Here is a 107,187-nt window from a genome sequence, read left to right on the forward strand (position 1 = left end):
GACCGCCGCCGAACGCCGCGCCGAACTTTGCCGCCTGCTCGCCGCCGGCCTGATCCGGCTTCGTGCCGCTCCGCAACTCTCTGCGGAAACTGGAGAATTTCCGCTACACAACTCACCCGCTCAGAGCGGTCATGCAACCACCAGAAAACGGAGACATTCATGACCGACACCATTCCCGCGCGCCTGACGGCGCTGAAGACCACCCCGACGCCCGAACTGAGAGACCAGTGGCGCGAACTTTTCGACAGCGATCCGCCACCGTTCAACCGCCGTTATCTCGAAAGCCGGCTGGCCTATCGCATCCAGGAACTGGCCTATGGCGGGCTGAAGCCCAAAACGGTCCGGCGTCTGGAAAAACTCGGTGAGGAACTCGACGGCGGCGACCGGAAGAAGAGCCGCATCCGCGCCGACCTGACGCCCATCGTCGGCACGCGCCTGATCCGCGAGTGGCAGGGCTTAGAGCATGTCGTCACCGTCACCGCGGACGGCTTCGAATGGCAGGGCCGGCCCTACAAATCGCTTTCGGCCATCGCACGCGCCATTACCGGCACGCGCTGGAATGGCTGGGTGTTCTTTGGTTTGAAGAACCGGAGGTCGGCATGACGAAACCCATCCTCCGCAAACTCCGCTGTGCCATCTACACCCGCAAATCCTCCGAGGAAGGGCTGGAGCAGGAGTTCAACAGCCTTCATGCACAGCGCGAAGCCTGCGAGGCCTACATCGCCAGCCAGCGCTCCGAGGGCTGGGTGCTGGTCCGCGACCAGTACGACGACGGCGGCATCTCTGGCGGCACGCTCGACCGGCCCGCGGTGCAGCGGCTGCTGGAGGACATCGAGGACGGGCTGATCGACGTGGTGGTCGTTTACAAAATCGACCGCCTTAGCCGCTCGCTGGCCGATTTTGCCAAGCTGGTGGAAGTCTTCGACCGCAATGGCGTGACCTTCGTGTCGGTGACGCAGTCGTTCAACACGACCACATCGATGGGCAGACTGACGCTGAATATCCTGCTCAGCTTCGCCCAGTTCGAGCGTGAGGTGACAGCGGAGCGCATCCGCGACAAGTTTGCCGCCAGCCGCAAGAAAGGCATGTGGATGGGCGGGGTGCCGCCCTACGGATATCGGGTCGAAAGCAGAAAGCTGGTGGTGGACGACGAGCGCGCTGATCATGTCCGCTGGATCTTCGCGCGCTTCCTCGAGATCGGCTCTGGCACGGAACTGGCCCGCGAGGTCGAGAAACGTGGCATCCGCACGCCGAAAGGCAACCGGATCGACAAGAAGTATCTCTACCGGATGCTGAACAACCGCGCCTATATCGGCGAGGCCGTCCACAAGGGCGACAGCTATCCCGGCGAGCATGATGCCATAGTCGAGTCCGAGACATGGGACCGGGTCCACACCATCCTGCGGGAGAGTCCCCGAAAACGGGCCGCGCGCACCCGCGCAGAGACGCCTGCGCTGCTGAAGGGGCTGCTGTTCGGCCCCGACGGCGCCGCCTTCTCGCCGACCCACACCCGCAAGGGCGACAGACTCTACCGCTACTATGTCAGCCAGACCATACTGAAACACGGCGCCGGATCGTGCCCAATCGGCCGTGTCCCCGCCGCCGAGATAGAGGCTACCGTCATCGACCAGTTGCGTGCCGTGTTCCGCCAGCCCGAGATCGTGGCCGGCACATGGAAGGCGGCGCGGGCGCAAGATGGCGATATCACCGAGTCCGACGCCCGTTCGGCCCTGCAGCAACTCGACCCGCTGTGGGACGAACTCTTTCCCGCCGAGCAGACGCGCATCGTGGCACTGCTGGTCGAGCGAGTGGACATCAGCACGGAGGGCCTGAACGTCAGGCTCCGCGTCGACGGTCTCCGTGGCCTTGCGCGCGAAATGCTCGCCGGCGAAATGGGCGCAGCGGCATGACCCGCTCAGCACCGACCTCCGACACGGTAACGCTTCACGTGCCGTTCCGCGTCGTGAAGCGCGGCGGGCGGAAGGAAATGCAGCTCCCGCCCGGCGCACCAGCCCAGCGCCGGACCGACAGCACGCTGGTCAAGGCGCTGGCCCGCGCGTTCAGGTGGAAGCGAATGCTGGAGACCGGCGAGTTCGCCACCATCGCTGAACTGGCCGAGCGGGAGGGAATCGCACCGTCCTACATGACCCGCGTCTTGCGCCTCACGCTGCTCGCGCCCGGAATCGTCGAGGCGATCCTGGATGGAAAGCAGGACCCGGAAGTAACGCTGGCGCGGTTGCTCGAGCCACTTCCGCCAGTATGGGCGGACCAGCCGGATCACTTCGCGCAGATCGGCTGAAGCGGCCGTTCATGAACCGCGCGACGGTCGGCCAACCCGAGCCCTTCCTGCCGATGCTGCGGTCCGAACGAACTGGTAATTTGCCGACCTTCCAGACCTTCGCTGCGGACGCGAAATTCCACGGTTCGCGATGGTGACTTCGGTCAAGAAGGGCGGTAAACGGAAGCTCGCTGCGGATAGCATGGAGGTCTCCTTTCCCATCGATTGCTACCGGCGAAGGGCTCGCAGATTCATGCATCTCTTCGGCATTACCTTGGGCGACAGAGGTCCCAAGAGTTTTCGGTAGTTGAAAAGTCGCAGCGGGGTCAGGCTAATCTGGAGGCGCACCGGCAATTTCGGCCTCTGGCGCCCCTGTCTTGCGCCAATCTTTCGGGGTTATCCCGAAGTTCCGCGTGAAAGCACGGGTCAGGGCCGATGTTTCGGACAGGCCAACCAACTGGGCAATCTCCTTGATCGAGTGGTCGGACTGGGTGAGTAACTCAGAAGCCCGTTCCATCCGAAGCCGGTTGATCACCTTGGACGCAGTTGTTCCGTAGGAGGACAAGCGCTTGTTAAGCACCTTGGTGGTGATGCTGCACATCCGGGCGGCCTCGCTCACCGTCAGTGCCGGATCGGACAGCCTTGACCGCACGAGAATTTCGAAGCCTTCGAGGTAGTCCAGGGGCACATCGACCTGAACCGGTTCTTCGATATCATTGTCGTGGTTCGCGAGGACCTCGGGGTTGATTGGAAGCGACAACCAGGCCGCCGGAAAGCGGATCGAGAATCCCCTGTTGTTGCACTTGATGCCCCGCACGCCATGAAACTGCGCGGGCAGCAGGGTCGGGTCGCAGAGGCGCAAGACGACCTGAGCGGGATCCCATCGAAAATCGAGAACCCGATGCAGCAGGGAGATCCAGATCCCGACGAGAAAGGCGTCCGAATGGCCCGGCGACACCTCGGGTTCGAAATTGCGGCTGGTGGTGAAATAGACGTGCTCCTCCTCGATCAGGAGCCGGAAGGACACGGCGTTGCTTTCCTTCGAGACGATCTGGGTGAACCGGGTGAAGAAATCACCAAGGGTCACCGACTGGCCGAGGAGCGCCCCACGGGGCAGGAATTTCAACAGGTCTGTCTGTTGCCCTGCCAAGGCACAGATATCAGGCCGGGTGACATCGGCGATGGAGGCCAGCGCCGCATAAACCGTGTCATGCGGAATGAAGGCGGCCGGGTTCAGGACCTGCTCCTCGCTCAAGCCATGCAGCCCAAGCGCGAAAACGGGATCCGCATCGAACCGCCGCATCATCGCCACGACGGGGCCGAGAACCGTGGCGCGCACGAGGGACAAACCGTCTTTCTGCTCTCCTTGCGGCATCCGCATCACCCTTTCGCTTTCCGCCACGCTACGGGCGCGCGCGCCTGACGGCCAAGCAGAAATTGGCTGAAATTGACCGGATCGGGTCAGAAAAACGCACCACGGGATCAGCGGGTCAAAAGAATCTCGGGGCAGATGTGCATAGTGGGAGGATCGGTCCGCAGGAAGACCGACCCCTGGGAGGACACCGAATGACACCACTCAACCTGAAGGCGTTTCTGCCGGCCGTGTTTGCCGCAGCTTCGTTCTCTACCATGGCGATCGCACAGGAAGATGCGCTGCCGCAAACCCTGTTCACCAACGTCCATGTCTTCGACGGCGTGAATGAAGCGCGGATCGAGAACGCCAGCGTTCTGGTCGAAGGCAACCTGATCAAGGAGATTTCGACGGACGGGATCGAAGCGCCCAACGCAACCATGATTGACGGCGGCGGGCGCACGCTCATGCCGGGGATGCACGACCAGCATGTGCACCTTACGGTTTTCAACCCGCTCAGCGACGGGTTGCGCCAGAACATCACGCCCTTCCATCTTGGCGGTGTCGCAACGATCCGGTCCGAACGCATCCTGATGAACGGGTTCACGACGGTTCGCGATCTGGGCGGACCGGCAAAGTCCATCGCGCGGATCATCGATACCGGCATGTTCCCCGGCCCGAGGATCTATTCTTCCGAGGCTTTCATCACGCAGACATCGGGCCATGCCGATTTCCGTAAGCTGAACGACCGGCATCCTACCCTGTCGGGGCAAGGTCCATCGCATTGGGTCGACACGGATATGAGCTTCATCGCGGATGGCCCGGAGCAGATCCGCATGGCCGTGCGCGAGAACCTGCGCCGCGGCGCAACCCAGATCAAGATCATGGTCAGCGGTGGTGTGACCTCGGAATTCGACCCTCTGCATTCACTGCAATATCAAGACGACGAAATCCAGATGGCGGTGAAAACGGCCGAGCAATGGGGCACCTACGTGACCTGCCACGTGTTCACCGAACAGGCGATCCGCAACTGTATCGACAACGGGGCAAAAACCGTCGAGCACATCCCGTTTCTGACTGCCGAAGTGGCCGAAGAGATGGTCGACAAACAAGTCATGTTCGCAACTGCGGTAGCACCGGTCTACTCGGTTTCAACCGAGCAGGCAGAGGCGTTTTATACGCCAGCCTCGTTCGCCAAATGGAAGAGCGTCCGTGACGCCGCCGCCAACATGATCGAGGTGATCCAGACGACACCGGGCATGATCGACCTCTACACGCTAGGCACCGATCTCATCAACAACTGGGACCAGACACTTGAGCAGGACAAGAAAATGAACGACGAGTTCAAATACCTGCACGAGGCCAAGTTCAAACCCTTTGACATTCTGCGGATGGCCACATCGAACGGCGCCCGCATGAACCGGCTTACGGGCCTGAACAACCCGTACCAGGATGGCCCGCTCGGCGTGGTCGAGGAAGGCGCTTACGCGGATCTCCTGCTGGTCGATGGCAACCCGCTCGAAGACATCCTGCTTCTGGCGGAGCCAGATGCAAATCTGATGGTCATCATGAAGGACGGCGTGATCTACAAGAACACGCTGGACTGAAGGGAGCGCGGGGCGGTCTCCCTCGTCCGCCCCGCGTTCCGACCTGGTCCACCACACTCACGAATGGAGCCAAAATGAAACACGCACTCGCAGCCGCCTTGTGGCTGGCCGGCAGTTCTCTCGCGCTTGCCCAGGACGAGAGCTTCCCGATCCTCTTTACCAATGTTCATGTCTTCGATGGTGTGAACGAACAGCGGATCGAGAATGCGAATGTCCTGGTTCAGGACAACTTGATCGTCGCGGTCTCGGCCGAGCCCCTCGCGGTCGCCAACGCCCGGATCATCGATGGCGGCGGACGCACGCTCATGCCGGGTCTGATCGACGCCCATGTTCACATGGCGATCACCGAGCCGATTGCGGACCTCAGGGACAATTTCGATTGGATGTACTGGGGCGCGACCTCCACGGTCGAGGCGGAAAAGATGCTGTTGCGCGGCTTCACCTCCGTACGCGATGCGGGTGGTCCGGCGATGGGGCTTCAGAAAGCCATCGACCGGGGCAAGGCCGTGGGTCCGCGCATCTATCCGTCCGGCCCCGTGATCTCGCAGACCTCCGGGCATGGCGAGCACAGGCACTACACGGAACCCCACCCGAATTTCGAAGGATCCTCGCCCTCCTTCTTCAACCAGCATCTCGAGTTCCTGGCCGATGGGGTCCCGGAAGTTCTGCGCGCGACGCGGGAAGCCCTGCGGCTGGGCGCGTCGCAGATCAAGGTCATGGCCGGCGGTGGTGTTTCCTCCAGCGTGGACCCGCTCCACACCGTTCAATACCTGCCCGAAGAGCTGGAAGCGGCGGTCAAAGCGGCAGCGGATTATGGCACCTACGTTCTGGTCCATGTCTACAATGACGAGAGCATCCTGCGGTCCATCGAAGCCGGCGTCCTGAGCATCGACCATGCGCAATTGATGACCGAGGTGTCCGCGCAGGCGATCAAGGACGCGGATGTCTGGGTCGTGCCATATTACTCCCTTCTGGGTCTGGACGAGGAGACCGTCATCAAGGTTCTCGGCCCGCTCTCCGCCCCGAAATTCCTTGAGGTGCAGGCCGGGGCTCGCAACCAGATGAAGCTCCTGAAGGAGTTCGGGATCGAAAAGGTCGTCTTTTCAACCGACATCATCGGCGATCCTGCGGCGCTCACGAAGCAAAATGACGAGTTCAAGTATCGCCTGGAGGAATGGTCCTCCTACGAAGTGCTCTTGCAGGCGACCTCCAAGGCCGGTGAGTTGCTCGCCCTGTCAGGCAAGCTGAATCCCTATCCCGAAGGGCCGCTCGGCGTGATCGCGGAAGGTGCCTATGCCGACATCCTGCTGGTCGATGGCAACCCGGTCGAGGATGCGATGATCATGACCGACTACGAGAACAACTTCGACCTGATCATGAAGGACGGCGTGATCTACAAGAACACGCTGGACTGACGAGGACGCGGGGCGGTCTCCCTCGTCCGCCCCGCGTTTTCATCCGACGCAATCATCCCGGAAAGGACAGACTTTGAAACATCTCGCCCTTGGTTCTCTCATGGCCCTCTGCAGCTCGATGGCGTTCGCCGAGGGGACAACTGTCTTCATCAATGCCGACATACTGACCATGGATGCTGATTTCACTGTGGCTAAGGCAATGGCTGTTCGAGGCGACCGGATTCTGTCTGTAGGGACCGAAGCACAAGTGAGGTCGGAGGCAGGAGAAGACTCATCCATTGTCGATTTAGCTGGGGGAACGGTGCTTCCGGGCTTTATTGATGCGCATACACATCCGGTCGGTGGCGGTGCGTCCTCAGTCTTTGACAATGTCGGAATTGACCGCTTCTCCACGGTCGAAGACGCGCTCGAATACATGAAGGAAGAAACTGGAGGTCAAGGCCCTCTCGATTGGGCCCTTTTTGTTAACCTTGATCTCGCGACACAATCTTTTGAGGACGGATTGGTTACCATAGAGCATCTGGATGAAATAGCGCCGGACACTCCCATGGTGATTTGGCAGGCTGGCGGTCACAAGATGACGGTCAATTCTGTCATGTTGGATTTGATGGGGGTTTCCGACGACACGCCGGACCCCGCAGGTGCCCAGTTTGGGCGTTTTGAAGATGGTCGACCAGATGGCAATTTGTCAGGAGCTGCCCTCCTGTTTGGCGCACTCGGCGTTATCGAGCCCTACAACAGCTACGACCGGATCGAGGGTTCAGTAGCTCTGGCCAAGGAATGGAATGCACAGGGGCTCACAACTCTTGGGGTCGCAGGCGTAGCATCTCCGAAAGACTGGGACGTGCTGACGGAACTGTCAGCGCGGGATGACTTTCCCTTGCGGACCCGTAACTACCTCCAATGGGGCGCCTTGGTGATGTGGGATCAAGCTGGTGTGGCCCCCGGACAAGGCGACGACAAGTCTCGCATCGTCGGTTGGAAAATCAGCGCCGACGGTTCCAACCAGGCCTTTACGGGTTTGCAGCGTGAACCTTACCTGAATTCGGATAACCTTGGCCTTGCCTATATGAGCCAAGAAGCCATCGACAGCGCGGTTGTCAAAGGAACGAAGCGTGGCGGTCAAATGGCCATGCACGGCAACGGAAATGCAGCGATCGACAACATCATATCTTCGGTTCAGAAGGCTCGCGAAGCGGGTGTCGATGTTGTGCGTCCCCGAATTGAGCATTGCTCGATTACCGAAGATGACCAGATCGCCAAGCTCAAGGAGTTGGACATTTCCTGCTCTTTCCTGATTGCGCATGTCCTTTACTGGGGAGAGGCATTCCGGGACACAGTCTTCGGCCCTGAAAAGGCGTTGAAGCTGGATCGCACTGGCAGCTTTGAGAGAGCCGGTGTGCCCTATTCACTTCATACGGACTATTCCGTCTCGGTTCTGTCTCCGCTGAAAATGGTCGAAGCCGCAGTAACGAGGTCGCTCTTTACGTCCCCAGATACCGTTCTTGGTGAAGAGGAACGAGCGTCGGTGGATATGGCGCTCCGCGCAATAACCAGCGTTCCGGCGTTTCAGCTCTTGTCAGAGGAAGAGATCGGCAGTCTCGAGGTCGGCAAACTGGCCGATTTTGTGGTGCTGGCCGACAACCCGCGTGAAGTGACCCCTGACGAGATTGGCGAGATTTCGGTGAAGCAGACCTGGATGAACGGGAAACTGGTTCATTGAACATCTCAAGCTTCAATGGGATCTGCCGCACAAATTCGGCGAGGGAATTACCTCGGGCATCAGCCGATTTGCTCAACAGAGTCTCCAAAATGAACAAATACGAAAAGGCGACGAGATGAACAGAATCCTTCTTTCGACAGCGTTCTGCGTCTCCGCGACGGTTGCGGCGGCGCAGGACACAAAAGACATGCGCACCTTCCTGTTCATCGGCACGTCCAACAGCGCGGCCTGGGAGATGCAGATCGCCAATCCCGGGGACCGCGCGGCCTCGGTGAAGGGTGGAATCGAAGCGCTTGGTGGCGAGCTTCTGAGCTACTACTGGGGGCTTGGAAACGGGAAGAACTACATCACCGTCGCCCTTCCGGACGATCCCACCTTCATTCAGGCCTTCTATGTCAGCCGCCTCGGCGACGGGCTGCTGGAGGACTACCAGATGATCGAGTTGATGAGCAGCGCCGACATGGCCGAGGCGCTTGCGCGGGTGCCGGAAATCAAGGCGCAGGACGATCTCAAGTAAATGACATGCATCGGGCGGACGGCGAGACTTTCAAGAACACACTGGTTTGAAGGGATACCTATGCGTCACATATTGTCGGCAATCGTAGTCGTTCTGGGGGCAAGCCCGCTCTACGCAGAACCAACTCCCATCGATTGGCCGGACCTGATCGACCAAAGCGTCCAATCCTACGAGGATCCATTCCTCGACCTCGACTACGAACAGGTCGAGGACCTGCGTCAGGTCGTGGCTCTTCAGGCGGAGATGGACGGCGGCAAGCTATCGCCGGAGACAGGAACGCAGTTGGATGAGTTCAAGGCGGCCCTTTCCGCGCAAGGGATCGATGCTGACTGGCTGATCTCTCAACGTTGGATCGTTGCGGAACGGCGGGAACTGGCCAGCGCTGCTGGAAACGCGGCCCTTGATGGCGAAACGATTTCTCTCGGTGGTTTCGCGATCCCGGCGCCACCTGATGAAGACGGAACTGCGATGGCCTACCTCGTGCCGGAGCGCGGCATGTGCAGCCACGTCCCACCGCCGCCGCCGAACCAGATGGTCCGCTTGCGCCTGTCTGACGGATGGGCACCGGCCAGAATCCACGAACCGATCGTGGTGACCGGCCGGATCAACATCGATCCGTCGGACCGGCAGATGATGGTCGTGGATGGGTTTATTTCCATGAACGCCACCTTCTCGATGGATGTCGACGAGGTGCAGACATTCGGCCAGTCGGACAAAGCGGAAGCTCCAGCAACCAATGATTGGGCGCAAAGCCTTGCTGAAGGTTTTCAAACCGGCAGGAAATCCGGAGTGACCGGGCAGTGAGATCCGATGGAGCAGCAAACCTGCCGCCACGCTCTCTGACACTGGAGGATCAACCATTTCCATTCTTTTGATCGCAATTGGCCTACTGTCCGCCTTCTTCCTCTTCGCCAGTTCGATCAAGACCCTTGGCTGGCAGAAATTCATCTTCGAGACGCAACTGGCGATGTTCGTCAAATACGGGCTGAATCGTCAGATCATGGCGCTTGTCGGTGGTGTCGAGCTGTTCGGGGCGGTGGCGATCTGGTTCCAGAGCAGCTTGCTCGGGCCGCTCGGGGCCGCGGCGCTTCTGGGCACGTCGCTTGGCGCAATCGGCTGCCACCTGATCTGGGACACATGGAAAGACGGCGTGCCGGCCATGATCACAGCCACGTTGTCGGCCTTCGTCCTCTGGACGGGCCGGGATGTCGTTCTGGCGATACTTGCATGAGCAAGCCGAAGAAAAACCAAACGCAACAAGGGAGACCTCAAATGGGACAGGCGAGGATTCTCGGTACGGTCATTGTTGCTGGCTTCTGGTTATCAAGCGGAGCCTTGGCGCAGGAAAGCCGGCCATCCTCCGCCCTGGAGGCCGCCGCAGCGGTCTCGCTGGGTGGCCCGGCCTCCACGCAGGCCCAACTGGAACAGGATCGGGTTCGGCGGTTGCAGGACTCTCGCTGGCCGGGGCTGGATGCGGCATTGGATCCTCTGGAAGCATCGCGGCAGAGTTTTGCCGACCGCACCGGCCTGAACCTCTCCTTCGACTACCAGGCCTTTTATCAGTCCGTGACCGAGAGCCTGACCGATATCGACGAGGCCGCCTTGGGCCAGGCGCGCATTCTCGGTCAGTGGACCCTGCTCAATCGCGGTGGCGAGAACTCCGGGCAACTGGTCTTCACGATCGAGAACCGCCACCTGCTCGGCACAGACATCGCGCCCGGCGGGCTCGCCGGGGAGATCGGCTATGCTGGAGTCACCGCAACGACCTTCAGTGACACTGACACGACCCTCTCCGTCGCCTACTGGTCCCAGACCCTCGCCGGCGGGAAGGCCGGTTTCGTCGCGGGCCGGATCGATCCGGGAGACTACTCGGACATTCTCGGCTACGTGAACCCGCGCACCACCTTTTCAAATTTCTCGATCCTGTTCAGCCCGGTCCTGCCGCTCCCCGATCCCGGCTTCGGCATCGCAGGCGGCGGGTATCTGACCGACCAGATCTACGCCCTCGGTGTCTTGTCGGACGCAAACGGCTCGCTGACCGATGTCGAGTGGTTCCCCGGTGGTCCCGAATTCTACAAATACGCCGAGATCGGGTGGACACCCGAACGCTCGAAGCGCTTTCTAACCAACGTGCACCTCGGCGTGTTTCACGTCGATGAACGCACGGAGGCAGGCGTGCCGGAAAGCTACGGGGCGATCCTGTCAGCCAACCACACGATCAACGAGGAACTCATGATCTACGGGCGCCTCGGCTGGTCAGAGGGTGAGGCGCCAATCGCCAGGCGTGCGGCCAACGCTGGACTTTTGTGGAGGCCGGGCCTCTACGACGACCTGTTCGGGTTCGGGGCTACCGTTGCGGACCCGGTGGATGAGACACTCGACACCCAGACGACGATGGAAGCCTTCTACCGGTTGGACCTGTCGGACAATGTCGCCCTGACCGCGGATGTCCAGCGCCTGATCAACCCTGGCTTCAATGATCAGGACCCAACCGTGTTTGGACTGAGGCTGCGGATCAATCTTTGACCCGCAATGACTTCCGACGCGCATTCCCGATGCCCGGTGTCCGTGCCTGTTGTCGAAGCGGTGCCTGGTCAGGCAGTGATTTGGTCTGTCTGGTTACAGCAGTCTGCGGCTTGATAAACAGAAACCTGCGTGTTCAGCGTATGTAGCTCAACTTGCCAGCTTGCTGTGTTCCCGAAAGCCGCCGTTCCCGGTGTGTGACCCAAGAGTCCGCTAAGGGCCGGTCACGTCGATATGAAATCGTGCTGCGCTTGCGAAGTGCGGTGCTCGACCAACGACCGCAATGCGCAGAAAGCGACACCCTGCGACTCTATCCTGAAACGCAACATGTCCCGCAACTCGGCCGCTCATGTTCGACGCGGCGAACGGCCGGTCTGAGATGAGTGTGCGTTGGATCCATGGCTGGTCTCGCAACTCTTGCGGCAGTCGCGCTCGGTAGCGAACGTTCGATTTCTGTTCCATTTCGCCGAGCGCCACTGGTATCGGAGTGCGCGGTCTGGGACCACTAAAAATCAAGCAATTGCAGATGATTACAAACAATTCACCAAATCGGCGCTGTCAACAGGTCCGGAGAATATCGGCACGAGAGAACGCTTTCGGGCCTTCTGGCGCCGAGGTCGGTGAATAGCCCTTCCCGTATAACCCTCGAAAACAACGGGAAAATCCGGCCACAACCGAGCGCAGAGAAACTTTTCTCAGGGGCAAGTGGCGGAGAGACAGGGATTCGAACCCTGGAGACGGTTTCCCGCCTACACACTTTCCAGGCGTGCGCCTTCGACCACTCGGCCACCTCTCCGTGAGGCGGACGGTTAGCAGAGTTCGGGAACCGAGGGCAAGGTGGTTTTCGGGTTTTTTCGTGCGGGATTTCCGGACGGCGTGCGCGCCACGGAAACCGGGCGTGTTCGGGCCTGAATCCATGGTCCATGAAGGGCAGCGTGGGCCTCGCGTAGCGCGGCAATGACCGAGGATGCCCCTGCCCGGCCAGGACACAAGGCGATGCCCGAACGGCGCCTAGTCGGGATCGTCGCCCGGCCCATCCTCCGGGTCGGCGCCGCGTGTCTGCGCGGGCGGCGGCATCATGGGGGTGACCTTGGGCGCGATACCCGGAGCGGCCAATTCGCTCAATGCTTCGGGATTTCTCAGCCACAGGTCGCGCTGCGCGAAGGGGATCTCGATGTCTTCCCCGGCGAACCGGCGGGCGATCTCGTGGTTCATGTCGGACTTCACACTCAGCATGAAGTTGATGTCCCGCAGGATGGCACGGATCTCGAAGTCGACGGAATCGGCCCCAAACCCCATCAGGTAGACCGATGGCGGCGGCGAGATCACCACCATGGGATGCTCGTTGGCGATCTCCAGCAGGATCTTTTCGACCTTCCGGGTGTCGGTGCCATAGGCCACGCCCACCGGTACGATGACACGGCCAATGAGATTACCACGGGTCCAGTTGGTAACCTGGCCCGAGACAAGATCGGCGTTGGGAATGATCACATCGGTGCGGTCGAAGGTCTCGATCCTCGTGGCGCGCACCGAGATGCGGCGCACGTAGCCCATGACACCGCCCACCTCGATCCAGTCGCCTTCCGACACCGGACGTTCCACCAGCAGGATGATGCCGGACACGAAGTTCGACACGATGGTCTGCAAGCCGAAACCGATGCCGACCGCCAGCGCGGAGGCCAGGATCGCAAGGTTCGAGAGGTCGATGCCCGCCAGCGTCACCGAGACGATCGCGGCCAGGAAATAACCGATGTAGCCGACGCCCGAGACGATGGCTGTCCGGGCGCCCAGATCCAGCCGGGTCTTGGGCAGGACCGTGTTGCGCAGGGCGCCCTGCACCAGCCGGGTCAGGCCGAAGCCCGCCGCGAAGGCCACCGCCAGCGTGAAGAACACGGTTGGCGACAGCTGTATCTCGCCGATGGTGAAGCCTTCGCGCACCTTGGCCCAGATCTCGGTCAGATCGGTGACCCGTGCGCCCCAGATTAGGGCGATCAACGGCAGCGACAGGAAGATCAGCATCGCCCCGACCAGGGTCGGGGCAAGGCCCTCGTCGGCCTCGTCCATCCCGCGGCTGGCGCGGTACATCTGCGTCGTCTGTTTGAACTCGCGATGCAGCAAGGCGATCAGGCCGAAGACCAGGAAGGTGCCGGCGGTGGAAAAGACCAGTTGCTTGCTGAGCACCGCGTAGCCGGCGACCCCCGCGACCGGACCGCTGACCGCCATGAACATCCCGGCCAGTCCGAGGAAATTGACCACCCCGTTCGAGAACCCATGGTCCTTCGATATGTCCTGCGCGACGGTCTGGCGAAACAGCCGACCCATGCGCAGCAGCGCATAGGCGCAGATGAAGCTCAGAATAAGGCCGACGTAAGCTTCGGTTTGCGGCGTGAACTGCATGCGCTGGGAAAAGGTGCTCAGCCCCTGTTCCAGCGCCATAGTCAGCACCATGGTGCGCGACAGCATCCGTCCGCCGGAAACCTGCGAATTCTGCAGACGCAGTGGCGTTTCGTCGGGGCCATCCTTGGGGAAAAGATGGCGTGTCAGCCAGATGCCCGAGATCAGCATGAATCCGAAGGAGGCAAAGCCGGCCAGAAGCGCACTGCCCGTCAGGCCGAACAGCCCGGTCAGTTGCAGGGCAACCAGCAACAATCCAAGCCCGGTCCAGGGCAGGACCAGTTGCGCCGCAGCCATCACCACGCGCACCACATGTTGCAACAGCCGATTTCGGATCTGGGCGGTCTTTGAGAGGGCCTTCTCCAGCCAATGACGACTGCGGAACAGAAGGTAAAGCCCGGCCAACAGAGAGAGCACCGCACTTGGCAGGTTGTCGATGATCGTCTGGCGCTGATGCTCGTCCCGCAGGATCAGGATGACTTCGCTCGGCAGGCGGCCGAAAGCCTTGGAAAAATCGCCGATCAGCGCCCCCCAGTTCAACGGGTTGACCGGGCTGGGGTAGCGTTTCAGAACCTGCCGCGCCTGTCGGTCCCGCAGCACGGCGTCGATCTCGCTGACCAACCCGTCTGCTTCGACGAAGGCCTCGGTGGCGCGCAGGATCGGTTGCCGCAGTTCCAGAAGCTGTTCGTTCAGCGCCGCGCGGCGGTTGGCAACCTCCTCGGCCTCGACCTCGCCCTCCGCAGGGGCCGGACCCAGCGCCTCGATCTGCCGTTCGATCCGCTGGACCTGGGTTTCATTGGCGCCTTGCGCGGTCAGAAACTGCTCCCGGTACCCGGCCAGATCGTTGCGCAGACGTTCCAGCGTCGCATCATCGGCGGTATTGGCCTCCAGCACGCGTTCGACACGCACGGCCATGCTTTCCCAGTCCGCGAAGGTCTTGTCGGACAGATTCTGCGCTGACAGCGGTGCCGCCAGAAGCAGCACCAGCATCGCTGCAAGGCGCGCACGCGCCGCGATGCGCGCCAGCATGCGTGTCAATCCTCGAACACGGCGGGGAGCCTGGCCGGCGCCCGATCCAGCCATTCCGGCACGGGCAGACCCTTTTCCTTCAGGAAGGCCGGGTTGAACAGTTTGGACTGATAGCGGGTGCCATAGTCGCACAGGATCGTCACGATGGTGTGCCCCGGCCCCATTTCGCGGGCCATGCGCACCGCGCCAGCGATGTTGATGGCGGTCGAGCCGCCCAGACACAGCCCCTCTTCCTGCAGCAGGTCGAAGACATAGGGCAAGGCTTCCGCGTCAGGGATCTGATAGGATGTGTCGGGGGTGAAGCCTTCGAGATTGGCGGTGATCCGCCCCTGCCCGATGCCTTCGGTGATCGAGTCGCCCTCGGCTTTCAGCTCTCCGTGCGCATAGAAATTGTACAGCGCCGCACCCTGGGGATCGGCCAGGCCGATCCTCACGCCCTTGGGTTGCAGCACATCGGCCACCCCGGCGATGGTCCCGCCCGAGCCGACCGCGCAGATGAAGCCATCGACCTTGCCACCGGTCTGGTCCCAGATCTCGGGGGCGGTGGTTTCCACATGCGCTTGCCGGTTGGCGACATTGTCGAACTGGTTGGCCCAGATGGCGCCGTTGGGCTCGGTCTCGGCCAGTTTCGCGGCCAGACGTCCCGAATACCGGACATAGTTGTTGGGATTGCGATAGGGCGCCGCCGGAACCTGCACCAGCTGTGCCCCGGCCAGGCGGATCATGTCCTTCTTTTCCTGGCTCTGGGTCTCGGGGATCACGATCACGGTGCGGAAGCCCATGGAGCAGCCCACCAACGCCAGCCCGATGCCGGTGTTGCCCGCCGTGCCTTCGACAATGGTGCCGCCGGGCTTCAACTGGCCCTTGGCCACCGCGTCGCGAATGATGTACAGCGCCGCACGATCCTTGACCGACTGGCCCGGATTGAGGAACTCGGCCTTGCCGAGGATCTCGCAGCCGGTGGCGTCGCTGACCTTGTTCAGGCGGATCAGGGGCGTGTTGCCGATTGCGGATGCCAGGTCACGGTAGATCGCCATGGGGACTCCAGAATTCAGATGTGTTTGCCTTGTCTAGGCACGCATGGCGGGGGTTTCAACCGCCCGCGCCCAGCCTGTGGTGGTTTGCGTCAAGCCAGTAGGCGGAAATCACCAAGGGCCCCACGGGAATGTCACCGCGCGTGACGGCGGCCATCAGTTCGGCGCGACTCATGACGTGGCCGCGAATGTCTTCGCCCTCGATGTCCAGCCCCGCCAATTTTCCGGCATCGTCGGGCAGATCGGCCAGACCGACAAAGGCATAGATGTATTCGGAAAACGCGCCGGTCGTGGGGTAGTATTCGCCGATCTTGTGCAACCCCGTCACCCGCACATGCGCCTCTTCCCAGGCCTCGCGGATGGCGGTGTCCTCGGGATTGTCGGCCGGTTCGATCCGCCCCGCCACGGGTTCCATCAGCCACAGCCCGCGATCACCGCGCGCCAGCGGGGCGGCGCGCAACTGCTCGATCACCAGCACCCGGTCGCGCACGGGATCATAGGGCAGAACCGTCACCGCGTCCGAGGCCAGAAACACGCCGCGCAGCAGGGCCTCGCTGCGGGAGCCGTCGAAATGGGCGTGGTCATAAACATAGTCAGCCACGGCGAAATACTGGAAGTAGCCATAGGATTTGTGCTGCACGGTCAGATCATCGCGGTCCAACCCGCTGGGGCACACCCGTTGCGCCGCCTGCGCGCGCAGCCGTGAATCCGCCCGCGACCAGATGTTGTTCAACCATGGCGTCAGGGTCTCGGGCGGGCGTGACGTGCGGTGCAACATGATCTCTTCCGCTGCCGCCCGCCAGATGTCGCGCCAGCGGGCCGTCCAAACCTCAGAACTGAAAGTTCGGCCCGCAAGTGTCTGATAATCATTAAAGACTTGTGAGAACTCCGGTGGCAGATCCAGCCCGTGGGCCGCCATGTAGTACCCAAGTCGCGCCTGTGCCTCGGCGGTCGTTACCGTCAGGTCGGCCTGCGGCCAGCCCTCTGGATCGCGCAGGTTTGCCAGGTGGTAGGCACCTTCGCCCAACACTGTCGTCAACAACACTTCGTCGGCCAACGGGCCCCGAACCTTGTAACTCGCCATGCGGTCTCCTTGCGCCTGTCGCCCGTTGGTGCCGTCTTGGCGCGGGCGGGTCCAGCCGTCAGATAGCCCCACCCCCAAAAGCAAGTCAGGCAGGTGCGCGCACGGTGATCTGGGTCACATCGCAGACACCGGTGCGGAAGGCCGCCGCGCAGGAGGTCAGGTAGTAGTCCCACATGCGCCGGAACCGGTCGTCGAACCCCATACGCGCGATCTCGTCCCATCGGTCGTTGAAGGTCTCGGCCCAGCGACGCAGGGTCTGGCTGTAGCTCTCGCCGAACTCGATGGATCCGGCCACGGCAAGGCCCGCCTTTTCCACCTCGCGGCGCAGCACGCCGGGGCTGGGCAGGAAGCCACCGGGGAAGATGTACTTCTGGATGAAATCCACCTGCTTGCGATAGGCGTCAAAGCGGGGATCCTCGATGGTGATGATCTGCAAGGTCGCCGCCCGGCCCGGTTTCAGGCGGTTGCGCAGCGTCTTGAAGTAGACCGGCCAGTATTTCTCGCCCACGGCCTCGAACATCTCGATGGATGCAATGCCGTCATACTTGCCGGTTTCCTCGCGATAATCCTGCAGCTTGATCTCGACCCGATCCGACAGGCCGACCCGCGCCATACGCGCGCGGGCAAAGTCGTATTGTTCCTTGCTGATGGTCAGCCCGGTAACCTTCAGTCCCCGCTCTTTCGCGGCATATTCTGCAAACCCGCCCCAACCGCAGCCGATCTCCAGCACATGTTCGCCGGGTGCCACGTCCATGCCGTCCACCATGGCGGCATATTTCGCGGTCTGGGCGGCTTCCAGGCTCTCCTGCCCGGTTTCAAACAGGGCCGAGGAATAGGTCATCGTCTCGTCCAGCCATTGGGCGTAGAAATCATTGCCCAAATCGTAGTGGTGCGAGATGTTCTTCTTGGCCTGACGCTGCGAATTCGACTGGAGCCAGAAGCGCAGGCGTTCCAGTGCCCGCACCAGCCCCATGGCCGGGAACCCGTTCAGCATGGCGTCGTCGGCGGTGTGGATCAGATCCATGAAGGCCTGAAGGTCCGGTGTACTCCACCATCCGTCCATATAGGCTTCCGAAAATCCCAGGTCGCCCTCGCGCAGCAGGCGCGCGAACACGTCGTGGTTGTGAATGTGCACCTCGGCCACCGGGCCGGGGGCGGCCCCTTCGACGCGAAACACCCGTCCGTCGTCCAGATGCACATCCAGACGGCCGCAAGGAAGCCGCGCGGCCTGGGCAAACGCCGCCCCGAAGTAACGCGGCAGATCGGTCTGCCCTTTGGTACTGGTCAAGAATGTCATCTTCGTTCCTTTGTCCTGTTGCAGTGGCGCGGTTTTCCCCGCGCGATTATTCAGAAATCCCGTGCTTCATAGGCGGCCAGCGCGCGTTTGCGCCCCTCGGCCAAGCCGACCACCGGGTCGGGATAGGCATCTTCGGCACTCAGACCCCAGGATCGGGGCACGGCGTCAAAGTAGGCCAGCGCATCGGCAGACGGGTTGGCGCGGCCTTCGGCCAGCCAGCGCCCGGAATACCCGTGGCCGGGATCAAACTTTTCCAATTGTGTCACGGGATTGAAAATCCGGAAATAGGGGGCCGCATCGGGGCCGCTTCCGGCAACCCATTGCCACCCCATGGCGTTGGAGGCCGGATCCCAGTCACGCAAACAGTCCGCGAACCACGCCTGCCCGATTTTCCAATGTGTCATCAGATGCTTGGTCAGGTAGGAGCCGACGATCATCCGCCCCCGGTTGTGCATATGGCCGGTCACATACATCTCGCGCATGGCGGCATCGACGAAAGGCACCCCGGTGCGCCCCTGCTTCCAGGCCATCACCTCGGGACTGTCTTCCTTGCGGGACCAGCCGAAACGATCCCAGCCCTCGCGCCAGTTGTCGGTGGTGATCCGGGGCGTGTGATAGGCCAGATGGTGGGCAAATTCGCGCCAGACCAGTTCCTTCAGGAAATGGTCGGCGCCCTGTGCGCCCTGCCGTGCGGCCTCCTGCCCGGCGTGCCACAGCCGGCGGGGACTGATCTCGCCGTGCGTCAGGTTCTCGCTGAGAAACGAGGTCGCGGGTTCCGCCGGGAAATCCCGCATCTTGCGGTAGTCGTCGACGGGCCCGTCCAGAAACCGCGCCAGTCGGGTTTCAGCGGCATCTTCCCCTACCCCCAGATGCGGGCGGACCACCTCGGCGCCACGGTTCATCGCGGCCTCAAGGTGCCAGTCGGCGATGGTCTCGGACGCGGGCCAGGTATCGGGGGCCGGAATACGTGCGGGCGCGGCCAGCGGCAGGCCAGGATCGCGATCCTTCACGGCCCGCCAGTAGGGGGAATACACCCGGTAATAGCTGCCCTGCCCGGTTTCCACGGTCCAGGGGTCAAACAGCAGATGGCCCGCAAAGCTGCGCGCGTCGATGCCGTCGTCGGCCAATGCGGATTTGACGGCACTGTCGCGCGCCTGGCTGTCGGGATCCACAAGGCGCGACCAATAGACCGCCGTGGCCCCGGTTTCGGCAATCAGCGCTCGCAGGGTGTCGAGCGCCTTGCCCTGGCGCAGGATCAGGCGGCTGCCAATGTCGCGCAGGCGCTTGTCCAACGCCTCGGCCCCCAGCGCCAGACGCCATGCGGGCAGCGCCCCGTGGGTCTTCATGACCTCATCGAAGATGAACAGCGGCAGCACGGGGCAGCCTCGGTCGATGGCCGCGCAGAGAGCGGGGTTGTCGGCCAGACGCATATCGCGCCTGACCCACCAGATGACCGGATCCTTGCTGCTCATACCGCCCCCACGCGCGCCTGTTGCCTTTACAACATCTTACGGCGCGGGGACGGGGTTGGATCACTCAGGCGCGCACATCGACCACGACGCGGCCCTGCACCTGTCCTTTCAGGATGTCCGCGCCCAGTCGCGGCAGATCGGCAAGGGTCGCGGGCTGGATCATCGCTTCCAGCTTGTCCATGGGCAGATCGGTTGCCAGACGGTTCCAGGCCTCGATCCGGTCCTCGATCGGCCGCATCACGCTGTCGATGCCCAGCAGGTTGACCCCGCGCAGCAGGAAGGGAATGACGGTCGCGGGCAGATTGGCCCCGCCTGCCAGCCCCACGGCGGCCACCGAACCGCCGTATTTGATCTGACCCAGCACCCGCGCCAGCATCGGCCCGCCGACGGCATCGATGCAGCCGGCCCAGGTTTCGGCCTCCAGCGGGCGCTTGACGGTCTCGTTGATCTCGTCGCGCGGCACGATCTGCGACACGCCCAGCGATTTCAGGTAATCAGCCGTCTCGGGCCGCCCGGTGACACCGGCCACCTCATACCCGAGGTTGGCAAGGATCGCCGTGGCGACCGAGCCCACACCGCCCGCGGCCCCGGTCACCAGAACCGGCCCCTTGTCCGGCGTCAGCCCATGGTTTTCCAGCGCGATCACCGACAGCATCGAGGTATAGCCCGCCGTGCCCACAGCCATTGCCTGCCGGGTGGTGATCGCCTCGGGCAGCTTCACAAGCCAGTCGGCCTTGACGCGGGCTTTCTCGGCATAGCCGCCCCAGCGGATTTCGCCGACCCGCCAGCCGTTCAGCACAACCCGGTCGCCGGGGGTGAAGCGCGGATCGTCGGAGCTTTCGACCACGCCCGCGAAATCAACGCCCGGCACATGCGGATAATTGCGCACCAGACCGCCACCCGATCCGACGCACAGCCCGTCCTTGTAGTTCACCGTCGAATATTCGACGGCCACGGTCACATCGCCCTCGGGCAGGCGATCCTCGGAGACCTCCTCGATCGCGGCCGAAGTTTCTCCGGCTTCGTTCTTCTGAACCACCAGTGCTTTGAACATCGTTCCCCCTTGTCGTGTTTTCCGATTGCGTCGCACGGATGCGGCCCGGAATCCGCCGTAACCGTCCTAGGGTCATGCTTGACGGATTTTCCCGGCTTTGCCTACCTTTTCCCCAGACATTCAAATGTGAATGCGGCCATGCCTGACAAGATCGGGCGAGCGACGAGAAAAACAAGGAGTCTCCAACAGATGCGTTCTTCCATTTCCCTTCTGGCCGGCGTTTCGCTGTTGGCCCTGACCCAGCCGGCGCTGGCCGACGATGGCGAATTGCTGATCCTCGACTGGTCCGGGTTCGAGGAAGATCCCTATTGGGAAGCCTATGCCGCCAAGCATGGCGACATGCCGACCTATTCCTTCTTCGGGGATGAGGAAGAGGCCTTCCAGAAATTGCGTTCGGGCTTTCGCGCGGATGTGGCGCATCCCTGCCCGCAGTCGGTGCAGAAGTGGATCGAAGCCGATCTGATCGAGCCGTGGGACGTGTCGAAGATCCCCAGCTACATGCAGGTGGCCGAGGTGTTCCGCACCGACCCGACCTTCGTGCAGGACGGTAAGGTCTATTTCATCCCCGGCGACATGGGCGCCACCGCCATCGCCTATAACACCGACGAGTTGACGCCCGAGGATGTCTCGACGCTTCAGGTTTTCACCAACCCGGCGCTGGCCGGGCGGATCTCGCTGCCCGATGTGGTCGATGATGCCTATGCGCTGGCCTTCCTCGCCACCGGCACCAGCGATTGGACAACGGCCACCGAGGAGAATTTCCAGAAGGCCAGCGCCTGGCTGCGCGAGGTGCATCCGCTGGTGCGCACCTATTGGACCGATGGTGCCGAACTGGCGCAGCTCATGGGCACCGGCGAGGTGCTGCTGAGCTGGGCCTGGAACGAAACCCCGGTACAACTGGCCGACGAGGGTCAGCCCATTGCCTTTGAGCGCGAACCGCAGGAAGGCTCCTCCATGTGGTTCTGCGGCTATGTGAACATCAAGGACGGCCCCGGGGATGAGGCCAAGGCGCATGACTTCATGGAAAGCTTCCTGCAACCCTCGGTCGCCGAATACATCGTGACCGAATGGGGCTATGGCCATGGCAATGCCGCCGCCATGGAGGCCATCGACGCTGAAACCCTGGAAGAGGTCGGGTTGAACCCCATCGACGGGCCGGTCCTGAATCAGGTGCCCATGGACATCCGCCTGCGCGAGCAGATGATCAAGGAGTTCGAACGCATCAAGGCCGGCTTCTAAGTCCCTGACAGAAAAGGCCCCACCCGGGGCCTTTTCCTTGTCTGGCAGACAGGGCGCCGCTAACCGACGCCGATCAGGATGCCCGCGGCCAGAACCAGCGCGCCACCCAGAACCACCTGCAACGTGGCCCGGAAGAACGGCGTGTCCATGTATTTGTTCTGGATCCAGGCGATGGCCCAAAGTTCGATAAACACGACGATCACGGCAATTGTGGTCGCGGTCCAGAAATCGGGGATCAGATAGGGCAGCGCGTGGCCCAGCCCGCCGATCGTGGTCATCACCCCCGAAGCCACCCCGCGTTTCCACGCCGCCCCCCGGCCCGAGATCTCGCCATCGTCCGAGGCCGCTTCGGTGAACCCCATCGAGATGCCCGCCCCGATCGAGGCCGCCAGCCCGACCTGGAAGGTCTGCCAGGTGTCCTGCGTGGCGAAAGCGGCGGCAAAGATCGGTGCCAGCGTCGAGACCGACCCGTCCATCAGCCCGGCCAGCCCCGGCTGCACCCATGTCAGCACGAACTGCCGATGCCGGGTCTTTTCCTCGGCGTCTTTCGCGCTTTCGGTCAGATGCTGTTCGGCCAGATCGGCGGCCCGGGCCTCATGCCCGGCCTCGATTGCGGCCAGATCGTTCAGCAGTGCGCGGGTGTCGGCATCGGTGCTGCGGCGGGCGGCGGCCTCGTAATAGCGTTGCGCGCCCTGCTCCATCTCTTCGGCCTGCCCGCGAATGTCGTCGAGCGACAGGTTCTCCATCAGCCAGACCGGTTTGCGTGTGTAGAAATCAGCAATGTGCTCGCGCCGGATCAGCGGGATCGTGTCGCCGAAGCGCACCTTGTGCTGGTCGAGCAAACGCTGCGCATGGCCTTCTTCCTCGCGCGCCATGCCTTCGAAAATCTTCGCACTGGCCGGATAGCTGTCGCGCAGTCGCGCAGCAAAACTGCGGTAGATCTGGCTGTCGTCCTCTTCGGACGAGATGGCAAGGGCGAGCACTTCCTGCTCGGAGAGGTCGGAAAACCGCCGACGACCGGTGAAACGGGACAACATGGATCCACCCTTTTAGAACTGTTCTAACATTCAAACCCCGTTGTATCGCGCCCAAGCGACAAATCAAGCCCGGATCCTGCCTGCGGCCGCTTGCACATGGCCGCATCAGCGCCTACATTTGAAGTGTTCTTCGGAACTATGGACATAAACGCGCTCGTAATACACGGACTGGACCCGGGGGCGGTACCCGGCGGCTCCACCAAAAATCCTTTGTTTGGGGATCATGGGGCCGAAACAGGATCGACGGACGTCTAAAGGGGTTAGCTTTGTCTCGGTGAGATACCACCGTTATCGGTTCAAAAAGCATAGTTGCAAACAACAATCGTGCTCCGGTGGCAGTCGCTGCGTAAGCAGTGCCTAATACCGAAATCCTAAGTCCAGTCGCTTTGCAGCGGCTGGCGGGGTTCGCAGGTACCTGGCAACAGAAACCTGCACTTTCCCCCCACATGCGACGCTTTTATAACGACCGCAGGCTTCGGCTTGCGCCCCGGTTCGCGGGCGGTCACACATCCGCATGACCTCGCCGTCTCCTTCCCTTGGCGCACTCTGGCGCGTGTTCGGTCGCATCGGCCTGATGTCCTTTGGCGGACCGGCGGCGCAAATCGCGTTGATTCATCGCGAGCTGGTCGATGACCGCCCGTGGCTGACCGAAGAGCAATTCCTGCGCGCCCTGTCCTTCTGCATGATGCTGCCCGGCCCCGAGGCGATGCAGCTGGCCACCTATGCCGGCTGGCGGTTGCGCGGGGTGCCCGGCGGGCTGCTGGGCGGGGCGCTGTTCGTGCTGCCCGGTGCGGCGGTGATCGCGGCCCTGGCCCTGCTTTATGCCCGGTTCGGCGCGCTGCCGCTGGTGGCCGCGCTGTTTGTGGGCATTAAGGCCACGGTGGTGGTGATCGTTCTGGAGGCGCTGTTGCGGGTCAGCCGCAAGGCGCTGAAGTCCCCCGACCGCTGGGCCATCGCCGGGCTGTCCTTCGTGGGCATCTTCTTCCTGCACCTACCGTTCCCGGCGATCATCCTTGCCGCCGGGGCGTATGGGTTTCTGAGCACCCGCACCCGCCCGCCCGAAAATGCAACCGCCCTGCCGCGCGGACATTTGCGCCGCACAATTGCCGTCTGGGGCGGGTTGTGGCTGCTGCCGGTTGCGGCCCTGTGGCTGGCGGATGCCGCCTTTCTGACCGATCTTGCGCTGTTCTTCTCGAAGCTCGCGGTGGTGACCTTCGGCGGCGCCTATGCGGTGCTGGCCTATATGGCCCAGGCCGTGGTGGCCGAGCATGGCTGGATCAGCACGCAGCAGATGATCGACGGTCTGGGGCTGGCCGAGACCACGCCGGGGCCGCTGATTCTGGTGACGCAATTCGTCGGCATGCTGGCGGGCGATCTGCGCGGCGGTGTCGGGCTGGCGCTGGCCTCGGGCGCGGTGGTGCTGTGGGTGACCTTCGTGCCCTGCTTTTTGTGGATATTCGCCGGCGCTCCCTACATCGACTGGTTGGCGCATCAGCCGCGCCTGTCCGGGGCCCTGTCGGCGATCACCGCCGCGGTGGTGGCGGTGATCCTGAACCTGTCGGTCTGGTTCGCCCTGCATGTGCTGTTCGGGCAGGTCACCGAGGCCAGTTTCGGCCCCGTTGCCCTGCTGCGCCCTGACTGGGCCAGTTTCGACGCTGCTGCCGCCGGCCTTGGCCTGATCGCCGCCCTGTGCCTGTTGCGCCTGCACTGGCCCCTGCCACGGGTTCTGGCCCTGTCGGCCGGGCTGGGGCTGGCGCTTGGACTGGCGGGCATCTGAAAGAATGGGCGTTTTCTGCTCTTTTCATTCCCGCCCCCCTTCCGATAGACCTTTATAAAGGAAAGAGGGCCGAGCCACATGTCACGCAGCATCGACTACGGAAATCTCATGCACCGCGCCATGCGCACCCTGATCCGGCAGGTGCTGGACGAGGTGTCCGAGCACGGCCTGCCCGGAGAGCATCATTTCTTCATCACCTTCGACACGCTGCATCCCGACGCGCAGATGGCCGACTGGCTGTCGGATCGCTACCCGGAAGAAATGACCATCGTCGTGCAGCACTGGTTCGACAATCTGGTGGTCGATGACGACGGCTTTGCCATCACTCTGAACTTCGGCGACCGGCCCGAGCCGCTGTATATTCCCTATGATGCCATCCGCACCTTCGTGGATCCGTCCGTGGAATTCGGCCTGCGCTTCGAATCCCAGGATGACGAGGACGACGAGGATCTGGAGGCCGCCCCCATGGCCGAGGACGTGGAGCCCGAGGCCGAAGAGGCTGCCGGGCCGAAAGACGCCGAAGTCGTCAGCCTGGACAGTTTCCGCAAATAGGCACAGGGCGCGGGTAACAGGCTGATAACGCTAACCCGCTTCCCCGTCGCATTGCCAGCCTTCCAGCCGCCGCTTATAGGCATCGGGAACCTGTTTTCAGAGGATGACCCGATGACCCAGACCCGCACCGAATCCGACAGCTTCGGACCGCTTGAAGTTCCCGCCGACAAGTACTGGGGCGCACAGACCCAACGGTCGATCATGAACTTCCCCATCGGCTGGGAAAAGCAGCCCGTGGCCATCGTGCGCGCGCTTGGCGTCATCAAGAAAGCCTGCGCCATGCAGAACAAGGCGACCGGCGATATGGACGCGCGGATCGCCGATGCGGTGATTCAGGCCGCCGGTGAAGTGATCGAGGGCAAGTTCGACGACAACTTCCCGCTGGTGGTCTGGCAAACCGGTTCGGGCACCCAGTCGAACATGAACTCGAACGAAGTCATCGCCAACCGCGCCATCGAGATCCTGGGCGGTGTCATCGGCTCGAAAGACCCGGTGCACCCGAATGATCATTGCAACATGGGCCAGTCGTCCAATGACACATTCCCCACCGCCATGCATATCGCCACCGCCATGTCGGTGCGCGATGTGCTACTGCCGGGCCTGACCAAGCTGGCCGAGGGACTGGAAGCCAAGTCGGAAGAGTTCAAGGACATCATCAAGATCGGCCGCACCCACACCCAGGATGCCACACCGCTCACGCTGGGCCAGGAATTCTCGGGCTACGCGCATATGATCCGCCAGGGCATCGCCCGCGTCGAAACCGCGCTGCCTGGCATCTATGAACTGGCACAGGGCGGCACCGCCGTCGGCACAGGCCTGAACACCAAGCAGGGCTGGGGCGAGGCCGTGGCCGCCCATATGGCCGAGATCACTGGCCTGCCCTTCGTCACCGCCCCCAACAAGTTCGAAGCCCTGTCGGCCCATGACGCCATGGTCTTCATGTCCGGCGCGCTCGCGACGGTCGCAGGCTCCATGTACAAGATCGCCAACGACATCCGCTTCCTCGGCTCGGGCCCGCGCTCGGGTCTGGGCGAGTTGATCCTGCCGGAGAACGAGCCCGGTTCGTCGATCATGCCGGGCAAGGTCAACCCGACGCAGGCCGAGGCCATGACCCAGGTCGCCGCCCATGTGATGGGCAATGACGCCGCGATGAAGTTCGCGGGCAGCCAGGGCCATTTCGAACTGAACGTCTACAACCCGATGATGTCCTACAACCTGCTGCAGTCGATCCAGCTTCTGGGCGATGTGGCCGACAGCTTTACCCAGCGCATGCTGCTGGGCATCCAGGCCAACGAGCCGCGCATCGACAAGCTGATGAAGGAAAGCCTGATGCTGGTCACCGCGCTCGCCCCGACCATCGGCTACGACAATGCCACCAAGGTCGCCAAGACCGCCCACAAGAACGGCACGACGCTGAAGGAAGAAGCCATCGCGCTTGGCTTCGTGGATGCGGCAACATTCGATGCGGTGGTGCGCCCCGAAGACATGATCGGCCCCAAGGCCTGATCGGCCCATCCTTTGCCAAACGGTTGACCCGCCCCTCTGGTTTCAGGAACACTTCCCGAAACCGGAGGAGGTGGCCAGATGCGTTGGCAAGGACGGCGAACCAGCCGCAACATTGAAGACCGGCGTGGCCGGCGCATGACGGGCAGCCCCGCGAAACTGGGCGGCATCGGCTTGCTGGCCGTGGTCCTGATCGGCGCCTTTCTGGGCGTCGATGTCACTCCTTTTCTGGGCGGCGGCGGCATGAGCCCGGCCCCCGCCCCCAGCGGCCCTAACCAGATCGACGACAGCGCCGAGGAATTCGTCGCCGTTGTTCTGGCCGACACCGAAGCGGTCTGGGGCGAGATCTTCCGCAATTCCAACCTGCAATATGTGGAACCGAAGCTGGTGCTGTTCAACGGGCGCACGTCCTCGGCCTGCGGGCTGGCGGATGCGGCCACCGGCCCGTTCTACTGCCCCAACGATCAACAGGTCTATCTGGACACCGATTTCTTCCGGGTCATGGACACCGAACTGGGGGCCCGCGGCGATTTCGCCAAGGCCTATGTGGTGGCGCATGAGGTTGGCCATCACGTCCAGAACCTGCTGGGAACGCTGGAGCACAGCAACCGCCTGCGCGCCCAGTCCAGCCAGGCCGAGTCCAACGCCATCTCGGTGCGGGTGGAACTTCAGGCCGACTGCTATTCCGGCCTCTGGGCCCGCGCCGTGCAGGAGCGCTTCGGCGTGCTGGAGCCCGGCGACATCGAAGAGGCGCTGAACACCGCCGCCCGCATTGGCGACGATGCCCTGCAAAGGGCCAGCCGCGGGGTGGTGGTCCCCGACAGTTTCACCCATGGTACCAGCGACCAGCGGCAGCGCTGGTTCGCGGCGGGATACCAGAGCGGCGATCCGCAAGCCTGCGACACCTTTTCGGCAAGGGATCTCTGAACCATGGCGGACACCCCCATCAACCTGTCACGCTATCGCAAGGCCAAGGTCCGCGCCGAGCGCAAGCGGCAGGCCGATGCCAATGCGGTCAGCCATGGCCGCACCCGCGCCGAAAAGACCCGCGACGCCGCCGAGACCGAAAAGATCACCCGCCTGCTGGATCATGCCCGCCGCGACGACCCCACCGACGCATGACCGCCCGTCCCCGCAAACGCTCGCTGACGTTGCACGGCCATGCCACCAGCGTCTCGCTGGAAGATGCCTTCTGGGAGGCCTTCCGCCAGATCGCCGCCGAGGAGGATCTGTCGGTCAACGCGCTCGCCGCGCAGGTCGACGAGGCGCGCGGGCTGGAAGTGGGGCTGGCCACCGCCATCCGCCTGTTCGTGCTGTCCCACACGCAAGAAGCTTTGGCCCGCGCCCGGTCCGGGCAGCACGTGACGGCGGATGACATTTCCAAACCGCCTCTGTAGGGTCGCGGTGGATCCACTCTTGCGGCCGTCGGACCCCAACAGGGGCGCGGCAGAACTCCGGAACCCATGCAAGCGCCTGAAACCCTTCGTCTTGTCGGCCTGACCCTGCCCGCCAACAGCCCGGCGCTGCGCGACCACATGCGCCCGCCCGAACGGCGCACCGAGAACTATCAGCAGACCTATGACCGCACGACGCTGTTCTACGACATTGTCCGGCGACCCGAGCGCGGCGACCTGCTGATCACGGCCCCCCCGCTGATGAACCTGCGGCCGCTGCTGACCGACGGGCTGCGCGATGCGCAGGACGCACCGCTACGGCTGCGCATCCGGGATTTCGACAAATACACCCAGATCCGCGTCGCCGGGATGCATGACCGGCTGACGTTTCACGGCCCTTCCGAGGTGACCGAGGTCCGGCCCCGCGCCGATGATGCGCCACGCTTCGCCGGGTTGAACTGCGCGGTGACCATGAACCGCAACAACCCGCTGCCCTGGGTGCAGGCCTGGGCACTGCACCACGTGCGCGAGCATCGGCTGGAAGGGGTGCTGATCTTCGACAATGGATCGACCGATTACACGCCCGACGATCTGGCCCGGGCGCTGGCGCTGGTGCCGGGGCTGAAGTCCATCTGCGTGGCCTCGGCCCCCTACCCCTATGGCACCACCGACAAGGTGCTGAAGGGCGAAACCCGGCCCAATTTCCTGCAGCCGGCAATGCTGAACCTGGCGCGCGGATCGTTCCTGCGGCAGGCGCGGGCGGTGCTGAATTGTGATATAGATGAGCTGGTGCTCAGCCGCGATGGCAGTTCTGTCTTCGACCGGGCCGCGTCAAAGCCCTGGGGGGCGGCGCGCCTGCCGGTCTATTGGGCCGATCCCGCGCCCGGCACCCAGGGCCCGTCGCCACAATGGGCGCATCGCTGGCGCAGCCCGACCCGCACCCGCACGCCGCGCAAATGGTGTGTGGCGCCGCGCGGATTGCTCAGCAAGATGGGCTGGTACGTGCATCATGTGGGCGGCGAGGCCTTCAAGCTGAACCGCGAAAGCACGGCGCATGAGATCGTCCATTGCCGGGCCTGTTCCACCGGCTGGCATCCGTTCAAGGCACGGCACAAGGCCGCAGGGGAGCTGCGCGAAGATCCCGAACTGGCCGCCCTGATGGACGATCTGGAACTGCAGGTGAAGGAGCTTGGATTTGCACAGTGACCACCTGATCCTCGAGGCTTGCGGCCGGGTTCTGGACCCGGACGGAACCATTTTGCGCGACCATGTGCGCAAACCCGACCGCCGCACCCAGCAATACCTGGAGCGGTTCGATCGCACGACGCTCTACTACGATTGTGTCTACCTGGCCGAGCGCCGCAGCTATCTGTTCACCGCGCCGCGGTTCCTGAACCTCTGGGGGCCGTTCCGGCAGGGGCTGCGGGTCAACGGGAAAAAGACGCGGGCCGTGACGCGGCGCAAATGGCTGCGCTGTGAACAGGTCGAGGTGCACGCCCCGCGCGGCAGTCTGACGCTGCACTGGCAGGGCAAGACCGCACCGGTCGCCTTTCGCGATGGCATAAGCGATTGCTTCGCCGGGCTGAATTGCCTTGTGGCGGTGAACAAGAACAACCGTCTGGACTGGATTGCCGACTGGGCGGCCTATTATGCGCAGACCCATGGGGCCGAAGGTGTCGTGCTGTTCGACAATGGCTCGACCGACTACACACTGGCCGATTTGAATGCGCGGCTGTCTCAGGTGCCGGGACTGGCGCGTTCGGCGGTGATCTCGGCACCCTATCCCTATGGGCCGACCGACCGGTCGCGCAAATGGGAGGTCAGCCCGCGGTTCTTCCAGACCGCCATGCTGAACATCGGGCGGCGCGATCCGCTGGCCCGTGCGCGCGCGGTGCTGAGCGTGGACATCGACGAGATCGCGCGCAAGGCCGAGGATGCGCCCAGCATTTTCGATCTGGCCGTAGGGAACGTCGTCGGCATGGCTACGCTGAACGGGGTCTGGGTCTATCCCAACCCCGACACCGATGGGCCTGTGGGGCACACGGCCCATGGCTTTCGCCGCAGCCCGGATCGCCCGTGCAACCGCAAATGGTGCCTGCGCCCCGGCGGTGTGCAGGATCGCTTTGGCTGGGCCGTGCATCATATTGGCGGGCCGCTGCAGGATCTGTTCACCAACCAGACGCAGGTCAGCCTGCTGCATTGTCGCGGCACCTCAACCGGATGGAAGCGCAATCGCTTCACCGATCCTGGAGAATTGCTGGAAGACCCGGAATTAGAGAACTTCTGGAGCATGCAATTCCCAAAGCCCGCTGCCGGTTCGGCGGCAGGCTTTGGTCCATGAGCAATTTTCCCTAAATGAAGTCGCGGCGGAATATTGGATCATCCGTGCATCTATTAGGTCAGACTATTTTTTACTTGCCCGCCTGATTGTGGTCGCCGGAATTCCCGGGATCAAGATCTTTGCCGGATTCGGATGGCGTTTTCTCTCCGCCGAATTCACCGCCATTGCCTTTGCCGGCGTTCGCCTCGCGGTTGATTTCGATCTGGTGCTTCTTGGCTTCGCTCCAATTGGCGCTGTCGGCATAAATGGCCGCCGGTGCAGAAACGCCCATCACCAACCCCATTGCAAGCAATATACGCATTGTCATTAGTGGACCCTCCCTTTCTGAAAGTCCTTCTAATGTATCAAAATTTTTGCATTATATTGAGATGGTAAATTATGGATTCCTAAGAGGTACACTGTAATCGCCAAGCTAATATATTGAATAGTTCTGACAATTGACCTCCATCACATTTTCGAGAAACAACCTATGAGAAAATAATTCTCCTATGGCGTGCGGAAATTCACGCATTCCGTGTATTTAAAAATCATTAAAAAAACGTCCGCTTGAGAATTAAGGAATGCGATACGGGTCGCCGGCCTTATCCGAGGGCCGCCAGAGCCGGGAAGTGTTCCAACAACCAATAGGAGAACGAGGAAAACCCGCCTGTCAGCATCAACAGGCCGATGGTCCACAGCAGCAGTCCCATGACCTTCTCGATCTGCTCCATGTGGCGTTTCATCCAGCCCATCACACCGGTCAGACGCGGCAGGAAGGCGGCGACCAGCAGGAAGGGCACGCCCAGCCCGATGGCATAGATCGACAGCAGCACCGTGCCACGGGTGAGCGACGCCTCGGAAGCGGCCAGCGACAGGATCGCGCCCAGTTGCGGACCGATGCAGGGGGTCCAGCCGAAGGCGAAGGCCAGGCCCAGCACATAGGCGCCCAGGGCCGAACCGCCGCGGTCCCCGGCATCCAGCCGCGCCTCGCGGTCCAGAATGCCGAACCGGTAGACGCCGATGAAATGGGCACCGAAGATCATCACGAGGATGCCGGCGATGGTGTTGAAGTACCCCTGGTAGCTGAGAAACAGCGTCCCGATGGCCGAGGCGGTGAAGCCCAGGAACAGGAACACCGTGGACAGGCCCAGCACGAAAAACAGCGCGGGCAAGATCGCCCGGTTGCGTTGGGTGCTTTCGCGATCGGACAGGTCGGCCAATGACACGCCGCTCATATAGGCCAGATACGGCGGCACGATGGGCAACACGCAGGGCGACAGGAAGGACAGCATTCCGGCGACCAGCGCCACGGTCATGGCGGGCAACAGCCCTGCGTCGATGATTTCGATCCCAAACATGGCTTCGGCTTATCCCAAGCAGCGCGGGGCGTCACGCCGCCGAATGTCACATTCCCGTGGTCTTTGGGCACGGGGCGGATTATTTCCTGACCCATGACCTTTGATCTTGAAGTCGATGCCCTGGGGCTGCTGTGCCCCCTACCCGTTCTGCGCGCGCGCAAGCGCCTGCAAGGCCTTTCGTCGGGGCAGGTGTTGTGCCTGCTGGCCGACGACCCGGCGGCAGTCATAGATGTGCCCCACTTCTGCAATGAAGCGGGGCACGAGTTGCTGTCTCAGTCCAGCGAAGGCGCGGTGACGCGCTATCTGATCCGCAAGGGATAGGCGGCGCGGGTCAGAGACCCGCCGACCACCAACCACGCTTCTTCGGCTTGGCCGGTTCTGCCGGAGCGTCCTCTGCAGGCGCGCTGTCGGCTGAGTCCTCGACCACCGGCTCGGCCACGATGGCCGGGGCCGGCGCAGGGTCTGCCTCCGGTTCTGAAGCTGTTTCCGGCGCCAGGGTGTCGACCGTTGCCGGTTCGACTTCGGCACCGTTGACGACGGCGTCCGCCAGTTCTGCCCCGGCAAGGGGGACGTCTGCCGGGGCGGCATCGGTCTGCGGCGTGAGCTCGTCTTGCGGGGCGGGTTCGGACGGCGGTTCGACATCCGCCTGCGGCGCGGGTGTGGCGTCCGTTTGCGCCTCGATCACCTCGACTGCAACCGCCGGAGCTTCCTCGACCGGCGCGGCCTCAGGCTCTGGCAGAGGTGCAGCCTCTGCCGTGTCCAGCGGTGCGGTGTCGGTGGCAACTGTTTCAACCTTCGCATCGTCTTGTTGCGGGGCTTCGGCAGCCGCCTGAGAACCGGCATTTGCTGCCGTGTCTTCGCTACTGGCGACATTGGCCTCGCCATTTTCACCATTGGCGCCGTTGCCCTTCCGACGACGCCGGCGACGACGGCGCTTGCGCGGCTTGTCGTCTCCATCCTCGCGGGCTTCGGTACGCTCCTGCTCGGCTTCGGGCTGGGCATCGGGCGTGGCCTCGACGGTGACCTCTTCGGCCTCCTCGATCTCGTCTTCCTCTTCCTCAATCTCGGGCATGTTCGACATGTCGATCGAGATCACGGGGGCGGCGACCTCCACCTTGCGGGTGGCGGTCTTGAACTTTTCAACCGAGTAGTCGGGGCTGATCAGGGTCACATCGGCCTCGACCCGCACGGCCATGCCGTAACGCGCCTCGATATGGGCGATGTGTTCACGCTTGGCGTTCATCAGGTAGTTGGCGATGACCACCGGCGCTTTCACCAGCACCTCGCGCGAACGGTTGCGCGTGCCTTCGTCCTCCAGCTCCCGCAGGATGGCGAGCGAAACGTTGTCGTCCGAGCGCACCAGACCGGTGCCGTGGCAATGGGCGCAGGGCTGGGTGGTGGCCTCGATCATGCCGGGGCGCAGGCGCTGACGCGACATTTCCAGCAGGCCGAAGCCCGAGATCCGGCCCACCTGGATGCGGGCGCGGTCGGTCTTCAGCTTGTCCTTCAGGCGCTTCTCGACGGCGGCGTTGTTCTTGCGCTCTTCCATGTCGATGAAGTCGATGACGATCAGACCGGCAAGGTCACGCAGACGGCACTGGCGCGCCACTTCCTCGGCGGCCTCCAGGTTGGTCTTCAGCGCGGTTTCCTCGATCGAGCCTTCCTTGGTCGCCTTGCCCGAGTTCACGTCCACGGCCACCAGCGCCTCGGTCACACCGATCACGATGTAGCCGCCGGATTTCAGGCGCACGGTCGGATTGAACATTTCGCTCAGGTAGGTTTCCACCTGGAAGCGCGAGAACAGTGGCATCGGCTCGTTATAGTGCTTCACGTTCTTGGCGTGGGACGGCATGATCATCTTCATGAAGTCCTTGGCAATGCGGTAGCCGCCCTCGCCTTCCACCAGAACCTCATCGATCTCGCGGTTGTAGATGTCGCGGATCGTACGTTTGATCAGGTCGCCTTCTTCATAGATCTTGGCGGGCGCGACCGACTTCAAAGTCAGTTCGCGGATCTGTTCCCACAGGCGTTGCAGGTATTCATAGTCGCGCTTGATCTCGGCCTTGGTGCGCTTGGCCCCGGCGGTGCGCACGATCAGGCCCGCGCCCTTGGGCACGTCGATCTCGGCAGCAATCTGCTTGAGTTTCTTGCGGTCGACCACATTGGTGATCTTGCGGCTGATGCCGCCACCGCGTGCCGTGTTGGGCATCAACACGCAATAGCGCCCGGCCAGCGACAGATAGGTGGTCAGTGCCGCGCCCTTGTTGCCGCGTTCTTCCTTGACCACCTGCACCAGCATGATCTGGCGGACCTTGACGACTTCCTGGATCTTGTAGCGACGCGGACGCGGGCGGCGCGGCGGGCGAATTTCCTCGACCGTGTCGTCATCGGCCACGTCTTCGATCTGGTCGTCGCCGTCCTTGGCTTCGACTTCCTCCACCGGCGTTTCGACGGGAAGTTCGCCGTCATCCAGCGCTTCATCGGCGGCATCGGCCAGCGGCGGCAGGGAGTCGGCGGGCTCTTCCGCGTCCGAAGCGGACGGAGTCTCGTCGTTCCCGGTGTCTTCCAGAGTATCCGGATCGGCGCTGGTCACCACGTCAGACGGGGTGCTGGCCGCGATGGTGCGCGGACCGTCGGTGTCGGGCGTCTCTTCGGTGTCGTCGCTATCGTCGGCTGTCGGCGTGGCCTCGGCCGTTTGCGGTGCGTCGTCCCGCTGCGGTACGTCCGACGGACCGGCACCCTCGACAGGAGCGGTTTCCGCGACATCCGAGGTTACCGGCTCGGCGGCAACTACGGGCGCAGGGTCTGCGGCAACTTCGGGCGCCGGTTCCGCGACAGCTTCGGGGGCAGAGGTCTGGTCGGCAACGGGGGCCTCGGCAACGGCTTCCGGGACCGGAGCGTTTTCGACAGGCTCCACCGCAACAGCGGCCTCTGCATCGGCCTTGGCCGGGATATCCTCGACCAGCGTGGCCGCGTCCTGCGCTGCGTCGTCTTCGCCCAGATCGACCACATCCATGCCCGGAATCGCCGTTTCGGCGACCGGTGCCTCGGGTTTGGCATCCTTCGACTTGTCGGACTTGCGACGCGACCGTGTGCGCGACCGGCGGGGTTTGGCGGGTTTTTCCTCTTCCCCGTCCTCGTTATCGCTGTCGCGCATCTGGTCGGCATAGGCCTGTTCTTCGGCCAGCAGCGCCTCGCGATCCGCGACCGGGATCTGGTAGTAGTCGGGATGGATTTCCGAGAACGCGAGGAACCCGTGACGGTTCCCGCCATAATCCACAAAGGCCGCCTGAAGCGACGGTTCGACCCGCGTGACCTTTGCTAGATAGATGTTGCCAGCAATCTGGCGCTTGTTCTCTGACTCAAAGTCGAATTCCTCGACCTTGTTTCCGTCGACGACAACGACGCGGGTCTCTTCCGCATGCGTTGCGTCGATAAGCATTTTCTTAGCCATGTAATCTCTTTGCACCGACCCGTCGGAGGCGCGTGGGCAATCTGCTCTGGCCTGCAAAGGGGGTGTCTGGTTGCGGCGACGCCTGCCCCGGTCCCATGCCGCCACACGCGGCCGGCCGTCCGGGCCGTCGCTGCGTCAGTCATGTTCCGTGCGCGGTGCATCGCATTCTGGTCCTTGGCGCATGCTGCGCCGTTGAAAACCCATGCGGCAGAAGCCAGATGATGGGCCGTGATACTACCCCTGGGGGCTGTCTTTCGTCTGCCGGTTGCGCCCGGTCCGAAGGGTCGGTCAGCACGAAGGCAGGGAAATCTCTCGGGACACTCGGCCCCGATGTCTCATTAAACCCGTCAAGTGTGAAATGACAATGGCCCAAACAGAGTTTTCTCGATGCAACACTGCCACGCCGCTCAGGTATAGTCGCTGCGCACCAACCCGTATTTCGCCATTTTCTCGTTCAGGGTCCGGCGCGGCAGGCACAATTCGTCCATCACCTTGGCCACGGCCCCGTTGTGCCGGCGCAGGGTGTTGTCGATCAACATGCGCTCGAAAGCTTCCACGTGCTTTTTCAGCGGCTTGCCTTCCTGAGTTAAAGGAACCGCCACGGCTTCGTTGTCGGAAATCAGCAAGGATGTGATCGACCCGCCGCCGCGCCGCGCCTGCAGAACCGCGCGTTCGGCCACGTTCATCAACTGGCGCACATTGCCCGGCCAGGGGGCCTGCAGGAATTGCGCGGCTTCCTGTGCGGTCAGTTGCGGTGCCTCGGTGCCATATTCCTCGCCGAAGCTTTTCGAGAATTCGGCAAACAGCATCAGGATGTCGTCACCCCGGTTGCGCAGCGCGGGAAGGGTCAGTTTCAGCCCTGCAAGACGGTGGAACAGATCGGCGGTCAGCGCCTGATCGCAGGGCGCACCATCGACGGTCTGACCACAGACCGACAGGATGCGCGGCATCGCCTCTTGCGCCGGATCGCTGATATAAGCGCCCAGCCGGGTCTGCACCGCCGCCGGCATCAACTGGATATCCTCCAGCAGCAGGGTGCCGCCACGGGCTTCCTGCATGGCCGGCGGGTTGTCGACGGCCAGACCATCGGCCCCTCCGAACAACCGCGCCATCAGGCTGTCCTCGTCATGCTGGCCGCAGAACACCTGCACCAGCGGCCGCGAAGCGCGCGCGCCGACCGCATGCAGGGCGCGGGCCACCAGCGACTTGCCGGTGCCGGTCTCGCCCTCGATCAGCACATGGCCATCGGCCTGGCCCACGTCGAGGATCTCGTCGCGCAACGCCTGCATCGCGGCACTTGCGCCGACCAGGTTCGACACCGCTGCCGTGCCGCCCGACAATTCGCTGCGGATGGCGCGGTTCTTCAGCGCCGTTTCCCGCACGTTGCAGGCTTTCTGCACGATCTCGGTCATCCGGTCCGGATCGAACGGCTTTTCCAGAAAGTCGAAGGCGCCGATCCGCATCGCCTCGACCGCCATCGGCACATCGCCGTGACCGGTGATCAGGATCACCGGCAGCGCGCTGTCATGGTGCATCAGCCGTTTCAGGAACATCATGCCATCGATCTCGGGCATCCGGATGTCGCTGAGCACGACACCGGGATAGCCCGGTCCGACTTTGGCCAGGGCCGCGCGGGCGCTTTCGAAGGTTTCTGTTTCGAATCCCGAGAGCGACAGCCACTGGCTGATGGACTTGCGCATGTCGAGCTCGTCATCAACGATTGCGACTTTCATCCTCGTGTCTCCGTCATTGGGCGGCCAGGCTATCCTCGCCGTAAACCGGAAGTTGCATTTCGAACAGGGCCCCGCCTTCGGGACGATTTCGGGCAATCAGACGTCCGCCCAGATCGTTGACGATGCTGCTTGAGATCGCCAGCCCAAGACCCAGACCGTCGCCGGGATCCTTGGTGGTGTAGAAGGGTTCGAACAATGAGTCGAAATCGTGGATTCCGTCGCCATTGTCCAGCACCGACAGAGAAACGTGATCGCCCTCGGCCAGCAAAACCGTGATTTCGGGGGTATCGACCGAGGCTGCGGCATCGACCGCGTTGCGCAGCAGGTTCACGATCACCTGCTCCATCCGGTAGCGGTCGCCCAGCACCAGTGTCGGCTCTTCGGGCAGGCTGACCGAAAGCTCGATCTGAAGCTGGCGAAGTTGCGGCTCCATCATTGAAAGGGAGGAGGTCACCGCCTCGCGCATGTCCACCTTGCCAAGGGTTTCGGTGTTTTTCGAGGCATAGGACTTCAGCTGCCGGGTGATCGCGCCCATGCGGTCGATCAGGTCGTTGATCCGCTGCAACGAGGACACCGCCTCTTCAGTGCGCTTGCGGCTGATCAGCAAACGGGCGCCGGCCAGATAGGTTTTCATCGCCGCCAGCGGCTGGTTCAATTCGTGACTGACCGCTGCCGACATTTCCCCCAATGCGGCCAGTTTCGACGATTGCGCAATGGTCTGTTCGGCCACTTCAAGGCTTTTCTCGGCCTTCTTGCGCTCGGCGATTTCGCGCTGCAGCAGCACGTTCAACTTGCGCAGTTCGCGCGATTCCTTCTGCAGGCGGGCCGAACGGCGTTCGGCCTGCCGCGAGGTGGTATAGAACAGGGTGGCGGCAAGAATGGCGAAGGCCATGACCTCGATGGCCACCGCCGTGGCCACGCGTTCGCGCACGGTTTCGTGCGACGAATAGCCGACGATGCGCCAGCCCTGAAACGGGATGCGCGCTTCGGACCGGATCACCGGGCGGCCATGCACCACCGTATCGATCGCCCCCGACAGTGTCAGCCAGGCGGTGCGCAGGGCTGTCCAGGTCTTGGCCTGTTCGGTTCCCAGCGCGAGGGCTTCTTCCTCGGTCTTGTTGCGCCAGCGTGAGTCCGTGGTCAGCAGGATGGCGCCGCTGCTGTCGGTGACGATCAGCGCCTCGGCGATGCCGGCCCAACTGCGTTCGTATTTCTTCAGATCGACGCTGACCACGATGACGCCAAGCACTTCGTTGCCCTGCATCACCTTGCGCGAATAGGTGAAGATCGGCAGGCCAAGCTCATCCAGTTGCGAGTTGAACACCGTCGTGTTCGACCGCAGCGCGTTCACCAGATAGGGCGCGGTGCGGTGGATGCTGCCAAGCTCCTTGCGATCGCTGGAGGCCACGGTGCGGCCATCGACATCCAGCAGCAACAGCCGCGCGGCGCCGATCTCGTCGCGGTATTCGATCAGCCGCTGCGAGCTTTGCGAGAAATCCCCCGTCGCCAGCGCCGAGGTGAGATGCGGGTCACGGGCCAGCAACTGCGGCACGATCGAGCTTCGGCGCAGTTCGGACATCACGTTGCCGGAAAACAGCGCCAGCCGCACTTCGGATTCGGCGCGGATCTCGGCCACCGTGCGGGCGCTGAGCACCACGATGGTCACCCAGATAACACCCGCCGCGATGATGGCCAGGACGCCCAGGAAGACCCGTGGCCGCCAAAACCCGGAATCGAACCGGCTTGCAACCTGGTTTTTGCGGCTTTCGCTTGTCATGCCCTAGCCTGCCCCACCCGTGCTGCCGTTGCAAAAGGAACATGGGGGCGGTGGCGGATGCCCGCCACCGTCAACGGCAGGTCTTCGCCTAGGCGGTGGCCAGGCTGGACATGATCGACGAAAAGATCGCCGCGCCGTCGGTGCCGCCATGCAGCGGATCGATGGCGCGTTCGGGATGCGGCATCATTCCCAGCACCCGGCGGTTTTCCGACAGGACACCGGCGATGCGATCCATCGATCCGTTGATGTCCGAGGCATAACGGAAGGCAATGCGATTTTCGCCCTTCAGGCGCGCCAGCACCTCGGCGTCGGCGAAGTAGTTGCCGTCGTGGTGTGACACCGGGATCTCGATTCGGCTGCCCGCCTCAAGATCGGCGGTGAACGGGCTGTCGGCGGTGACCACCTCCAGTGGAACCGGCTTGCAGACGAACTTGATCCCGGCATTGCGCATCAGCGCGCCGGGCAGGATGCCGCTTTCGGTCAGCACCTGAAAGCCGTTGCAGATGCCCAGGACCATGCCGCCCCTGGCCGCAAAATCGGCCACCGCGCGGGTGATCGGCGCCTGCGCGGCAATCGCGCCGCAGCGCAGGTAATCGCCGTGCGAGAACCCGCCCGGCACACCGACGATGTCGATGCCCGCAGGCAGTTCGGTGTCCTTGTGCCAGACCATCGCGGGCTTCTGCCCGCCGAAGGCCTCGAACGCGACGGCGAGATCCCGGTCGCAGTTCGAACCGGGGAAGACGATGACAGCGGCGCGCATCAGGCGATCTCGATCCGGTAGCTTTCGATGACCGTGTTGGCGAGCAGCTTTTCACACATGCGCGTCACCTGGTCCTGGGCCGCATCGCGATCCTCGCCCGCCAGATCCAGTTCGATGATCTTGCCCTGGCGGACCCCTTCGACCCCGTCGAACCCCAGCGTGCCAAGGGCGTGACGCACCGCTTCGCCCTGGGGGTCCAGAACCCCCTGTTTCAGCATGACATGCACGGTTGCTTTCATCGTCGGCCTCAGTTGATCAGTGTCGGTTTGGTGATGGGCGTGGAGTTCGAGGGCAGAACCCCCAGACGCCGGGCCAGTTCGGAATAGGCATCGGACAGGCTGCCCAGATCCTGCCGGAACACGTCCTTGTCGAGCTTGCGGCCGGTTTCGATGTCCCACAGGCGGCAGCTGTCGGGGCTGATCTCGTCGGCCAGAATCAGGCGCTGATAGTCGCCCTCGTAGACGCGGCCGATCTCGATCTTGAAATCGATCAGGCGGATGCCGACGGCCATGAAGACGCCCGACAGGAAGTCGTTCACGCGCAGCGCCAGCGACACCATGTCGTCCAGATCCTGCTGGCTGGCCCAGCCGAAGGTGGCGATGTTTTCCTCGGTGACCAGCGGATCGCCCAGCCCGTCATCCTTGTAGCAGAATTCGACCATCGGGCGCGGCAGCACCTTGCCCTCGGGAATGCCCAGACGCTTGCTGAGCGAGCCCGCGGCGCGGTTGCGCACGATGACTTCCAGCGGGATGATCTCAACCTGCCGGATCAACTGTTCGCGCATGTTCAGTCGGCGGATGAAATGAGTCGGCACGCCGACCTCGTTCAGCCCGTTCATGAAGAACTCGGACAAACGGTTGTTCAGCACGCCCTTGCCTTCGATGATGTCGTGCTTGGCCGCGTTGAAGGCGGTGGCATCATCCTTGAAATACTGCACATAGGTGCCGGGCTCGGGGCCTTCATAGAGAATCTTGGCTTTGCCTTCATAGATCTTCTTGCGGCGTGCCATGGGGTCTCCGATCTGACATGAGGGGCGCGACGGTCCGCGCCGGGTATCGGGCGTATAAGCCAATGCCGTAAGTGTCGCAAGGCGAGCGCCGCCCTGCCCCTTGTGGCATCTGGCCTTAGCTTGCATAACCGGGACAACAACGACCGTGCGGAGACCCCTGATGACCACATTCGACGAACGCGAAAGCGCCTTTGAAAACAAATTTGCCCACGACGCGGAGATGGAGTTCATGGCCGAGTCGTTGCGGGACAAGGGAATCGCCTACTGGGCCGCCGAAAAACTGGGCATGAGCACCGCCGAGGCCGCCGGCTATGCCAAGAACCTGATCAAGGCCGACTTTTCCGAGCCGGGATCCGAGGTCGTGGTGCGCAAGCTGGTCGCCGATCTGAAAGACGTTGCCGACGAAGCCGAGATTCGTGCAAAGATGGACGAGATCCTGGAGATCGCCCGCAAGAAGGTCTTCGGCGACGAGGCCTGAGACAGGCCTTCCCGCCGCCGCTGCGCCGGCCCCTGACAGCCCGCACCTGCGGGCTTCTGCCGTTGAGTTCTGACCTCGGGAGGGTCCCCCATGTCCAGCGCGCTTTCCGATCTTCTGGCCTCGCGGGACTGGATCCTGGCGGATGGGGCCACCGGCACCAACCTGTTCAACATGGGGCTGTCGTCCGGCGATGCGCCCGAGATGTGGAACGAAACCCAGCCCGACAAGATCCGGGCGCTGTATCGCGGCGCGGTCGAGGCCGGCAGCGACCTGTTCCTGACCAACAGTTTCGGCAGCAACCGCGCCCGGCTGAAGCTGCACGACATGGGCCATCGGTCGGGTGAGCTGTCGCGCATCGCGGCCGAACTGGGGCGCGAGGTGGCCGATGCCGCCGATCACAAGGTTGTCGTCGCAGGCTCGATGGGGCCCACCGGCGAAATCATGGCCCCCATGGGCCAGCTGACCCATGCGCTGGCTGTCGAGATCTTCCACGAACAGGCCGAGGGGCTGAAGGCCGGCGGCGCCGATGTGCTGTGGATGGAGACGATCTCGGCCGCCGAGGAATACAAGGCCGCCGCCGAAGCCGCCGAACGGGTCGGGATGCCCTGGTGCGGCACCATGAGTTTCGACACCGCCGGGCGCACCATGATGGGGCTGACCGCCGCCGATCTGGCAAAGATGGTCGACCGGATGGCGCACAAGCCGCTGGCCTTCGGCGCCAATTGCGGCGTCGGCGCTTCGGACCTGCTGCGCACGGTTCTGGGGATCACCGCGCAAGGGCCGGAGACCCCGGTCATCGCCAAGGGCAACGCCGGAATTCCGAAATACGTCGATGGACACATCCACTATGACGGCACACCTGAACTGATGGCGCGCTACGCCGTACTGGCGCTGCACAGCGGTGCCACGATCATCGGCGGCTGCTGCGGCACCACGCCCGATCACCTGCGCGCCATGCGCGCCGCACTGGAAGACGCCGCCCCCGGCCCTCGGCCCAGCCTGGACGACATCGCTGGCGCACTCGGGGCGTTTTCATCGGCCAGCGACGGGCTCGACAGCACCCCGATCCCCACGCGCGGGCGCGGCCGTCGCCGCAGAACGCCGACCTGAGGTCGGGAACGCCGGTACAGGTGTCGCGAACCAGACAGTCCGCGACACCGATTTCACGAAAACATGGACGAAAGAGCAACCCCCGATCCGGGATCCGCCGCCATGAGTGAAGACGACGAAGACATCATCCTGTCCGACCTGGCCGACGACGAATTGGTCGAGCAGATGTTCGATGACCTATACGACGGCCTGAAGGAAGAGATCGAGGAAGGCGTCAACATCCTGCTGTCACGCGGCTGGGCGCCCTATCGCGTCCTGACCGAGGCACTGGTGGGGGGCATGACCATCGTCGGTCGTGACTTCCGTGACGGGATTCTCTTCGTGCCCGAGGTGCTGTTGGCCGCCAACGCCATGAAGGGCGGCATGGCGATCCTCAAGCCGCTGCTGGTCGAAACCGGTGCCCCGCGCGTCGGCAAGATGGTGATCGGCACCGTGAAGGGCGACATCCACGACATCGGCAAGAACCTTGTGTCGATGATGATGGAAGGCGCTGGCTTCGAGGTGGTCGATCTGGGCATCAACAATGCGGTCGAGGCTTATCTGGACGCGCTGGAAGCCGAAAAACCCGACATCCTTGGCATGTCGGCGCTGCTGACCACCACCATGCCCTACATGAAGGTAGTGATCGACACGATGGTCGAGAGAGGCCTGCGCGACGACTATGTGGTGCTGGTGGGCGGCGCGCCGCTGAACGAGGAATTCGGCCGCGCCATCGGGGCCGACGCCTATTGCCGCGATGCCGCCGTGGCCGTGGAAACCGCGAAATCCTTCATGGAACGGCGCCACAACCAACTGGCCAATTGACCTGGATGGCGCCCTGCGGGGCGCCCAGCCTGAAGGCCGACGTAAATGCCTGATGCCCCTCGTGAATCCCCCGACCGCATCCTCATCATCGGCTGCGGCGCCATCGCGCGCGAAATCCTCGCGTTGAAAGAGGCCAACGGCTGGGATCATCTGGATCTGACCTGCGTGCCCGCGATCTATCACAACCACCCCGAGAAAATCCCCGGCGCGGTGCGGGAACTGCACGCCAGGCATCACAAGGCCTATGACCGGATCGACGTGGCCTTCGCCGATTGCGGCACGGGCGGGCTGTTGCAGAATGTCTGCGACGAGCTTGGCATGGCGATGATTGCCGGGCCGCATTGCTATGCGTTCTTTCAGGGCGTGGCCGCGCCACCGCCCGAGGACGACATGACCGCCTTCTACCTGACCGATTTTCTGGTGCGGCAGTTCGATGCCTTCGTCTGGAAACCGCTGGGGCTGGATCGCCACCCCGAGTTGCGCGACATGTATTTCAGCCATTACGAGCGGCTGATCTATCTGGCCCAGGTGCCCGATCCGGCGCTGGACGCCCGTGCCCGTGACTGCGCCCAACGCCTGGGGCTGGCCTTCGAACGGCGCGAGACCGGGTTCGGAGGGCTGGCCGACTGGATGGCGACCCGCGCCTAGGCGGCCGCGGTTTCCCCGGCCACCAGACGGATACGTTCCACCATCGCGCGCAAACCGTTCGAACGCTGCGACGACAGGTGATCGTTCAGACCCAGACGGCCCAGTTCCTTGGCGGCATCCACCTGCCCGACTTCGCGCACGGTCAGGCCGGAATACAACGCATGCAGGATGGCGATCAGCCCGCGCACGATCATCGCATCGCTTTCGCCTTCGAAGTCAAAGGTCGCTTCCGGGCCGCTGCCATCGATGATCGGGCGGATCCAGACCTGGCTGGCGCAGCCGTCCACCTTGGTGGCGGGCACGCGAAACACCTCGTCCAGCGCGGGCATTTCCTTGCCCAACTCGATCACATGGCGATAGCGGTCTTCCCAGTCGTCGAGAAACTCGAACGTATCGGCAATCTCTTCAAAGCGTTCCGTGGCCATTTGCACCCTCTTGGTTTTCGTGCCATCACCTAATCCGCGCAGCGGCGCACGTCCAGAACCCCAACCCTTGGCAGCACGAGCATATTGATGATTCTTCCCTTCGGCATCTCGCGCCCGCTGATCCTGTTGGCCCTCTGCGGCACGCTTGCCGGCTGTGGCAACAGTCTGGGTGGCTGGTTCAACACCGCCCCCCCCGACACGCTGGAGCCCGAGGACGGCTATGACCCCATTGTAAGCGACAGCAGGCGTCCGGTCGGCACGATCACCGAGTTGCGAATCGATCCGTCTCCGGGTGGGGTCATCGTACAGGCAAACGCGTTGCCGCCCACGCAAGGCTATTGGGATGTGGATCTGGTTCGGGTGGCCGAGGACTCGGCCCCCGCCAGCGAGATTCGATTCGAATTTCGCGCGCGGCCGCCGATTGGCGAAACGGCAGTCGGAACAGCAGAAAGCCGCGACCTGGAGGTCGCGACCTTTATCAACAACTACGATTTGGCCGGGGTCAGCCGGATTACGGTGATCGGGCAGAGCAACTCGCGCACCGCCCGCCGCTGAGCCTAGCCGATCAACCGATTGGCCATTGCGCCCTGCTCGTCATAGTGGCGCTTGAGCCGCTGTAGCGCGATGCGCAACACCACCTTGCCGGAGCGCGCCGACCAGCCCATGGATTTCTCGGTGGTCTCGATGCCTTCCAGAAAACAGCAGCAGCGCAGCACCACGTCGCCCAGGCCCGCGCCCAGCTCTTCCAGCGCGGCCATGACCCTACCCCGCGCCGACTCCGCGGTGGCGTTGCCGCCGCCCGGACTGCCGGCCAGACCGGATTGCGGCCCGTTCAGGTAGGTGGCCCAGTTCTGCGCCACGTTCGGCCCCATCTGCGACATCTCGAAATCTTCGCGCAGCCGTTCCCCGGCGGCGACGAGATCATCGGTCAGAAAGGGTTGACCGGACTTGTCCTTGCGCCGGGCCAGCGCCGACAGCGGCGACTCCGATAGGTTGTAGCACGGCCGCCGGCGACGCCCCGAAGGGCTTGCGCATACCGGTGCCATGTGCCGGTGCTGCCCCGCGAAAGGATCGGTATCTTCGCGCATCCCGGTAGCGTCGCTGGCATCGGCCAACATGCGCTTCAAGGCCGCCCGCCCGACCCCGGTGATCGTGTACTTCGAGATACGACCTTTGCCGCTGATGCGGATCCAGTCGTTCAGGGCCATGACCTCGGCCACCTCGCGGTCGACCACCGCTGTCCGCGTGGTGTCGCCTCCCGGAAGATCCCGCACCACCACCGCCTTTTCCATATCCTGCGCAAAAGCCAGCACCGCCCCGCTTTCGGCCAACCTGCGCAAGACGCGCTTGGCCTCGCGGCTCAAGTCCTGGCGGCACACTGGCGAGAACTGGGCTTGGATCGTGGCAGTCATGGTTCGGGTCTCCTCGGGCGAATGATCCTGGTTTTGGTGGTCGAAGGGTAAGCCACTCAAACGATTGAATGCACCATCTACGAGCGGGTCCTCGCGCCGGTTTTCGAAGCGGCGGACACGACGCATTACGGTTGAAGGCTGGTATCCGGTATCGCGTGCGATCGCGCGGATCGACCTTCCCAACTCGGTATGAACTACATAATGAATAGCCGCTTCGGGCAGCCACCACACAGCAGAAATCGGTTCCGATGTCACAATCGCCTGATTGGTCACGCTGAAGTCTCCTCAAGCCTTGCGAGCGGCACAGGCTTTCCCCACGGATTTGCCTGTTGAGCCTGTCGCAACACTTCTTTCAGGTCTGTTAAAATTGTCTGCATGGTTAAGCATTGTTTATAATGCCTAAATCTTGGTAGCTCCGGCGGACGGAGAGTTGCTTAAAATGCAACATACTTAATCTAGTCATCAATCTTGTTGCGAATACCAGCACAGGAGACCACCATGATCGACCCCCTCAGCGCTCTGAAGTCCTTGAACCGGCCCACGCTTCTGGTGACCGCCGCGCGCCTTGCACAGGCCGGATACCGCCGTGAGACCGAGCTGCCACGCCTGCTGAACACGCCAAATGCGCCCGGTCGCAACCAGTGCATCCTGAAGTTGATGGAGTTGGAATCAGAGCTGAACCGCCAACGGCGGGCCAAGGATCCTGCTTATGGACCGGCCCGCCATGTCAAGGTTCTGTCCGCCCTGATGCACGAGGCGCAACACCCCCGCGCGCCGAAGCGCCGTCAGCTGAAAGCGTCGGCGACCTCGGACTTCCTGCGGGCGATATAATCCTGCAGGGCATCGCGAATCGCCGGATCCAGCCCCGGCTGTTCGTAGTCCGCCAGCAGCTTGCGCACCTTGCGGTTGGCCAGTGTCCGCGTGTCCGGTGCGGCGTCGTCGATCCAGGTCTCGTAGGGGCGATAGTCCAGCAGGTTGCTGCGCCAGAAGGCCGTTTTGAAATTCGCCTGGGTGTGGGCGCAGCCCAGGAAATGGCCTCCCGGGCCGACCTCGCGAATGGCATCCAGTGCCAGATCATCGTCACTGACCGAAGGTTTGCGCGCCAGACGGTGCAGGATGCCCAGTTGATCGGCGTCCATCACGAATTTCTCGGGCGAGGCCACCAGCCCGCCTTCCAGCCAGCCACAGGCGTGCAGCATGAAGTTGACCCCGGACATCAGCGCCAGGTTCAGTGAATTCGCGGTCTCATAGGCGGCCTGCGCATCGGGCAGTTTCGACCCGTTGAAGCTGCCGCCTGACCGGTAGGGCACCCCGAGCCGGCGCGCCAACTGTCCGGCACCGGCGGTGATCTGCGCCGCTTCCGGCGTTCCGAAGGTCGGTGCGCCCGAGTTCATGTCGATCGAGGTCACGAACGCCCCGAAGATCACCGGGGCGCCGGGGCGAATCAACTGGCTGTAGGCGATCCCGGCCAGAACTTCGGCAAACACCTGCACCAGTGTGCCCGCCACCGTCACCGGAGACATGGCACCGCCTACGATGAAGGGCGAAATGATGCAGGCCTGGTTGGCCGTCGCGTATTCTTCCAGCGCCCCCATCATCACCGAATCGAAGGTCAGCGGCGAGTTGATGTTGATAAGCGAGGTCATCACCGTGTTCTGTGCGACGAACTCGGTGCCGAACAGGATCTCGCACATCTCGATGCTGTGACGGGCGCGCTCCGGTTCGGTCACCGCCCCCATGAAGGGCTTGTCCGACAGGGTCATATGCGCCAGCAGCATGTCCAGATGGCGCTTGTTGGCGGGAATGTCGGTGGGCTCGCACACGGTGCCGCCGGACAGATGCAGCCAGGGGCTCATCTGTCCCAGTTTCACGAAATCGTGGAAATCGGCGAGGGTCGCGTAGCGCCGGTTGCCTTCCAGATCCAGCACGAAGGGCGGTCCATAGACCGGGGCCAGCACCAGGTTGTCGCCGCCGATCTCGACCGAGTGTTCGGGGTTGCGTGCGTGATGGGTGAATTTGGCCGGTGCCGTGGCGCACAGCTTGCGGGCCAGACCGCGCGGGATGTGCACGCGTTCGCCCTGCACATCGGCCCCGGCCTCGCGCCAGCGGTCCAGTGCGGCGGGGTTTTCCACGAAGTTGACGCCGATCTCTTCCAGAACGGTTTCGGCCGCGACCTCGATCCGGTCCAGGGCTGCGTCATCGAACAGGGTCAGGGTCGGAATATCGCGGGCGATGACCTTGGCGGTCTCGACCTGTGTGCTGCTGCGTTCCGCGCGCCGCGCCGCGCCACCGCCGCCCCGACCGCGCCGTCGTCTGCTTTCATCCGCCATGCTCTTGTCCCTTGATCGTGCATTCATCCCGAAGGGGTGGCGTAGACCTAGCCAACCGCAGACTGCGACCACATCGGTTTTGCGCCCCCTTGCGGCGCAAAACGACATTCGCACGGCTTTTCCGGCCGGTGGGCCGCACTGGCCTTCGGAAAGCGGCGCAGACTCACTTGCAAGGCCCCGCGCCCTTGCCTATCAGCCTGCCATGACAGATGCTTCCCATGACCGCTTGCTGATTGTCGATTTCGGCAGCCAGGTGACCCAGCTGATCGCGCGCCGCCTGCGCGAGCTGAACGTGTATTGCGAAATCCACCCCTATCAGAATGTCACCGCCGACTTTGTGCGCCAGATGGCACCGAAGGCCGTGATCTTCTCGGGCGGGCCGGACAGCGTGACCCGCGAAGGCTCTCCGCGCGTGCCGCAGGAAATCTTCTCGATGGGTCTGCCGATCCTCGGGATCTGCTATGGTCAACAGGTGATGATGCATCAACTGGGCGGCAAGGTCGAAAGCGGTCATGGCACCGCCGAATTCGGCCGCGCCTATGTCACCCGGCAGGGCCAGCTCGATCTGCTGGACGGCTGGTTTGCCGAGGGCCCCGAGCAGGTCTGGATGTCGCATGGCGACCATGTCAGCGAGATCGCGCCGGGCTTTCAGGTCTACGGCACCTCGCCCAACGCGCCCTTTGCCATCACCGCCGATCCCGAACGGCATTTCTACGCGGTGCAGTTTCACCCGGAGGTGCATCACACCCCCCATGGCAAGACGCTGTACGAGAACTTCGTGAAGCTGGCCGGGTTCAGCGGCGACTGGACCATGGGCGCCTACCGCGAAGAGGCGATCCGCCTGATCCGCGAACAGGTGGGCGACAAGAAGGTCATCTGCGGCTTGTCCGGCGGCGTCGACAGTTCGGTCGCGGCGGTGCTGATCCACGAAGCCATCGGCGATCAGCTGACCTGCGTCTTCGTCGACCATGGGCTGTTGCGCAAGAACGAGGCCGAGGAAGTCGTGGCCATGTTCCGCGACAATTACAACATCCCGTTGATCCACGCCGATGAAAGCGACCTGTTCCTGGGCGAGCTGGACGGCCAGTCGGACCCGGAAACCAAGCGCAAGATCATCGGCAAGCTGTTCATCGACGTGTTCCAGAAGCACGCCGACAGCATCGACGGGGCCGAGTTCCTGGCCCAGGGCACCCTGTACCCGGATGTGATCGAATCGGTCAGTTTCTCGGGCGGGCCGTCGGTCACCATCAAATCGCACCACAACGTCGGCGGCCTGCCCGAAAAAATGGGCCTGAAGCTGGTCGAACCGCTGCGCGAGCTGTTCAAGGACGAGGTGCGCGAACTGGGCCGCGAGTTGGGCCTGCCCGACAGCTTCATCGGCCGCCATCCTTTCCCCGGCCCGGGTCTGGCGATCCGCTGCCCCGGCGAGATCACCCGCGAGAAGCTGGCGATCCTGCGCGAGGCCGACGCGGTCTATATCGACCAGATCCGCAAGCACGGGCTGTATGACGAGATCTGGCAGGCTTTCGTGGCCATCCTGCCGGTGCGCACCGTCGGCGTCATGGGCGACGGGCGCACCTATGACTTTGCCTGCGCGCTGCGGGCGGTGACCTCGGTCGATGGCATGACGGCGGATTATTTCCCGTTCAGCCACGAATTTCTGGGCGAAACCGCAACCCGCATCATCAACGAGGTCAAGGGCATCAACCGCGTCACCTATGACGTGACCTCGAAGCCACCCGGCACCATCGAGTGGGAATGACCTGACCGACACCGGGGCGCATGGGCGGCGGAATTTGCGCCAGCGCCCCGTTTTTCATATACTCGGTCATCTCCCAATGTTGACCGAGGCCCTGCCATGCACCTACGCCTCTTCAAATGCCCCAATTGCGGCCATCACATGCGACTGGGGGGGACGCGTTGCCGGCGCTGCTATTCGGAAAAGCCGGTCGTCTACTCGGCGTCCTTCATTGCCTTCCTGGGCTTCGTCTCCGGGCTGCTGGCGGTTGCCTATCTGATGTATTGGGTCCTCACCCATATCCCCGCGACCCAGTAGCGCAACGGCAACGCATCTTCGTCTTTCGGCCCGTGCCGCAGCGTTGAAAAGGCTGTGACGCTACGTCCGGTTTGACGCCAATCCCCCGCCATTTCTAATCGAACCTGGGAAGAGCAGACTACACCCAGTGGGGGGAGACATGACCAAATCACTAACTTTGGCCACAGCCATTGTCGGCCTGGCCGGTGCTGCGCAGGCTGGCGGCATTGACCGCTCCGGCCAGCCGATGGACCTTTTGTTCAAGGACGGCAACTATCTTGAATTCACCGCCGTCCGGACAATCCCGGACGTCAGCGGCACCGACATTGCGCAATCGCCGCCGGGATTCCCGATCCCCTATGACAGCGGTGTGTCCTACAACGATGTGGCCGACGCGTTCAACGATCTGCGGTTCGGCATCAAATACGACTTCAACGAGAAGTTCAGCCTGGCCTTCATGGGCGGCGAGGATTACGGCGTCGACATCCTGTACCCCGAAGAGACCGGCTCGCTTCTGGGCGGCACGCTGGCGGATGCGAACTCCTATGCGCTGGCGCTGGTCGGCCGCTATCACGTCAACGAGAACTTCAGCCTGCATGCCGGGGTGCGTCGCCAGACCGCCGACGGCAAGATCGGGCTGGGCGGCCTCGCCTACGGCCGCGTAAGCGGCTACGAGGTCAATCTGAGCCAGGATTCCGCCTGGGGCTATATCGTCGGCGGCGCCTACGAGCGGCCCGAGATCGGGTTGCGCGTGGCACTGACCTACAACTCGAAGATCACCCACAGCTTCAAGACCACCGAAACCCTGAACGGGGCCAGCCTGGGCAACAGCAAGAACACTGACGTGGATATTCCGCAGTCGGTGAACCTGGACTTCCAGACCGGGGTTGCCGAGGACACGCTGGTGTTCGGCCAGATCCGCTGGGTCGATCATTCACAGTTCACCGTGGATCCCGAGTTCTTCACCGCCCTGACCGGAACCGGCCTGGTGAAGGTGGACAACTCGACCACCTATACGCTGGGGGTCGGCCACCGCTTCACCGATCAGATCAGCGCCTCGATCGCCTACATCTACGACGATGTTTACGGCGACGATCTGGTGTCGCCGCTGGCGCCCACCCATGGCAGCCAGGCGCTGCGTCTTGGGGCCACCTACCGGGTCAACCAGGTCGAATTCGCCGCCGGTCTGCGCTACACGTGGCTGGGCGATGCCTTCGCCGAAACCGGCACGCCGGACGTGGCGCGCGCCGATTTTTCAGGCAACAGCGCGGTCTCGGTCGGCCTGCGCGTCGGCTATTTCTTCTGAAGCCGCCCAAATGCTTATCCGAAGGGCCGCCCATGGGCGGCCCTTTGTCGTCGCCGCCGCCTTTGTGTTGAAGCGCCCCGGCCTTCCCTGCTAGGCGAGAGCGGCAAGACAGGGGCAGCACATGATCACACGACCCACCGCCGATGCCTGGCGACAGCAGGATCGCAAACGGATTCTCTTCTTTGGCATGTCGGGGCTTGGCAAGACCCATGTGTCCTCGATGCTGCGCGACTGCGGCGGCTGGTTCCACTACTCGGTCGATTACCGCATCGGCACCCGCTACATGGGCGAACACATCGTCGACAACTTCAAGCGCGAGGCGATGCGCAACCCCTTCCTGGCGGAACTGCTGCTGAGCGATTCGATCTACATCGCCTCGAACATCACCTTCCACAATCTGGCGCCGCTTTCGACCTATCTGGGCAAGCCCGGCGATCCCGCCAAGGGCGGCCTGCCCTTCGACGAATACCTGCGCCGGCAGGAGCAGCACCGCGTGGCCGAGGTCGCCGCCCTGCTGGACACCGCCCATTTCGCGCATCGCGCCGAAGACCTGTACGGCTATCGCGACTTCGTTTGCGACAGCGGCGGTTCGATCTGCGAGGTCGTGGATCCCGAAGACCCGGAAGATCCGGTGCTGACCGCCCTGTCCGACACAGCACTGATGGTCTGGATCGAAGGCTCCGACGCCCATACCGCCGAACTGGTACGCCGCTTCGACAAGGCGCCCAAGCCGATGTATTACCAGCCCGCCTTTCTGACCGAAAAATGGGCCGAATACCTGGACCTGAAATCGGTGACCGAGGACAAGGTCGATCCCGATGATTTCGTGCGCTGGACCTATGCCCGCGCGCTGGCGCACCGTCAGCCGCGCTATGCCGCCATGGCCCGCAACTGGGGCCTTTCGGTCAAGGCCGAGGATATCGCCGCCGTCCGGAATGCCGAAGACTTGACCAAGCTCGTCGCCCGCACGCTTGAGGCCCGCTGAGCCTCGGCCTATATCCCTAAGTTCACGCAATCTCGGGAAAACCCATGCCCATCAAGATCCCCTCCGACCTGCCCGCCTATGATGTTCTCGACCGCGAGGGCGTGATGGTCATGTCCGAAGGGCGGGCCGCGCATCAGGACATCCGCCCGCTGCAGATCGGGCTGCTGAACCTGATGCCCAAGAAGATCCAGACCGAAACCCAGTTCGCCCGGCTGATCGGCGCGACGCCGCTGCAGATCGACCTGACCCTGATCCGCATGTCCGAGCATCAGTCCAAGACCACCTCGGCCGAGCATATGGAAGCATTCTACCAGCCCTTCGAGGAAGTGAAGCACCGCAAGTTTGACGGGCTGATCATCACCGGCGCCCCGATCGAGCATCTGCCCTTCGACGAGGTCACCTATTGGGACGAACTGTGCGAGGTCTTCGACTGGACCCAGACCCATGTGCAATCGACCTTCGGCGTCTGCTGGGGCGGCATGGCGATGATCAACTATTTCCACGGCGTGCAGAAACACATGCTGCCGCACAAGGCGTTCGGCTGTTTCCGGCACAAGAACCTGGACCCGGCCTCGCCCTACCTACGCGGGTTCTCTGATGATTTCGTGATCCCGGTCAGCCGCTGGACCGAGATGAAACAGGACGAGATCGACGCCGCACCTGGGCTGAAGACCCTGCTGGGCAGCGACGAGGTCGGCCCCTGTCTGGTCGAGGACAAGGGCCATCGCGCGCTCTATAACTTCAACCACTTCGAATACGACAGTGGGACACTGAAAGAAGAATACGATCGCGACGTGGAAGCGGGTGTGAAGATCAACGTGCCGGGGCACTATTATCCCGACAACGATCCGTCGCGCACGCCGCTGAACCGCTGGCGGTCGCACGCGCATCTGCTGTACGGCAACTGGATCAACGAGATCTACCAGCAGACGCCGTTCGATCTGGACGAGATCGGGCGCTAGGATGCTGGAACTTGCCACAGCGGCGGCGCTGACCGGGGGGGCGGTTCTGGGCGTGGATCGTCTGGCCACGCGCGCCGAAACCCAGGCCGAGGCCGAGTTTCCGCCCGAGGGCCGGATCCTGACCATCGACGGGGTCAAGGTGCATGCCTGGGTTCAGGGCAGCGGCCCCGATCTGGTGCTGTTGCATGGCGCGGGCGGCAACCTGCGCGATTTCACCTTTGCGCTGGCCCCCCGTCTGGCCCGCGACTTCCGCGTCATCGCCTTTGACCGGCCCGGCCACGGTTTCACCGGCCGGGTGCCCGAAGCCGCCAAGGCCAGTCGCGGCGAAAGCCCGCGCGAACAGGCGCGGCTTCTGCAGGCCGCCGCCCGGCAGTTGGGCGTCACCCGCGCGCTGGTTCTGGGTCAAAGCTTCGGCGGCGCCGTCGCCATGGCCTGGGCGCTGGAAGATCCGGCCATGACCGCCGGTCTGGTGATCGTCTCGGGCGCCACCATGCCCTGGCCCGGCAAGTTGAAACCCTCGTATCACGTCAATGCCAGCCGCGCCGGAGCGACCACGCTGGTCCCCCTGCTGACCGCCTTTCCGCCGCAAAGCCTGATGGATCAGATCCTGTCGGGCATCTTTGCCCCCGCGCCTGTGCCGCAGGGGTTTACCGCGCATTTCGGCCTGCCGCTGAGCCTACGCCGCACCACCATGGTCGCCAATGCCCGGCAGGTCACCGGCCTGAAGGAGCATGTCATTGCCATGTCCGGCCAATACGGCACGCTTCAGATGCCCGCCGAACTGATCCACGGCGCGCTGGACACCATCGTTCTGCCCGACATCCATGCCGAGCCCCTGTCCACCCTGCTGCCCGATGCCCGGCTGACCCTGCTGGACGATGCCGGCCACATGCCGCATCACACCCATCCCGAGGCGGTCCTGGACGCCGTCGCACGGGTCGCCGAACGCGCCGGATTGCGCTAATTCCTTCAGGTCGCTAGGTTTTGACGATGATAGACGTTGCAAACCTGCCCTTTGACGGCGCCATCACCCGGTTTTTCGAAACCGAAGCCCCGGACCACGTCCGCAGCGCCATCAACGGCGGCGACAAGGTGATCCTGATCCCGCCCTATCCCTATGACCATCGCATGAAGTCGCGGGACTATTCCGAGACCCTCTACAAGCTGCAGATCGAACTGGCCAAGCTTCAGGCCTGGGTGCAGGCCTCGGGCGTGCGGGTCATCGTGGTGTTTGAAGGCCGCGATGCGGCGGGCAAGGGCGGCGCGATCAAGCGGTTCAAGGAAAACATGAACCCGCGCGTGGCGCGCACCGTGGCCCTGTCGAAACCCTCGGACACCGAGCTGTCACAGTGGTATTTCCAGCGCTACATCGCCCATTACCCCGCCGCCGGCCATATCGCCCTGTTCGACCGGTCGTGGTACAACCGCGCCGTGGTCGAGCGGGTGTTCGACTTCTGCACCACTGCCGAGCGCGAACAGTTCTTCCAGCAAGTGCCGGGGATCGAGCAGGCGCTGGTCGACGATGGCGTTCACCTTGTGAAAATCTGGCTTGAAGTGGGCCGCGCCGAACAATTGCACCGGTTTCTGGCGCGCGAGAAGGATCCGCTGAAGCAATGGAAACTCAGCCAGATCGACGTAGACGGGTTGCGCCGCTGGGATGCCTATTCGTTCGCCATTCAAGAAACCTTCGAACGTACCCACAGCGCCCATGCGCCCTGGACCGTCATCAAGGCCGATGACAAGCGCCGCGCCCGGATCGCGGTGATCCAGCGGGTGCTCAGCCAGATCCCCTATGCCGGCAAGGATGCCGCGGTGGCCTGCGCCCCCGATCCGGCGATCTGCGGGGGTCCCGAAATCTGGAATGGCTAAACGCGGCTATCACCATGGCAACCTGCGGCAGGCCCTTGTGGATGCGGCACTGAACCTGATCGCCGAACGTGGGCCCACCGGCTTTACCCTCTCCGAGGCGGCGAAGGCCGCCGGCGTGACCCCGGCGGCGGTCTACCGCCATTTCGAGGGGCGCGAGGATCTGATCGCCGAATGTGCTAGGCAAGGCTACGAGATCTTCGCCGACCTGATGGAGTTTGCCTATGACGGCGGCAAGCCCACGGCCCTGTCGGCCTTCGAAGCGACCGGTCGTGCCTATCTGGCCTTCGCCCGCAAGTATCCCGGCCATTACGTGTCGATGTTCGAAAGCGGCATCTCGGTCAATCGCACCCCGGACCTGGCCCGCGCCTCGGCCCGGGCGCGCGGGGTGCTGGAGCAGGCCGCCGAAACGCTTTCGCAGCACATCCCAAAGGACAAGCGCCCGCCGGCGGCCATGGTCAGCGCCCATGTCTGGGCGCTCAGCCACGGGGTGGTGGAATTGTTCAGCCGGGGCGAGCCGGGCAGCCAGGCCCCCTATCCGCCCGAGGATCTGCTGGAGGCCGGGGTTGGCATCTACCTGCGCGGGCTGGGCCTGATCGCCCCGGACAGCTGAGCCTCAGGCCTCGGCAAAGGGGATCAGCGCGCCCGGTTCCCACGCCAGCCGGATGGCATCGCCGCGCGACAGCACCGGACGGCTGATCATGTTCTTCATGGAACAGGTGACCGGCGCCTGTCCGCCATGCAAGGCGATCTCGTAATACGTCATGTCGCCGTAATAGGCGCGATCCTCGACCACGCCATCGACGAACTTGCCGGTCGGCAGTTCGGACGAGGTGAACAGCACCGACATGGATTCGGGCCGCAGGCCGAAGGTCATCGGGCCCGGCGCGGCGCCCTCGGGCAGGAAATCACGCGGCAGGGCCACCGCGCCCAGCCCCGGAATATCGGCCAGCAGATGTGCGCCTTCCTGGCGCAAGGCACCGGGCAAAAGGTTCATCATGCCGATGAATTCGCCCACCTGCCGGCTGTTGGGGCGCAGGTACAGCCCCTCGGGCGTGTCCACCTGGGCGATCGCGCCTTCGAACATCACCGCGATGCGGTCGGACATGATCAGGGCTTCTTCCTGATCGTGGGTCACGAGGATGAAAGTGATACCCACCTGCCGTTGCAGACGCCGCAACTCGGTCTGCATCTGTTCGCGCAGCTTCTTGTCCAGCGCCGACAGCGGTTCATCCAGCAACAGCACCTTGGGCTTCAGGATCAGCGCGCGGGCCAGCGCCACCCTCTGCCGCTGACCGCCCGACAGCGCATGCGCGGCGCGCGCCCCGTAGCCGCCCAGCCCGACCATCTCCAACGCCTCTTCCACGGCGCGGGTCTTGTCGTCGCGCGCCATGGGCGATTTGCGCAGCCCGAAGCCAACATTCTGGGCCACAGTCAGATGCGGAAAGATGGCGTAGCTTTGAAACACCATGTTGGTCGGGCGCCGGTTCGGCCCGACCCCGGCCATGTCCTGCCCGTCGATGGCCAGCACGCCTTTCTCGGGCACTTCGAATCCGGCGATGGCGCGCAGAAGCGTGGTCTTGCCACAGCCCGATGGCCCCAGCAGCGAGAAGAACTCGCCCTCGGCGATCTCAAGGGTCACATCGCGCAGCGCGTGATAATCGCCATAATACTTGTTGATCCCCTGAAGGGAGATGAGCGCCATCAGAGGAACCCTCCTGTTTCTGCACCACCGCGCTTGCGTACCCCGCGCCGCCGCGCCCATTCCGCCAGGATCAGCAGCAGGATCGACAGGCTGACCAGGATCGTGCCCAGGGCCATGACCACCGGCAGCCGCTGCGGAAACCGCAACTGGCCCCACAGATAGACCGGCAGCGTGGCGTCCGACCCCGACAGGAAGAAGGCGATGATGAATTCATCCATGGATATCGTGAAGGCGATCAGCAGCGACGAGATGATCCCCGGCATGACCAGCGGTAGCACGATCAGCCGGAACACCCCCCAGCCGTTTTCGCCCAGATCAATCGCGGCTTCCTCCAGCGAGACATCCAGCGACTGGAACGCCGAATTGAGGATCGCGATGGAAAATGGCGTGCAGATCAGCACATGCCCCAGGATCACCGTCAGGGAGCTAAGTTCCAGCCCAAGTTGCAGGAACACCACCAGAAGCGAGACCGCCACGATGATCTCGGGCAGCACCAGCGGCAGCATGATCAACCCCATGATCCCGCCCTTGCCCGGAAACCGGTAGCGCGCGGCGGCGCGGGCCGCGCAGATGCCCAGCAGGGTCGAGACGGCGGCCGTGATCAGCGCGATCCGCACCGAGGTCAGCACCGCCGCATGCAGGGCCTCGACCTCGACCAGTTGCGCGAACCATTCGGTGGTGAAGCTGCTCAGCGGAAAGGCAATGACGGTCGAGCTGTTGAAGGCAAAGATCGGCAGCAACAGGATCGGCAGATACAGAAACACCAGGTACAGCGCCGTATAGACGCGCAGCCAGCCGCCCCGGAACAGCCTGTTCATGACCGCCCCCGCAGGTAGCGGCGGTTCAGCGCCACGAAGATCAGCGCGATCACCGTCACGATCACCATGGCCACCACCGCCAGCGTGGCCCCCATCGGCGCGTTATTCAGTTTCAGGAATTGCGTCTGGATCATGTTGGCGATCATCAGCCCGCCCGGCCCGCCCACCAGCCGCGGCGTGACATAGTCGCCGATGGTCGGAATGAAGACGATCAGGCTGGCCGCCACCACGCCGGGCATGGCCAGCGGCAAGGTCACCCGGAAGAACGCCGACAGCCGGGTTTCGCCCAGATCCTGCGCCGCCTCCAGCAGCGACCGGTCGATGCGTTCCAGCGACACGAAGATCGGCAGGATCGCGAAGGGTGCAAAAGCATGGGCCAGCGTGATGACCACGGCGTTGAAATTGTACAGGATCACCGTCAGCGGCTCGTCGATCACACCCAACCCCATCAGCCCCGAGTTGAGTACCCCGTTGTAGCCCAGGATCACTTTCCACAGGAACACCCGGATCAGGTAGGAGGTCCAGAACGGGATGGTCACAAGGAAGATCCACAGCGACTTGCGCCCCGCCGGCACGTGGAACGAGATGAAATAGGCCACCGGAAAGGCCAGTAACACGGTCACCAGCGTCACCAGCCCGGCGATCTTCAGCGACCGGATCATCAACTCGCGATAAATCGGATCGGTGAAGGCCTCGCGATAGTTGGTCAGGGTGAAGCTCTTGTCGATGGTCAGGTAGTCCTGCGTCCAGAAACTGAACGCCACGATCGCCGCCATGGGGGCGGCCAGCAGCAGCACCGCGTACAGCAAGGGCGCAGAAATCAAGGCGAGGCCGCGTCTGGCCCCGGAAGTGCGCAAGTCCGACATGGAAGTTCCTGTTGCCCGTTCGCGGGCGAGTATTGTGCCTGCGCCCGCCCCTGTAAACAGCCTGTTGACCATGTTGACCCAAGGGCGTGACCCCTGCGCACAGAAGCCCAGAAAGCCCTTTGTCCGATGCCGTCCAGCCGCTATCAGCAAGGGACAGGCTTGCCGGTCCACAGGTAGGCCGGTTGTGTGTCATACGGTTGCGTGGAGTGCTGACCATGAAAACCATTTCCGTCGTCTCGCCGTGTTACAACGAGGAAGACAACGTCTTCCAATGCTATGAAACCGTCCGCGCGATCTTTGCCGAGCACCTGCCAGACTATCGGCTGGAACATATTTTCGTCGACAATGCCTCGACCGACCGCACGCCCGAGATCCTGCGCGAGATGGCCGCCAAGGATCCCACGATCCGCGTGGTGTTGAACGCCCGTAATTTCGGGGTATTCCGGTCCACCTTCAACGGGCTGCGCTATGCCACCGGCGACGCGGTGGTGGTGATGCTGCCGGTCGATCTGCAAGACCCGCCCGAGATGATCCCCGAGTTCGTCCAGCTGTGGCAAAGCGGCTATGACGTGGTGGCCGGCGCCCGCAACATTCGCGAGGAGGGCTATTTCCTGCGCAACGCGCGCGGCCTGTTCTACCGCACTCTGAACCGGCTGTCGGATGTGACCCTTGAGCCTTCGGTCGGAGAGTTCCAGTTGATCGACAAGAAGGTGCTGAAGGCGGTTCTGTCGCACAACGACCATTACCCCTATATCCGGGGCATCATCGCGTCCTGCGGCTTCAAGCGGATCATCGTGCCCTATACTTGGAAGGCCCGTAAACGCGGCCTGTCCAAGCACAACATGGGGGCGCTGACCGATGTGGCGCTGAACGCGATCTTCGCCTTCTCGCGCGCGCCGATGCGGTTCTGTACGATCTCGGGGCTGGTCATCGCGGTGGGCTGCATCCTGTTTGCGCTGTTCGAGGTCCTGCTGTTCCTGATCGCCCCCAGCGACGCGCCGCGCGGCACCATGACGATCATCGTGTCGCTGTTCTTCCTGAGCGGCATCCAGTTGCTGTTCATCGGGATGCTGGGCGAATACATCACCGCGATCCACAACCAGGTGCGCGGCGGCCCGCTGGTGATCGAGGAAGATCGCCTGAACATCGACGCGGACGACGCCTAGGCCGGTCGCCCCTCCCACGGGAAGCGGTCGGTCAGCACCTTGGAAATGGCGATGAACGACAGGGCGGCGGCGGGCAGAACCAGCACCGCCTGCGCCACGATCGGCCCCATGCCCAGCCGCAGAAGCCCGGCCAGACCGGCGGCGTTCAGCGCGTAAAGCCCGGCATAGACAGCGGCATAGGCCGGCATCCGCGCGGTGCCCTTGGCCGAGAACACCAGCCGCGCATGGGTGAAATAGTTCCAGACCACGCCACAAGCAAAGGCCAGCGCCAGTGCGGCCTGCGGCCCCAGCCCCAGCAGCACCAGCACCGCGTACAGCGCGTAGCCAAAGCCAGTGTTCAGCACGCCGACGGCAAGAAACTTCACAAAGCGCGAACGCAGAAGATCACCGATCATGCCGGGCCGCTCCCGTCGGTCAGGGTGGCCGCCACGGCAGAGGTCAGGTCATGGCGCGGGCGAAATCCGATGCTGGCCAAACGCGTGGTGTCCGCCGCCAGTCGGGCCGGATCGGACGCCGGGCGCGGCCGTGCGCCCAAATCAACCAGGTCTTCGCCACCCAACTGCCGGGCCACTTCGCCGATCAGGTCGCGCACGGCGATGGCCTGACCGCTAGCGATATTGACCGGGCCCTGCAAGTCGCTGTCCAGCACCGCGACCAGCGCGCGCGCCAGATCCTCGACCTGAAGAAAGTCGCGTTCCTGCAGCCCATCGGTGCAGGCCACCCGTTCCCCGGCGCGCAGCCCGGCGATCAGATCGCCCAGCAGGCGCCCGCGCGGCTCTCCCAGCCCGTGGACAAAGAAGATCCGCCCCCAGGCCAGCGACAGGTTCAACGCCGGTCCCGCCCCGCACAGGGCCAGCCCGGTGCCCGCCTTGGCCGCGCCATAGGGGGTGGCAGGCCGCAGTGGCGAGTCCTCGGACAGCTCAGACACCGACCAGTCGTATTCGGCGCAGGACCCGGCAAAGACCGCCCGCCTACCGCCATGCTGGGCGAACCGCCGCGCCAGATGCAGCGTCGCGGCGGCCCAGTCCAGATTGGCGGGCGACGTCCAGCGGTCCGCCACCCCCGCGTGCCAGGCCAGATGCACCAGACCCTCGGGACGTTCCCGCGCCAGCAGGATATCGACAGCCCCCGCATCCAGCAGATCGCAGGTCAAGCCGCCCTGCCCGTGGCGCGACACCGGCAGAACCTCATGCCCGGCAGCATACAACGCGCGGGCGGTCTGCCGCCCGATCAGGCCGGTGGCCCCGGTCAGCAGAACCCGCATGTCAGGAAATCCGGATCTCGGGCACGGCGGTGACAAACTGCGTGCCCGCCTCGGCCAGATCCGACAGTTGCGCGATGATCTCGTCGCGCAGGTTCCACGGCAGGATCAGCACGTAATCGGGCCGATCTTCGCGCAGCGCCTCGACCGGGCGCACCGGGATCTGGCTTCCGGGAAGAAGGGTGTTCTGCTTGGCCGGGTTGCGGTCCACGCAATAGGCGATGCGATCGGGTCCGACCTGCGCGTAGTTCAGGATCGTGTTGCCCTTGGCCGCAGCACCATAGGCGGCCACCAGCTTGCCCTCGACCTTGGCGTGATCAAGGAACCCCAGAAGCCCGCGGCGCACGGCCTCGACCTTCTCCGCGAAGCCTTCGTAGCCCGCCACCTGATCCAGCCTGGCCGCCGCTTCGCGGGCGCGCACGCGCGCCACACCCGGCGCCTCGCCGTGGCTGGCCGCATCACGGCAGGCATAGACCCGCAGCGAGCCGCCGTGCGTTGGCAGTTCTTCCACGTCAAAAACCCGCAGACCGGCCTTGGCAAAGATCGTCTCGACCGCCAGCAGCGACAGATAGGAATAATGCTCGTGATAGATGGTGTCGAACTGCACCTGTTCGATCAGGTTCAGGAGGTGCGGAAACTCGACCGTATAGACCGCATCGCCGGTCAGCAGCGTAGCGACGCCGGCCACGAAATCATTGATGTCCGGCACATGGGCCAGCACGTTGGCCGAACAGATCAGGCGCGGCAACTGCCCCTCGGCCACCAGCGTCTTGGCGAAAGCCTCGCCGAAGAACTCCACCCGCGTGGGCACGCCCTTGTCGATGGCCACCTGCGCGACGTTGGCCGAAGGCTCCACCCCCAGCACGGGGATGCCCTTTTCGACGAAATACTGCAGCAGATAGCCGTCGTTCGAGGCGATCTCGACCACCAGATCCTCGGGCCCCAGTCCGAAACGCGTGGTCATCGCCTCCACATAGGCTTTGCAATGGGCCAGCCAACTGTCCGAGAAGGAGGAGAAATAGGCGTATTCCGACGAGAAGATCTCTGCCGCCGGGACCGCGTCATCGGCCTGCACCAGCCAGCAGTTTTCACAGACCCGCACATGCAGCGGGTAGAAGGGTTCGGACTGACCCGCCATCTCGGGCGGCACATAGGAATTGGCCAGCGGCGACAGGCCCAGGTCGACGAAAGTGCGGGTCAGCGGGGTGCCACAATGGCGGCAATCGGGAACGGTATTCATCAAGAAGACCCCATAAGCATTTCAAACTGTTCAATTTGTTCACTACAAAGATCGCGCACGGAGGCCCCGCGCGACCAGCGGCCATACCAGCCCGCCGTCATGTCGATGGTCTGGGCAAAATCCAGAAGCGGACGCCAGCCCAGTTCGACCCGCGCCTTCGACACATCGAGGCGCAGCAATCTGGCCTCGTGCAGATCGGCGGCGGCGGGATCGTGGCGAATGGCGCCCTGTCCCAGGGCGGCCACGACGGCGCGCGCCACATCGTCCACCGGGCGTTCCTCGGCCCGGTCAGGGCCAAAGTTCCAGCCCTCGGCCATTTCAGGGCGATCCACCTGCGCAAGCGCCAGCATCATGTAGCCCGACAGCGGTTCCAGCACATGCTGCCACGGCCGGATCGAGAACGGCTGGCGCAGGGTCACATGACCATCGCCGCCAAGGCAGCCGCGCACGATGTCGGGGACAAGGCGATCCTCGGCCCAGTCGCCGCCGCCGATCACATTGCCGGCACGCACGGTCGCCACGCGCACCGGCTGATCCGGGCCAAAGAAACTGGCGCGCATGGCGGCAGTGGCCAGTTCGGTGGCGCCTTTCGAGGCCGAATAGGGATCATGCCCCCCCATCGGGTCGGTCTCGCGATAGCCCCAGATCTGCTCGACATTGGCATAGGCCTTGTCCGAGGTCGCCACAATCACCGATTGCAGCCCCTCGACCCCGCGCAGCGCGTCCAGCAGTTGCACGGTGCCCAGCACGTTCGACGCAAAGGTTTCCACCGGCTCGCGATAAGAGCGGCGCACCAGCGCCTGCGCGGCAAGATGAAAGACGAACTCGGGCTGGCTGGCGGCAATGGCGGAGTCCAGTGCGGCGCGGTCATTCAGATCGCCGATGTGGCTGTCGACCTCGGACAGCCCCAGCAGTTGCCACAGGTTCGGATCGGTCTCGGGCGCCAGCGCATAGCCTGTCACCCTGGCCCCGCAGCGCACCAGCCAGGCACACAGCCATGCGCCCTTGAACCCGGTATGCCCGGTGACCAGAACGCGCCGTCCCTTGAAGCGATCGAAACTCATTCCCAGATCTTCCACGGCGCCTTGCCGGTGGCCCAGGCGGCTTCAAGTTCCTGCTTTTCGCGGATCGTGTCCATGGGTTGCCAGAAGCCGCTGTGCTCGAAGGCCATCAACTCGCCGTCGCGGGCGAGGTTCATCAGCGGATCGCGCTCCCAGATGGTGCTGTCGCCGTCCAGATAGCGGCCCACCTCGGGCGACAAGACGAAGAAGCCGCCGTTGATGAGGCCGCCGTCGCCGAGCGGCTTTTCCAGGAAATCGGTGACGGTCTGGCCGGTCAGTTCCAGCTGCCCGAAGCGGCGCGGCGGCGGCACGGCGGTCACGGTGGCCAGCTTGCCGTGGGATTTGTGAAAGTCGATCCCCGCGCGCACGTCGATATCGCCCACCCCGTCGCCATAGGTCAGACAGAACGCCTCGTCCTCCTGCACATAGGGCATGACCCGCTTCAGACGGCCGCCGGTCATCGACTCGGCCCCGGTGTCCACCAGATGCACCTTCCAGGGCTCTGATTCGGTGCGGTTGATGGTCATTTCGCCGGTGGCCAGATCGAAGGTCACATCCGACCGGTGCAGGTAGAAGTTCGCGAAGTATTCCTTGATGATGTAGCCACGGTAGCCCAGGCAGACCACGAATTCATTGACCCCGTGGGCGCCATAGATCTTCATGATGTGCCACAGGATCGGCAGGCCGCCGATTTCGACCATGGGTTTTGGAATGCGGACCGTTTCCTCGCTCAGGCGCGTTCCCAGACCGCCCGCAAGAATGACACATTTCATCGCCTACCCCCGAATACGCTTTTTACAAGTTTCCAACAAACACCGGCTGTTACATCGGCCTTAGCATGAGACAGGGACGACGAGAAGGAAAACGGTGACGCGGGGTGAACAGCCGCGGGACCTGGGGCCAGACAGCAAAAAGGGCCGCCGAAGCAGCCCTTTCGCAAGATCGTAACGTGAAACGCGATCAGCGCTTCGAGAACTGGAAGCTCCGGCGCGCCTTGCGCTTGCCGAATTTCTTCCGTTCCACAACGCGGCTGTCGCGGGTCAGGAAGCCTGCAGCTTTCAACGCGGCGCGCAGCGACGGATCGTAGAGTTGCAGCGCCTTGGACACACCGTGCTTCACGGCGCCGGCCTGACCCGACAGACCGCCACCCTTCACGGTGGCCATCACGTCGAACTGGTCTTCGACACCGGCCACGGTGAACGGCTGGCGCAGAATCATCTGCAGCACCGGGCGGGCGAAATATGTGTTCAGGTCCTTGCCGTTCACGGTGACCTTGCCGGAGCCCGGCTTGATCCAGACACGGGCAACCGCGTCTTTCCGCTTGCCGGTCGCGTAGGAACGGCCCAGCTCGTCACGAACCGGCTCGCGCGGTTCGGCGGCATCTTCCAGAACCGACAGATCGACGTCGGCAGTTTCAACGGCGCCTTTCAGGGCGTCGAGCGACTTGATTTCCTCGGCCATGATCAGCTCCGCGTGTTCTTGGTGTTCATCGACTTGACGTCCAGCACTTCAGGCTTCTGGGCCTCGTGCCCATGCTCGGCCCCGGCGTAGACGCGCAGATTGGTCATCTGCTGGCGGCTCAGGCGATTGCCCGGCAGCATGCGCTGCACGGCTTTCATCACCACGCGCTCTGGATGCGCGCCTTCCAGGATCTTGCCGGCGGTGATCGACTTGATGCCGCCCGGATGGCCGGTGTGGCGGTAGTAGACCTTGTCGGTCCGCTTGCGGCCGGTCAGCTGGATCTTGTCCGCGTTGATCACGATGACATTGTCACCCATGTCCATGTGCGGGGTGAAGGACGGCTTGTGCTTGCCGCGCAGACGCATGGCGACGATCGAGGCAAGACGGCCCAGAACAACGCCCTCGGCGTCGATCAGGATCCACTTCTTGTCGATGTCAGCCGGTTTGGCTGTGAAGGTTTTCATTGGGATGACCCTTTAGTCTGGGTTGAGGGCAGTTGCCCCCGGCATTCGGATTGCGCGGTTTTAGCCAAACACACACCACGGTCAAGCGGAAAACGCGAATTTAGGACTGAAAAAGAGCGTATTACAAGTAGGGTATTAAAATACCCCGATATTTGGCTACCTAAGTGCTGGTTAAACAAGAACATCTGCCCGAAGGACAGATGTTCCATGCAGTCAGGGTGTCTTTTCTGATTTAACGGCGGCGCACGTAACTGCGCATCAACGTCAGCGCCCACAGCAGCAGAAGCAGCGTTGCCGGAAGCGGGACAGGCGCAACATCCGGCGGCAAACCGGCAGTGGGCAGTCCCGGGATGCCACCCCCCCCACCGGGGAAGATGCCGCCGCTTGGCGTGCTGGAGCCGCCACCGGGACCACTGCCAGATCCGCCACCGGATCCATTGCCCCCGCCGCCGCCACCGCCGCCCAGGAAACCCAGGTTCGTTCCCGGACCCGAGCCGAACAGCGGCGTGCCGCCATTGCCGTTGGGATTGGAGACGCCAACCAGAAGATTGCCCGACGGATCACCGAATACCCCGGGGATCCAGAACGACGGGGCCGCGCCAAGGGCGAACACCGGATCCCCCTCGCCGCCCGGAAGACCGTCCGGCGGAAAGAGGTTCGAGATTTCCACGATCAGGGATTTGCCGGGGCTGTCCTCGACCGGGTCCAGGTCGGACATGTCGTCCTGCCACAGCTGGACATGCATGCCGCCGCTTTCGCGCAACTCATCCGAAACAACCAAAGACGCCTTGTCCGCCAGACCCACCGAGGTGGCGCATTCGCCATCGGGTTCGATCATCGTGACGACAGGATCGCCCTTGCCATTGGCCGGGGGGGTGATGCTGACCAGCGGGCAGCCATCAAGATACAGATAGACCGTCTGAACGATGGATTCGTCGCCATCATTGATGAACCCCTTGACCGGAGGCTCGCTGACCAGAAGTTCGGGGGTCGTGGCATCCGGTGACCCGGCAAGCACGCCTGTGGCCGCAAATGCGACGGCACTTGCGGCGGCGAAGGCCCTGATGATCGACTTGTGCCCTGCACTGGACATCGTCTGCTCCCACGTTTCTTGCTGCGGTCCCCGTTACGCACACAGCATTAACCTATTAAAATATGAATACGTTCTATATATATGGAGTCGTTTGCAAATTTGCATCTGCCCTTATGGCGATGCCACATATGCGAAAGTATAGGTACGTTCGCAATGCGCCGCTGGTTGCACGGCTCTCACTGGTCGAACCACAGGTACTCCCGCGGCTTTTCCGGATCAAGCTTCAGGCAGGGAATAGGTTAACGTGGCGCGCGCGACGTGGCGGCACTTTGGCCCGCGCGACCAGATTCGCACGTCCCCGACCGCCAGGCTGCGGCCCAGTTTCAGCAGGTCCACGTCCGCAACCAAATCGACGCCCGACTCGGGCTTGCGCATGAAGTCGATCGAGCAGTTGGTGGTGACCGCCAGCGCCTTGGGGCCGATCATCGACAGCACCGCCAGATAAACCCCCAGATCGGCCAGCGTGAACATGGTGGGGCCCGAAACCGTCCCGCCCGGACGCAGGTTTTCTTGGCGGACGGGCATGACCACGCGCAGGCGCATCGGCACCAGCTCTTCGATCTCGACCAGATCGGAAACCTGCGGAAACTCCTCCCGCAGGAAGGCGTGCAGCGCAGCGGCATCCATTTTCAGGGCGTGCAGGGGATCGGCCATGCGCAGCCGTCAGCGTCCCTGGTAGTCGGGCACGCGCTTTTCCAGAAAGGCCAGCACCCCCTCGCTGAAATCGCGGGTGGCGCCGGCCTTGCCCTGAAGCTGGGCTTCCAGGGCCAGCTGCGTCTCAAGATCGTTGGCCATGCTGGCGCGCAGGGCCTGCTTGGTCAGCCGGTAAGCTTCGGTCGGGCCGGTGGCCAGATGCACGGCGCGGCGGGCCACATGCTGGCTGAAGTCCGCATCCGGCACCGCTTCCCAGATCATGCCCCAGGCGGCGGCCTGACGGGCCGGGACCGGCTCGGCGAACAGGGCCGCGCCCATGGCCTTGGCCATGCCCATCTGGCGCGGCAGCCAATAGGTGCCGCCCGCGTCCGGGACCAGGCCGATGCGGCTGAAGGCTTGCAGGAAGACAGCACTTTCGGTGGCAATGACCACATCCGCCGCCAGTGCCAGGTTGGCCCCGGCCCCGGCCGCCGCGCCGTTCACCGCCGACACTGTCGGGATCGGGCAGTCGAAGATGGCGCGCAGCATCGGCACGTATTCGTCGCGCAGCACCCGTTCGATATCCAGGTTCACCGCGCCGCTGCCATCGCCCAGATCCTGCCCCGAGCAGAAGGCATCCCCCGCCCCGGTCATCACCAGCACCCGCGCATTGTCTTGCGCAATGCGGATCGCCGCCGGGATCTCGGCCCGCATCTGGGCGTTGAGCGCGTTTTTCACATCGGGCCGGTTCAGGGTCAGCCGCGCGATGTCGTCCTCGATGCTCAGGTCGATTGTCTGAAAGTCCATATCCGTCTCCGCCAGGTTGCGGGCAGGTTACTTGGAAAACGCCCCCAGGCCAGAGGAACGCGGGGTCATTCCTTGAGGATTTCCTGCAAGCGCTTTTCCTCGGCGGCATCCAGGGTCTGCGCGGCGGGTTCCGGAGCAGCGTTGCGGCGGCGGATATAGACCACACCCAGTCCGGCACCAACCAGCAGCATCAGCGGTCCGGCCAGCCACAGTACCAGATTGGAGCCATCGGTCTGCGGTTTCAGCAGGACATATTCGCCATAGCGGTCGACCACGAAGTCGATGACCTCGTCGTCGCTGTCCCCCTCCACCAGCCGTTCGCGCACCAGCAGCCTCAGGTCGCGCGCCAGATCGGCGTTGGAATCGTCGATGCTCTCGTTCCGGCAGACCAGACAGCGCAAGCCCTTGGACAAGTCGCGCGCGCGGTCTTCCAGCACCGGGTCAGAGAGCACCTCGTCGGGCTGAACCGCCGGGGCGACCAGCGGGACAAGCGCCAGAAAGGCGGCGGCCAGAACCGCGCGCCGGATCATTCCGCCGCCACGGGGCGTGCGCCCCCGCCTCCGGCCTTGGCGGCCCCCGCCGCGATGCGATAGCGGCGGTCGCTGAGGCTGAGCAGCCCGCCGACCCCCATCAGGATCGCCCCGGCCCAGATCCAGTTGGCCAGCGGCTTGATATAGGTACGCACCGCCCAGCCGCCGTCGTCCTGCGCATCGCCGATCACCAGGTAGATGTCGCGCAGGAAGCCGTTGTCGATGTCCGCCTCGGTGGTTGGCATCTTGGCCACCGGATAGACCCGTTTTTCCGGGGTCAGCGCGGCCACCAGACGGTCGCCGCGATAGGCATTCATCCGGGCCATGGTCGAATAGTAGTTCGGCCCCTGCACCTGATCGACCGAGGCCAGCTCGATCTCATAGGCACCAACCTCGAACCGCTCGCCGACCTGGGCCACGCGGATATCTTCGATCTGCCAGGCATTCATGGCCGAGATGCCAATCATGGTCACGCCGAGCCCGAAATGCGCCACGGCCTTGCCATAGTCGGCGCGCGGCAGACGGGTGAGACGGCGCAAGCGGCTGGCCATGTCGCCACGGCCACAGCGACTCCACAGGTCCAGCGCCGACCCGGCCACCACCCAGATGCCCAGAGCCAGCCCGACGGGCGCAAGAATGGTCTTCTCGGTTTGCAGGGTCCAGGCCAGTGCTGCAATCAGGAAGGCCAGGATGGCAGCCGGCACTACTTGCTTGACCGCGCGGTTCAGCTTGGCGCGTTTCCACGGCAGGATCGCCCCGATGGGCAGGATGATTGCCAGCACCACCATGAAGGGCGTGAAGGCGGCATCGAAGAAGGGCGCGCCCACCGACAGTTTGCGCCCGAAGGCCAGTTCCGCCACCAGCGGCCAGATGGTGCCGATGAACACCACGAAGCAGGATACCGCCAGCAGAACATTGTTGGCCACCAGCGCGCTCTCGCGGCTGACCAACCCGAAAACCCCCTTGGCCTGCATCGCCGAGGCGCGTGCCGCGAACAAGGTCAGCGCACCGCCTGTGAACACCGCCAGGATCATCAGGATGAACACCCCCCGTTCCGGGTCGTTTGCGAAGGCGTGAACGGACGTGATGACGCCCGACCGCACGATGAAGGTGCCGATCAGCGAGAAACCGAAAGCAAGGATTGCCAGCAGGATAGTCCAGCTTTTCAGGCTTTCGCGCTTTTCCACCACGATGGCGGAATGCAGCAGGGCTGCCGCCAGCAACCAAGGCATGAAAGAGGCGTTTTCCACAGGATCCCAGAACCAGTAGCCGCCCCAGCCAAGTTCATAATAGGCCCACCAAGACCCCAGCGCGATGCCGATGGTCAAGAACACCCAGGCCGCAAGGGTCCACGGCCGCACCCAGCCGCCCCAGGCCGCATCGACCCGGCCCTCGATCAGCGCGGCAACCGCGAAGCTGAAGGTCAGCGACAGCCCGACATAGCCGAGATACAGGAACGGCGGATGGAACGCCAAACCGGGATCCTGCAACAGCGGGTTCAGGTCCTGCCCGTCCATCGGCGGGATGCCCATGCGCAGGAACGGGTTCGAGGTCAGCAGGATGAAGGCGAAAAACGCCACCGCGACCGAGGATTGCACGGCCAGCACGCGCGCCTTCAGGCTGGGCGGCAGGTTGCCGCCGAACCACGCGGCGCAAGCCCCGAACAGCGTCAGGATCAGCACCCACAGCAGCATCGAGCCCTCGTGGTTGCCCCAGACGCCGCTGACCTTGTAGAGCATCGGCTTCAGGCTGTGCGAATTCTCGACCACCAGCCGCAGCGAGAAATCCGACACCACGAAAGAATAGGTCAGCGCCGAGAAGCTGAAGGCGGTCAGGAAGAACTGCGTGGTGGCGGCGGGCACGGCGGCGGCCATCCAGCCGTCCCAGCCCTTGTGCGCGCCGATCATCGGCACGATGGCCTGCACCACGGCCACCATGGCCGCGAGAATCAGGGCGAAATGTCCAAGCTCTGCGATCATGGCGTGCGCCCTCCGATCAGCTGTCTGTTTCGTTGGGGTCTTGATACACGCCCTGTTCCTTCAGCGCATCCACGACTTCCTTGGGCATATAGGTCTCGTCGTGTTTGGCCAGAATCTCCGTGGCGACGAAGGTGCCGTTCACGTATTTCCCGGTTCCGACCATGCCCTGGCCTTCCTCGAACAGGTCCGGCAGCACGCCGGTGTAGGACACCGGCACAGACGCCCCGCCGTCGGTGACGGCAAAGGTCACCGTCTCGCCCTGCCCGCGCACCAGCGTGCCGTCTTCCACCAGCCCGCCGATGCGGAACACTTCCGAGGCGGTCGGCGGTTCGGCCACCACCTGGCTTGGGCTGCGGAAGAAGTTGATCCCGTCGCGCATGGCATAGCCGATCAGCGCAGTGGACAGCGCCAGTGCGATGGCGGCGACGATGATGACCTGGATACGGCGTTGCTTCTTCAGACTTTTCATTGGCTCATGGGAAGACCGGGGCCAGCATAAGGCCGGTGGTCTCCTCTTCTCCCAGCATCAGGTTGGCGTTCTGCATGGCCATGCCCGACGATCCCTTGGTCAGATTGTCAAGCGCGGCAATGACGATGGTCCGGCCCGGACGGCGATCGCCGACCACACCGATATGCACGAAATTCGATCCCCGCACGTGGCGGGTCGAGGGGTGTTCGCCGAAGGGCAGCACCTGCAGGAAGGGCTCGTCGGCATAGGCCTGCGCCAACGTGTCATGCACGGTCTGTGCATCGCCGGACACATAGATCGTGGCAAGGATCCCCCGGTTCGCGGGGATCAGATGCGGCGTGAACTGCACCGAGACGGGACGCCCGGCAATCAACGAGAACTCCTGATCGAACTCCCCCAGATGGCGATGCACCCCGCCGACACCATAGGCGTGGTAGCCTTCGGACAACTCGGCATGCAGAAGGTTCTCTTTCAGGGACCGGCCCGCCCCCGACACGGCGGCTTTCAGGTCGATGATGATGTCATCCAGATCAATCACGCCCGCGCCGATCAGCGGGCGCAAGGCAAATTGCCCGGTGGCGGCATTGCAGCCGGTGCAGGCCACGATGCGGGCCTCGCGGATCTGGTCGCGGTAGAATTCGGGCAGGCCGTAGACCGCCTCGGCCTGCAGATCCATGGCGCTGTGCGGCTGGCCGTACCATTTCTCATAGGCGGCGGCATCGCGCAGGCGGAAGTCCGCGGACAGGTCCACCACTTTCATGTCGCGCGGCAAGGCGCTGATAACGCTTTGTGACGTCGCGTGCGGCAGGGCACAGACCACCAGATCGACGCCCGAGAAATCCACCTCGCCGATCTTCACCAGCAGCGGCAGATCCAGATGCCGCAGATGCGGAAACACCTGCGCCATGCTCTGGCCAGCCTTGCGGTCGGCGGTCAGGGCCACGATCTCCATGTTGGGATGGGTCGACACCAGGCGCACCATCTCGGCCCCTGTGTACCCGCTTGCGCCCAGTATGGCGATCTTGTGTGCCATGGCACCTTCTCCTCGAACGTTCACAAAACATAAGCCCCCGGAGACCGGGCGCAATCAGGCGGCGCGGAAAGTGATCTTTCGTCGCAAGAACTGGGTGGCGCGATAGGACACGGCCTGAGGATCGCCGGTGGTCAGGAAGTCGGGCGTGGTGCCCGCCCCCAGCATGTCAGGGTGCCGGTCCAGATAGTCCGACAGGCTTTCGGCCACCAGATTGGCCTGCGAATAGACCGTCACATCGGGGCCAAGGGCGGCCTGAAAGGTGGTTTCCATCAGCGGGTAATGCGTGCAGCCCAGAATCGCGGCCTCGGGATGCGGCATCCGACGCTTCAGCGCGTCCACATGGCTGTGCACCAGCGCCTCGGCCAAAATCTCGTCGCCATCCTCGATCGCATCGACCAGACCGCCGCAGGGCTGGGCCTCGACATCGACGCCAATCGCGCGAAAGGCCAGTTCCCGCTGGAAGGCGCGGCTGGAGACCGTCGCCGGCGTGGCGAACAGGGCCACATGCTTGACAGCCACCTCACGCGGCGGCGAGTTGTCGCCCCATTGCCGTTCTGTCAAGGCCTCGATCAGGGGTACGAACACCCCCAGCACCCGCTTCTCGGGCGGGATCCAGCCGTCCTGCATCCGCCGCAGCGCCGCCGCCGACGCCGTGTTGCAGGCCAGGATCACCAGATCGCAGCCGGCCTCCCACAGCCGTTCCACGGCTTTGGTTGTCAGATCGTAGACATCATCGGCATCGCGCACACCGTAAGGCGCATGGGCGTTGTCGCCATAATAGACGAAGGGCACTCCCGGCAGGCGCCGCGTGACGGCGTCAAGGACGGTCAGTCCGCCCAGTCCAGAATCGAATACTCCGACGGCCATCTAGCGCTTGTACCTGTCTTCAGTTTCAAAGCCATAGCCCATGTCGCGGACCGGCACTGGAGACAGCTGATACGTGGCTTGCCTGAGGAAGTCCATCATCCCGGCGGCGTCCCTGGCATGGACGGCCAGCTGGTCCGCCGGGATCGGTTTGCCGATGACAATCTCGACCGGCTTGTTGACCCGGGACTTGAACTCCTTGATCATCAACCCGACCCGCAGGGTATAGTGCAGATGGCTGGCCACCTGGAAAAAGCGCGAGTTGTGGCCGGTGAAGAACATCGGCACCACATGTGCATCCGACCGCAGGATCATCCGCGCGGTGAACGAGCGCCAGGTGGGATCCATCGGGGCGGAAAACGGCTTGGCCGAGGTCGAGACCGTGCCGCCGGGAAAGATGCCGATGGCGCCGCCATTCTTCAGCAACTCCAGTGCTTCCTTGCGCGATTGCAGGTTCAACGCGACAGCTTCACGCGTCTCGTCGAAGGAAATCGGCAGGATGACCCGGTTCAGATCCTCGGCCTTGCGGAACACCTGGTGCGCCAGAATGCGAAACTCGCCACGGGTTTCCGACAGGATGCGCCCCATCATCAGACCGTCGAGGATGCCGAAAGGATGGTTGGCGATCAGCACCAGCGGGCCTTCCCGCGGAATGTTGTCCAACGAGCCGCCGATGACCTTCAGGCTCAAGCCATAGCGGTCGGTGATGACATCCCAGAAGTCGCGGCCACTGGCCACCTCCTGTTCATAGCCTTGCGCCTTGCGGATCAGGCGCAAACGTCCGGTGGCGTTTTCCATCACCCGGATCATCGCCCGTCCGCCGCGCGTGGCGGCCGCATGGGCGTAGCTGATCTCGCGTGTGACGTCCCGCTTGTTCTTGGTATCGTGAACCTGGCGCACGATGTGTCTCCCCCGGTCACAGTGCCGGTGGTGTGAAATATCACCTCCCCGAAGCCATATACAAGACTGCGCAGCATCTGCGGGACCCTTTGACCCTAATACCACCCCTGCGCGGCCCGCTTTCAGGTTAGGCAAGAGCGGTTGTTTTTCAGGCGACAGGGTTACCTTTGCGTCAGGAATGGCCTATCAGCAGGCAGAAGCATTGCCTTCGGGCCGCCACGACTGTAGCGCCGGCGCCACATTTGCCCGCGAAGCGTGGCCAGGCCACACCACTGAACCGGACGGGTGGTACCTTGCCTCGGGCGCGCCTATCTGTCGAACTGCGCCGCAGTATGGAGACGCCCCATGGATTGGGACAAGTTGCGAATATTTCACGCGGTTGCCGACGCCGGCAGCCTGACCCATGCGGGGGACGCGCTGCATCTGTCACAATCCGCCGTCAGCCGCCAGATCCGCAGCCTGGAAACCAGCCTGAACACCACCCTGTTCCACCGCCATGCCCGTGGCCTGATCCTGACGGAACAGGGCGAGTTGCTGTTCGACGCCACCCGGTCCATGGCCAAGCGCCTTGACGCCGCCGCCGCCCGCATCCGCGACAGCGAGGAAGAAGTGTTCGGCGAATTGCGGGTCACCACGACCACGGGATTCGGATCGCTCTGGCTGGCACCGCGCCTGTCGAAGCTCTATGCCAAGTATCCCGAACTGAAAATCGACCTGATGCTGGAAGAGCGCGTGCTGGATCTGCCGATGCGCGAAGCCGACGTCGCGATCCGCATGAAAGAGCCCAGCCAGGCTGACCTGATCCGCAAGCGGCTGATGAATGTCCACATGCGGCTCTATGCGTCGCCGGAGTATCTGGAGGAAAATGGGACGCCGCAGACCGTTGCAGATATGCGACATCATCGCCTGATCTGCCAGAATCCCAATTCGGTTCAGGTCGCCGCCGGCGCCCGTATCGCCCAAACAATCATCGCCGAGGAAATCCGGTCTCTGTTGACAGTGAACAACTATTTCGGCGTCCTGCAGGCGGTCATCAACAACCTTGGCATCGGTATCCTGCCCAATTATGTGACCGAAGATTTTTCCAGATTGGTCAACGTTCTACCGGAAATCGACGCCGGCACGGTTCCGGTCTTCCTCGCCTACCCCGAGGAATTGCGGCAATCCAAACGCATATCTGCGTTCCGCGATTTCGTCGTCGAGCAACTGGCCGAAAGTCGTCAAAAAGCACAATAACTGGCCAGACTGCATATCTTGCACGCAGGAGATATGTGAATTCTGCATACCGGTTATGTTGCCCCTGCGGCATTATTCTTCTTGATCGAACCGGAGGGGCTGTCTAACTGAAGCTTAGAAGTTAGGCGTTTCGTCTTCTTCTACCTCCCTGTTGGACTTGGCCGAGCTTGTCTCGGCCATTTTTTTTGCCGCATTGTCTCCTTTCAAAAGCATATGAAAGGATGAATTCATATGCGCGGCAAACTTGGTCACGCGCAGCTCTCAGGACGCGCAAGAGCCGAGCCAGCCATGCCCGACACCTTTAACATCCCCGACAAGATTTCCTCGCAGATCGTGACCAATCATTTCCGCAAGTGCCCCGCTGCAATCGGCGCGCGGATCAACGACATTTGCCCGTCCCCAGCGACCATCGTCGACTTTGGCTGCGGGCTGGGCATCAAGACGGTCGCCATCGCGGCGGCCTTTCCCGAGGCAAATGTCATCGGTGTCGACATCACCCAGGCCCATCAACGCGCCCGAGAGTTCTGCGACACGCATTTCGATGGCCGGATGCCGCAGAATCTGTCCTTTCACACCATTGAACCCGGCACGTCCATCGGGTCGATCTGCACCCCGGACGTGATCTACAGTTGGTCCGTGATGGAACACATCCAGCGGGACCTGTTGCCGGGAATCATCGCCGACATGTACAAGGCCCTTGCCCCGGAAGGCATGGTCTTCACGCAGATCGCACCACTTTTTCATTCGCCGTTCGGTCACCACCTCAGAGAATTCTGCGACATCCCCTGGATCCATCTTCAGGAAAGCCACCAGCGGTTTCGCCGGCGCATTTCCGACGTGCCACAGCGCGAGGGTGCCACAGGCAGCGCGGTCTGGATGTTCTCCCGTTTCGAAGATCTCAACCGCATCACGGCCGACGAACTGGCCGGATACTTCGATGCCGCCGGGTTTGCCTGCGCTGTGGATGACCGCAAAAAGACCCCGCAGAAGCCGCCCGCGGAACTGGCCGCAACCTATCACGAGGCGGCGCTTCGGACCTTCGAACTTCTGTTCGTTCACCGGAAAACCGCGGACCGGTCAGCGGACGCCCCGGAAAAAGCCCCGGCAAATGACAAGGGCAGAAAGTGGTGGAACCTTCGCGGTTGAGGGCGCCGGCCCCGCAACCTGCTTTAGCACGGCAGAAACTTGTTGTAGGAGACAGGCACCACGCAACTCCAAGGCTCCGCACCCATGACCGAACCCGCCATCACGCCCGACCTGATTGCTGCCCATGGTCTGAACTCGGAAGAGTACGACCGCATTCTTGGTCTGCTGAACCGCGAACCGACTTTCACCGAGCTTGGCATCTTCTCGGCCATGTGGAACGAGCACTGCTCGTACAAGTCGTCGAAGAAATGGCTGCGTACCCTGCCCACCACCGGCGACCAGGTGATCTGCGGACCGGGCGAGAACGCCGGCGTGGTCGATATTGGCGACGGTCAGGCCGTGGTCTTCAAGATGGAAAGCCACAACCACCCGTCCTACATCGAACCCTACCAGGGCGCGGCCACTGGCGTGGGCGGCATCTTGCGCGACGTGTTTACCATGGGCGCGCGCCCGATCGCGGCGATGAACGCGCTCAGCTTCGGCGAGCCGGACCACCCCAAGACCCGCACCCTTGTGCACGGTGTCGTGGAAGGGGTTGGCGGCTATGGCAACTGTTTCGGCGTGCCCACCGTGGGCGGTGAGGTGCGCTTCCATCCGGCCTATAACGGCAACTGCCTGGTGAACGCCTTCGCGGCAGGGTTGGCGGATGCGGACAAGATTTTCTACTCGGCCGCGTCGGGCGTCGGCATGCCTGTGGTTTACCTGGGCGCCAAGACCGGCCGCGACGGCGTCGGCGGGGCCACCATGGCCAGTGCCGAGTTCGACGAGACCATCGAGGAAAAGCGCCCCACGGTTCAGGTCGGCGACCCGTTCACCGAAAAGCGCCTGATGGAAGCCTGCCTTGAGCTGATGACCACGGGTGCTGTGATCTCGATCCAGGACATGGGCGCGGCGGGGCTGACCTGCTCGGCGGTGGAGATGGGCGACAAGGGCAACCTGGGCATTCGTCTGCGGCTGGACGATGTGCCGGTACGCGAGAACGCGATGACCGCCTATGAGATGATGCTCTCGGAAAGCCAGGAGCGGATGCTCATGGTGCTGAACCCCGAGAAGGAAGAGGTCGCCAAGGCGATCTTCGACAAATGGGATCTGGATTTCGCCATTGTCGGCGAAACCATCGCCGAGGATCGGTTCCTTGTGGAACTGGGCGGCGAGGTGAAGGCCGATCTGCCGCTCAAGGCGCTGTCCGGCGAAGCCCCGGAATACGACCGCCCGTGGGTGGCCACGCCCCCGGCCCCCGAGATGGAGCCGGTGCCCGAGATTGATCCCATCGACGGGCTGAAGGCGCTGCTGTCCAGCCCCAACTACGCCTCCAAACGTTGGGTGTGGGAACAATACGATCACATGGTGATGGGCGACACGGTCCGGGTTCCGGGCCGCGGCGCCGGCGCGGTGCGCGTGCATGGCACGCAAAAGGCGCTGGTTTTCACTTCGGATGTGACTCCGCGCTACGTGCGCGCCAACCCGGTCGAAGGCGGCAAACAGGCGGTGGCCGAGGCCTATCGCAACCTGTCCGCTGCCGGGGCCAAACCGCTGGCCAGCACCGACAACCTGAACTTCGGCAACCCCGAGAAGCCCGAGATCATGGGCCAGTTCGTCGGCGCCATTCAAGGCATCGGCGAAGCCTGTGCCGAGCTGGACATGCCGATCGTGTCGGGCAACGTGTCGCTGTACAACGAGACCGACGGCGAGCCGATCCTGCCGACCCCGACGATCGGTGCCGTGGGTCTGGTGCAATTCGCCCACAACCTTATTCCCATGACGCCCGAGGACGGCGACCTGATCCTTGTGATTGGCGAAACCCATGGCCATCTGGGGCAATCGGCGTTGCTGGCCGAGGTGTTCAAGCGCGAGGACGGCGACGCCCCGCATGTAAACCTGAACCTGGAAAAGCGCCACGGCATCTTCCTGCGCAACAATCGCGGACTGATCACGGCGGCCAATGACGTGGCCGATGGCGGGCTGGCGCTGGCACTGTTCGAAATGGCCGCCGCCGCCGGTCTGGGCCTGACCGTGGACGAAGGCGATATGGCGATGCTGTTTGGCGAAGATCAGGCGCGCTATATCCTGTCGTGCTCGTTCGATGCGGCCGAAACGCTGATGATCGAGGCCAGCCAGCACAAGATCCCGCTGGCCACCATCGGGCGGTTCGGAGGCGATACGGTCACGCTGGCTGGCTCCAGCGCTCCGCTGGCCGAGCTTGTGAAACTCAACGAAGAGACCTTTCCGGCCACCTTCGCGAACTGACCGCGGGCAGCCTCAGCGCCGCCGACGCAGCACCATCAGCACGCCGATCCCGGCCCCCAGCAAGGCCAGCGGGGCCGGCAGCGGCACGGGTGCTGCCACGCGGGTCAGCCCCAGCGCGCGTCCGGTACTGTCCAGAACCTGCAACGACACCGTCGCATCCGACAGCGAGGTGAACTGGAAGTCCATGCCCAGGGTGCCAAACAGACCCGCACCGGGCGGGGGTTCGGGCTGCGGGTTGAAGAACAGCGGGTTCGAGCCGATGCCCCCCGACGATGACTGGAACATCAGCCGCAGCGTCAGGGTCTCGGTGCCCGTGTCCAACATGACATCGGTCTGCGGGAACCGCGCGCCGGGGCTGCCGCCCTGCGGATCGAGCGGTTTGCCGCCCAGGCTGCCACCCAGCAGAACCTGGAAGAACTGCGCACCCGACACGCCCCTAATGGTCTTGTCGACCGAGAACGGGGTCAGGAAGGTGGATGCCGGGAACGCCACCGGCGGTTCGGGCTGTGGATTGAAGCCGTAAATCACCAGCGGGTTGACGATGCCATGGGCCACCTGCACCACGGTTGCTGTGCCCCAGTGGGCCCGCGATGCAGCGCCGGCGGTTGCGGTGAAAACAACAAGGATACTGGCCACCAAACAGGCGCGAACGAGATGTGCCATCTCTTGCCTCCTTTTGGTTTACGCCCATCCACTATAGCATGAGGGCGCGAATGTTTCCCGTGGGGAAAGCCCGACCTGCGCGCCCGTTGCCGCTTGCAGCCCCTGTGACCGCGCCCTACAAATTGGGAGAAACCAAGGACGACCCAGCATGCCCATCCAAGCCCAGGAAATCGAAAACCTGATCCGCGAAACATTTCCCGACGCCAAGATCACGATCACCGATCTGGCAGGGGACGGAAATCACTATGCCGCCGAGGTCATCGACGAAAGCTTCCGGGGCCAGAACCGCGTACAGCAGCAGCGGGCGGTCTATGCCGCGCTGAAAGGCAAGATGGACGGCAAGAACGGCGAATTGCACGCGCTGGCGCTGACCACCAAAGCCCCGGACTGACCTCTATCCGGCCAGACACAACTACGGGGCAGATGTCCCCGATATTGTGTATCGCCGATACAGACATTACCTGCCCGTCAGACCCGAAGATCCGACGACACAGACAAGGAGCTCTCAGATGAGCGTTCAAGACCAGATCAAGCAGACCGTGACCGAAAACGACGTGGTGCTGTACATGAAGGGCACCAAGGCGATGCCGCAGTGCGGTTTTTCCAGCCGCGTGGCCGGGGTGCTGAATTATATGGGCATCGAATACCAGGACGTGAACGTGCTGGAGAACGACGAGATCCGCCAGGGCATCAAGGATTATTCCGACTGGCCGACCGTGCCGCAACTGTACGTCAAAGGCGAATTCGTCGGCGGCTGCGACATCATCACCGAGATGACCCTGTCGGGCGAGTTGGACACGCTGCTGGAAACCAACGGCGTGACCTTCGACAAGGACGCCGCCGAGAAGATCCGCGAAGCCAACGCCTGATTTTTGCAGACGGGGCGCGCCTCAGGACGCGCCCTGCTCCATCTCCTCGGCCAGGGCTTCGGCACGGGCCGCCAGTTCGGCCAGACCGTCGCCCACCGCTGCCGGGATCACCGGCACCTCGACCCGCTCGGCGGGACGTGATTCCAGCGTGACGATCTGCGATTTCAGCTCGGCGATTTCGGCCTTCAGGGTCTCGGTGCTGGCCTGTACCGACAGCGTCTTGTCGGCCAGCAGCAGCCCGGCCATCAACAGCATCCGCGCCTCGGGCACCCGGCCCAACTGGTCGGCCATGACGCTGATCTCATCGTCCAGCAGCTTGGCAGCGGAATGCAGGAAGTCCTGCTCGCCGTCCTGACAGGCCACGTCGAACGACCGGCCCCCGATCTTGATGGTGACTTCAGGCATCGGCGGTTTCCTCGATCAGCGGTTGCAGCGCGGCCAGAACGCTGTCGATCTCGGCCCGGTCGGCGGCCCGTGCGGCCTTGAGGGACTCGATCTCGGCGGTCAGGCTGTCGTCGAACAGGGCGCTGTCGCCACTGCCCTGGGCCATGGCCTGCCGCAGCAACACGTTGTTCTGGCGCAATTGGGCGTTGGCTTTCTGAAGCTGGCCGACGATCGCTTCCAGCGCGCCGATCCGCTCCTGCACCTCCTCCGCCTGACCATTGGCCTGCACCCCGCTCAGCCGGTCGGCGGCCTTCAGCGCGGTCAGTTCGGTTTGCGCCGACTGCAGTGCCGCGCGATCTGTTTCGATCTGCTGAACCAGCGTCGCGACCTGCCCGCGCTCCTCCTCCAGATCAGTATCTCGAAGGGCCAGTTGCGCGCGCGTCGCCTCGATCTCGGCCTGCAACGCGGCGATGTCGCCGGCATCCCCCGCAGACGCCGCCGCGGGCTGCGCTTGTGCCGCGGCTTCCAGTTCGGCCACCCGGTTCAGGGCGTCGGCCAAAGCCTTTCGGGTGGACTGATGCGCCAACCTCATACGCCCAAGGGCATCGGCCAGCCGATGCTCAAGCTCGGAAATCTCCGTCATGGTTCCCCTTTCTGCCCCAACTTAGGTACGCATATTCATTTTTTTTGATCGCACCAACCCCGAAGCTGGCGTCAACAATAGGTCGCAACAGCATCGAATCCCACAGTTTTAAACCGTCAGAATGGCTTTTTCTCGGGATGAGAGCAGTTTTTTGGCCCCGCTTGAACTTCCCATGGCAGTTGCTAAGACGCAGGGGCGCGCTGCCCCGCGCAGCTGAAGTCCAAAATCCATTCCAAGACAACTGGAGTTGCCCCTTGTCCCTGAAGACGCTGCGCGAACGCCACCCCGACCACTGGATGAAAGCCTGCGCCATCCGCGCCCTCGCACTTGACGGCGTTGCAGGTGCCAATTCCGGCCATAGCGGCATGCCCATCGGCATGGCCGACGTGGCCACGGTGCTTTTCGAGAACCACCTGAAATTCGATGCCGCCGATCCCGATTGGCCGGACCGTGACCGGTTCGTCCTGTCGGCGGGCCATGGCTCGATGCTGCTGTATGCGCTGCTGCATCTGACCGGGGTTGAAGATATCTCGCTGGACCAGATCAAGAATTTCCGCCAGTGGGGCGCCCGCACCGCCGGCCACCCGGAATACGGCCATGCCAAGGGGATCGAAACCACCACCGGCCCGCTGGGCCAGGGCATCGCCAATGCCGTGGGGTTCGCGCTGGCCGAGGAAATCCTGCGCGCCAGGTTCGGCAAGAAGGTCGTGGATCACCACACCTATGTCATCGCCGGCGACGGCTGCCTGATGGAGGGCGTCAGCCAGGAGGCCATCAGCCTGGCCGGGCGGCAGGAGCTGTCGAAACTGATCGTGCTGTGGGATGACAACAACATCACCATCGACGGCACCGTGGACATCAGCGACCGCACCGACCAACTGGCACGCTTCAGAGCGTCGGGCTGGTCCGTGCATGAATGCGACGGCCATGACCCCGCGGATATCGACGAGGCAATCACCGCCGCCAAGAAGACCGGCAAGCCGGCGCTGGTGGCCTGCAAGACGCATATCGCGCTTGGCACCGCCGCGCAGGACACCCCCAAGGGACACGGCGCGCTGACCGACCCCAAGGTCGTCGCCGATGCCAAGGCGGCATGGGGAATCGACTGGGCCGCCTATGAGGTGCCCGCCGACATCAAGGCGCAATGGGAAGAGATCGGCAGCCGCGGCGCTGAGGAACGCGACGAATGGTCGACCCGACTGGCCGGCCTGTCGGGCGCCAAGCAGCGCGAATTCGAACGCATGCAGGCGGGCGAAGCGCCCAAGAAGCTGTCGGCGGCCATCAAGGCGATGAAGCGCGACTACGCTGAATCCCAGCCGAAGATGGCGACGCGCAGCGCCAGCGAAAAGACCCTGAATGTCATCAATCCCCTGATGCCTGAAAACGTGGGCGGTTCTGCGGATCTGACCGGCTCGAACAATACCAAGTCGTCGGACATGGGCGTGCACCTGCCCGAGACCCGCGACGGCCAGTACCTGCACTACGGCATCCGCGAACACGGTATGGCGGCGGCGATGAATGGTCTGGCCCTGCACGGCGGGCTGCGCGCCTATGGCGGCACCTTCATGTGCTTTGCCGATTATGCCCGTGGCGCGATGCGTCTGTCGGCGCTGATGGGTGTGCCCGTGACCTATGTCATGACTCACGACTCGATCGGTCTTGGCGAAGACGGCCCCACGCACCAGCCTGTAGAGCATCTGGCAATGCTGCGCGCCACGCCGAACATGACCGTGATCCGCCCCGCCGACGCCACCGAGACGGCCGAAGCCTGGGAAATCGCGGCCACCGCCACCGGCACGCCGACGGTTCTGGCCCTGTCCCGCCAGGGCCTGCCCACCGTGCGCACCGAGTTCAAAACCAAGAACATGGTGGCCCAGGGCGCCTATGTGCTGGCCGAGGCCGAGGGCAAGCGCCAGGCCATCCTGCTGGCCACCGGCTCGGAAGTGTCCGTGGCCTTGGCCGCGCGCGACCTGCTGCAGGCCGAGGGCATCGGCACCCGCGTCGTTTCCATGCCGTCGTGGGAGCTGTTCGCGGCACAGGACGAAGCCTATCGCCGCCGGGTTCTGCCCGCCGGTCCGGTCCGCGTCGCCGTCGAAGCCGGTGTCGACATGGGCTGGGATCGCTGGCTGACCAGCGAGCGCGGCAAGGCCAACAAGGCCGGCTTCGTGGGCATGGAGGGCTTCGGCGCCTCGGCCCCGGCGGATGTGCTGTTCGAGAAATTCGGCATCACCGCACAGGCCGTGGCCGACAAGGTCAAGTCGCTGCTGTAACCGGCACCGAATCAAACGCGATCCAGGGGGGAGCACCGCAAGGCTGCTCCCCTTTTTGTTGCGCCCCTGCAAAAGGTGTGACCAAACGGACGCAACGACAGTATACAAAAGCATACATGTTGGCGATAACACGTCACCTTTTGCGCTAACACATTCACTTTAAATGTGTTTTTGCTTCCCATCTTAGCTGTATCTCCCGTATACGAACGCCAGACAGAGACTGTGACACCGGTCGCAAACCGCGGGAGTTCATTCATGACTGTAACGATTGGCATCAATGGTTTCGGCCGCATCGGACGCTGCACCCTGGCCCATATCGCCGCCAGCGCGCGCAACGACGTTCAGGTCGTCAAGCTCAACGCGACCGGCCCGATCGAAACCAGTGCCCACCTGCTGCGCTATGACTCGGTGCATGGCCGCTTCCCCGGCGAAGTGAAGGTCAAGGACAACACGATGGATCTGGGCCGCGGCCCGATGGAAGTGTTCTCGACCTACGAGCCGTCTGAGCTGGACTGGTCCGGCGTCGACGTGGTTCTGGAATGCACCGGCAAGTTCAACGACGGCAGCAAGGCGGATGTGCATCTGGAGCGCGGCGCCAAGAAGGTGCTGATCTCGGCCCCCGCCAAGAACGTGCACAAGACCGTGGTCTACGGCGTCAACCATCGCGATCTGGAGGCCGGGCACACCATGGTGTCGAACGGCTCCTGCACCACCAATTGCCTGGCGCCGCTGGCCAAGGTGCTGAACGATGCCATTGGAATCGAGCGTGGCATCATGACCACGATCCACAGCTACACCGGCGACCAGCCGACGCTGGACCGCCGCCACAACGACCTGTACCGCGCCCGCGCCGCCGCCATGGCGATGATCCCCACCTCGACCGGCGCCGCCAAAGCCCTGAAAGAGGTTCTGCCGGAACTTGAAGGCAAGCTGGACGGCTCGGCCATCCGGGTGCCGACGCCCAATGTCTCGGCCGTGGATCTGACCTTCGAGGCCGGCAAGGATGTCACCGTCGAGGACGTCAACGAAGTGGTGCGCGAAGCGGCTGCCGGCCATATGGGCGCGGTGCTGGGCTATGATCCCGAGCCCAAGGTCTCCATCGATTTCAACCACACCACGCAGTCGTCGATCTTTGCGCCCGACCAGACCAAGGTCGTCGGCGGGCGCACGGTGCGGGTGCTGGCCTGGTACGACAATGAATGGGGCTTCTCGGTGCGCATGGCCGATGTCGCCGCCGCCATGGGCCGTCTGACCAAATAATCCTCCCTCTCTTGCGAGACTCCTGTAGGGTCGGCCTGGTGCCGGCCCTTTTCGCATGCCTTCGCCAGCCGCGTGACACGTTAACGCGGTTGACCAGGAAGGCGGGTATGACTTAGGTACCGGCATAGAAGTTAGCGCTATCAACGTCGCGGCATTTTCCGGTCGCGACACAGGCCCCTGTCTGGAGGATCCCATGACTGTCAAACTGGCCATTAACGGGTTTGGACGTATCGGTCGCAATGTGCTTCGCGCCATTGCCGAAAGCGGCCGGACCGATGTGGAAGTCGTCGCCATCAACGATCTCGGCCCGGTGGAAACCAACGCCCATCTGCTGCGCTTTGACAGCGTGCACGGCCGTTTCCCCGGCGAAGTGAAGGTGGACGGCAACACCATCGACATCGGGCGCGGCCCGATCGAGGTCACCGCGATCCGTGATCCCAAGGAATTGCCCTGGGACGGCGTCGATGTCGCGCTGGAGTGCACCGGCATTTTCAACGACCGCGACAAGGCCGCGATGCACCTGGAAAACGGCTCCCGCCGCGTTCTGGTGTCTGCCCCGGCGTCGGGGGCTGACAAGACCATCGTCTACGGTGTCAACCACGACACGCTAACCGCCGAGGATCTGGTGGTCTCGAACGCCTCGTGTACTACCAACTGCCTGTCGCCGGTCGCCAAGCCGCTGCATGACGCCATCGGCATCACGCGCGGCTTCATGACCACGATCCACAGCTATACCGGCGACCAGCCGACGCTGGACACCATGCACAAGGACCTGTACCGCGCCCGCGCTGCCGCCATGTCGATGATCCCGACCTCGACCGGGGCCGCCAAGGCCGTGGGCCTGGTGCTGCCCGAGTTGAACGGCAAGCTGGACGGCGTCGCCATCCGGGTGCCCACGCCGAACGTCTCGGTCGTGGACCTGGTGTTCGAAGCCAGCCGCGACACCACCATCGAAGAGGTCAACGCCGTGATCCGCGCTGCTGCCGATGGTCCGCTGAAAGGCGTGCTGGGCTATACCGACGCCAAAAACGTGTCGATGGATTTCAACCACGATCCGCATTCCTCGGTGTTCCACACCGATCAGACCAAGGTGATGGACGGCAACATGGTGCGCATCCTCAGCTGGTATGACAACGAATGGGGCTTCTCGAACCGTATGGCCGATACCGCGCGGGTTCTGGGTCAGTTCGCCTGATCGGTTTTCCCGACATCTGGAAATTCTGACAACGGCCCCTCGGGGCCGTTTTCATTTCCGGCGGTCCGTCTGCGTGCCGATGGCCTGCCGACGCGCCTTCAGCCGTGGAACTTCGCTGCCAACTGGTCGCGTACGTCAGGGCTGACGAACTTCGACACGTCCCCGCCCAGGCGCGCGATTTCCTTGACCAGCCGCGAGGCGATGGCCTGGTGCTGGGCCTCGGCCATCAGGAAGACCGTCTCGACCTCGGAACTCAGGGCCCGGTTCATCCCCACCATCTGGAATTCATACTCGAAGTCCGACACCGCGCGCAGGCCGCGCAGGATGACCGAAGCGCCCACATCGCGGGCACAGTCGATCAGCAGGTTCTCGAACGGATGGGCGACGATTTCGCAGCCGGTGCCGGCGCTCAGCCGCGGCGCCTGGCTTTCGACCATGGCCACACGCTCGTCCAGCGAAAACAGCGGCCCTTTGTCCCGGTTGATGGCGACCCCCACGACCAGCCGGTCGACCAGCGAACAGCTGCGCCGGATGATGTCGGCATGTCCCAGGGTCAGCGGGTCGAATGTCCCCGGATAAAGCCCGATGCGCATGATGTTATTCCGTCGGTCGTTGCGATGCCGGCAACGCAACATCAATCAGTCGCGCATTGCAAGAGACGTCGGGCCGCAGGGTCGCGGCCCGCCGGTCTCAGTAGCCCATGATCATGCCCTGCAGGGCATCCTTCTCCATCGACAGGGTGCTGAGCTGCGCCTTGACCACGTCGCCGATCGAGATCAGGCCGACCATCTTGCCATCCTCGACAACGGGCAAGTGACGGAAGCGGCCCTCGGTCATTTTCTGGAACACTTCCGAGCTGTCCTCGTTCATCGTGCAGCTGATCGGATCGGCGGTCATCATGTCGTCCACCATGTCCGACATGCAGGATGCGCCGCGCTTGCCCAATTCGCGCACGATGTCGCGCTCGGACAGGATGCCCGCCGGCACCTCTCCGTCTTCCGAGACGATCACCGCACCGATCCGCTTTTCGGCCAGCAATTGCGCCGCAGCCTCGACGCTGGTGCCGGGTTTGATTGTCACCACGACGTCGTCAGACTTGGACTTCAGGATTTGATGGACTCGCATGGTGGCCTCCCGACACTCTCTCTTGAGCAATAATATTACCCCCGAGTCTCCGCCCCTTGAACAAAGTGTCAAGCACTATCCGCAGGTCTGTGCCAATCAGTCTGCCGGTTGCACCGAGGGGCGGCTGATTTCCTGCGCGACCTGCCGCAGCAGCAGGGATCGAAACCGCCGCATCCGGTCGAACCGGTTGTCGGCGCGGCGGCTGGCCAGGTAATAGCTGCGATGGATGGTGAACTCGGGCTTCACCCGCATCAGGCCGGGATCCTGCCGCAGGGTGAAATCATGCACCAGTCCCAGCCCCGCCCCCTGCCGCAGCCATTGCCATTGCACCAGCACCGAGTTCGACCGCAGCACCCGCTGACCCGAAATCAGATCGTCGGGAATATCCAGCGCCGGGTCGATCAGATGTTCGGGAATGTACGAGATCACCGGCAGGTCGCGCAGCGGATCGGCCACCGTGCCAGCCAGCCGCCGCGCCATTGCCAGATGCAGTTCGTAATCGGCCAGATGCAGATGCTCGACCGCCTTGGCGGTGGGCGGGCTGAGTGTCACCGCCAGATCGACCTCGCGCCCCAGGAGGTCGGTTTCCCGCGCCGTGGCCACGATCTCGATCACCAGTCCGGGATTGTCGCGGGTCAGGCGGGCGCAAACCTGCGGCAGCAGGAAGGTGGCGCAGCCATCCGGGGCGCCGATGCGGATCTTGCCGTCGATATGCCGCCCTGCCTGACGGAAGCCGCCTTCGATGTCGGTGACCAGTTCCTCCATGGCCTCGGCCTTGGGCAGCAGGCCGTGCCCGGCTTCGGTCAGATGGTAGCCCTTGGGCGATTTCGCGAACAACGTCTCGCCAAGGTCGTTCTCCAGCCGCGCCACGCGCCGCCCCACCGTGGCCGCATCCTTGCCCAGATGCTGGGCTGCGGCGGTGATGCTGCCGCGCCGGGCCACCATCAGAAATACCATCAGATCGTCGGGTTGCATCATCTGTACCTGCATTTTCGCAAAATGAATTTGCCGAACATCCTATAGCTTCCGCATTTTCGCAATGCTAGGGTCACGCCAGATCAATGGAGGACGTGATGCAAGCAATCGGTCATTATATCAACGGCGCTCAGGTGCGGGGCACTTCGGGCCGCACGGCGGATGTCTACAACCCGGCCACCGGCGAGGTTCAGGCGCAGGTCGATCTGGCCACCTCCGCCGAGATGAACGCGATCATCGACAAGGCCGCAGCAGCGCAGCAGGAATGGGCCAAGGTCAACCCCCAGCGCCGCGCCCGCATCATCATGAAATTCGGCGCGCTGATCGAACAGAACATGGACAAACTGGCCGAGGTGCTGAGCCGCGAGCATGGCAAGACCCTGCCCGACGCGCGCGGCGACGTGCAGCGCGGTCTTGAAGTGGTCGAGGTCTGCATGGGCGCCCCCAGCTTCCTGAAGGGCGACTACACCGACAGCGCCGGCCCCGGCATCGACCTGTATTCCATGCGTCAGCCGCTGGGCGTGGTCGCCGGCATCACCCCGTTCAACTTTCCCGCGATGATCCCGCTGTGGAAGATGGCCCCGGCCATCGCCGCCGGCAACGCGATGATCCTGAAACCGTCCGAGCGCGCGCCGTCGACAGCCCTGCTGTTGGCCGAGATCTTCAAGGAAGCCGGGCTGCCCGACGGTGTGCTGCAGGTGGTGAACGGCGACAAGGAAGCCGTTGACGCGATCCTCGACAACGAGACCGTGCAGGCGGTGGGCTTTGTCGGCTCGACCCCCATCGCGCAATACATCTATGGCCGCGCGGCGGCCAACGGCAAACGCGCCCAGTGTTTCGGCGGTGCCAAGAACCACATGATCGTGATGCCCGATGCGGATCTGGACAAGGCCGCCGACGCGCTGATCGGCGCGGGTTTCGGCGCGGCGGGCGAACGCTGCATGGCGATCTCGGTCGCTGTTCCGGTAGGACAGGAAACCGCCGACCGCCTGATCGACAAGCTGGTGCCGCGCATCGAGAAGCTGAAGGTCGGCCCCTATACCGCCGGCGATGACGTGGACTTTGGCCCGGTGATCACCGCCGCCGCCAAGGAGCGCATCACCGGTCTGATCGACTCGGGCGTGGATCAGGGCGCAAAGCTGGTGATCGACGGGCGGGGCTTCACGCTGCAGGGCTATGAAGACGGCTTCTTCGTCGGTCCCAGCCTGTTCGACGAGGTCACGCCGGACATGGAGATCTACAAGCAGGAGATCTTCGGCCCGGTGCTGTCTACGGTGCGCAAGGACACCTATGAAGAGGCGCTACAGTTGGTCATCGACAATGACTATGGCAACGGCACCTCGATCTTCACCGCCGATGGCGACACGGCGCGGGACTTTGCCAGCCGGGTGAATGTCGGCATGGTCGGCATCAATTTCCCGATCCCGGTGCCGCTCAGCTACTATACTTTCGGCGGCTGGAAGAAGTCGGCCTTCGGCGATTTGAACCAGTACGGCCCCGATGCCTTCCGGTTTTACACCAAGACCAAGACCGTGACCGCGCGGTGGTTCTCGGGGATCAAGGACGGCGCGGCGTTGAACTTCAAGGCGCTGGACTGATCCACGGCGGATACGAAACGCAAAAAAGCCCCGGCACTGGCCGGGGCTTTTTCATGTTCGGAGTGCGGCAGGCTCAGCGGCGGCGGCGCAACCGGCCGATGCCGATCAATCCGCCCAGACCGCCAACCAGCAGCAAGCCCGCCGCGGGCAGCGGCACCGGGGAAGTCGGCGGGTTCGACGGGTTTGCAAGCTGCGCCGAGTAGACCGAGATGTGGCTGATGTCCTGCGCCTGGCCATGCTTGTTGACCAGCCCAAGCAGGCCCGTGTCCCAAGTGGCCGAGGTGATGCCGCCCGAGAAATAGTTGGCAGCAAAGCCGGCGCCGTTCTTGTAGACGACGAATTCGACCGGGGCGGTGGTGGTCCAGCTGCCCATGGTGCTGGGCGCCCCCCCGGTATAGGCGACGGTCAGGATCCCGCCTTCTGATGTCAGGGGCGAGTTCACGCGATCCAGAAGCGTCAGCGTGGACGAGTTGTAGCTGCCAAGGCTGTCCACGAAGGCGAGAAGAAAGGAATTTGTCGCGCTGTCGTTAAAGTTTGGGCCATTGCCGAGAAAGGTCTGGCTGGCAGTGGGCGTCGGGGTCAGGGTCGCGGCACTGACGGATGTGGCGGCGGCGAAAATCATCGCCAGGACAGCAAGTATCGGTTTGCGCATTTTCGGGTCTCCAGAACACGAGGGCTTGAAGGAACCTTAACGCGGCAGGGGTGCCGTATCACCAAATGGCTGACCAAGTGGTTAATGGATCAACCTATAGATGAATTTGAAATCATTGGGTTTTCCGGAACATCAGCGACGCGGCGCCAACCGCGGCCAAGCGGGCAAGGCTACCCCGGCAAGCCGAGGATCTTGCGCACATAGTTCTGGGTTTCCCGATAGGGCGGTACGCCGTTGTACTTCTCGACGGCGCCGGGACCGGCGTTGTAGGCGGCCAGCGCCAGCCGCCAGGATCCGAAACGTTCGTACTGACGCCGCAGGTAGCGCGCGCCGCCTTCCAGGTTCTGATGCGGGTCATGGGGGTCGACGCCCAGACCTCGCGCGGTCTGCGGCATCAGTTGCGCCAGCCCGATGGCGCCCTTGGGCGACACCGCGCGCGGGTTCCAGGCGCTTTCCTGCTGCACCAGCCGGGTGAACAGGCTTTGCGGCACCCGATGTTTGCGCGCGACGGCCTCGGCCACCGGCAGATATATCCCGCGATATTTCGAGGTCTTCACGCCCGGCAAGCGGATCGCGCCGGAAAAATCGGTCTGCGGCTGCAGGCGCGAGGAATATTCGTACTGCTGCGAGGACCGGCGATCCAGAACGGCCGTCTGCGACTTGAAGATGGTCGAGCGCGCCTTGCTGGACACACGCGCCTGATCGCCCGCCACCGGGGCGGCCAGAAGACTGCCGATCAATAACCCTGCCAGGGGTGCCTTGCGCATGAGGTGCCTGCTCTGCTCTTTTGGCAACCCATAGCCAATTTTTGCCCGCATTGCCAGTGTTCCGTCGCGCAGCGTCTGTTCCTGCCCGCGACTGCGTGGTTTAAAGCGAACAACAACAGGAATCGCGAAAGGCAACATCATGGCAGGGTCGGTGAACAAGGTCATCCTGGTGGGCAATCTGGGGCGCGACCCCGAGGTGCGCACCTTCCAGAACGGCGGCAAGGTGGTGAACCTGCGCATTGCCACCTCGGAACGATGGCGCGACCGTAACACCGGCGAGAACCGCGAGCGCACCGAATGGCACAGCGTCGCGATCTTCTCGGAACCGCTGGCCAAGGTGGCCGAGCAATACCTGCGCAAGGGATCCAAGGTCTATCTGGAAGGCCAGCTGGAAACCCGCAAGTGGCAGGATCAAAGCGGCAATGACCGCTACAGCACCGAGGTTGTCCTGCGGCCCTTCAAGGGCGAACTAACCATGCTGGATGGCCGTTCCGAAGGCGGTAGCGGTGGCGGCGGAGGCAGCTTCGGTGGTGGTGGCAGCGGCGGCGGCTATGACGATCGTGGTGGATCGGGCGGTGGCTATGGCGGCGGTCAGGGTGGCGGTGGCGGTGGCGGCAGTCAGCCCCCCTCCTCGGGCATTGACGACGACGAAATCCCGTTCTGAGCCCAGGTCAACGGATTTGCGAGCCGCCCCCTTGGGTGGCTCGTTGCGTTTTCACCTCGGGGTGTCAGCTGCCCCGCGCTGCCAGCGCCTTGCCCAACCGGGGCAGCCGCGCCTTTTTCAGGATGCGGCGCAGGTCTGCCGGAGTCACGGGGCCGGTACAGAGCGGGGCCACGATCTGTTGCGCCAGTTGGGTCACCTGCTTTGGCCGGTCGTCCAGCGCCTCCAGCAACAGTTCATCTGGATGGCGCGGTCGCAGGCTGTGACGGGCCAGGGTGCGGCCCGGAAAATCACGCAGGTTGAAGGTCACCAGATCGCGCGCCTCGGCGGCAAGGGCAGCGGCAAGAACATGCCGATCATTGTCATCAGGCAGGCTGAGCCGGTCCTCGACCGCCGCATCCGGCACAACCTCGGCGCCGGGAAACAACGCCCGGACGCTGGCGATCTCCTGCGCGACCTGTCCGGCCTGTTCGGGATGCTGCCGCAGCACGGCGCGGCGCCATTCCTCAAGAATGCGCGGGCTCCAACGCACCTCGGCCCAGCCCGCCTGCGCCAGTCCAAGGATCAGTGCACGCGGCACCGTGGGATAGAGCACACAGGCATCGACCAGCAGCCGCATCACCAGACCCGGAAGAACAGCGCCTTGAGATAGCCGGATTCGGCCAGCTGCGGGTGCTGCGGGTGATCCGGCGCGGCAAAGCCGGTGTGGATCACCTGTCCCTGCCGTCCGGCCCGGCCCAATCCACGGATGCAAGCCGCGCGGAATTTCTCGATGGTGGCCGCGTGCGAGCAGGAACACAGACCCAGGTACCCCCCGGGCGCCACCAGCGAGGCCCCCAGCCGCGCCACGCGTTCATAAGCGCGCAAGCCCGCGTCCAGTGCCTGTTTCGACGGTGCGAAGGCCGGCGGGTCGCAGATCACCAGGTCGAATTGTGCGCTCTCTTGCGCCAGCGTGGTCATCACCTCGAACGCATCGCCCTGCCGGGTCTGGAACCGCTCCCCGACACCGCTGGCCGCGGCCCCCTGCGCGGCCAGATCCAGCGCCGGCACCGAACCATCCACCGCCAGCGCGCTGTCCGCCCCTGCCGCCAGCGCCGCCAGACCGAAGCCGCCCACATGCGAAAAGACATCCAACACCCGCCCGCCCCGCGCCAGACCGGCGGCAAAGGCATGGTTGTCGCGCTGGTCGAAGAACAGCCCCGTCTTTTGCCCGCCCAGCACATCGGCCAGATAGGTTGCACCGTTCATCGGAACCGGAATCGGCCCTTCGACCGCACCGCGCAGGGGGCGACTGACCTCGTCCAACCCCTCCAGCTTGCGCGCCCGGCCCGCGCCGTTCATCAGCACCGTGGTGACACCGGTGACGTCGCACAGCACCTCGGTCAGCAGATCAAGCCGCGCGTCGGCCCAGGCCGCGTTGGGCTGAATCACCGCCACATCGCCGAACCTGTCGACAATGACCCCGGGCAGACCGTCGGCCTCGGCGTGGATCAGCCGGTAGAAGGGCGCGGCATACAGCCGGTCGCGATGCGCCAGCGCGCGGGCAATCCGCGTTGTCATCCAGTCGGCATCGATCTGCGCGGTGGGATCTGGGTCCAGCACCCGCGCGATGATCTTCGAGTCCGGGTTGACGGTGACCAGCGCCAGCGGCCCCCGCTCGGCATCTTCCAGAACCGCAAGCGATCCCGGCGCCAGCGCCTTTGTGCGCCGGTCGGTGACCACCTGGTTGCCGTAAACCCATGGGAATCCGTGACGAACGGGCCGGGGGTCGATCTTCGGGCGCAACCGGATGGTGCCGGTCGCCGATGCGCTGGGGGCGTTCATGGCCGCTCCTGTTTGTCTGGGAATACAGTGGTGATTGACGCAATTCGGCACAATGCGCAATCATGACCGTGCTCCTTCCTGCCGCAGCCTGTCGTTTCCACTGGCATTGATAGCGCTAACGGCATATATGACGCGAGAATTCGCCAAGACGCCGGGAGGTCCCATGGCCCTACATCCAATCGTCGAGAAAGTCACAGACCGGATCCGTACCCGCAGTGACAAGCCCCGCAGCGCTTATCTGGCCCGGATGCGCGCCGCCGCCGAGGATGGCCCGGCGCGCGCGCATCTGACCTGCGGCAACCAGGCCCATGCCTATGCGGCGATGGGCGACCAGAAGGCCAGGCTGGCCGGGACGCGGGCCCCCAACCTGGGCATCGTCACCGCCTATAACGACATGCTGTCGGCACATCAGCCGTTCGAAACCTTCCCCGAACTGATCCGCCGCACGGCACACGCTGCCGGGGCAACGGCGCAGGTGGCGGGCGGGGTTCCGGCCATGTGTGACGGTGTCACGCAAGGTCAGCCCGGCATGGAGCTCTCGCTGTTTTCGCGCGATGTGATCGCCATGGCGGCGGGCGTCGCGCTGTCGCACAACACCTATGACGCAGCGGCCTATCTGGGCGTCTGCGACAAGATCGTGCCCGGGCTGATCATGGCCGCGGCCACCTTCGGCCATATCCCGGCAATCTTCATTCCCGCCGGTCCTATGACCAGCGGTCTGCCCAACGATGAAAAGGCCCGTGTCCGCAACCAGTTCGCTACCGGCGAAGTGGGCCGCGACAAGCTGATGGAGGCCGAGATGGCCTCGTACCACGGGCCGGGCACCTGCACCTTCTACGGCACCGCCAACACCAACCAGATGCTGATGGAGTTCATGGGGCTGCACCTGCCCGGCTCCAGCTTCGTGAACCCGAACACGCCGCTGCGCGAGGCGCTGACCGTGGCCGCGACCGAGCGGGCGCTGGCGATCACCGCCCTTGGCAACGCCTATACCCCGGCCTGCGACGTGCTGGACGAGCGTGCTTTCGTCAACGGCATCGTCGGGCTGATGGCCACGGGCGGCTCGACCAACCTTGTGATCCACCTTCCCGCCATGGCGCGCGCCGCCGGGGTGGTGCTGGATCTTGAGGATTTCGCGGAGCTGTCCGAGATCACGCCGCTGCTGGCCAAGGTCTATCCAAACGGTCTGGCGGATGTAAACCATTTCCACGCCGCCGGCGGGCTGGGCTACATGATCGGCCAGTTGCTGGAAGCCGGGTTGCTGCATGACGACACCAAGACCGTCGCCGGTGATGGGCTGGATCTGTACACGCAGGAGCCGCAGCTTTCCGACGGCGCCCTGACGTGGAACAAGGGCGCGGGCCAAAGCCTGAACGACAAGATCCTGCGCCCCGCCACCGATCCCTTCCAGAAATCCGGTGGGCTGAAGCAGCTTGCGGGCAACCTCGGGCGCGGCGTCATGAAGGTCTCGGCCGTGGCACCCGAGCGCCGCGTCATCGAAGCCCGCGCGCGGGTGTTTCAGGATCAGGGCTCGGTCAAGGCTGCCTTCCAGGCGGGCGAGTTCACCGAGGACACCATTGTGGTCGTCCGCTTCCAGGGCCCCAAGGCCAACGGCATGCCGGAACTGCACAACCTGACCCCGACCCTCAGCGTGCTTCAGGATCGCGGGCTGAAGGTGGCGCTGGTCACCGACGGGCGCATGTCCGGGGCATCGGGCAAGGTGCCCGCCTGCATCCATGTCACGCCCGAGGCCACCGAAGGCGGCCTTCTGGCGCGCATTGCCGATGGCGACCTGATCCGCGTCGATGCCGAGGCCGGGGTGCTGGAGGTGCTCACCGAGGGCGTCGCCGACCGACCCGCCGAAACGCCCGACCTGTCGGCCAATGGGTTCGGCCTGGGGCGCGAGTTGTTTTCGGCCTTCCGTGCCAATGTTGGACCCGCTACATCCGGGGCCAGTGTGGCTGTGCCAGCCGACAGTTAATCGAAGGACACGACATGACCCCCCAAATCGCAAGCGAACGTCTGATCGCCGTGGCCCGCAAGGCGCCGATCATCCCTGTATTGGTGGTCTCGGACGCCGGGCGCGCCGCCGATCTGGCGCAGGCTCTGGTCGCCGGTGGGCTTTATGCGCTGGAAGTCACCCTGCGCACGCCGCAGGCGCTGGACGCGATGCGCGCCATGTCCGAGGTGCCGGGCGCCATCGTCGGCGCGGGCACCGTGCTGACGCCGGATGACGCGCGCCGCGCGCAGGACGCGGGCGCGACCTTCGCGGTGTCGCCCGGATCGACCGACAAGGTGCTGGATGTCTGCGAGGCCATCGATCTGGCCATGCTGCCCGGCGCCGCCACTGCGACCGAGGCGCTGTACCTGCTGGAACGCGGCTACAGTTTCCAGAAGTTCTTCCCCGCCGAGGCCATCGGCGGCGCGCCGGCGCTGAAATCGCTGGCCGGGCCCCTGCCGCAGATCACCTTCTGCCCGACCGGCGGCGTGTCACTGGCCAATGCCAACAGCTATCTGTCGCTGCCCAACACGGTCTGCGCCGGTGGCTCGTGGGTGGCCCCGGCCGATCTGGTGGCGAAGGGCGACTGGGACGGCATCACCAAGCTGGCCGCCGAAGCCGCGGCCCTGGAAGTCAGCTAGCCCCCGGCACCCGCGCGGCCCGTCCGCCGCGCCGCCGGGGCTGCTCGGTCCCGGCCACCGCCTCGCGCAGAACCCCGGTCATCGGATGATCGGGGTTTTCCGTTGCATGGATCTGTAAAAGCTGCTGCGCGACAGAGGCGGCTTCCACCCCGTCGGGCAGGGACAAGGCCCAGTCAAAAAAGATCGCCCGGCAGTCTGCTGCGGTGATGCCGTCGATCTGGTAGCTGTCCGCGATCAGGTTCTTGGGATCGCGCGGGTCGCGTGTCATCGGTGCCATGGCGGGTGTTTACCGGTCACACAGCGAGAGTCACGCCACATCCGCGCCCTCCCCGGCATTGATTGCGACATCGATGATGCCCGCTGCCGTCGTGGTGGCCGCGTCCAGCGCCACCTCCAGCGCTTCCAGATCGTCGCATTTGCCATCCCGCAGCAGCATCGCCAACCCGCCCTGCCCCAGCCGTGACGGCTCCAGCCCCCGGCCGGTCAACAGGCGCGCCACGGATTTCACCGCGGCCAGCAGGGTGCCGATCTCCAGCAGCTTGGCGCGCGCTTCGGGCGAGGCCAGATCGGTCTCCAGCCGCAGTTGCGCCGCGCTGGCGGTTTCGGGATCTCCGGCCAGAAGCGCGATGGCTTGCCCGAACAACTCGATATCCTGCAAGCCACCCGGCCCGTTCGACACGTCCCACACGCCCGAGCGCGGCTTGGCCTCGGACAACCGCCGCCGCATGTCGGCCAGATCGCGCAGAACCTTGGCCCGATCCTGCGGCTCGGCCAGCAGCTTGCAGCGGAAGTCTTCGAACGCTTCTCCCAGCCCCTCGTTCCCGGCCACCACCCTTGCGCGGGTCAGGGCCAGATGCTCCCAGGTCCAGGCTTCCTTGCGCTGATAGGTCTGGAACGAGGCCCAGGACGCCGCCGCCGGTCCCTGACGCCCCGAGGGCCGCAACCGCATATCGACCTCATACAGCGTGCCCGCCGCCGTCTGCGCCGACAGCGAGGTTACCAGCGCCTTGGTCAACCGCGCGAAATAGGTGCGCGCCTCCAGCGGACGCTTGCCGTCGGATTGTGCATCGACCGGCGCATCGTAGATCACGATCAGATCCAGATCGGACCGCGCCCCCAGCTTGCGCGCGCCCAGCGATCCCATGCCCAGAACGATCGCGCGGCTGCCCGGCACCGCCCCGTGCTTGCGTGCAAACTCGGCACAGGTCGCCTGCCACATGCCCTGCACCACCGCCTCGGCCAGATCCGAATACTCCGCCGCCGCCTCATCCGGGCTGATCAACCCGCGCAGGTGATGCACGCCAATGCGGAAATGCCAGTCCTTCTGCCAATGGCGCGTGGTGTCCAGACGCAACTCATAATCCAGGTCGGGGTTGTCGAGCAGCGCCGTCAATTCCTCGGTCAACCGGGTGCTGCCGGGCCAGGCATCGAAGAAGTCCCCACCGATGACCGCGTCCAGCACGCCGGAATTGTTGGATAGATATTGCGCCAGCGCCGGCGCGGTGGAGCTGATATCGACCATCAGATCAATCAGTTGCGGATTGGCCTCGAACAGGGAAAACACCTGAACTCCGGCAGGTAACCCCCTGAGAAATCCGTCGAATTGCAAGATCGCGCCATCCGGATCGGCGGCACGCTGAAAGCCGGCCAGAAGCTTGGGCAGAATCCGGGCAAAGATTTCCTGCGCCCGTTCCGAGCGCAGCGCGGGGTAGCTCTTCCAGCGGTCCACCACTTTTTCCGCCGTGCCGGTCATCTCGGGCAGCAAGGACTCCGCGCGCTCGGGGGCGAAGAATTCCTCGGTCAGTGCATAAACACGTTCGAAGCGTTCACGCAGAGTGTCCTTCAACTGCGCCACATCCCCGCCGCCGGTGAAATCGGCCAGCCGTTGCCAGCCGTCCTCGGCCGATGGCAGTGCGTGGGTCTGGGCATCCTGCACCATTTGCAAGCGATGCTCCATCTCACGCAGGGCAAGATAGTCGGCGTCCAAAGTCGTCGCGACATCAGTGGTCACCCAGCCCTTTTCCGCCAGCGCGGCCAGCCCGCGACGGGTTTCGCGCATTCGCAACTCCGGATCGCGGCCCCCGGCGATCAACTGCCGGGTCTGGGTGAAGAACTCGATCTCGCGAATGCCGCCAGGGCTGAGCTTGACGTTGCGCCCGTCCAGAGACTCCGACGCCCGGCCCTTCTGCGCCCGGATCTTCAGGCGCATGTCCTGCGCTTCGTGAATCGTCGCGAAATCCAGATGACGCCGCCAGATGAACGGGCGGATGTCCTTCAGGAACCGGTGGCCGGCCTTCAGATCGCCGGCACAGGGGCGCGCCTTCACATAGGCGGCGCGCTCCCACGCCCGGCCAAGCGCCTCGTAATACCGTTCCGCCGCCGTGATCGACACCACCACCGGCGTCACCGAAGGGTCAGGCCGCAACCGCAGATCGGTGCGAAACACATAGCCGTCGCCGGTGTTGTCCGACAACAGCCCCATCGCCTGCCGCACCGCCTTGATGAAGATGGCGCGCGCCTCCATCACGTCGGGACCGTCGAAACGGCTGTCATCGAACAGGCAGATCAGGTCGATATCCGAAGAATAGTTCAACTCGAACGCGCCCATCTTGCCCATGGCCAGCACGGTCAGCCCGGCGGCGTGATCCAGATCGTCCAGCGACTGGCCGGGGATCTTGCCCCGCGTCAGCGGCTGGATCAGGGCAGATTTCAGGGCCACATCGGTGCCCCGGTCCGCCAGTTGCGTCAGGGCACCGGTGACAGCATCCAGCCCCCAGACACCGCCCAGATCCGCCAGACCGGTCAGCAGGGCCACCCGTTGCTTGGCCAGCCGCAAGGCCTTGCCGGTGTCCGATGCCGGTCCCGGTTGCAAGGCGGCGATTTCGGCCGCGATCACCGCGGCGGGATCCTGGTCCAGCGCCGTCTCCAACCAATCGCGGTGCCGGGTCATGAGACCGGCCAGATAGGGGCTGCATCCGGCGGTGCCGCACAGCAGTTCGCGGGTGCGTCCGCTGGCCCAGCCAAGATGCGACAGGGCATCCTGCGCCAGAACAGTGTCATGGGGAATCGGCGCGCGGGTGATCTGGTCTGCAAAGGTCATGGGCGGAGCCTGTCGTCTCGCCGCGCCGGGGTCAACGCACCGCAAGGTCACGGCATGCAGCATCCACCGTGCTGCAGATGCGAATGTAAAAAGTTTTCACATGAACCCTTGAAGCAGCGCCTGGCGCACCCAATCTATTCAATGTGAAGACAGTTCACATACACACAACCAACACGGAGATCCCGATGAGCACCGTTGCAACCTGGCCCTCGGCCGCAGAAACCTGGCTCGATCAGCGCGGCAAAGGCGCCTGGATCGCGGCCATGATCCTCGGCTTCATTGTCTTCTGGCCCATTGGCCTCGCCCTTCTCGCCTATATGATCTGGAGCAAACGCATGTTTGGGAAATGTTCCCGCCACACCCGCACCGCAACCTATGCTTTCAAGTCTTCGGGCAACAGCGCCTTTGACGCCTACAAGGCCGAGACCCTGCGCCGCCTGGAAGAAGAACAGGACAGCTTCCAGGAGTTCCTGAAGCGTCTGCGCGAAGCCAAGGACAAGGCCGAATTCGACCAGTTCATGGACGAACGTGTCCGCACGGCGGCCGCCCCCGCAGCGCCCGAAAGCGCCTGACGCCCTTCACGGGCCCCCTGCCGGGGGCCCTTGCCTTTTCTTCGCGGACCGATTGCAATGACACCCATGATTCAACCCGACACCGCACTTTGGGGCCTGCCCGATCCGGACACCCATGGCGATTTCTATGCCGACACCACGATCAAGCGGTTTTTCGCGTGGCTCGTCGACACCATCCTGATCCTGGGGCTCAGCCTGCTGGCGATCCCGTTCACCGCCTTCACGGGACTGTTCTTCTTCGGCTTCCTGTTTCTGGCGGTAGGGCTGGTCTATCGGATCTGGGCCATGTCGAGCCGATCTGCCACCCCCGGCATGCGCCTGATGGCGATCGAGTTCCGCAACAGCCGGGGGGAGCGCTTCGACACCGCCACCGCCACCCTGCACGTGCTGATGTTTTATTTCATGACCACCTTCTTCGTGCTCCAGATCATCTCGATCATCCTGATGCTGACGTCGTCGCGCGGTCAGGGCCTGCATGACATGCTGCTGGGCACCGCCGCCATCAACCGGTCGCGCAAACCCTGAACCTGTGGTGCGTCTTTAGGGGGCTTGGCGGTTTCATTCGGGATTGCTAGGCTCCTTCGAAACCACCCGAGGAGCCCATGCGCCACACGCTTCCCATCGCCCCGCAGTTCTATGTGACTGCGCCGCAGCCGTGCCCCTATCTGGACGGGCGCATGGAACGGAAGCTGTTCACGGCCCTGCAGGGCGAAAACGCCGAAACCCTGAACGACACGCTGTCCAAGCAGGGCTTTCGCCGCTCACAGAATGTGCTTTACCGGCCTTCCTGCGCGGAATGCACCGCCTGCATGTCGGCGCGCATCCGGGTCGCGGATTTCGAGCCCAGCCGCGCGCAACGCAAGACCCTGCGTCGCAATTCAGACCTGAAGCGCCGGGCCAATTCCCCCTGGGCCACCGAAGAGCAGTTCTCGCTCTTCCGCCGCTATCTGGACACGCGCCACGCCGATGGCGGCATGGCCGACATGGACATCTTCGAATTCGCCGCAATGATCGAGGAAACCCCGATCCGGTCGCGCGTCATCGAATACGAGGTTCGGGAATCGCCGAACCTGGTGCGCGGCGACCTCAAGGCCGTTTGCCTGACCGATGTGCTGGATGACGGGCTGAGCCTTGTCTATTCCTTCTACCAGCCCGGTGAAAACCGCCGCTCGCTGGGCACCCATGTCATCCTGGATCACATCGAGATCGCCCGCGAAAGCGGCCTGCCCTATGTCTACCTGGGCTACTGGGTGCCGGGCAGCCCGAAGATGGGCTACAAGGCCGGGTTCAGCGCGCTCGAGGTCTACAAGCACGGGGTTTGGCAGGATATCGGCGACCCCGAAAGCCACGAGACCGAGACCCATCCGCTGTCGGTTGATCCCATTGCCGAACAGGTGGCCCGCATTTCCCTGCCCGACAGCCTGCCGATCAAGCGTTAGGGCCGTCCGCGCGCGCCAGTTTCCCACTTTCCCACGCCTCCCCCACACCCCGGTTTCGGGGTATTTTCATGCCTGAGCACACGACAACGGCTCCACGAAAAGGCCGCCCCCGAAGGGGCGGCCATGGTTCGTACTGGCCGGGGCGCACGGCCCCGGGTCGCGCTCAGATCAGTTCAACAGGTTCGGCACGATGGTGACCACGCTGGGGAACAGCCACAGCAGGCCCAGTCCCGCCACCTGGATCAGCACGAAGGGCAGAACCCCCTTGTAGATGTCGCTGGTGGCGACCTCGGGCGGCGCCACGCCGCGCAGGTAGAACAGCGCGAAGCCGAAGGGCGGCGTCAGGAAGCTGGTCTGCAGGTTCACCGCGATCATGATGGTGACCCACTTGGGATCCATCGTGCCGCCATAGATCACCGGCCCGACGATCGGGATCACGATGTAGATGATCTCGAGGAAGTCCAGCACGAAGCCCAGGATGAACAGCACCAGCATCACCAGCAGGAAGACGACAAGTTCGTTGTCGAAGCTGCGCAGGAATTGCTGGATGTAGTGTTCCCCCCCAAAGGAGATCACCACGAGGTTCAGCACCTGGCTGCCGATCAGGATGGTGAAGACCATCGAGGTCACCTTGGCCGTTTCACGCACCACCGGGGTCAGCACACCGCCCCGCAGCAGCACCCAGCAGCTGTAGAGAATGCCGAACAGGGCAAAGTGATAGGCCAGAAGTGCGACGATGAAGGCGATGTATTCCTCGAACATCACTTCCGAACGGGTGATCCGCAGGTCGAAGTTCACCCCCACGAGGATCATCAGCACGATGGCGAAGGACGCCCAGATGATCATCTTGCCCGACTTGTTGTCATCGCGCAGCTTGCGGTAGGCCGCCAGCATGATCGCGCCCGACGCCCCCAGGGCTGCCGCCGGGGTCGGGTTGGTGATCCCGCCCAGGATGGAGCCCAGCACCGCGATGATCAGAATCAGCGGCGGGAAGACCACGCGCAGAAGCTCGTTCTTCGACAGCCGGGTGATGGCCTCGCGGCACCCATAGGCGATCAGCAGCAGCGGGATCAGCAGCAGCAGGAAGCTGGCCCCCTCCGATGTCGTCGGGCTGATCAGGAACCAATCCACCACGAAGGCCAGCCCCACACCCGCCAGGCCGATGGCCAGCGGCGTCGGATTGGCGGTCGGCGCCACGCCACGGGCGGTGGTCAGAACCAGCGCCAGCAGGATGAACATGGTGGCCAGACCCGAACTGATCGGCGCGGCATTGGTGATCTTCTCGACCCGGGCCGTTTCGATCTCTTCTGCGCTCAGCGCGCGGCTGGCCTGCGCCCCGCCCGAAGCCTCGATGGCCTCTTGCTGCTCGATGGCCAGGTCCCATTTCTCCTGACCGTGCAGCTCGATCATCGACGCCTGACATTGTTCAGACACGCTGGTTCGCAGGACCGCGGATTCAGAAGCATCCGAATAGCTGTCAACGGTGATGTCCTGTGAGCCGACGATCCCGACCTGCGCCAGCAGGATGGCGCCGCCGATCAGGGCGATGGGCATGCCCAGGAACCAGGTCAGACCTTCGTTGCGGGTGATGATCTCGCCGCCTTCGGCATCGGCGATCTCGACCGGCGGTGCGTGCCGCGGATCGTACAGGGCAAAGCCCAGGGCATAGACCGCGTAGAGGCCCGCCAGCAGGATGCCCGGCAGGATCGCCGCCTGGAACAGCGTGCCGACAGACACCACGGCGGCTTCGCCCAGATAGGTCAGCGCATCGGAACACCCGGCCGCCTGGGCCCGTGTTTCCTGCGCGGCCGAATACAGGTCGCCCGCCAGCGTGCCCAGCAGAACGATCACGATCGACGGTGGAATGATCTGCCCCAGTGTGCCCGAGGCGGCAATGACGCCGGTGGCCAGCGAGGGCGAATACCCGTTGCGCAGCATGGTGGGCAGCGACAGCAGCCCCATGGTCACCACGGTCGCGCCGACGATCCCGGTCGAGGCGGCCAGGAAGGCGCCCACGACCACGACCGACACCGCCAGACCGCCGGGCATCGGCCCGAAGACCCGCGCCATGGTGGTCAGCAGATCGTTGGCAATGCGTGAGCGTTCCAGCGTGATGCCCATCATCACGAACATCAGCACCGCCAGCAGCGTTTCGATCGACTGGCCGGCAAACACGCGTTCGTTCATGCGGTTCACGATGAACGACAGGTTGCGGTCCACGGCCTGTTCCCAGCCGCCCGGGAACAGGGACTGGTCGACCAATGGCAAGTCCGGGTATCGGAAATGCGATATGTTGATCTGGTTGACGCCATTGGCGATCAACGCGCGATAGGCATCGCTTGAGGTGTCCACCGCCTGGTGGATCAGCAGCCCGGCACTGTCCAGCGCGGCAATGATGCCGAAAGACAGAACCCCGGCGCCGCCGATGGCAAAGGCCACCGGGAAGCCGGTCATGATGCCTCCGAAGAGACAGAAGAATACGATGATCAGACCGACCTCGACTCCATCAAGTCCAAATAGCATGGGTCAGGGTCCCCTCAGAAGGATTCATGAAAATGCTCGGGCAGATCGTCGCCCAGCACGTCCTCGTCATGGTACCGTCCGTCGGCGTCTTCGCCTTCGATCAGTTCCAGAAGATTGCGATAGAAGAAGGCCATGGCCTGGATCAGCATCATGACGACGAAGGCCATGATCAGCACCTTGAACAGGAAGTAGGCGTTGAAGCCGTTCGGCGAGAAGCCGATGGTTTCCACGTTCCATTTCACGATCCGTGCCTTGCGCATCAGCATTTCGATCTTGTCGCTGGCCGATATCTTCGGGGTGATCAGGTGCCGCCACAGGAAGAACCAGGCGTACATCCACGTCAGCGTCAGCACCGGGATCATGAAGATCAGGCAGCCGATCATGTCGATGATCTTCTTGGTGCGGCGCGAGACCGAGCCATAGACCAGGTCCACCCGCACATGGCCGCCCTGGATGAAGGTATAGGCGCAGCACAGGGCCACGATCATGGCGTTGTAAAGCTTCAGTTCCTCGGCGTACCAGCTGAGGTCCTTGGTAAAAACGGTCCCGAACGGACCGATGGAAATCTCGGATACAAGGAAGATCCGTTGCAAAAAGACGATCAGCGTTTGCTGCAGCACCATCAGCAGGCCGGCCCAGGCGAAGAAGCGCCCGACGGTGTTGCCGAACCATTCCGCGCCGCGCACATAGCCCCAGAGCACGCTGTTGCGCCACAACCCGACGGCTGTCAGCACAAGGAAAGCGGTGAGGATAACGAAGAAGAGCTGGGTCGACCCACCGTAATAGGCGAACCGCATGATCGCTTCGGTGTCGGCCCAGTTCAGCCAGAGCCCGGGATGGGTCACGGCATAACCGAAATTATAAAAGGCTGTCCCGATATTGGTGACAACCCATAGGATACCGTCCAGCATCGTCCTCTCCCCGCTGCGGGCCCTTGTCCCGGACCTCGCCTTTACACAAAGGCCCACCCCCCTGCGCGGGGGGCGGGCCGGTTCTGATCAGGTCAGGTTCTGGAGCCCAGCACCCGGTCCCGCTGGTTGCGATAGGTGGCGTCGGACTTGGAAATCCAGCCCGAAGACGCCGCCATCGATTCGACATAGGCGTCGTAGGTTTCCTTAAAGATGTCATCGCCCATGAACTCTTCATAGACCTGCATCGACGCGGCACCGAAGGCATCCCAGACACTGTCGGGGAATTCCAGAACCTTGACGCCCGACGACGCCAGACGCTGCAGCGCCGAGCCGTTGTTCATCAGGTACTGGTGCAGGTTCCAGTGGTCGGCAGCGGCGGCACCGATTTCGATGGCGGCCTTCTGCTGCTGGGTCAGGCTGTCGAAGACTTCAAGGTTGGTGGCCAGCGACAGACCTGCCGACGGCTCGTGGAAGCCAGCGGTGTAGTAGAACTTGGTGATCTCCTGGAAGCCCACCTTCTCGTCCGACCACGGGCCAACCCATTCGGTGCCGTCGATGGCGCCCGAGGCCAGCGCCTGGTAGATTTCGCCGCCCGGCAGGTTCTGCACCGACACGCCCATGTGGCCCAGGGCGCGGCCGCCCAGACCCGGCATGCGGAACTTGAGGCCCTGGAAGTCTTCCGGCCCGGTGATTTCCTTGGTGAACCAGCCACCCGACTGCGCGCCGGTGTTGCCGGCCATGAACGACTTCAGACCGAAGATCTCACCCAGAGCGTGGTGCATTTCCATGCCGCCGCCGTGGTAGTACCAGTTGTTGTGCTCGGTCGCGGTCATGCCGAAAGGCACACCGGTGTAGAAGGCGAAGGCGGGGTGCTGGTTGACGAAGTAATAGTCAGCGCCGTGGTACATGTCGGCCTGACCGGCGGTCACGGCGTCGAACACTTCGAAGGCTCCGACAAGTTCGCCCGCGTGCTTGACGTCGACGGTCAGCGACCCTTCGGTCAACGCGTTGATGTTTGCTGCGGCGCGGTCGGCGGCATCAGCCAGACCTGCAAAGCCGCGCGGCCAGGTGGTGACCATGGTCAGCGTGCGGTTGCCTTGCGCGTAAAGCGGCGCGGCCAGCGAGGATGCGGCGGCGGCGGTGCCACCCAGTGCGGAGTTCTTCAGAAAAGAGCGACGGTTCATTCGGTATGGACCTCCCATTGATTATTAACCCACGAAGCGCGAACCCACGCCGCAGGCGGTGACGGGAGACTAGCGAATTAGGGGCCGGAGGCAATTGCCTACTGAACAAATTGAACAGGGTTTACGGTTCGTAAGCAATCAAATGTTGCGTTGCCGCGGTGCAGCGGATGAAGATTGCAGGCGTCCGTCCGACCGCGCCCGAAACTAACCTAGGGTCACCCGGCGCGATCGGCGTGCCTCCCCGGCACCCGATGATTCGATTACCGGGCCCATCGGTGCCGTGGTCGCGGGGTGTCGGGTCGCGCCCCTGCCCGCCCTCCGCCCGGCGTGCCAAGCGGATGGCAGCCATCTTGCGGCCTGCGGTTCCTATGCCCATAAGACGGCAAACGCACGGAGGCTTCAGCACCATGAGCGACGGGACAATGGGTCTTGACCTAGCATTCTGGATCACCGCCGGGGCGGTGTTCTTTCTCCTTGCCTGCTCGGCCTTCTTCTCGGGCTCGGAAACCGCGCTGACGGCCTCGTCCCGTGGCAAGCTGCGCAACCAGGCCGATGCCGGATCGAAGGGGGCCGCCACCGCGCTGAAGCTGACCGAAGACAGCGAACGTCTGATCGGCGGCATCCTTCTGGGCAACAACCTGGCCAATATCCTTGCCACATCGCTGACCACGGCGCTGTTCACCAAGTATCTGGGCGAAGGCGGCGTGGCGATGGCAACGCTGGTCATGACCCTGCTGGTCCTGGTCTTTGCCGAGGTCTTGCCCAAGACCTACGCGATTTCCCAGTCCGAGCGCGCGGCGGCGCTGGCGGCGCCGGCGATCAACGTGATCGTGACACTGCTGTCGCCGGCCGTGTCGGTGGTGCGTTTCATCGTGCGCGCGGTCCTGCGCGTGTTCGGCGTGCGGATCGATCCGGGCCGCAACATCCTTTCGGTGCGTGAAGAAATCATCGGCACCCTGACCCTGGGGCATCACGAAGGCGTGGTGCAAAAGGAAGATCGCGACCGGCTTCTGGGGGCGCTGGATCTGGGCGACCGCACAGTGGAAGAGGTCATGCGCCACCGTTCGGACATCGAGATGATCGACGTGACCAAGCCGGTGCCCGAGATCATCGCGCAGGCGCTGCAATCCCAGCACACCCGCTTGCCGGTGTTCCGCAACGATCCCGAGAATATCGTCGGTGTGATCCACGCCAAGGATCTGCTGCGCGCCGCTTTGGACACGGTCGGCGACGAGGGCACCATCAAGGAACCCTCGCATGTGCTGGACTTCGACATCATGTCGGTGACCCGCAAACCATATTTCGTGCCGGAAACCACCACGCTGGACGACCAGATGCGCCACTTCCTGAAACGGCACACGCATTTCGCGCTGGTGGTGGATGAATACGGCGATCTTCAGGGGCTGGTGACGCTGGAGGACATCCTTGAAGAGATCGTCGGCGAGATCACCGATGAATTCGACGACAGCGCCGCGGACATGATCCATCGCGATGTGGACGGCAAGTTCATCATTGACGGTGCCATGACCATCCGCGACCTGAACCGGGCCCGCGACTGGTCCCTGCCCGATGACGAGGCCAACACCATCGCCGGACTGGTGATCCACGAGGCCCAGATGATCCCGGTCGTCGGCCAGGTGTTCGTCTTCCACGGCTTCCGCTTCGAGATCCTGGCGCGGGAAAACAACCGCATCACCCAGATCAAGATGTCTGTGGCCCGAACGAAACCGGAACGAACGGCTACCGAGCGTTAACTTTTTCGTGCCAGTCTGGATCTTGTCGGGGCCGGTCTTGACCGCTCTCGGCATTTTCCTCCCTGTTGGACTGGCCGCGCCTCTGGCGCGGCCTTTTTTTTACTTTAGTTTTTGCAGTAATTGGCTGTTGACGCATGATCCGAGTCG

The 107,187-nt window shown here is 63.6% G+C and carries 106 protein-coding genes, 1 tRNA gene and 1 other RNA gene; 53 read left to right on the forward strand and 55 right to left on the reverse strand.

What is annotated here, in order from left to right:
* The first annotated feature begins 159 nt into the window (after positions 1-159).
* Genes AB0T83_RS07675 through AB0T83_RS07690 form a run of 4 tightly spaced genes read left to right on the forward strand, consistent with a single transcriptional unit; the run spans position 160 to position 2,436 of the window.
* Positions 160-603: a DUF2924 domain-containing protein gene (locus AB0T83_RS07675; RefSeq protein WP_366192445.1), complete on the forward strand. Its 444-nt coding sequence runs from the start codon at positions 160-162 to the stop codon at positions 601-603.
* The gene (locus tag AB0T83_RS07680; protein WP_366192446.1) at positions 600-1,910 is read left to right on the forward strand and encodes a recombinase family protein; all 1,311 of its coding nucleotides are present in this window, start codon (positions 600-602) and stop codon (positions 1,908-1,910) included. The genes AB0T83_RS07675 and AB0T83_RS07680 overlap by 4 nt, the downstream gene beginning before the upstream one ends.
* Positions 1,907-2,299, forward strand: a complete 393-nt coding sequence (locus AB0T83_RS07685; RefSeq protein ID WP_366192447.1) for a hypothetical protein — start codon at positions 1,907-1,909, stop codon at positions 2,297-2,299. The genes AB0T83_RS07680 and AB0T83_RS07685 overlap by 4 nt, the downstream gene beginning before the upstream one ends.
* Positions 2,300-2,310: 11 nt before the next feature.
* Positions 2,311-2,436 carry a hypothetical protein gene (locus tag AB0T83_RS07690; protein ID WP_366192448.1) on the forward strand — a complete coding sequence of 42 codons (126 nt, stop codon included), beginning with the start codon at positions 2,311-2,313 and terminating at the stop codon, positions 2,434-2,436.
* Between the two features lie 173 nt (positions 2,437-2,609).
* Here the strand turns inward: AB0T83_RS07690 and AB0T83_RS07695 are convergent, their stop codons facing one another.
* Positions 2,610-3,851 (reverse strand): helix-turn-helix domain-containing protein, encoded by a 1,242-nt coding sequence (locus tag AB0T83_RS07695; protein WP_366192449.1) that lies wholly within the window; start codon positions 3,849-3,851, stop codon positions 2,610-2,612.
* Here AB0T83_RS07695 and AB0T83_RS07700 point away from each other — a divergent pair.
* The 7 genes from AB0T83_RS07700 to AB0T83_RS07730 all read left to right on the forward strand — a co-directional run bounded on the left by AB0T83_RS07700 (position 3,845) and on the right by AB0T83_RS07730 (position 11,417).
* Positions 3,845-5,236, forward strand: coding sequence for a metal-dependent hydrolase family protein (locus AB0T83_RS07700; RefSeq protein WP_366192450.1), 1,392 nt, complete (start codon positions 3,845-3,847; stop codon positions 5,234-5,236). The two genes, AB0T83_RS07695 and AB0T83_RS07700, sit on opposite strands and share 7 nt — an antisense overlap.
* Before the next feature lie 74 nt (positions 5,237-5,310).
* The gene (locus AB0T83_RS07705) at positions 5,311-6,651 is read left to right on the forward strand and encodes a metal-dependent hydrolase family protein (protein WP_366192451.1); all 1,341 of its coding nucleotides are present in this window, start codon (positions 5,311-5,313) and stop codon (positions 6,649-6,651) included.
* Between the two features lie 73 nt (positions 6,652-6,724).
* Positions 6,725-8,374 (forward strand): amidohydrolase, encoded by a 1,650-nt coding sequence (locus tag AB0T83_RS07710; protein WP_366192452.1) that lies wholly within the window; start codon positions 6,725-6,727, stop codon positions 8,372-8,374.
* 115 nt (positions 8,375-8,489) lie between these two features.
* Positions 8,490-8,891 (forward strand): hypothetical protein, encoded by a 402-nt coding sequence (locus AB0T83_RS07715; protein WP_093162171.1) that lies wholly within the window; start codon positions 8,490-8,492, stop codon positions 8,889-8,891.
* A 60-nt stretch (positions 8,892-8,951) separates the two neighbouring features.
* Entirely contained in the window at positions 8,952-9,695 is a 744-nt protein-coding gene (locus tag AB0T83_RS07720; RefSeq protein WP_366192453.1) for a DUF3299 domain-containing protein, read from the forward strand.
* 67 nt (positions 9,696-9,762) lie between these two features.
* Positions 9,763-10,122, forward strand: coding sequence for a DoxX family protein (locus AB0T83_RS07725; RefSeq protein ID WP_366192454.1), 360 nt, complete (start codon positions 9,763-9,765; stop codon positions 10,120-10,122).
* Positions 10,119-11,417 (forward strand): carbohydrate porin, encoded by a 1,299-nt coding sequence (locus tag AB0T83_RS07730; RefSeq protein WP_366192455.1) that lies wholly within the window; start codon positions 10,119-10,121, stop codon positions 11,415-11,417. The genes AB0T83_RS07725 and AB0T83_RS07730 overlap by 4 nt, the downstream gene beginning before the upstream one ends.
* A 703-nt stretch (positions 11,418-12,120) precedes the next feature.
* On the opposite strand, the gene AB0T83_RS07735 is transcribed toward AB0T83_RS07730, so the two are convergent.
* The 7 genes from AB0T83_RS07735 to acuI form a co-directional block, all read right to left on the reverse strand.
* Positions 12,121-12,210: transfer RNA gene (locus AB0T83_RS07735), tRNA-Ser, on the reverse strand.
* A gap of 215 nt (positions 12,211-12,425) precedes the next feature.
* Positions 12,426-14,837, reverse strand: coding sequence for a DUF3772 domain-containing protein (locus tag AB0T83_RS07740; RefSeq protein WP_366192456.1), 2,412 nt, complete (start codon positions 14,835-14,837; stop codon positions 12,426-12,428).
* Positions 14,838-14,842: 5 nt separating this feature from the next.
* On the reverse strand, positions 14,843-15,874 hold the full coding sequence (locus AB0T83_RS07745; RefSeq protein WP_366192457.1) for a cysteine synthase A: 1,032 nt from the start codon (positions 15,872-15,874) through the stop codon (positions 14,843-14,845).
* Between the two features lie 55 nt (positions 15,875-15,929).
* The gene (locus AB0T83_RS07750) at positions 15,930-16,955 is read right to left on the reverse strand and encodes an NUDIX domain-containing protein (RefSeq protein ID WP_366192458.1); all 1,026 of its coding nucleotides are present in this window, start codon (positions 16,953-16,955) and stop codon (positions 15,930-15,932) included.
* An 85-nt stretch (positions 16,956-17,040) separates the two neighbouring features.
* Positions 17,041-18,252, reverse strand: a complete 1,212-nt coding sequence (locus tag AB0T83_RS07755; protein WP_366192459.1) for a class I SAM-dependent methyltransferase — start codon at positions 18,250-18,252, stop codon at positions 17,041-17,043.
* A gap of 50 nt (positions 18,253-18,302) precedes the next feature.
* The gene (locus AB0T83_RS07760) at positions 18,303-19,724 is read right to left on the reverse strand and encodes a cryptochrome/photolyase family protein (RefSeq protein ID WP_366192460.1); all 1,422 of its coding nucleotides are present in this window, start codon (positions 19,722-19,724) and stop codon (positions 18,303-18,305) included.
* A gap of 64 nt (positions 19,725-19,788) precedes the next feature.
* A complete protein-coding gene (gene acuI / locus AB0T83_RS07765) occupies positions 19,789-20,778 on the reverse strand; it encodes an acrylyl-CoA reductase (NADPH) (protein ID WP_366192461.1) in 990 nt (329 codons plus the stop codon).
* 189 nt (positions 20,779-20,967) lie between these two features.
* On the opposite strand from acuI, the gene AB0T83_RS07770 reads away from it, so the two are divergent.
* Positions 20,968-22,017 (forward strand): extracellular solute-binding protein, encoded by a 1,050-nt coding sequence (locus AB0T83_RS07770; protein ID WP_366192462.1) that lies wholly within the window; start codon positions 20,968-20,970, stop codon positions 22,015-22,017.
* Positions 22,018-22,076: 59 nt separating this feature from the next.
* On the opposite strand, the gene mbfA is transcribed toward AB0T83_RS07770, so the two are convergent.
* On the reverse strand, positions 22,077-23,054 hold the full coding sequence (gene mbfA, locus AB0T83_RS07775) for an iron exporter MbfA (RefSeq protein WP_366192463.1): 978 nt from the start codon (positions 23,052-23,054) through the stop codon (positions 22,077-22,079).
* Positions 23,055-23,140: 86 nt separating this feature from the next.
* Between mbfA and ssrA the strand changes: the two genes are divergently transcribed.
* The 9 genes from ssrA (at position 23,141) to AB0T83_RS07820 (ending at position 30,621) form a co-directional block, all read left to right on the forward strand.
* Positions 23,141-23,490, forward strand: a transfer-messenger RNA (tmRNA) gene (gene ssrA / locus AB0T83_RS07780).
* Between the two features lie 78 nt (positions 23,491-23,568).
* Positions 23,569-24,831, forward strand: a complete 1,263-nt coding sequence (gene chrA / locus AB0T83_RS07785) for a chromate efflux transporter (RefSeq protein WP_366192464.1) — start codon at positions 23,569-23,571, stop codon at positions 24,829-24,831.
* Between the two features lie 78 nt (positions 24,832-24,909).
* Entirely contained in the window at positions 24,910-25,383 is a 474-nt protein-coding gene (locus tag AB0T83_RS07790) for an SspB family protein (protein WP_366192465.1), read from the forward strand.
* Positions 25,384-25,494: 111 nt separating this feature from the next.
* Positions 25,495-26,889, forward strand: a complete 1,395-nt coding sequence (fumC, locus tag AB0T83_RS07795) for a class II fumarate hydratase (protein ID WP_366192466.1) — start codon at positions 25,495-25,497, stop codon at positions 26,887-26,889.
* Positions 26,890-26,967: 78 nt separating this feature from the next.
* Complete coding sequence (gene ypfJ, locus AB0T83_RS07800) at positions 26,968-27,813, forward strand: KPN_02809 family neutral zinc metallopeptidase (RefSeq protein ID WP_366192467.1); 846 nt, start codon at positions 26,968-26,970, stop codon at positions 27,811-27,813.
* Between the two features lie 3 nt (positions 27,814-27,816).
* Positions 27,817-28,008: a DUF4169 family protein gene (locus tag AB0T83_RS07805; RefSeq protein WP_366192468.1), complete on the forward strand. Its 192-nt coding sequence runs from the start codon at positions 27,817-27,819 to the stop codon at positions 28,006-28,008.
* A complete protein-coding gene (locus tag AB0T83_RS07810; protein WP_366192469.1) occupies positions 28,005-28,283 on the forward strand; it encodes a ribbon-helix-helix domain-containing protein in 279 nt (92 codons plus the stop codon). The genes AB0T83_RS07805 and AB0T83_RS07810 overlap by 4 nt, the downstream gene beginning before the upstream one ends.
* Positions 28,284-28,349: 66 nt before the next feature.
* Positions 28,350-29,486, forward strand: a complete 1,137-nt coding sequence (locus tag AB0T83_RS07815) for a hypothetical protein (RefSeq protein ID WP_366192470.1) — start codon at positions 28,350-28,352, stop codon at positions 29,484-29,486.
* Positions 29,476-30,621, forward strand: coding sequence for a hypothetical protein (locus AB0T83_RS07820; protein ID WP_366192471.1), 1,146 nt, complete (start codon positions 29,476-29,478; stop codon positions 30,619-30,621). Before AB0T83_RS07815 ends, AB0T83_RS07820 begins: the two co-directional genes overlap by 11 nt.
* Before the next feature lie 70 nt (positions 30,622-30,691).
* Here the strand turns inward: AB0T83_RS07820 and AB0T83_RS07825 are convergent, their stop codons facing one another.
* Positions 30,692-30,928 carry a hypothetical protein gene (locus AB0T83_RS07825; protein WP_366192472.1) on the reverse strand — a complete coding sequence of 79 codons (237 nt, stop codon included), beginning with the start codon at positions 30,926-30,928 and terminating at the stop codon, positions 30,692-30,694.
* 274 nt (positions 30,929-31,202) lie between these two features.
* Positions 31,203-31,958, reverse strand: coding sequence for a cytochrome c biogenesis CcdA family protein (locus AB0T83_RS07830; RefSeq protein WP_366192473.1), 756 nt, complete (start codon positions 31,956-31,958; stop codon positions 31,203-31,205).
* A 93-nt stretch (positions 31,959-32,051) separates the two neighbouring features.
* Here AB0T83_RS07830 and AB0T83_RS07835 point away from each other — a divergent pair, with 93 nt between their 5' ends.
* A complete protein-coding gene (locus tag AB0T83_RS07835; protein WP_366192474.1) occupies positions 32,052-32,279 on the forward strand; it encodes a sulfurtransferase TusA family protein in 228 nt (75 codons plus the stop codon).
* Positions 32,280-32,289: 10 nt separating this feature from the next.
* Here the strand turns inward: AB0T83_RS07835 and AB0T83_RS07840 are convergent, their stop codons facing one another.
* The 6 genes from AB0T83_RS07840 to purC all read right to left on the reverse strand — a co-directional run bounded on the left by AB0T83_RS07840 (position 32,290) and on the right by purC (position 40,691).
* On the reverse strand, positions 32,290-35,412 hold the full coding sequence (locus AB0T83_RS07840) for an Rne/Rng family ribonuclease (RefSeq protein WP_366192475.1): 3,123 nt from the start codon (positions 35,410-35,412) through the stop codon (positions 32,290-32,292).
* A gap of 407 nt (positions 35,413-35,819) precedes the next feature.
* The gene (locus AB0T83_RS07845; RefSeq protein WP_366192476.1) at positions 35,820-37,145 is read right to left on the reverse strand and encodes a sigma-54-dependent transcriptional regulator; all 1,326 of its coding nucleotides are present in this window, start codon (positions 37,143-37,145) and stop codon (positions 35,820-35,822) included.
* Between the two features lie 13 nt (positions 37,146-37,158).
* Entirely contained in the window at positions 37,159-38,922 is a 1,764-nt protein-coding gene (locus tag AB0T83_RS07850) for a sensor histidine kinase (RefSeq protein WP_366192477.1), read from the reverse strand.
* Between the two features lie 88 nt (positions 38,923-39,010).
* Positions 39,011-39,682, reverse strand: coding sequence for a phosphoribosylformylglycinamidine synthase subunit PurQ (gene purQ / locus AB0T83_RS07855; protein WP_366192478.1), 672 nt, complete (start codon positions 39,680-39,682; stop codon positions 39,011-39,013).
* Positions 39,682-39,921: a phosphoribosylformylglycinamidine synthase subunit PurS gene (gene purS / locus AB0T83_RS07860; RefSeq protein WP_366192479.1), complete on the reverse strand. Its 240-nt coding sequence runs from the start codon at positions 39,919-39,921 to the stop codon at positions 39,682-39,684. Before purS ends, purQ begins: the two co-directional genes overlap by 1 nt.
* Before the next feature lie 8 nt (positions 39,922-39,929).
* Positions 39,930-40,691 (reverse strand): phosphoribosylaminoimidazolesuccinocarboxamide synthase, encoded by a 762-nt coding sequence (gene purC / locus AB0T83_RS07865; RefSeq protein ID WP_366192480.1) that lies wholly within the window; start codon positions 40,689-40,691, stop codon positions 39,930-39,932.
* A gap of 160 nt (positions 40,692-40,851) precedes the next feature.
* Here purC and AB0T83_RS07870 point away from each other — a divergent pair, with 160 nt between their 5' ends.
* From AB0T83_RS07870 to AB0T83_RS07885, 4 genes are all read left to right on the forward strand, one after another.
* Positions 40,852-41,169, forward strand: coding sequence for a DUF1476 domain-containing protein (locus AB0T83_RS07870; protein ID WP_366192481.1), 318 nt, complete (start codon positions 40,852-40,854; stop codon positions 41,167-41,169).
* Positions 41,170-41,259: 90 nt separating this feature from the next.
* Positions 41,260-42,279, forward strand: coding sequence for a betaine--homocysteine S-methyltransferase (bmt, locus tag AB0T83_RS07875; RefSeq protein WP_366192482.1), 1,020 nt, complete (start codon positions 41,260-41,262; stop codon positions 42,277-42,279).
* A 102-nt stretch (positions 42,280-42,381) separates the two neighbouring features.
* A complete protein-coding gene (locus tag AB0T83_RS07880; RefSeq protein ID WP_366192546.1) occupies positions 42,382-43,083 on the forward strand; it encodes a corrinoid protein in 702 nt (233 codons plus the stop codon).
* 45 nt (positions 43,084-43,128) lie between these two features.
* A complete protein-coding gene (locus tag AB0T83_RS07885) occupies positions 43,129-43,731 on the forward strand; it encodes a DUF1638 domain-containing protein (RefSeq protein ID WP_366192483.1) in 603 nt (200 codons plus the stop codon).
* Here the strand turns inward: AB0T83_RS07885 and AB0T83_RS07890 are convergent.
* Positions 43,728-44,156 (reverse strand): SufE family protein, encoded by a 429-nt coding sequence (locus tag AB0T83_RS07890; protein ID WP_366192484.1) that lies wholly within the window; start codon positions 44,154-44,156, stop codon positions 43,728-43,730. The genes AB0T83_RS07885 and AB0T83_RS07890 overlap by 4 nt on opposite strands.
* An 87-nt stretch (positions 44,157-44,243) precedes the next feature.
* Between AB0T83_RS07890 and AB0T83_RS07895 the strand changes: the two genes are divergently transcribed.
* Complete coding sequence (locus AB0T83_RS07895; protein WP_366192485.1) at positions 44,244-44,711, forward strand: hypothetical protein; 468 nt, start codon at positions 44,244-44,246, stop codon at positions 44,709-44,711.
* A gap of 2 nt (positions 44,712-44,713) precedes the next feature.
* Here the strand turns inward: AB0T83_RS07895 and AB0T83_RS07900 are convergent, their stop codons facing one another.
* A complete protein-coding gene (locus tag AB0T83_RS07900; RefSeq protein WP_366192486.1) occupies positions 44,714-45,841 on the reverse strand; it encodes a DUF6456 domain-containing protein in 1,128 nt (375 codons plus the stop codon).
* A gap of 225 nt (positions 45,842-46,066) precedes the next feature.
* On the opposite strand from AB0T83_RS07900, the gene AB0T83_RS07905 reads away from it, so the two are divergent.
* A complete protein-coding gene (locus tag AB0T83_RS07905; RefSeq protein WP_366192487.1) occupies positions 46,067-46,399 on the forward strand; it encodes a DUF6477 family protein in 333 nt (110 codons plus the stop codon).
* Here the strand turns inward: AB0T83_RS07905 and AB0T83_RS07910 are convergent.
* Entirely contained in the window at positions 46,354-47,898 is a 1,545-nt protein-coding gene (locus AB0T83_RS07910) for a trimethylamine methyltransferase family protein (RefSeq protein WP_366192488.1), read from the reverse strand. The genes AB0T83_RS07905 and AB0T83_RS07910 overlap by 46 nt on opposite strands.
* A gap of 202 nt (positions 47,899-48,100) precedes the next feature.
* Here AB0T83_RS07910 and guaA point away from each other — a divergent pair, with 202 nt between their 5' ends.
* The 8 genes from guaA to AB0T83_RS07950 all read left to right on the forward strand — a co-directional run bounded on the left by guaA (position 48,101) and on the right by AB0T83_RS07950 (position 55,665).
* On the forward strand, positions 48,101-49,660 hold the full coding sequence (gene guaA / locus AB0T83_RS07915; RefSeq protein ID WP_366192489.1) for a glutamine-hydrolyzing GMP synthase: 1,560 nt from the start codon (positions 48,101-48,103) through the stop codon (positions 49,658-49,660).
* A gap of 138 nt (positions 49,661-49,798) precedes the next feature.
* A complete protein-coding gene (locus AB0T83_RS07920; protein WP_366192490.1) occupies positions 49,799-49,954 on the forward strand; it encodes a hypothetical protein in 156 nt (51 codons plus the stop codon).
* A gap of 139 nt (positions 49,955-50,093) precedes the next feature.
* Positions 50,094-51,239 (forward strand): OmpP1/FadL family transporter, encoded by a 1,146-nt coding sequence (locus AB0T83_RS07925; protein WP_366192491.1) that lies wholly within the window; start codon positions 50,094-50,096, stop codon positions 51,237-51,239.
* Positions 51,240-51,360: 121 nt separating this feature from the next.
* Positions 51,361-52,224: an ATPase gene (locus AB0T83_RS07930; RefSeq protein ID WP_366192492.1), complete on the forward strand. Its 864-nt coding sequence runs from the start codon at positions 51,361-51,363 to the stop codon at positions 52,222-52,224.
* A gap of 44 nt (positions 52,225-52,268) precedes the next feature.
* On the forward strand, positions 52,269-53,186 hold the full coding sequence (metA, locus tag AB0T83_RS07935; protein WP_366192493.1) for a homoserine O-acetyltransferase MetA: 918 nt from the start codon (positions 52,269-52,271) through the stop codon (positions 53,184-53,186).
* A gap of 1 nt (position 53,187) precedes the next feature.
* Entirely contained in the window at positions 53,188-54,150 is a 963-nt protein-coding gene (locus AB0T83_RS07940; protein WP_366192494.1) for an alpha/beta fold hydrolase, read from the forward strand.
* 26 nt (positions 54,151-54,176) lie between these two features.
* Positions 54,177-55,055, forward strand: a complete 879-nt coding sequence (gene ppk2 / locus AB0T83_RS07945; RefSeq protein ID WP_366192495.1) for a polyphosphate kinase 2 — start codon at positions 54,177-54,179, stop codon at positions 55,053-55,055.
* On the forward strand, positions 55,048-55,665 hold the full coding sequence (locus AB0T83_RS07950; protein WP_366192496.1) for a TetR/AcrR family transcriptional regulator: 618 nt from the start codon (positions 55,048-55,050) through the stop codon (positions 55,663-55,665). Before ppk2 ends, AB0T83_RS07950 begins: the two co-directional genes overlap by 8 nt.
* 3 nt (positions 55,666-55,668) lie before the next feature.
* Here AB0T83_RS07950 and AB0T83_RS07955 read toward each other — a convergent pair whose 3' ends face one another.
* From AB0T83_RS07955 to AB0T83_RS07965, 3 genes are read right to left on the reverse strand one after another with little or no spacing between them, the layout of a single operon-like run.
* Positions 55,669-56,757 carry an ABC transporter ATP-binding protein gene (locus tag AB0T83_RS07955; protein ID WP_366192497.1) on the reverse strand — a complete coding sequence of 363 codons (1,089 nt, stop codon included), beginning with the start codon at positions 56,755-56,757 and terminating at the stop codon, positions 55,669-55,671.
* A complete protein-coding gene (locus AB0T83_RS07960) occupies positions 56,757-57,575 on the reverse strand; it encodes an ABC transporter permease (protein WP_366192498.1) in 819 nt (272 codons plus the stop codon). The genes AB0T83_RS07955 and AB0T83_RS07960 overlap by 1 nt, the downstream gene beginning before the upstream one ends.
* Entirely contained in the window at positions 57,572-58,441 is an 870-nt protein-coding gene (locus AB0T83_RS07965) for an ABC transporter permease (RefSeq protein WP_366192499.1), read from the reverse strand. Before AB0T83_RS07965 ends, AB0T83_RS07960 begins: the two co-directional genes overlap by 4 nt.
* A 215-nt stretch (positions 58,442-58,656) precedes the next feature.
* Here AB0T83_RS07965 and AB0T83_RS07970 point away from each other — a divergent pair, with 215 nt between their 5' ends.
* The gene (locus AB0T83_RS07970; protein ID WP_366192500.1) at positions 58,657-59,607 is read left to right on the forward strand and encodes a glycosyltransferase family 2 protein; all 951 of its coding nucleotides are present in this window, start codon (positions 58,657-58,659) and stop codon (positions 59,605-59,607) included.
* Here the strand turns inward: AB0T83_RS07970 and AB0T83_RS07975 are convergent.
* The 16 genes from AB0T83_RS07975 to AB0T83_RS08050 all read right to left on the reverse strand — a co-directional run bounded on the left by AB0T83_RS07975 (position 59,604) and on the right by AB0T83_RS08050 (position 73,402).
* Entirely contained in the window at positions 59,604-60,002 is a 399-nt protein-coding gene (locus tag AB0T83_RS07975; RefSeq protein WP_366192501.1) for a GtrA family protein, read from the reverse strand. The genes AB0T83_RS07970 and AB0T83_RS07975 overlap by 4 nt on opposite strands.
* Complete coding sequence (locus AB0T83_RS07980) at positions 59,999-60,871, reverse strand: NAD-dependent epimerase/dehydratase family protein (protein WP_366192502.1); 873 nt, start codon at positions 60,869-60,871, stop codon at positions 59,999-60,001. Before AB0T83_RS07980 ends, AB0T83_RS07975 begins: the two co-directional genes overlap by 4 nt.
* Position 60,872: 1 nt before the next feature.
* Positions 60,873-62,108, reverse strand: coding sequence for a methyltransferase domain-containing protein (locus AB0T83_RS07985; protein WP_366192503.1), 1,236 nt, complete (start codon positions 62,106-62,108; stop codon positions 60,873-60,875).
* Positions 62,108-63,172, reverse strand: a complete 1,065-nt coding sequence (rfbG, locus tag AB0T83_RS07990; RefSeq protein ID WP_366192504.1) for a CDP-glucose 4,6-dehydratase — start codon at positions 63,170-63,172, stop codon at positions 62,108-62,110. The genes AB0T83_RS07985 and rfbG overlap by 1 nt, the downstream gene beginning before the upstream one ends.
* The gene (gene rfbF, locus AB0T83_RS07995) at positions 63,169-63,942 is read right to left on the reverse strand and encodes a glucose-1-phosphate cytidylyltransferase (protein ID WP_366192505.1); all 774 of its coding nucleotides are present in this window, start codon (positions 63,940-63,942) and stop codon (positions 63,169-63,171) included. The genes rfbG and rfbF overlap by 4 nt, the downstream gene beginning before the upstream one ends.
* Before the next feature lie 187 nt (positions 63,943-64,129).
* On the reverse strand, positions 64,130-64,630 hold the full coding sequence (gene rpsI / locus AB0T83_RS08000) for a 30S ribosomal protein S9 (RefSeq protein ID WP_193141085.1): 501 nt from the start codon (positions 64,628-64,630) through the stop codon (positions 64,130-64,132).
* A 2-nt stretch (positions 64,631-64,632) separates the two neighbouring features.
* On the reverse strand, positions 64,633-65,094 hold the full coding sequence (gene rplM, locus AB0T83_RS08005) for a 50S ribosomal protein L13 (protein WP_366192506.1): 462 nt from the start codon (positions 65,092-65,094) through the stop codon (positions 64,633-64,635).
* A gap of 232 nt (positions 65,095-65,326) precedes the next feature.
* Complete coding sequence (locus AB0T83_RS08010) at positions 65,327-66,187, reverse strand: hypothetical protein (protein ID WP_366192507.1); 861 nt, start codon at positions 66,185-66,187, stop codon at positions 65,327-65,329.
* Positions 66,188-66,403: 216 nt separating this feature from the next.
* The gene (locus tag AB0T83_RS08015; protein ID WP_366192508.1) at positions 66,404-66,841 is read right to left on the reverse strand and encodes a PaaI family thioesterase; all 438 of its coding nucleotides are present in this window, start codon (positions 66,839-66,841) and stop codon (positions 66,404-66,406) included.
* Between the two features lie 9 nt (positions 66,842-66,850).
* Complete coding sequence (locus AB0T83_RS08020; protein ID WP_366192509.1) at positions 66,851-67,627, reverse strand: enoyl-CoA hydratase-related protein; 777 nt, start codon at positions 67,625-67,627, stop codon at positions 66,851-66,853.
* Between the two features lie 65 nt (positions 67,628-67,692).
* Positions 67,693-68,154 (reverse strand): cytochrome c-type biogenesis protein, encoded by a 462-nt coding sequence (locus AB0T83_RS08025; RefSeq protein WP_435891151.1) that lies wholly within the window; start codon positions 68,152-68,154, stop codon positions 67,693-67,695.
* Positions 68,154-70,136, reverse strand: a complete 1,983-nt coding sequence (locus AB0T83_RS08030) for a heme lyase CcmF/NrfE family subunit (protein WP_366192511.1) — start codon at positions 70,134-70,136, stop codon at positions 68,154-68,156. The genes AB0T83_RS08025 and AB0T83_RS08030 overlap by 1 nt, the downstream gene beginning before the upstream one ends.
* Positions 70,137-70,152: 16 nt before the next feature.
* The gene (gene ccmE, locus AB0T83_RS08035; RefSeq protein ID WP_366192512.1) at positions 70,153-70,605 is read right to left on the reverse strand and encodes a cytochrome c maturation protein CcmE; all 453 of its coding nucleotides are present in this window, start codon (positions 70,603-70,605) and stop codon (positions 70,153-70,155) included.
* Between the two features lie 4 nt (positions 70,606-70,609).
* A complete protein-coding gene (gene argC / locus AB0T83_RS08040; RefSeq protein ID WP_366192513.1) occupies positions 70,610-71,638 on the reverse strand; it encodes an N-acetyl-gamma-glutamyl-phosphate reductase in 1,029 nt (342 codons plus the stop codon).
* A gap of 54 nt (positions 71,639-71,692) precedes the next feature.
* Entirely contained in the window at positions 71,693-72,505 is an 813-nt protein-coding gene (locus AB0T83_RS08045; protein WP_366192514.1) for a glutamate racemase, read from the reverse strand.
* Positions 72,506-73,402, reverse strand: a complete 897-nt coding sequence (locus AB0T83_RS08050) for a lysophospholipid acyltransferase family protein (protein WP_366192515.1) — start codon at positions 73,400-73,402, stop codon at positions 72,506-72,508. It lies immediately after the preceding gene.
* Between the two features lie 345 nt (positions 73,403-73,747).
* On the opposite strand from AB0T83_RS08050, the gene AB0T83_RS08055 reads away from it, so the two are divergent.
* Positions 73,748-74,638, forward strand: a complete 891-nt coding sequence (locus AB0T83_RS08055; RefSeq protein ID WP_366192516.1) for a LysR family transcriptional regulator — start codon at positions 73,748-73,750, stop codon at positions 74,636-74,638.
* 114 nt (positions 74,639-74,752) lie between these two features.
* Here AB0T83_RS08055 and AB0T83_RS08060 read toward each other — a convergent pair whose 3' ends face one another.
* Positions 74,753-74,890 carry a hypothetical protein gene (locus AB0T83_RS08060; protein WP_366192517.1) on the reverse strand — a complete coding sequence of 46 codons (138 nt, stop codon included), beginning with the start codon at positions 74,888-74,890 and terminating at the stop codon, positions 74,753-74,755.
* Between the two features lie 36 nt (positions 74,891-74,926).
* Here AB0T83_RS08060 and AB0T83_RS08065 point away from each other — a divergent pair, with 36 nt between their 5' ends.
* Both AB0T83_RS08065 and purL read left to right on the forward strand, forming a co-directional pair.
* Positions 74,927-75,784 (forward strand): class I SAM-dependent methyltransferase, encoded by an 858-nt coding sequence (locus tag AB0T83_RS08065; RefSeq protein WP_366192518.1) that lies wholly within the window; start codon positions 74,927-74,929, stop codon positions 75,782-75,784.
* Positions 75,785-75,868: 84 nt separating this feature from the next.
* Positions 75,869-78,031, forward strand: a complete 2,163-nt coding sequence (gene purL / locus AB0T83_RS08070; RefSeq protein WP_366192519.1) for a phosphoribosylformylglycinamidine synthase subunit PurL — start codon at positions 75,869-75,871, stop codon at positions 78,029-78,031.
* A 12-nt stretch (positions 78,032-78,043) separates the two neighbouring features.
* Here purL and AB0T83_RS08075 read toward each other — a convergent pair whose 3' ends face one another.
* Complete coding sequence (locus AB0T83_RS08075) at positions 78,044-78,694, reverse strand: hypothetical protein (RefSeq protein WP_366192520.1); 651 nt, start codon at positions 78,692-78,694, stop codon at positions 78,044-78,046.
* Between the two features lie 148 nt (positions 78,695-78,842).
* On the opposite strand from AB0T83_RS08075, the gene AB0T83_RS08080 reads away from it, so the two are divergent.
* Both AB0T83_RS08080 and grxD read left to right on the forward strand, forming a co-directional pair.
* Positions 78,843-79,085: a BolA/IbaG family iron-sulfur metabolism protein gene (locus AB0T83_RS08080; protein WP_193141096.1), complete on the forward strand. Its 243-nt coding sequence runs from the start codon at positions 78,843-78,845 to the stop codon at positions 79,083-79,085.
* A gap of 118 nt (positions 79,086-79,203) precedes the next feature.
* The gene (grxD, locus tag AB0T83_RS08085; RefSeq protein WP_366192521.1) at positions 79,204-79,563 is read left to right on the forward strand and encodes a Grx4 family monothiol glutaredoxin; all 360 of its coding nucleotides are present in this window, start codon (positions 79,204-79,206) and stop codon (positions 79,561-79,563) included.
* Between the two features lie 21 nt (positions 79,564-79,584).
* Here the strand turns inward: grxD and AB0T83_RS08090 are convergent, their stop codons facing one another.
* Together AB0T83_RS08090 and AB0T83_RS08095 are read right to left on the reverse strand one after the other, a co-directional pair.
* The gene (locus AB0T83_RS08090) at positions 79,585-79,968 is read right to left on the reverse strand and encodes a cell division protein ZapA (protein WP_366192522.1); all 384 of its coding nucleotides are present in this window, start codon (positions 79,966-79,968) and stop codon (positions 79,585-79,587) included.
* Positions 79,961-80,590 carry a hypothetical protein gene (locus AB0T83_RS08095; RefSeq protein ID WP_366192523.1) on the reverse strand — a complete coding sequence of 210 codons (630 nt, stop codon included), beginning with the start codon at positions 80,588-80,590 and terminating at the stop codon, positions 79,961-79,963. The genes AB0T83_RS08090 and AB0T83_RS08095 overlap by 8 nt, the downstream gene beginning before the upstream one ends.
* Positions 80,591-80,886: 296 nt before the next feature.
* Between AB0T83_RS08095 and tkt the strand changes: the two genes are divergently transcribed.
* From tkt to gap (AB0T83_RS08110), 3 genes are all read left to right on the forward strand, one after another.
* The gene (gene tkt, locus AB0T83_RS08100; protein ID WP_366192547.1) at positions 80,887-82,860 is read left to right on the forward strand and encodes a transketolase; all 1,974 of its coding nucleotides are present in this window, start codon (positions 80,887-80,889) and stop codon (positions 82,858-82,860) included.
* A 255-nt stretch (positions 82,861-83,115) separates the two neighbouring features.
* Complete coding sequence (gene gap / locus AB0T83_RS08105; protein ID WP_366192524.1) at positions 83,116-84,120, forward strand: type I glyceraldehyde-3-phosphate dehydrogenase; 1,005 nt, start codon at positions 83,116-83,118, stop codon at positions 84,118-84,120.
* 193 nt (positions 84,121-84,313) lie between these two features.
* Positions 84,314-85,315 (forward strand): type I glyceraldehyde-3-phosphate dehydrogenase, encoded by a 1,002-nt coding sequence (gene gap / locus AB0T83_RS08110; RefSeq protein ID WP_366192525.1) that lies wholly within the window; start codon positions 84,314-84,316, stop codon positions 85,313-85,315.
* A 98-nt stretch (positions 85,316-85,413) separates the two neighbouring features.
* Here gap (AB0T83_RS08110) and coaD read toward each other — a convergent pair whose 3' ends face one another.
* From coaD to AB0T83_RS08125, 3 genes are all read right to left on the reverse strand, one after another.
* Positions 85,414-85,908 carry a pantetheine-phosphate adenylyltransferase gene (gene coaD / locus AB0T83_RS08115; RefSeq protein WP_366192526.1) on the reverse strand — a complete coding sequence of 165 codons (495 nt, stop codon included), beginning with the start codon at positions 85,906-85,908 and terminating at the stop codon, positions 85,414-85,416.
* Between the two features lie 97 nt (positions 85,909-86,005).
* Positions 86,006-86,440: a CBS domain-containing protein gene (locus tag AB0T83_RS08120; RefSeq protein WP_366192527.1), complete on the reverse strand. Its 435-nt coding sequence runs from the start codon at positions 86,438-86,440 to the stop codon at positions 86,006-86,008.
* Positions 86,441-86,536: 96 nt separating this feature from the next.
* Entirely contained in the window at positions 86,537-87,418 is an 882-nt protein-coding gene (locus tag AB0T83_RS08125) for a LysR family transcriptional regulator (protein ID WP_366192528.1), read from the reverse strand.
* 95 nt (positions 87,419-87,513) lie between these two features.
* Between AB0T83_RS08125 and AB0T83_RS08130 the strand changes: the two genes are divergently transcribed.
* Complete coding sequence (locus tag AB0T83_RS08130; protein WP_366192529.1) at positions 87,514-89,013, forward strand: CoA-acylating methylmalonate-semialdehyde dehydrogenase; 1,500 nt, start codon at positions 87,514-87,516, stop codon at positions 89,011-89,013.
* A gap of 73 nt (positions 89,014-89,086) precedes the next feature.
* Here AB0T83_RS08130 and AB0T83_RS08135 read toward each other — a convergent pair whose 3' ends face one another.
* A complete protein-coding gene (locus tag AB0T83_RS08135; RefSeq protein WP_366192530.1) occupies positions 89,087-89,665 on the reverse strand; it encodes a hypothetical protein in 579 nt (192 codons plus the stop codon).
* Positions 89,666-89,835: 170 nt separating this feature from the next.
* A complete protein-coding gene (locus tag AB0T83_RS08140; protein ID WP_366192531.1) occupies positions 89,836-90,432 on the reverse strand; it encodes a lytic transglycosylase domain-containing protein in 597 nt (198 codons plus the stop codon).
* A gap of 139 nt (positions 90,433-90,571) precedes the next feature.
* On the opposite strand from AB0T83_RS08140, the gene ssb reads away from it, so the two are divergent.
* On the forward strand, positions 90,572-91,096 hold the full coding sequence (gene ssb, locus AB0T83_RS08145; RefSeq protein ID WP_366192532.1) for a single-stranded DNA-binding protein: 525 nt from the start codon (positions 90,572-90,574) through the stop codon (positions 91,094-91,096).
* Between the two features lie 64 nt (positions 91,097-91,160).
* Here ssb and AB0T83_RS08150 read toward each other — a convergent pair whose 3' ends face one another.
* Positions 91,161-91,712, reverse strand: coding sequence for an RSP_2648 family PIN domain-containing protein (locus AB0T83_RS08150; RefSeq protein WP_366192548.1), 552 nt, complete (start codon positions 91,710-91,712; stop codon positions 91,161-91,163).
* Positions 91,712-92,917 (reverse strand): RSP_2647 family RNA methyltransferase, encoded by a 1,206-nt coding sequence (locus tag AB0T83_RS08155; RefSeq protein ID WP_366192533.1) that lies wholly within the window; start codon positions 92,915-92,917, stop codon positions 91,712-91,714. Before AB0T83_RS08155 ends, AB0T83_RS08150 begins: the two co-directional genes overlap by 1 nt.
* 163 nt (positions 92,918-93,080) lie before the next feature.
* On the opposite strand from AB0T83_RS08155, the gene edd reads away from it, so the two are divergent.
* Together edd and eda are read left to right on the forward strand one after the other, a co-directional pair.
* Positions 93,081-94,898: a phosphogluconate dehydratase gene (gene edd / locus AB0T83_RS08160; protein ID WP_366192534.1), complete on the forward strand. Its 1,818-nt coding sequence runs from the start codon at positions 93,081-93,083 to the stop codon at positions 94,896-94,898.
* Positions 94,899-94,912: 14 nt separating this feature from the next.
* On the forward strand, positions 94,913-95,557 hold the full coding sequence (gene eda, locus AB0T83_RS08165) for a bifunctional 4-hydroxy-2-oxoglutarate aldolase/2-dehydro-3-deoxy-phosphogluconate aldolase (RefSeq protein ID WP_366192535.1): 645 nt from the start codon (positions 94,913-94,915) through the stop codon (positions 95,555-95,557).
* Here the strand turns inward: eda and AB0T83_RS08170 are convergent.
* Both AB0T83_RS08170 and AB0T83_RS08175 read right to left on the reverse strand, forming a co-directional pair.
* Positions 95,550-95,834, reverse strand: coding sequence for a hypothetical protein (locus AB0T83_RS08170; protein ID WP_366192536.1), 285 nt, complete (start codon positions 95,832-95,834; stop codon positions 95,550-95,552). The two genes, eda and AB0T83_RS08170, sit on opposite strands and share 8 nt — an antisense overlap.
* Before the next feature lie 30 nt (positions 95,835-95,864).
* The gene (locus AB0T83_RS08175; RefSeq protein WP_366192537.1) at positions 95,865-98,657 is read right to left on the reverse strand and encodes a [protein-PII] uridylyltransferase family protein; all 2,793 of its coding nucleotides are present in this window, start codon (positions 98,655-98,657) and stop codon (positions 95,865-95,867) included.
* Between the two features lie 185 nt (positions 98,658-98,842).
* On the opposite strand from AB0T83_RS08175, the gene AB0T83_RS08180 reads away from it, so the two are divergent.
* From AB0T83_RS08180 to AB0T83_RS08190, 3 genes are all read left to right on the forward strand, one after another.
* Positions 98,843-99,229, forward strand: coding sequence for a DUF2852 domain-containing protein (locus tag AB0T83_RS08180; protein ID WP_366192538.1), 387 nt, complete (start codon positions 98,843-98,845; stop codon positions 99,227-99,229).
* 57 nt (positions 99,230-99,286) lie between these two features.
* Entirely contained in the window at positions 99,287-99,754 is a 468-nt protein-coding gene (locus tag AB0T83_RS08185) for an RDD family protein (protein WP_366192539.1), read from the forward strand.
* A 77-nt stretch (positions 99,755-99,831) separates the two neighbouring features.
* A complete protein-coding gene (locus AB0T83_RS08190; RefSeq protein WP_366192540.1) occupies positions 99,832-100,668 on the forward strand; it encodes an arginyltransferase in 837 nt (278 codons plus the stop codon).
* Positions 100,669-100,836: 168 nt separating this feature from the next.
* Here the strand turns inward: AB0T83_RS08190 and AB0T83_RS08195 are convergent, their stop codons facing one another.
* The 3 genes from AB0T83_RS08195 to AB0T83_RS08205 form a co-directional block, all read right to left on the reverse strand.
* Positions 100,837-103,191, reverse strand: coding sequence for a TRAP transporter large permease (locus AB0T83_RS08195; protein ID WP_366192541.1), 2,355 nt, complete (start codon positions 103,189-103,191; stop codon positions 100,837-100,839).
* 14 nt (positions 103,192-103,205) lie between these two features.
* Positions 103,206-104,102, reverse strand: a complete 897-nt coding sequence (locus AB0T83_RS08200) for a TRAP transporter small permease subunit (RefSeq protein WP_366192542.1) — start codon at positions 104,100-104,102, stop codon at positions 103,206-103,208.
* A gap of 92 nt (positions 104,103-104,194) precedes the next feature.
* The gene (locus AB0T83_RS08205; protein ID WP_366192543.1) at positions 104,195-105,286 is read right to left on the reverse strand and encodes a TRAP transporter substrate-binding protein; all 1,092 of its coding nucleotides are present in this window, start codon (positions 105,284-105,286) and stop codon (positions 104,195-104,197) included.
* Positions 105,287-105,693: 407 nt separating this feature from the next.
* On the opposite strand from AB0T83_RS08205, the gene AB0T83_RS08210 reads away from it, so the two are divergent.
* A complete protein-coding gene (locus AB0T83_RS08210) occupies positions 105,694-107,040 on the forward strand; it encodes an HlyC/CorC family transporter (RefSeq protein ID WP_366192544.1) in 1,347 nt (448 codons plus the stop codon).
* Positions 107,041-107,187 lie beyond the last annotated feature (147 nt).

It is taken from the genome of Meridianimarinicoccus marinus (assembly GCF_040689105.1).
Lineage (GTDB): Bacteria > Pseudomonadota > Alphaproteobacteria > Rhodobacterales > Rhodobacteraceae > Meridianimarinicoccus > Meridianimarinicoccus marinus.

What these genes read in the sequence shown, in the direction of transcription:
- eda (WP_366192535.1), top strand. Translation starts at nt 94,913, where the DNA reads ATGACCCCCCAAATCGCAAGCGAACGTCTGATCGCCGTGGCCCGCAAG.
- AB0T83_RS07715 (WP_093162171.1), top strand. Translation starts at nt 8,490, where the DNA reads ATGAACAGAATCCTTCTTTCGACAGCGTTCTGCGTCTCCGCGACGGTT.
- ssb (WP_366192532.1), top strand. Translation starts at nt 90,572, where the DNA reads ATGGCAGGGTCGGTGAACAAGGTCATCCTGGTGGGCAATCTGGGGCGC.
- ppk2 (WP_366192495.1), top strand. Translation starts at nt 54,177, where the DNA reads ATGATAGACGTTGCAAACCTGCCCTTTGACGGCGCCATCACCCGGTTT.
- AB0T83_RS07740 (WP_366192456.1), bottom strand. Translation starts at nt 14,837, where the DNA reads ATGCTGGCGCGCATCGCGGCGCGTGCGCGCCTTGCAGCGATGCTGGTG.
- AB0T83_RS07690 (WP_366192448.1), top strand. Translation starts at nt 2,311, where the DNA reads ATGAACCGCGCGACGGTCGGCCAACCCGAGCCCTTCCTGCCGATGCTG.
- AB0T83_RS07960 (WP_366192498.1), bottom strand. Translation starts at nt 57,575, where the DNA reads ATGAACAGGCTGTTCCGGGGCGGCTGGCTGCGCGTCTATACGGCGCTG.
- AB0T83_RS07925 (WP_366192491.1), top strand. Translation starts at nt 50,094, where the DNA reads ATGACCAAATCACTAACTTTGGCCACAGCCATTGTCGGCCTGGCCGGT.
- rpsI (WP_193141085.1), bottom strand. Translation starts at nt 64,630, where the DNA reads ATGGCCGAGGAAATCAAGTCGCTCGACGCCCTGAAAGGCGCCGTTGAA.
- AB0T83_RS07890 (WP_366192484.1), bottom strand. Translation starts at nt 44,156, where the DNA reads ATGGCCACGGAACGCTTTGAAGAGATTGCCGATACGTTCGAGTTTCTC.
- rplM (WP_366192506.1), bottom strand. Translation starts at nt 65,094, where the DNA reads ATGAAAACCTTCACAGCCAAACCGGCTGACATCGACAAGAAGTGGATC.
- AB0T83_RS08155 (WP_366192533.1), bottom strand. Translation starts at nt 92,917, where the DNA reads ATGAACGCCCCCAGCGCATCGGCGACCGGCACCATCCGGTTGCGCCCG.
- AB0T83_RS08010 (WP_366192507.1), bottom strand. Translation starts at nt 66,187, where the DNA reads ATGTCCAGTGCAGGGCACAAGTCGATCATCAGGGCCTTCGCCGCCGCA.
- AB0T83_RS08200 (WP_366192542.1), bottom strand. Translation starts at nt 104,102, where the DNA reads ATGCTGGACGGTATCCTATGGGTTGTCACCAATATCGGGACAGCCTTT.
- AB0T83_RS08065 (WP_366192518.1), top strand. Translation starts at nt 74,927, where the DNA reads ATGCCCGACACCTTTAACATCCCCGACAAGATTTCCTCGCAGATCGTG.
- AB0T83_RS08030 (WP_366192511.1), bottom strand. Translation starts at nt 70,136, where the DNA reads ATGATCGCAGAGCTTGGACATTTCGCCCTGATTCTCGCGGCCATGGTG.
- AB0T83_RS08015 (WP_366192508.1), bottom strand. Translation starts at nt 66,841, where the DNA reads ATGGCCGATCCCCTGCACGCCCTGAAAATGGATGCCGCTGCGCTGCAC.
- metA (WP_366192493.1), top strand. Translation starts at nt 52,269, where the DNA reads ATGCCCATCAAGATCCCCTCCGACCTGCCCGCCTATGATGTTCTCGAC.
- AB0T83_RS07700 (WP_366192450.1), top strand. Translation starts at nt 3,845, where the DNA reads ATGACACCACTCAACCTGAAGGCGTTTCTGCCGGCCGTGTTTGCCGCA.
- AB0T83_RS08120 (WP_366192527.1), bottom strand. Translation starts at nt 86,440, where the DNA reads ATGCGAGTCCATCAAATCCTGAAGTCCAAGTCTGACGACGTCGTGGTG.
- ypfJ (WP_366192467.1), top strand. Translation starts at nt 26,968, where the DNA reads ATGCGTTGGCAAGGACGGCGAACCAGCCGCAACATTGAAGACCGGCGT.
- AB0T83_RS07950 (WP_366192496.1), top strand. Translation starts at nt 55,048, where the DNA reads ATGGCTAAACGCGGCTATCACCATGGCAACCTGCGGCAGGCCCTTGTG.
- bmt (WP_366192482.1), top strand. Translation starts at nt 41,260, where the DNA reads ATGTCCAGCGCGCTTTCCGATCTTCTGGCCTCGCGGGACTGGATCCTG.
- AB0T83_RS08090 (WP_366192522.1), bottom strand. Translation starts at nt 79,968, where the DNA reads ATGCCTGAAGTCACCATCAAGATCGGGGGCCGGTCGTTCGACGTGGCC.
- AB0T83_RS07845 (WP_366192476.1), bottom strand. Translation starts at nt 37,145, where the DNA reads ATGAAAGTCGCAATCGTTGATGACGAGCTCGACATGCGCAAGTCCATC.
- AB0T83_RS08185 (WP_366192539.1), top strand. Translation starts at nt 99,287, where the DNA reads ATGACACCCATGATTCAACCCGACACCGCACTTTGGGGCCTGCCCGAT.
- AB0T83_RS07870 (WP_366192481.1), top strand. Translation starts at nt 40,852, where the DNA reads ATGACCACATTCGACGAACGCGAAAGCGCCTTTGAAAACAAATTTGCC.
- gap (WP_366192525.1), top strand. Translation starts at nt 84,314, where the DNA reads ATGACTGTCAAACTGGCCATTAACGGGTTTGGACGTATCGGTCGCAAT.
- AB0T83_RS07815 (WP_366192470.1), top strand. Translation starts at nt 28,350, where the DNA reads ATGCAAGCGCCTGAAACCCTTCGTCTTGTCGGCCTGACCCTGCCCGCC.
- AB0T83_RS07985 (WP_366192503.1), bottom strand. Translation starts at nt 62,108, where the DNA reads ATGAATACCGTTCCCGATTGCCGCCATTGTGGCACCCCGCTGACCCGC.
- rfbG (WP_366192504.1), bottom strand. Translation starts at nt 63,172, where the DNA reads ATGAGTTTCGATCGCTTCAAGGGACGGCGCGTTCTGGTCACCGGGCAT.
- AB0T83_RS07905 (WP_366192487.1), top strand. Translation starts at nt 46,067, where the DNA reads ATGATCGACCCCCTCAGCGCTCTGAAGTCCTTGAACCGGCCCACGCTT.
- fumC (WP_366192466.1), top strand. Translation starts at nt 25,495, where the DNA reads ATGACCCAGACCCGCACCGAATCCGACAGCTTCGGACCGCTTGAAGTT.
- AB0T83_RS07675 (WP_366192445.1), top strand. Translation starts at nt 160, where the DNA reads ATGACCGACACCATTCCCGCGCGCCTGACGGCGCTGAAGACCACCCCG.
- acuI (WP_366192461.1), bottom strand. Translation starts at nt 20,778, where the DNA reads ATGTTCAAAGCACTGGTGGTTCAGAAGAACGAAGCCGGAGAAACTTCG.
- gap (WP_366192524.1), top strand. Translation starts at nt 83,116, where the DNA reads ATGACTGTAACGATTGGCATCAATGGTTTCGGCCGCATCGGACGCTGC.
- edd (WP_366192534.1), top strand. Translation starts at nt 93,081, where the DNA reads ATGGCCCTACATCCAATCGTCGAGAAAGTCACAGACCGGATCCGTACC.
- AB0T83_RS08080 (WP_193141096.1), top strand. Translation starts at nt 78,843, where the DNA reads ATGCCCATCCAAGCCCAGGAAATCGAAAACCTGATCCGCGAAACATTT.
- AB0T83_RS08210 (WP_366192544.1), top strand. Translation starts at nt 105,694, where the DNA reads ATGAGCGACGGGACAATGGGTCTTGACCTAGCATTCTGGATCACCGCC.
- AB0T83_RS07955 (WP_366192497.1), bottom strand. Translation starts at nt 56,757, where the DNA reads ATGGCGCTCATCTCCCTTCAGGGGATCAACAAGTATTATGGCGATTAT.
- tkt (WP_366192547.1), top strand. Translation starts at nt 80,887, where the DNA reads ATGAAAGCCTGCGCCATCCGCGCCCTCGCACTTGACGGCGTTGCAGGT.
- AB0T83_RS07965 (WP_366192499.1), bottom strand. Translation starts at nt 58,441, where the DNA reads ATGTCGGACTTGCGCACTTCCGGGGCCAGACGCGGCCTCGCCTTGATT.
- AB0T83_RS07835 (WP_366192474.1), top strand. Translation starts at nt 32,052, where the DNA reads ATGACCTTTGATCTTGAAGTCGATGCCCTGGGGCTGCTGTGCCCCCTA.
- AB0T83_RS07940 (WP_366192494.1), top strand. Translation starts at nt 53,188, where the DNA reads ATGCTGGAACTTGCCACAGCGGCGGCGCTGACCGGGGGGGCGGTTCTG.
- AB0T83_RS07720 (WP_366192453.1), top strand. Translation starts at nt 8,952, where the DNA reads ATGCGTCACATATTGTCGGCAATCGTAGTCGTTCTGGGGGCAAGCCCG.
- AB0T83_RS08205 (WP_366192543.1), bottom strand. Translation starts at nt 105,286, where the DNA reads ATGAACCGTCGCTCTTTTCTGAAGAACTCCGCACTGGGTGGCACCGCC.
- guaA (WP_366192489.1), top strand. Translation starts at nt 48,101, where the DNA reads ATGACAGATGCTTCCCATGACCGCTTGCTGATTGTCGATTTCGGCAGC.
- AB0T83_RS07810 (WP_366192469.1), top strand. Translation starts at nt 28,005, where the DNA reads ATGACCGCCCGTCCCCGCAAACGCTCGCTGACGTTGCACGGCCATGCC.
- AB0T83_RS07760 (WP_366192460.1), bottom strand. Translation starts at nt 19,724, where the DNA reads ATGAGCAGCAAGGATCCGGTCATCTGGTGGGTCAGGCGCGATATGCGT.
- AB0T83_RS08175 (WP_366192537.1), bottom strand. Translation starts at nt 98,657, where the DNA reads ATGACCTTTGCAGACCAGATCACCCGCGCGCCGATTCCCCATGACACT.
- AB0T83_RS08075 (WP_366192520.1), bottom strand. Translation starts at nt 78,694, where the DNA reads ATGGCACATCTCGTTCGCGCCTGTTTGGTGGCCAGTATCCTTGTTGTT.
- AB0T83_RS07680 (WP_366192446.1), top strand. Translation starts at nt 600, where the DNA reads ATGACGAAACCCATCCTCCGCAAACTCCGCTGTGCCATCTACACCCGC.
- AB0T83_RS07930 (WP_366192492.1), top strand. Translation starts at nt 51,361, where the DNA reads ATGATCACACGACCCACCGCCGATGCCTGGCGACAGCAGGATCGCAAA.
- AB0T83_RS07910 (WP_366192488.1), bottom strand. Translation starts at nt 47,898, where the DNA reads ATGGCGGATGAAAGCAGACGACGGCGCGGTCGGGGCGGCGGTGGCGCG.
- AB0T83_RS07685 (WP_366192447.1), top strand. Translation starts at nt 1,907, where the DNA reads ATGACCCGCTCAGCACCGACCTCCGACACGGTAACGCTTCACGTGCCG.
- AB0T83_RS07895 (WP_366192485.1), top strand. Translation starts at nt 44,244, where the DNA reads ATGATTCTTCCCTTCGGCATCTCGCGCCCGCTGATCCTGTTGGCCCTC.
- purQ (WP_366192478.1), bottom strand. Translation starts at nt 39,682, where the DNA reads ATGCGCGCCGCTGTCATCGTCTTCCCCGGTTCGAACTGCGACCGGGAT.
- AB0T83_RS08020 (WP_366192509.1), bottom strand. Translation starts at nt 67,627, where the DNA reads ATGGACTTTCAGACAATCGACCTGAGCATCGAGGACGACATCGCGCGG.
- rfbF (WP_366192505.1), bottom strand. Translation starts at nt 63,942, where the DNA reads ATGAAATGTGTCATTCTTGCGGGCGGTCTGGGAACGCGCCTGAGCGAG.
- AB0T83_RS08170 (WP_366192536.1), bottom strand. Translation starts at nt 95,834, where the DNA reads ATGGCACCGATGACACGCGACCCGCGCGATCCCAAGAACCTGATCGCG.
- AB0T83_RS08125 (WP_366192528.1), bottom strand. Translation starts at nt 87,418, where the DNA reads ATGATGCAACCCGACGATCTGATGGTATTTCTGATGGTGGCCCGGCGC.
- AB0T83_RS08055 (WP_366192516.1), top strand. Translation starts at nt 73,748, where the DNA reads ATGGATTGGGACAAGTTGCGAATATTTCACGCGGTTGCCGACGCCGGC.
- AB0T83_RS08150 (WP_366192548.1), bottom strand. Translation starts at nt 91,712, where the DNA reads ATGCGGCTGCTGGTCGATGCCTGTGTGCTCTATCCCACGGTGCCGCGT.
- AB0T83_RS08180 (WP_366192538.1), top strand. Translation starts at nt 98,843, where the DNA reads ATGAGCACCGTTGCAACCTGGCCCTCGGCCGCAGAAACCTGGCTCGAT.
- AB0T83_RS07790 (WP_366192465.1), top strand. Translation starts at nt 24,910, where the DNA reads ATGTCACGCAGCATCGACTACGGAAATCTCATGCACCGCGCCATGCGC.
- purL (WP_366192519.1), top strand. Translation starts at nt 75,869, where the DNA reads ATGACCGAACCCGCCATCACGCCCGACCTGATTGCTGCCCATGGTCTG.
- AB0T83_RS08095 (WP_366192523.1), bottom strand. Translation starts at nt 80,590, where the DNA reads ATGACGGAGATTTCCGAGCTTGAGCATCGGCTGGCCGATGCCCTTGGG.
- AB0T83_RS07880 (WP_366192546.1), top strand. Translation starts at nt 42,382, where the DNA reads ATGAGTGAAGACGACGAAGACATCATCCTGTCCGACCTGGCCGACGAC.
- AB0T83_RS07750 (WP_366192458.1), bottom strand. Translation starts at nt 16,955, where the DNA reads ATGGCGAGTTACAAGGTTCGGGGCCCGTTGGCCGACGAAGTGTTGTTG.
- AB0T83_RS07825 (WP_366192472.1), bottom strand. Translation starts at nt 30,928, where the DNA reads ATGACAATGCGTATATTGCTTGCAATGGGGTTGGTGATGGGCGTTTCT.
- AB0T83_RS07840 (WP_366192475.1), bottom strand. Translation starts at nt 35,412, where the DNA reads ATGGCTAAGAAAATGCTTATCGACGCAACGCATGCGGAAGAGACCCGC.
- AB0T83_RS07830 (WP_366192473.1), bottom strand. Translation starts at nt 31,958, where the DNA reads ATGTTTGGGATCGAAATCATCGACGCAGGGCTGTTGCCCGCCATGACC.
- AB0T83_RS07770 (WP_366192462.1), top strand. Translation starts at nt 20,968, where the DNA reads ATGCGTTCTTCCATTTCCCTTCTGGCCGGCGTTTCGCTGTTGGCCCTG.
- AB0T83_RS07980 (WP_366192502.1), bottom strand. Translation starts at nt 60,871, where the DNA reads ATGCGGGTTCTGCTGACCGGGGCCACCGGCCTGATCGGGCGGCAGACC.
- AB0T83_RS07885 (WP_366192483.1), top strand. Translation starts at nt 43,129, where the DNA reads ATGCCTGATGCCCCTCGTGAATCCCCCGACCGCATCCTCATCATCGGC.
- AB0T83_RS08130 (WP_366192529.1), top strand. Translation starts at nt 87,514, where the DNA reads ATGCAAGCAATCGGTCATTATATCAACGGCGCTCAGGTGCGGGGCACT.
- purC (WP_366192480.1), bottom strand. Translation starts at nt 40,691, where the DNA reads ATGGCACGCCGCAAGAAGATCTATGAAGGCAAAGCCAAGATTCTCTAT.
- AB0T83_RS08140 (WP_366192531.1), bottom strand. Translation starts at nt 90,432, where the DNA reads ATGCGCAAGGCACCCCTGGCAGGGTTATTGATCGGCAGTCTTCTGGCC.
- AB0T83_RS07705 (WP_366192451.1), top strand. Translation starts at nt 5,311, where the DNA reads ATGAAACACGCACTCGCAGCCGCCTTGTGGCTGGCCGGCAGTTCTCTC.
- AB0T83_RS07745 (WP_366192457.1), bottom strand. Translation starts at nt 15,874, where the DNA reads ATGGCGATCTACCGTGACCTGGCATCCGCAATCGGCAACACGCCCCTG.
- AB0T83_RS08135 (WP_366192530.1), bottom strand. Translation starts at nt 89,665, where the DNA reads ATGCGCAAACCGATACTTGCTGTCCTGGCGATGATTTTCGCCGCCGCC.
- AB0T83_RS07920 (WP_366192490.1), top strand. Translation starts at nt 49,799, where the DNA reads ATGCGACTGGGGGGGACGCGTTGCCGGCGCTGCTATTCGGAAAAGCCG.
- AB0T83_RS07755 (WP_366192459.1), bottom strand. Translation starts at nt 18,252, where the DNA reads ATGACATTCTTGACCAGTACCAAAGGGCAGACCGATCTGCCGCGTTAC.
- chrA (WP_366192464.1), top strand. Translation starts at nt 23,569, where the DNA reads ATGACCTCGCCGTCTCCTTCCCTTGGCGCACTCTGGCGCGTGTTCGGT.
- ccmE (WP_366192512.1), bottom strand. Translation starts at nt 70,605, where the DNA reads ATGAAAAGTCTGAAGAAGCAACGCCGTATCCAGGTCATCATCGTCGCC.
- AB0T83_RS08195 (WP_366192541.1), bottom strand. Translation starts at nt 103,191, where the DNA reads ATGCTATTTGGACTTGATGGAGTCGAGGTCGGTCTGATCATCGTATTC.
- AB0T83_RS07970 (WP_366192500.1), top strand. Translation starts at nt 58,657, where the DNA reads ATGAAAACCATTTCCGTCGTCTCGCCGTGTTACAACGAGGAAGACAAC.
- AB0T83_RS07850 (WP_366192477.1), bottom strand. Translation starts at nt 38,922, where the DNA reads ATGACAAGCGAAAGCCGCAAAAACCAGGTTGCAAGCCGGTTCGATTCC.
- AB0T83_RS07805 (WP_366192468.1), top strand. Translation starts at nt 27,817, where the DNA reads ATGGCGGACACCCCCATCAACCTGTCACGCTATCGCAAGGCCAAGGTC.
- mbfA (WP_366192463.1), bottom strand. Translation starts at nt 23,054, where the DNA reads ATGTTGTCCCGTTTCACCGGTCGTCGGCGGTTTTCCGACCTCTCCGAG.
- AB0T83_RS08190 (WP_366192540.1), top strand. Translation starts at nt 99,832, where the DNA reads ATGCGCCACACGCTTCCCATCGCCCCGCAGTTCTATGTGACTGCGCCG.
- argC (WP_366192513.1), bottom strand. Translation starts at nt 71,638, where the DNA reads ATGGCACACAAGATCGCCATACTGGGCGCAAGCGGGTACACAGGGGCC.
- coaD (WP_366192526.1), bottom strand. Translation starts at nt 85,908, where the DNA reads ATGCGCATCGGGCTTTATCCGGGGACATTCGACCCGCTGACCCTGGGA.
- purS (WP_366192479.1), bottom strand. Translation starts at nt 39,921, where the DNA reads ATGAAAGCAACCGTGCATGTCATGCTGAAACAGGGGGTTCTGGACCCC.
- grxD (WP_366192521.1), top strand. Translation starts at nt 79,204, where the DNA reads ATGAGCGTTCAAGACCAGATCAAGCAGACCGTGACCGAAAACGACGTG.
- AB0T83_RS07730 (WP_366192455.1), top strand. Translation starts at nt 10,119, where the DNA reads ATGAGCAAGCCGAAGAAAAACCAAACGCAACAAGGGAGACCTCAAATG.
- AB0T83_RS07975 (WP_366192501.1), bottom strand. Translation starts at nt 60,002, where the DNA reads ATGATCGGTGATCTTCTGCGTTCGCGCTTTGTGAAGTTTCTTGCCGTC.
- AB0T83_RS08045 (WP_366192514.1), bottom strand. Translation starts at nt 72,505, where the DNA reads ATGGCCGTCGGAGTATTCGATTCTGGACTGGGCGGACTGACCGTCCTT.